The following is a 111,454-nucleotide window of genomic DNA, read 5'->3' as shown; positions in this document are numbered from 1 at the left end:
CCGCCTACCATGGCGCCGGCGTCGTCCATCTTGCACCGCACGGCCGCCTCGGCAACCTCGTGGCGACGCGCCCCGACTATGCAGAAGCCGTGGCTGACGCGGCCGCCCGCATCAACCCGGATCTCATCGTCCTCGCCCAGGACGGCGAACTCGCTGATGCCGCCGCGGCCCGCCAACTCCCTGTGGGCATTGTGGGCATCGCAGACCGGGCCTACGAAGCGGACGGCACCCTGGTGCCGCGCAGCCGTCCCGGCGCCGTCATCCACGATCCTTCGGCCATTGTCGAGCGCACCATCCGGATGGTCTGCGAAGGCGTCATCGAAACCGTCGCCGGAACAGACCTCCCGATCGTTGCCGACACCATCCTGCTGCACGGGGACACCCCAGGCGCCGTCCAGCTGGCCCGCCAGGTCCGCGCTGAACTGGAACGCGCCGGCGTCACCATTGCACCGCTCGCCCAGGTCCTCGCCGCCAAAGTGAAAGCCGCCTGACATGCCCGCCACCCCAACTCCAGCACAGCCTCCGGTGGAGGTGTTCGAATCCGGTGACGCCGCCCTCCGCGTCGTCACGTCCTCCCCGGACCGGGAGGCAAACTGGGCGACGGTCCATGCCCTCGCCGGCTGGCTGGACGCTGCCGGTATCGACGGCGTCCACGGGGCAGTGCCCACCTACGACTCACTTCTCGTGGAATTCGATCCCGGCGTCACCTCAGCGCGCCAGGTCCGGGCTTTCGTCCTTCTGGGCCTGCGCCAGCTCGAATTCACCGGCGCCCCCGCCCGGGAACCCCGCGAATTCCTTGTTCCCGTGGTGTATGGCGGCGAATATGGCCCGGACCTGGAGCGCGTTGCCGAACAACAGCAGCTCTCCGTCGAGGACATCATCGCCCTTCACACCACCAAGTCCTACGTGATCCGCTGCCTGGGCGCCCCCGCCGGCTCGCCCATGATGGACGGCCCCGATTTCCCCTTCCCTGTGCCCCGCCTCAAGGACCCCAGGCTGTCCGTGCCCGCAGGGGCAGTATCGGTGGCCGGCCGGCAGGCAGTGATTGCACCGGCCGCGGCGCCAGGCGGCTGGTGCGTCATCGGCCAGACCCCCCTGACCGTCCTAGATGTCGCCGCCGAACCACTGGTTCCCTACGTCCCCGGCGACACCCTGCGCTTCCAACAGATCCAGCCCGAAGAGTTCGCGAAGTACGCCGGCAGGAAACTGGAGGCGACACAATGAGCCTGGTCATCCAGCAGCCCGGCAACTCAGTGGTAACTGACCTGGGACGCTTCCGCGGACCCCGGTTCGGGCTGCCCGTGAACGGCGCGCTGGACCAGTTCTCGGCCCGCGCCGCCAACATCCTTGCCGGCAATCCGGACAACGCCCCGCTGCTGGAAGTTACCGCACTGGACTTCCGCATGCGGGCCACCACGGACCTCCTCATCGCCGTCACCGGCGCACCCCTGCACCTCACGGTGGGCGGGCGCGAGTGCCAGCAGTGGGAGCCGGTGTCCGTAAGGGCGGGGGAGACGGTGGCGCTCCGAAGGATCGACGGCGGCCTGCGCGCCTACATCGCCGTCCACGGCTCAGTGGAGGCGCCGGTTCTGCTGGGCAGCTGCGCGCCGGACACCGTCGTCGGCTTCGGCCTGCGGCTCATCGAAGGCAGGGAACTGAAGACTTTCCGCAACGTTCCGCCCATCCGCCAGCCATACTTCGACCTTCCCCTCTTCCGCCTGGGCCTCACCCGGCCGCAATTCACCAGCACGGCCGTGGTGGAGGTGACGGACGGACCCGATGTGGAGGAGTTCGGCGGCACCGCGGACCTGCTCTACAACACCGAGTACACCGTCAGCGCCTGGAGCAACCACATCGGCCTGCGGCTGGGCGGGGCCCTTCCCGAACGCCAGTCCACGGCCGAGGTGCTGTCCCGCGGCGTCCCGGTGGGCGCCATCGAGGTGCCCTCCCGGGACGAGCTCCTGGTGCTGCACCGCGGCCGCGGGGTCACCGCCGGCTACCCCGTCCTGGCAGTGGTCACCAGCCGCTCGCTGGACGTCCTTGCCCAGGCCCGCCCCGGCCACAAAATCACCTTCCGAAGAACCTCCGTCCCGGAAGCAACAGCCAAATACCGCGCAGCGCTCCGGGAACTGGAAACACTCCGCTCCACCGTCAGTACCGTCTTCGCCCTCCTGGGCATCGGCGACCAGCCAGGCAACCCACCAAGCAACCAGCCAAGCAACCACTACAGCAACCAACCAGAATGGCCCCGGCTCGCGCCGGCCGCAGGAAGCTAAACACCCTCGCCCCAGCGTCAAACCCTTGTTACCATCCCCTTAAGTAAGGAAAGCCATGTCCACTTCTACGCATGCGGCCCAGCCGCACCAAGAGCGGCTCAGCAGCAAGCAGACCCGCAAGGTCGTCACGGCCGGCTGCGTCGGCATCTTTGTGGAACTTTATGACAACGGCATCTTCGCCTTCATGGCGGGGACCCTTGCCCTTGTTTTCCTGGCTCCCGGCAACCCGGACAACGCCCTGTTGTTCGTTTTCGCCGGCTACGCCGTCTCCTTCTTCGTGCGCCCCCTTGGCGCCGTGGTCTGCGGCTACCTGGGCGACCGGATAGGGCGGCAAAAGCTACTGGTCTTCGTCATCCTGCTGATCAGCGTGGCCACGGCCGGGATCGGCCTGCTGCCCAACTACGCGGCCATCGGCATCGCGGCGCCCATCCTGCTGGTGCTGCTCCGGCTGCTGCAGGGCTTCTCCGTGGGCGGCGAAGCTGCCGGCGCCATGACCTTCCTCGCCGAGCACGCTCCGGAAGGCAAGCGCGGCATCATCACCTCCTACGCCCAGATCGCCTCCTTCGCCGCACTGCTGACTGGCACCCTGGTTGCCTTCTCCATGTCCCCGTGGCTCACCCAGGCAGCGATCGACGGCGGCGGGTTCGGTGCGTTCGCATGGCGCATTCCGTTCCTGGTGGCCATCCCCATGGGCATCATCGGCTGGTACATCCGCAAGGCCATCGCGGACACCCCCAACTTCCAGAAGCTCAAGGAAGAAGGCGGGCTGTCCAAGAACCCGCTCAAGGAAGCCTTCGCCTCCGCAGAGCACCGCCGCGCCATGCTCCTGGCCCTGTTCATCCCGCTGATGAACGGCTCCGGCTACTACGTCCTGTTCTCCTACATGCCCACATTCCTCAAGGGCAAGCAGCTCAACTTCACCATCGGCGAGGCACTGCTGGTCACCGCCTGCAGCCTGGTGGTCATCTGCATCGCCATCCCGTTTATGGGCGCACTCTCGGACAGGGTAGGCCGCAAGAAAGTCATCGCCGGTTCCGCCATCGCCATGGCCGTCCTGGGCATCCCCTCCTACGCCCTGATCGCCACCGGCGAGATGGCCCTGGCCATCCTGGGTGCCTGCATCATGGCAGTGGTCTTCGCCGGCCACACGGCAGTGATCCACATCCTGATCGTGGAACTCTTCCCTACCCGCGTCCGCTACTCCGCCTACGGCCTGGGCTACAACATCTCCTCGGCACTCTTCGGCGGCACCGCCCCGCTGCTGATGACCTGGCTGATCTCGTCCACCGGCAACATCTACATGCCTGCCTTCTACGCCGTGATTACCGCACTGGGCACGCTCGCCGCCGTCAGCACGGTGAAGGACCGGGCGCACCTGCCGCTCCGCGACGCCTGACCTTTCCCGCGACAACTACCACCGCAGCCCCGAGCTGCCCACAGGAGATATCCGTGACTTTTTCTGACTACTCAACCGCCCTGGTGACCGGTGCCTCCACCGGCATGGGTGCCGCCATCGCCGAACGCCTGGCCAAGCGCGGACTCACCGTCCACGCCGTAGCCCGGAACGAGGACCGCCTGAAGGAACTCGCGGACAAAACCGGCGCAGTGCCCCACGTGGTGGACCTGACGGACACCGCGGCCCTGACTGCCGCCGTCGGAAGCCTTGAAGTGGACATCCTGGTGAACTGCGCCGGCGTCTCCCGGCCAGGCAACATCCTGGACTCCAGCGAGGGCGACATCGACGAACTCATCGACGTGAACCTCCGCGGCCTGCTGCAGCTGACCCGGCTGGTGCTGCCGGGCATGGTGGAACGCGACCGCGGGCACGTCATCAACGTCAGCTCCATCGCCGGCGTGTACAACTTCTACGGCCACACGGTTTACCACGCCACCAAGGCCGCGGTGCACCAGATCTCCCGCCAGCTCCGCAACGACACCGTGGGCAAGCGCATCCGCGTCACCGAAATCTGCCCCGGCCGGGTGGAGACGGAGATCTTCGGCCGCAACATGGGCGGAACGCCGGAGGCCATGGAAGAGGCGTGGAAGACCTACTACGAGGGCTACGAGTCGCTGACCACCGATGACATCGTCAACGCCATGGATTACGCCATCGAAACACCCCGGCACGTAAATGTTGGCATGCTTGAACTGATGCCCACGTTCCAGGTGCCCGGCGGCCTCACGTTCGACCGGCGCTAGCCACCGCCACGCCAACCAGTTCCACCGATTGATAGGTTCCCGATGCAAAAAGTCCGCACCGTCAGCTTCCCCGACCAGCAGCTCCTCGACGATCTCTCACCCCTGCCCGCCGGGCTGCGGGGAGTGGTCTGGGACCTGAACGAGGATCCCGACGGCGGGACGCTGGCTGGGATCGACGGCGTCATCCTGCCGTACATCAACGCCGGCGCAGTGCTGGTGTCCCTGGCCAAGGTGCAGGACCTGAAGTTCGTCCAGACGCAGTCCACCGGATACGACGGCGTGATTGAGGCTGCCGGCCCGGCGGCCGGCGTCGCGAATGCCTCCGGAGTCCACGCGGCGGCGACGGCGGAGCTCGCCATCGGCCTGATCCTCGCCAAGCTGCGGGGCATCGACCAGGCCGTCCGGGACCAGCAATATGGCCTGTGGCGGCCGGAGCGGCGGCAGTCGCTTGCGGACCGCAAGGTGCTGCTGGTGGGCGTGGGCGGGATCGGGCACGAGATTGCGCGCCGGCTGGAGCCTTTCGAAGTCTCCATTACCCGGGTGGGCAGCTCGGCCCGGACGGATGAGCATGGCCAGGTTCACGCGTCCTCCGAACTGGCCGCGCTCGCCGCCTCGCACGACATCCTGGTTTCGGTGCTGCCCCTGAACGAGCACACCCACCAGCTGATCGGCGAAGAGGTCCTGGCTGCCCTGCCGGACGGTGCCCTGGTGGTGAACGTGGGCCGCGGTTCCGTGGTGGACACCGCCGCGCTGACCAAGGAAGTCCTGTCCGGCCGCCTGCAGTGCGCCATTGACGTGGTTGATCCTGAGCCGTTGCCGCAGGACCACCCGCTGTGGTCCACCACCAACGCCCTGATTACACCGCACGTGGGCGGCAACGCCTCGGCGTTCCAGCCGCGGATCCTGAAGCTCCTCCGGAAGCAGCTCGAGGCGCTGGCAGCCGGCCAGACTCCGGCCAACCTCGTCCAGGCAGGTCCGTTCGCATGAGTTCACTTTTTGATTTGACCGGCCGGGTTGCGCTGGTCACCGGGTCCAGCCGCGGGATCGGCAGCGCCCTGGCGAGGGCGTTGGCCGACGCCGGTGCAACAGTGGTGCTGAACGGCGTCAATGAGGAGCGGCTCCAGGATGCCGCGGCGGCCATGGCGGCGGACTTCGCCCCCGGCCGGGTGCACAGTGTGGCCTTCGACGTCACGAGCGACGCCGAGGCCGCGCGCGGTGTTGCCTGGGTGGAAGAGCATGTGGGGCCGCTGGAGATCCTGGTAAACAACGCCGGGATCCAGCACCGGGTGCCGATGCTGGACCTGGATGTGAAGGATTGGGAACGGGTGATTTCCACGGACCTGACCAGCGCGTTCCTGGTGGGCCGGGAGGCTGCCCGCTTCATGATCGGGCGCGGGCACGGCAAGATCATCAACATCTGCTCGGTCCAGACGGACCTCGCCCGGCCCACCATCGCACCGTACATTGCGGCGAAGGGCGGGCTGCGGAACCTGACCCGTGCCATGACCGCTGAGTGGGCGGCGTCCGGCCTGCAGATCAACGGCATCGCACCGGGCTACATCCACACCGAGATGACGCAGAACCTGGTGGACGACGAGCAGTTCAACTCCTGGATCCTGGGCCGCACCCCGGCCAACCGGTGGGGGACCGTGCAGGACCTCGCAGGGCCCGCGGTATGGCTTGCCTCCAGCGGTTCTGACTTCGTCAACGGCCAGACCATCTTCATCGACGGCGGAATGACGGTGGTGGTCTGATGTCCCTGGATACAGCACTGCCCATTACCGGCCCGGCTGTGGTGGCCCACGCCGCGAACGATCTCCGGATCGATGAACTGACCCTCGCCGCTCCGGCCCCGGACGAGGCTGTGATCGAGGTGCACTACGGCGGCATCTGCGGCTCCGACCTGCATTACTGGCTGCACGGCGCGGCCGGCGAATCCATCCTGAAGGCACCCCTGGTGCTGGGCCACGAGATTTCCGGGACGGTGGTCCGTGCCGCTGCTGACGGAACTGGCCCAGCCGCGGGCACTCCAGTGGCAGTCCACCCCGCCACGCCCGGCCCTGGTGCGGCGCGCTACCCGGAAGACCGGCCCAACCTTTCGCCTGGCTGCACGTACCTGGGCAGCGCCGCGAGGTTCCCGCACAAGGACGGCGCGTTCAGCCGCTACGTGAACCTTCCGACCCGGATGCTGCGGACCCTGCCGGACAACATCAATCTCCGCACCGCCGCCCTGATCGAACCGGCCTCGGTGGCCTGGCATGCAGTGGCGAGGGCCGGAGACGTGGCCGGAAAATCCGCGCTCGTGATCGGAAGCGGCCCTATCGGCGCCCTTGCCGTCGCGGTCCTGAAACGGGCCGGCGCAAGCCCCATCACTGCGGTCGACATGCACGCCAAGCCGCTGGAGATCGCCCAAGCCGTGGGAGCGGACCACGTGATCACCGCCGGTGAAACCGAGGCGATCGCCGCCGTGGAGGCCGACGTCGTGATTGAATCCTCCGGCAACCACCACGGCCTGGCGTCCGCCATCCAGGGCGCCACCCGCGGCGGCACCGTGGTGATGGTGGGGCTGCTGCCCACGGGGCCGCAGCCGGTGCTGATCTCGCTGGCGATCACGCGGGAGCTCGAGCTGAAGGGTTCGTTCCGGTTCAACGACGAGATCGACGACGTCATTGCCGCCCTCGCTGACGGCTCGCTGCACATTGAGCCCGTCATCACGCACGAATACCCGGTGGAGGACGCGCTGGAAGCCTTCGGCGTGGCCCGGAACTCTGCGGAATCCGGGAAAGTGCTGCTCAGCTTCGGTGCAAAGGCTTAGCACCAGCCTCCGGGCAGCGCACATAACAGCAGCGCACATAACAGAAGCGGACGACGGAGGGAGGTCCCGCCGTCGTCCGCTTCTGTTGTTCAGCGCTCACCTCAGGAAGGTCACGCGGACTCCCGGACCACCAGTTCCGTGGGGATGGTGATGGCCGCGGGACGCTTGCCGGCGATGACGTCCAGGAGCAGGCGGACCATTTCCTCGCTGATCCGCTCGAACGGCTGGCGCACGGTGGTCAGCGCCGGTGTGGCAGCCGAGGACGCGCTGATGTCATCGAAGCCCACGACGGCGACGTCCTCGGGGGTGCGCCGCCCGGCCTCATGCAGAACCTCCATGGCGCCAAGGGCCATGAGGTCGTTGGCGGCGAAGACGGCGTCGATGCCGGGTGCACGGTTGAGGAGTTCCCGCATGCCCTTGGCGCCGCTTTCCTTGCTGTAGTCGCCGTGGACGATCAGGGCTTCATCAAGGTCCGCGCCCTGGTGGTCGCGGTAGGCCTCAAGCCGGCGGATCCCGCCGGAGGTGTCCTGCGGCCCGCTGATGGTGGCGATCCGCTGCCGGCCGGCGTCCTGGAGGTAGCGCAGGACGTCCCGGGCACCTTCGTAGTCGTCGGCCGCAACGTAGCCCATCTTCTTTTCGAACCCGAGGGGGATTCCGCAGGAGATGGCGGGAATGCCCGCGGAAATGATGTTCGAGATGATCCCCTTCCGGGTGGCATGGGACGAGACCAGCAGTACGCCGTCCACATGGCCCGAGGTGAGGAATTCCGTGGCCCGGCGCTGTTCGTCATCGGTGCCCGCCAGGATCAGGACCAATGGGATGTCGTGGACTGCCAGCGCATCGGCGGCCCCGCGCAGAAGGACGGCGAAGTTGGGGTCTTCGAACAGGCGGTCATGCGTTTCGGTCAGCAGGAATGCCACGGAGTTGGCACGGTTGGTGGCCAGGTTCCGGGCATGCGGGTTGACCCGGTAGCCAGTCTTTTTGATGGCGGCGTTGACGGCCTCCAGGGCGGACGGGCTGACCCAGTGTCCGCCGTTCAGCACGCGGGAAACCGTGCCGCGTGAGACTCCGGCTTCTTTGGCCACGTCGTCGATCTTTGGCCTCGGCCGGGAGGTGGGTTGAGTCATGGTTGACAGCCTATCGAGGACTAGGCCTTGACAGCGCCGGCGGCGAGGTCGACCCGCCAGTAGCGCTGCAGGAGGAGGAACATAATGACCAGCGGGACAATCGACAGCAGGGCGCCGGCCAGGACCAGGGTGTAGAGGGCAGGTGCGGAGGCGCCCTGGTTCAGCAGCCCGTTCAGGCCCACCGTGATGGGGAACAGGTGGTCGTCGCCCAGCATGATGTACGGCAGCATGAAGTTGTTCCAGATGGCCACGAACTGGAAGAGGAAGATGGTCACCAGGCCGGGCAGCATCATGGGTGCGGCAATCCGGTTGAAGATGTACATCTCCTTGGCGCCCTCGGTGCGGGCCGCCTCGATAACATCCCCGGGCACGGAAGCGGCAGCGTAAATCCGGGCGAGGTAGATGCCGTAGGGGCTGATGATCTGCGGCAGGAGCACCGACCAGTAGGTGTTGGTCAGGCCGGCCTGGGCGAGCATCAGGTACTGGGGGATGGCCAGGATGACGCCGGGGACCAGCACGCCCATCAGCAGGACCTTGAAGATCCCTGTCTTGCCCGGGAATTCGAACTTTGCCAGGACGTAGCCGGACAGCGCCGAGACCCAGGTGGAGAGGACGGCACCCACACCGGCATAGAGCGCAGTGTTGGCCATCCAGCGCCAGAACAGGCCGTCGCGGTATTCGGTCAGGGCCACGATGTTGTCCCACAGGTGGGTGCTGGGGGCCAGCGTGAAGGTGGAGAACAGCTCAGTGCCGTCCTTGCTGGCGGCTGCCACCACCCAAATCACGGGAAACAGGCAGTAGAGCGCGCCCAGGATCAGGATTCCCGTGGACAGGTAGCTCGGTTTCTCCTGGACTGAATCAACACGCATGGAGCTGCGCTGTGACTTTCCGTTGGCGGTCCGGCGCGGGGCGAGGGTGGTCACGGTCAGTTCTCCTGTCCGAAGGCCCGCTTCTGCACAACGCGCAGGAACAGGAAGGAAATGATGAAGGTGGCGGCGGCGATCACGATGCTGGTGGCGGCTGCGGAGAACACGTCGTTCCGCGTGAACGCGTCGCGGTAGACCAGCATGAGAGGGGACCAGCTGGTGGACAGGCTGTTGGCCAGGGGGCGCAGCGTGGTGGGCTCGGCAAAGACCTGGAGCGTGGCGATCATCGAGAACAATGCCGTCATCACCAGCGACGGGGCGATGATCGGGATCTTGATCCGCAGGGCCGTCTGGATTTCAGAGCAGCCGTCCAGCTTGGCTGCCTCGTAGATCTCGCTGGGAACGGCCTTCAACGACGTATACATCACGATCATGTTGAAGCCCACGCCGCCCCAGAGGGCGATGTTGCAGATGGCGAATGTCACGAGGTTCGGGTCCAGCAGAGAGGGGAGTGCGACGCCGAACTGCCGGGCCAGGAAGTGGAAGGGGCTCACCCCGGGCAAGTACAGGAAGCCCCACAGCAGCGAGCTGATAACGGCGGGGACGGCGTAGGGAAGGAAGATGGCGGTGCGGGAGAAGCTGCCTGCCCTGGTCCGCCGGGAGTCCAGCAGGAGCGCGAACAGCAGTGCGAAGCCGAGCATCAGCGGAATCAGTATCAGGCCGTAGAGCAGCACCCGGAGCACGCTGCCCAGGAACTCGGGGTCAGTCAGGGCGCTGACGTAGTTCTCGAGGCCCGCGAACACCTGGCTTTGGGAGCCTTTGCCGAGCCCCAGGCCGCTGACCTTCTTTTTCTGGAAGCTCAGCACCAGCGTGTAGACGATCGGTGCGGCCATAAAGACCAGGAAAAGGATGATGCCGGGGGCGAGCATCGCGTAGGGGATGAGCACCCGGGATTTGAAATTCTTCGCCCGCCTGGTGGTCCCGGCGGCGGTATCTGCCGCCGGACCGGGCTTGGTCACAGTCATTGCCACGGGTGCACTTCCTTGTGTGGATTGGAGCTTGTGTGGATTCTTGAAGATGGTGCCGGTTCCGGGAGGGGCCAAGGGATGCCCCTCCCGGAACCGGAGTCTGTTACATACTTGCAGGGCTTATTTGACGGTGAAGCCGGTCTGCAACAGGTCCTCAACGGTGACCTGCTGCATGGACTTGACGGCATCGAGGAAGGCGCTTTTCTGCTTGGACTGTGCAGCCTTGGCGAACTGGTCGTTGTAGGCGTTGTAGGCCACATTGACGTTGGGCCCGTAGGTGAAGGAGCTCACGCTCTGCGCGGCGTCGCCCACTACATCGTAGAAATCGGGCTGGTTGGAGAAGAACGCGGGCGCCTCGGTCAGCGCGGACTTGGCACCCTCGGTGTCGGCCGGGTAGATGCCGGTCTCGGTGACCAGGGCCTTGACGGCTTCCGGATCAGTGTTCAGCCAGGTGGCAAACTTTGCTGCGGCGTCAAGGTTCTTGGACTGTGACGTCACGGCGGTGGAGGAACCGCCCCAGTTTCCGGTGGAGGGCTTTGCGGCATCCCACTGCGGCATGGGGGCCACCTTCCACTGGCCGGCAGTTGAACCCGCGTTGCCGGAGAGCACGCCCGGACCCCACGCTGCGCTGAGCCAGCCGACCTGCTTGCCGGTGTTCAGGGCCGTGTTCCACTCGGGGGTGTACATCGGCTTGTTGTCGATGATGCCCTCTTCCACAAGCCCGCCCCAGTACCCGGCGACCTTCTGGGTGGCTTCCTTGTCGATGCTGACGCTCCAGGCGTCCCCGTCAATACCCCACCATGAGGCTCGGGCCTGCTGGGTCATGCCCGTAAACCAGCCGGCATCGTTGGAGGAGAACGTGCCCAGGTAAGCTTCGGGATCCGCGGCGTGGACGGCCTTGGCGGCCTGCGCGTATTGATCCCAGGTAGTGGGGACGGAGAGGCCGAGCTTTTCGAAGACGTCGGCACGGTAGTAGAAGACCATGGGGCCGGTGTCCTGCGGAACCGAGTACAGTGCGTCGCCGCCCAGCGTTACATCGTTCCACACGCCTTCGGGGAAGTGGCTTTTGGTTTCGTTGGCTTCGGTGCCGGACAGGTCGGCCAGGGCATCTGCCGCAACCAGCGTGGGAATCTTCTGGTATTCGGCCTGGATCAGGTCAGGGGCGCCGCTGCCGGCCTTGACGGCGGTGAGCAGCTTGGTGACTGCGGGGTCGCCGCCGTCCTGCTTGTTCACGGTGACGTGGATGTTGGGATTCTTTTCATTCCAGACCTCCACCACCTTGTCCAGGTTGGGGGCCCAGGCCCAGTAGGTCAGTTCCACCTTTTGGTTGGGATCATTTGCTGCTGATCCGTTGTCCGAACCGGAATTCCCGGAACATCCTGCGGTAAGCATTGCGGCCGCTGCGAGCATGGCCACGGCGCCTGCACGAAATGACTTGCGCATTTCGTCCTCCTTGTCGAAAAGCTGAACGGGTTTCGCTGAATTATCACCCTCATCCGAACCTAGGCCGCATGACTGTGAGCGGTTCCAGTAATCCACATCTGTGTGAGCCATGTCAATAGGAGCACTGTTCTGGTCTTCGGGCTTTACGCTGTGATAAAACTGGGACCGCACACAGTCCTAAGGAGAATCCCCATGACAGACGTCCTTCACCGCACGGCGCCGCATGCCGCGGCGGCACCCGAGCGCCTACCTGCGCCCTGGGTCCGGCGCCCCGCCGGCCTTTGCTACGGCGGGGACTATAACCCGGAGCAGTGGCCGCGCGAGGTCTGGGTGGAGGACATCGCGCTGATGAAGGAGGCAGGGATCAACCTGGTCAGCATCGGCATCTTCTCCTGGGTGCTGCTGGAACCGCGCGAAGGCGAGTATGACTTCGAATGGCTGGACCATCTGATGGATCTCCTCCATGGTGCAAGGATCAGCGTGGACCTCGGCACACCCACGGCAGCTCCGCCCGCATGGTTCTGGAAGAAGTACCCGCAGGCCCGCCCCGTCACCCGAGAGGGGGTCACCCTCGGCAACGGATCCCGCGGAATGGCCAGCCCCAGCTCGCCCGAGTACCGCCGCGCCGCCGCCAACATCACGGAGCAGCTGGCCCGCAGGTACGCCGCGCATCCGGCGCTGGTCCTGTGGCACGTCCACAACGAGTACGGGGCACCGGTCAGCGACTCCTACGACGAGTACTCCGTGGCTGCCTTCCGCGAATGGCTCCAGGCCCGCTACGGCACACTGGACGAACTGAACCGTGCCTGGGGCACGCTGTTCTGGGGACAGAAGTACGGCGAATGGGACGAGATCGACGCGCCCCGGCTCTCCGCCAGCGTGAGCAACCAGGCCCAGCGCCTGGACTTCCACCGCTTCACCTCAGACGCCTTGCTTGATTGCTTCATCAATGAGCGGGACGTCATCCGCCGGTACACTCCGGAGATCCCCGTCACCACCAACTTCATGGCCACCAACTGCCTGGCTGCTGACTACTGGAAGTGGAGCAAGGAAGTGGACATCGTCGCCAATGACCACTACCTGGTGGCCCAGCGGACGGACAATCACATCCTGCTGGCCATGGACGCCGACCTCACCCGCTCGCTGGCGGGAAACCGGCCCTGGATGCTGATGGAACACTCCACCGGCGCCGTGAACTGGCAGGGCCGCAACATCGCCAAACGCCCCGGCGAGCTGGCGCGCAACAGCCTCTCCCACCTGGCCCGCGGCGCCGATGCGGTGATGTTCTTCCAGTTCCGGGCCTCCAGGTTCGGTGCCGAGAAGTTCCATTCCGCCATGCTTCCGCACGCCGGTACCGGTACCCGGATCTGGCGCGAGGTGCTGGACCTGGGCGATGACCTGAAGAAGCTCGCCGCCGCCAAGGGATCCACTGTGGAGTCCCGGGTGGCCATCCTTTGGGACGTGGAATCCTTCTGGGCCCAGGACCTGGAATGGCGGCCCAGCAGCGACCTCAACCACCGCGAACGCATTGAGGCGTATTACACCACCCTCTGGCAGGCAGGCATCAGCGTCGACTTCGCCCACCCCGAAGCCGACCTCTCCGGATATGGCCTGGTCCTGGCCCCGGCCCTCTACCTCGTGGGAGATAAGGCTGCGGCCAACCTCACCGACTACGTCGACGGCGGCGGCAACCTGCTGGTTTCCTACTTCTCCGGCATTGTGGACGCCAACGATACGGTCCCGGCAGGTGCGTCACCTGGAGCCCTCCGAGAGGTGCTCGGCCTGGAAATCCACGAATTCCTGCCGCTCCGAGAGAACCAGAGCGTCACGCTGGGCAGCGGTGCCGCCGGGACCGTGTGGACCGAGGAGATCCATACCGGCACCGCCACGGTCGTGAGCCACTACGTTGACGGCCCGGCAGCTTCACGGCCGGCCGTCACCCGCAACACCTTCGGCAGCGGGACTGCCTGGTACGTTTCCACCAAGCTCGACGGCGGCGACCTCGCCGCCGTGGTGCGTGACGCCGTCGAAAGTTCAGGGATTGAAACGGTGCCCCGGCCGCCGGCCGGACTCGAGGTCGCGACCCGCAGCGCCGGGGCGGACACCTTCACCTTCCTGATCAACCATGCGGAGACCGACGCCGAGTACCCGGCCACCGGCCGCGACCTCCTCAGCGGCGAAACCGTCACCGGCACCGCAGTGGTCCCCGCAGGAACCGTCTGCGTCATCCACACCGCCGGCGAAGAGGTTTAGGACATGCCCACCGCAACCGCTGACCACATCGAGATCCGGGTCGAGAGCGCCTGCCAGATCGAGGAACGGCTGAACTCGGCCGTGAAGGATCTGCAAGCCATAGCAGTCCGCACCGGGACCCACGGCATCCTGGTGACCCGCCTGGAGCCCGACCGTTTCCGGGTCTCCCTGAGCGATCAGGTGCCGTTCGGAGTGACCCGGGAAGCCACTTTCTAGGCCAATCTTTTTTGCGCCGCGCGAAAAAGCCCAGCTACCAGGCCTTCCGGTAGCTGGGCTTTCCCCTTGGGTCAGACAGTCTCGGATGCCTTTGCCGGAACCGGAGCGGCTGGCTCCTTAGGCGCCGCTGCCTCAGTGGCTGCCGGGGGAACCGGCTTCTTCTTGAAGCGGCTGGTGATGCTGGTGCCGCCGCCGGTGCGGTTCTTGTTGAAGATGTCGAAGCCTACGGCGAGCAGGAGGACCAGGCCCTTGATGAGCTGCTGGTAGTCGGTCCCGAGGCCCAGGATGGACATGCCGTTGTTCAGCACGCCCATGATGAGGCCACCGATCATCGCGCCGGCCACCGTGCCGATGCCGCCCTGGACGGCAGCGCCGCCGATGAACGCAGCGGCGATGGAGTCCAGCTCGAAGCCGGTGCCGCCGGCCGGCTGGGCCGAATTGAGCCGGGCCGTGAAGACCAGGCCTGCCAAGGCTGCCAGGACGCCCATGTTGACGAAGAGCCGGAAGGTGACGGCTTTGGTCTTGACGCCGGACAGCTCAGCGGCGTGGAGGTTCCCGCCGATGGCGTACGTGTGGCGGCCGAAGACGCTGTTGTTCATCAGGGCCGTGTAGGCGATGACCAGGACGGCCAGCACGATCAGGACGATCGGCGTGCCGCGATAGCTGGCCAGGAGGAACGTGATGATCAGCATGAGGAGGGCGATAAAGGTGGTCTTGGTGGCAAACCAGGCCATCGGTTCGTTCTCCAGATCGAACTTCCTCCGGATCCGGCGTTCTTTGAGTGCCTGCACGAGCAGGGCGACCGTGGCACCCACGCCAAGGATGACGGTCAGCCACTCCAGCACTGAATTGCCGCCGGAGATGTCCGGAAGGAAGCCGCCGCCCAGGGCCCGAAGCTCGGCGGGGAACGGGGTGATCTGCTGGTTCTTCAAGGTGATCAGGGTGAGGCCGCGGAAGATCAGCATGCCTGCCAGCGTGACGATGAACGCAGGGATGCCCACGTAGGCGATCCAGTAACCTTGCCAGGCCCCCACCAGTGCTCCCACCAGGAGGCATGCGGGGATGGCGATCCACCAGGCCCAGCCCCAATGGACGATCATTACGCCGGCAACGGCCCCGATGAATCCGGCGATCGAACCGACCGAGAGATCGATATGGCCGGCGATGATCACCATCACCATGCCAATGGCGAGGATGAGGATGTAGCTGTTCTGGACCACCAGGTTGGTGACGTTCTGGGGTTCCAGGAGGATGCCGTTGGTCAAAACCTGGAACAGCAGGACGATCAGGATCAGGGCAACGAAGATGCCAACCTGCCGGAGGCGGCTTGTGAGGAAGCCGAGTGATTCTCGTAGGGCGGACATGTCCTATTCCTTCTCTTTGGTCATGTAGTGCATGAGGGTTTCCTGGGATGCTTCGGCGATGGGAACTTCGCCCGTGATGTGGCCGGCCGAGAGGGTGTAGATCCGGTCGCAGATGCCGAGGAGTTCGGGCAGTTCGGAGGAAATGACGATCACCGCTTTACCCTCGGCCGCCAGCTTGGCAATGATGGTGTAGATCTCGAATTTCGCCCCGACGTCGATGCCCCGGGTGGGTTCGTCGAGGATCAGGACGTCCGGGTCCGAGAACATCCACTTGCTCAGCACCACTTTTTGCTGGTTTCCGCCGGACAGCTTTCCGGTGATGGCGGCCACGGACGGCGCCTTGATGTTCATGCTCTTCCGGTAGCCGTTGGCGACAATGGTTTCCTGGTTCTTGTCCACCCAGCCGCCCTTGACCAGCTTCCGCAGGGCCGCCATGGAGATGTTCCGCTTGATGTCCTCAATGAGGTTCAGGCCGTAGTGCTTCCGGTCTTCGGTGGCGTAGGCAATGCCGTTCGAGATCGCGTGGGACACGGTGGAGGTGTTGATTTCCTTGCCGTACTTGTACACCTTCCCGGACATCGCGGTTCCGTAGGTGCGCCCGAACACGCTCATGGCCAGCTCGGTCCTGCCTGCGCCCATCAGGCCTGCGAGGCCGACCACTTCACCCTTGCGGACGGACAGGCTCGCGTTGTGCACCACCATCCGGGAGTGGTCCTGGGGATGCCTGACGGACCAGTCCTCGATCCGGAGGACTTCCTCGCCGATCTGCGGGTTCCTGTCCGGGTAGAGGCTTTCCAGGTCCCGGCCCACCATCCCGCGGATAATCCGTTCCTGGGTGATCTGGCCTTCATCCAGGCGCAGGGTTTCGATGGTTTTGCCGTCGCGGATGATGGTGACGGCGTCCGCTACCTTGCGGATTTCGTTGAGCTTGTGGCTGATGATGATGCTGGTGATTCCCTGCCCCTTCAGGTGGAGGATCAGGTCCAGCAGGTGTCCCGAGTCCTCGTCGTTAAGCGCGGCAGTAGGCTCGTCCAGGATAAGGAGCTTGACTTCCTTCGAGAGGGCCTTGGCGATTTCCACCAGCTGCTGCTTGCCCACGCTGATGTGCTGGACCGGAGTCACGGGGTTTTCGTCCAGGCCCACCCGGGCCAGCAGTTTCGCCGCTTCCAGGTTTGTTTTCCGCCAGTCCACCCAGCCGTTTTTGGCCTGCTCGTTCCCGAGGTAGATGTTCTCGGCGATCGACAGGTAGGGGCTCAGGGCGAGTTCCTGGTGGATTATGACGATGCCGCGTTTCTCGCTGTCATTGATGCCGGAGAAGTTGCAGGGCTCGTTTTCGAAGAGGACCTCACCGTCGAAGGAGTTGTGCGGGTAAACGCCGGAGAGCACTTTCATGAGGGTGGACTTTCCCGCCCCGTTCTCGCCGCAGATGGCGTGCACCTCGCCACGGTTGACGTCCAGGGTGACGTCCTGGAGGGCTTTCACGCCCGGAAAGGTCTTAGTGATTCCCCGCATTTGGAGAATGGGTGTGTTCATCGTCAATTCCCACTGACTGGTTGAAAAACTTGGCCGGCCTGCGGCTGCAGGGGCCCTAAAGGAAGGGGTTGCGGCCAGGCCGGGGTGGCCTGGCCGCAACCCCCGAAGATGGTTACTTGACGTCGGCGTCTTTGTAATAGCCCGAGTCGATGAGTTCCTTCTTGTAGTTGTCCGCCGTGATGATCACGGACTTCAGCAGGAACGCCGGTACTACCTTGACCTTGTTGTTGTAGGTCTTGCTGTCGTTGACCTCCGGCTCCTGGCCCTTCAGGACGGCGTCAACCATTTTCACGGCCTGGGAACCCAGCTGGCGGGTGTCCTTGAAGATGGTGGAGTACTGCTCACCGGCGATGATGGACTTCACCGAACCCTTTTCAGCGTCCTGGCCGGTGACCACCGGCAGGTCGCCCTTGCCGTAGCCGCCCGTGCTGGTCAGCGCCGAAATGATGCCGATGGAGAGCCCGTCATAGGGGGAGAGCACGCCGTCGAGCTTGGTGCCGGAGCTGTAGGCGGCGGTCAGGATGTCCTCCATGCGCTTCTGCGCAACGGGTGCCTGCCAGCGCAGGATGGCTGCCTGCTCGAATTTGGTCTGGCCGCTGGGCACTTTGAGGGTGCCGGCATCCATGTACGGCTTCAGGGTGTCCATGGCGCCGGTCCAGAAGAAGTTGGCGTTGTTGTCATCGGGGCTGCCGGCGAAAAGCTCAACGTTGAAGGGGCCCTTGCCGTCCACCTTCTTGCCGCTGGCATCCACCAGGCCAAGCCCGGTCAGCAGCGACGTAGCCTGCTGCACGCCCACGGTGTAATTGTCGAACGTGGTGTAGTAGTCAACGTTGGGGGTGCCGTTGATCAGGCGGTCGTAAGCAATGACCTTGACGTTCTGTTCCTTCGCCTTGGCAAGGACATCGGTCAGGGTGGTGCCGTCGATGGCGGCGATGATCAGCGCCTTGGCTCCCTTGGTGAGCATGTTTTCGATCTGCGACACCTGGGTGGGAATGTCGTCGTTGGCGAACTGCAGGTCAGTCTTGTAGCCCAGTTCCTTCAAGGACTTTTCCACGTTCCCGCCATCGGCGATCCAGCGTTCGGAAGTTTGCGTGGGCATCGAGATGCCCACCAGGGAATCGCTGGGGTTAGCCGAGGCCCCGGCCCCGGCTTCAGCTGCTCCGCCCCGGGAGCCGCAACCTGTGGCACCCACAGTGACTGCGAGAGCGACTGCAACGGCGCCCAGGAGTTTCCTAATTCTCACAACTTTCTCCTTCCGCGGAGTTTGTCCGCGAAGTGGTGCTGAGCCGGTAAGCATCTGCGCTTGCCGGCAGGTAAAGCAATAAGGGGTGGGGCTTTAAAAGCCGGACCCGCGGTTCTGGACTCGGAAGGGGCGGTCTGCCCGGGCGATGCCGGTGGCACTTGCCATGCAGTCCGCTTTCAGGATGTGTTAGCGCTAACAGAAACGGTACGTCAGGGCTTATTGTGAGTCAAGTCACTGCGGCCGCGCCTGCCCGGCAGGACAGGCGCGGCCCGCTCGTGGGATCAGCGTTTGGTATCAGGATCCGGAGCAAATTGCTGCAGCGCCGGGAGGGCCCGGCCTGCAAAATCAAACATGGCCTGATTCTCCCACGCGTTGCCGCTGGCGGGGTCGGCCGGATCCCAGCCGTTGCCCGGGACGGCAGTCCATGCAGGTTCCCAGGACACCACGCCGAGTCCGCGGCCGCCCGGGGCGGACGCCACGACGTCCTGGACGGCCCGGAAGTTAGCTGCCTGCCCCTCCGGAGTTGCCGGATAGCCCGGTACAAGCTGGTCCTGGCTGCGGATGACGTTCTCCCACGGATCAACCGGATTGTCCCGGAGGGTAAACGGGTAGGAGTTCTCGACGATCACCACGTTACGGTCGTAGCGGGCGGAAAGTTCGGTGATGGTGTGCTGCAGGTCCGCCATGGAGCCGTGCCAGTAGCCGTAGTAGGACAAGCCGATCGTGTCGAACTGGACGCCCCGCTTGGTGACCTCGTCATACCACCACGTCAGGCCGCCGATGCCGTTGTTGATGTTGGTCAGGTGCAGGATGACGTCGGTCTGGGCACTGACGTCCTTGGCGGCGCGGGAGCCGGCAGCGAGGAACAGGGCCAGGTTGTCCCACTGGGCGCCCTTCACGTCGTCCGCGGGGTTGACGTCCCAGGTCTGGCCGAGGGGCCAGAGCATGCCGGGGTTGATTTCATTTCCCACCTGCACCGAGTCCGCAGTGGCGCCGGCGTTCTTCAGTGCAGTCAGCACCTCCGAGGTGTGCGCGTAGACGGCATCCGCCACTGCCTGCGGGCTGAGGCCCACCCAGGCGGCGGGCATTCCCTGGGCGCCCGGGTCTGTCCACCGGTCGCTGTAGTGGAAGTCCACCAGGATTTTCATCCCGGCCGCCTTCGCCCGCTTGGCCGTGGCCACCACTTCATCCGTGGTGTTGTAGCCGTCAGCGGGGTTCACCCACACCTTCAGCCGCACCAGGTTGGCGCCGGCGTCGGCGAATGCTTCGACGGCATCCACCTGCCGGCCGTTCGCATCAAAGTAGACCGCGCCCATGTCCTCATTTTTGGCAAGGTTGGAAAGGTCGGCGCCACGGACCGCCCGCTGGACGGACCCCGGGGTGAGGGTGACATCGTCCACCTCGGCCCAGTCGCCGGCTTTGCCGCGGGTTTCGATAATGATCTCGCAGGCACCCTTGGTCACGTAGGCGTCGGCCGAGATCTGCAGCCAGGCGCCGTCCTGCGCGGTGGACGGAAGGACGGTCTCGCCGTCCACTCCGCAGTTCTTCAAGCCGATCCGGGAAGCGCCGAGCGTCCCCTCAGCCTTGACCCGTGCTGACACCGTCCACCAGCCCTCGGCCAGGCTGCCGGTCTTCTGGCGAAGCGTCGACGTGCCGTCCGCGCCGAGGCGCTGCGTCAGTAGCTGGTTGCCGGCCTCCGCCGCCGTGGTGGTCGCGGCAGGATCGCCGGTCACCTTCCATCCACTGAGTCCTTGGGAAAAGTCTCCGTTGACGACGGCGCCACCCGGCTGGGAGGGGCCTTCGGCTATCGCCGGGCTGATGCCAGCAGGCAATGCAGCGACGGCCAGCAGCGAAGCGGCCACCACCGCTGAGGGAAGTTTTCGCTTCTGAGGGTGCTGGATCTTTGAGTGGTGCTTTTTCATGTCGTCCTCCCTGACGGTATGAATCGAAAGCAGGCTGGCCGTCATGTTTGCCAACGGGCCCAACCTGTGTGCGCTCCCAGTTCTAGCACACTGAAATTTGTGGCGATAGAGGCAGGGTGAGGATTGGGCTGGGGACTCAGGCGCAGAACACTGTTATCGCTCCCAGCTTCGCTTGCGATTTCTTTGGCTGAGAAGGGCCGGCAGGTTGGTGTCCGTCAGGTCGCGGCTAATCGCATCCGCAGCGACTCAAGGAGTAACTCAAGGCCGGTCTCGAAGGCCTTGTCGCTGCGTTCCCGGCCGTGACCAGATTCTTTGACCAGCCGGGACAGGGTGGCGGCGGATTCGGTGGGCGCCCACACCTCGTCAGGTGCGGCGAGGTCCAGGCCTGCGCCGAGCGAAAAGGAGTCGATGACGGAGATGATGGTCAGCACGTCCCCGTCAGGAAAGCCGGCGGTAACGAGCGCCGAGGCCATGCGTTCGTAGGCGCTGATCACGCCGGGATCGGTGATGGTCTTGCCAGCAATGAGCGGCACCACGAACGGATGGGCCGCGTACATTTCCCGCTGCCCGCGAACAATCAGCGAGAGCACCCTGTCCCACCCGGCATCCTCGGGCACCTCCGGGATCGACTGGGCGCCGAGCCGCGCCCGCATGAGTTCAATGATCTCGTCCCGCCCCGAAATGTGGTTGTACAGGGACGATGCCGTGACGCCCAGGCGGCGGGCGAGGGCATTAACGCCGAAACCGGCCCCTTCATCCACCAGTTCGATGGCGGCATCCGCGATGCGGTCCACCGAGAGGATCGGCGTCCTGGGCCGTGGCATGAAACTCCCTTCGTCAAAAGCCAGTCTAGGGACTCTTCCCTTTGACGCAGGTCACATGCATAATAAAACGAACGCCATTCGTTTTAGCGGGAACTGCCGGACCGGCAGCAGGCACTCCGGATGCAAGGAAGCATCCGGCGCAGTCCTAAAAACCCGCGCATCCCCCTGTTCAAAGGACTACCAATGACCCAGCCAGAACCCCAGCGGCTTCCGCTGACCACCAAACGCGCGGTCTCAACCTTCGGCATCGGCGTGGTGGGCTTCATGAGCGCCAACCTGGTCCCGTTCATGATCCTCGCCATCCAGGATTCCCTGAAGGTCGGAGCCACCGAGGCGGGAACGCTCATGACCGCCTGCCTCCTGGCCACCGCCCTCGCCTGCCTCGCGGTGACCCGCTTTACCGAAGGCCGCGGGCGCTACCTGGTGGCCCGGGCGGGACTGCTACTGACTACTGCCGGCTTCGGACTCGCCGCCCTTGACCTGGCACCCGCCGCGGTGATCACCGGGATCATTGCCGGCGGCATCGGAGCCGGCGGCGCCGTCGCCTCCGGCGGGGCCGCTCTGGCAGCATTGCGCAACCCTAACCGCGCCTCCGGCATCAGCGGACTGGCAAACCGGGCCATCGTCACCGTGGTGCTGGCCATCATTCCGGCCGTGGGCATTCGCATGGGAAGCGCCTTCGGCTTCGTGGCCGGGCTCGCCCTCGCGCTGCTTTTCACTGCCGGGTGGCTGCCCATGGCCGCGGAACCGGCGGCCCACCAGGGTGCACCACAGCCAGCACAGGAGAGTACGACGACGGCACTCGCTACCGGAGGCGCCGTCAGCACCAGGACCATCACTGTTGCCGGCTTCGCATTGCTGACAATCTTCGCCCTTTGGGCAATCGGCGAGGACTCCCTGTGGGCTATGTCCGGAGCCATCGGCGTGGCCCAGGCCGGTATGACGGAGGAACAGCTGGGTCTGGTGCTCAGCGCATCCACCGGCGGCGGCCTGCTCGCCGCCATCGCTCTGATTTTCCTCGGAACCAGGCTGGGCCGGGCACTCCCGCTGGGCATCCTGCTGGTGCTCGGCGCCGCCCTGAAGCTGACCGCCTGCCTCACTACAGACTCCACCACCTACCTCGTCACCATGATCGCCTGGAACACCGTGTACGCGGTCGCCTTTATGTACTTCATCGCCACCGCCGCGGCCCTGGACGCCAGCGGCCGCTGGTCCGGGCCTGTGCTGGGCGTGTACCTGGTGGGATCCAGCTTCGCGCCGATGTTCGGAGCCTGGATCGGGGAGGCGTTCGGCTTCCCGGCGCTGGGCTGGGTCCTGGCCGGCTTCAGCCTGGTGCTCCTGGTTCCCGCAGTCCTGATTGCCCGGCTGTCCACCCGGGTGGAGGCAGTGAACGCCGCCAAAACCTCCAACTCGCCCGATATCGCCACCATTCGAACTGCAGGAGTATAAAAGCCATGACCGAGCTGTACCGCAACGCCCGCGTCTTCACCGCCGACGAATCGGCCCCCTGGGCGGAAGCGTTCGTTGTCGACGCCGGCACGCTCACCCATGTGGGCACCAATGCCTCTGCCCGCGAGGCGGCCGGCGATACTGCAGAGGTCATCGACCTTGGCGGCCGGCTGGTGCTGCCGGGGTTCATCGACGCCCACACGCACGTGATGATGCTCGGCGAGGCGCTCGGGAAGGTGGCGTTGACGGATGCCAGGTCCCTGTCCGACATCCAGGGACGCCTGAGCGCCGCCCGCGCCGCGGACCCCGGGGCTCCGCGGGTCCTGGGCAGGGGCTGGCTGTTCGATTCCCTGCCCGGAGTCCCCACCGCGGCCATGATCGATGAAGCGGTGTCTGATGTACCCGTGTACCTCGATGCCAACGACTACCACTCCTGCTGGGTGAACCGCGCCGCCTTGAAGGAGCTCGGCATCACCCGCGACACCCCGGACCCCCTGGGCGGCCGCATCGGACGCGACAGCCAGGGCGAGCCGGACGGGATGCTGTATGAAACTGCCGCCCAGCAGTTTGTGTGGCCGTTCCTGGCGAAGGTGACGTCCGACGCTGACCGGGACGCCGCCGTCGAACGTTCCATCGAGGCCTATCTTGCCGCCGGGGTGACCGGTGCGGTGGACATGGCACTGGGCGAACTGGATCTGGCCGCTTTCCAGCGGGCGGCGGAACGGCGCGGTGGGAGGCTGCCGCTGCGCATTGTGGCGCACTGGTTCATCCACAACACCGGCGACGAGGCGGAAAACCTGGCGCAGGTGGAACGCGCCGTGCTCCTGGCGCGGGAAGTCAACACCGAATGGCTGCGGGTGGCAGGGATCAAGCTGGCGCTCGATGGCGTGATCGATGCCTGCACCGCTGCCATGAACCAGCCCTACGCCGACGGCTCCCAGGCAGGACCCATCTGGGCTCCGGAGCAGCTCACCCCGGTAGTGGCAGCAGCAGATGCGGCAGGACTCCAGGTGGCCCTGCACGCCATCGGTGACCACGCCAGCGATATAGCTTTGGATGCGCTGGAAAATGCTGCAGAGGTCAATGGCTCCCGCCGCCGGCGGCACCGCATCGAGCACCTCGAATACACCTCGCCGGAAACGCCAGCGCGGATGGCCCGGCTCGGCGTGACCGCGTCCATGCAGCCCGTCCACGCCGACCCCGCCATCTACGGCAACTGGGTGGCGATGCTGGGCGATGACCGGCCGGACCGCAGCTTCGCCTGGCCGGAATATGTGGCGGCCGGAGCCCTCCTGGCGTTCTCCACCGACGCTCCCACCGCACCCTACGATGCATTGCAGAACATGTTTGTGGCGGCCACCCGGAAATCGGCGCTGGATCCGTCGTATCCACCAAACAACCCGCATTTCGCCCGGCCCCTGGCGGAGGCGATCGGGCATGCCACGCGCGACGCCGCTGCCTCGGTGATGGAGGAGGACCGCAGGGGCCGGCTGTCGGCCGGACTCGCTGCCGACTTCGCTGTACTGGACGCAGATCCCTTCGTCCACGGAGAACAGTCGCTGCTGAACGCGCGCATACTCCGCACTGTGGTGGACGGCCGGACGGAGTACGTCGCCTGACGCAGCGCTGGGACGGAGGCGGACGACGGCGGGAGGTCCCGCCGTCGTCCTTGCTTGAGGCAGTCCGGTACCCTGTTGAAATGGTGCGAGGAATGGCCGAGTACGGCGCGGAAGGCATCCTGCTCGCCGGCGCGGGCCGGGCCCTCCTCCTGCAGCTTGCCGATCCGGCCGTTGGCCGCGGCGTTGACGAGCACAGCACCTTCGTGGGCCGCCCGGTCAACAGGCTCAAGGGCACCCTTACCTACGTCTACGCCATTGTGTACGGCACGGACGAGCAGGTGACCGAGGTCCGCCGCCGGGTGAACCGGGCCCACGTTCCGGTCCGCAAGGACGACACCGAAAAGTCCCCGGGCTACAACGCCTTCGATCCCGAGCTGCAGCTCTGGGTGGTGGCCACGCTTTACGACACAGCGATCACCATCATCGAGAAGATCTACGGCCCGCTCGACGACGAATCGGCCGATGCCATGTACCAGGACTATGCGCGGATCGGCACAGCCCTGCAGCTACCGGCCGGGATGTGGCCCGCGGACCGGGCGGCGTTCAGCCGCTACTGGGACGAACGTATCTCCACCCTGCGGGCGGAGGGCGGCGGGGTGCGCGTGGGCCGCGGGCTGCTGTTCCCGAAGCATACGGCGCTCTGGTACCGCGCCATTATGCCGTCCGCGAGGTTCCTCACCGCCGGCCTCCTCCCGGATCAGCTCCGCCAGGACTTCGGCCTGCCGTGGAGCGGCCGCCGGGAACGCCGCTTCAACCGCACCATGCGGGTCCTGGCCGTTACCTACCCCAGGCTCCCGCAGCGTATCCGGCACTGGTTCAAGGACTACTGCCTGAACAGCCTGGACGCCGACATCCGCGCCAACAGCCAGACCGGCAAGCGTCAGGGAGTTCGTGCGTAGTTCCACTCCGCTGGAGGAGCGCCTCGATGAACGGGCCCGCCGCTTCCTCGCCAGCGCCCCGGCCAGCCGCGTGCGCCCCAAGCTCACCGAATTCGTGGTCTTTGGCCTCAAGCAGGGCTGGGCCTGTATTTTCGGGGCGGCCCTCCTGGCGGTGCTGATGGCAGCACGGCTCTGGTACCCGGACGGTGCCGCGCTCGCCAGGAACGACTTCCTGACGCTGGCCGCCGTCGCCATCCAGGTCCTGATGGTCGTGTTCAAACTGGAAACGCTCCGGGAACTGCGGGTCATCATCCTGTTCCACCTGGTGGGTACGGTGATGGAACTGTTCAAGACCGACGTCGGCTCCTGGTCCTATGAGGCGGAGGGCGTCCTGCGGATCGGTGCGGTCCCGCTCTTCAGCGGGTTTATGTATGCAGCCGTGGGCTCGTACATGGTCCGCGTCTACCGGCTCTTCGATCTTCGCTTCGCCCATTACCCGCGGCGGTGGATCACGGCCATCGTGGCCGCCGCCATCTACGCGAACTTCTTCAGCCACCACTACATCTGGGATCTGCGCTGGGTGCTGCTTGCCGCCGTCGTCATCATTTTTGGCCGCTGCGTGATGCATTTCCGCGTGTTCCGGAAGCACCACAGGATGCCGCTGGTCATCGCGTTCCTGCTGGTGGCCCTGTTCATCTGGATCGCCGAGAACATCGCCACCTGGTCCGGGGCTTGGCTGTACCCCAGCCAGGTGGACGGCTGGCATCCGGTGCCGCTGGACAAGCTGGTGTCCTGGTTCCTGCTGATGATCATCTCCGTGGTGCTGGTGGCCTGGGTCTACAAGCCCCAACCGCCGGACAGTGGAGAAGGGCAGGAGGAATCCGCCGAACCGCAAGGTAAGCTTGCTTACTAATTCCTTATCTGCCGTACGGGAGGGCCCAGGAAATGGTTGCAGGCAAGAATCCGGCGGAGACCGGCGTCAGCGGTGAAGTCCAGCAGGACCGTTTTGTTGGCGGGCAGGACCTCACCAGGTGGGATACCAGGCCGGGCCGGCTCCTGGCCTCGGTGGTCAAGCGGATCAGCAGCCTTCTTGGTTCCCACGCCGCGCTGGTGCTCACCCTGGCCGTCGGGGCGGCGCTGGCTGTCACGTTGGCGTCAGTATTCGCCCAGGTGTACGAGTCTGTAGTCGAAGCGGACGGCGTGGCGGGGCTGGACCACCCGGTTCTCGATGGTGCCAAAACCCTTCGTTCCCCAACCCTGGATCTCCTGGTCACCGCATATACGGACGTGGGCGGCACCATCGGAATGCCTGTGCTGGCACTGGCGGTCATGGTCCTGCTGGCATGGCGGCGAAGGTCCTTGACGCCCGTCATCCTGATGCTCGTTGCCGGGCTCGGGTCGCTGCTGATGACCATCGCCGGCAAGGAACTGGTGGGCAGGACCCGGCCGGACCTGGCGGACGCCGTGCCGCCTTACGAATACTCGGCGTCATTTCCCAGCGGCCACTCGCTGAATTCGGTGGTCATCGCAGGAATTGTGGCGTACCTGATCATCCTGCGCCTCAAGTCTGCCCGGGCCCGCGCCCTCACCGCGGTGGCCGCGGCAGTGTTCGCCGCGACCATGGGGCTAAGCCGGGTGTACCTCGGGCACCACTGGCTCACGGACGTGCTGGGGGCCTGGGCGCTGGGCGCCGCCTGGCTGTCGCTGGTCATCACCGCCCACCGGCTCTACCTCACCACGCGCGTGCACCCGGCCTGATCAGGAACGGGCCGGGAACCATATACTCGAGGGGCCAGTCCGGACTTTGTTGATGGGGGATCAATGGGCGAGCAATCCAACCAGCCTGTGCAGCAGGCCACTGAGCTTCCGCCGGTTTTTGTGGAAGTACCGGACCGCTCCGGGTTGCCGGATGCCGGCACCTCCACGGCCCTGAACGCCGGCCTCACCGCCGCTGAGGTACTTACCGCCACCGAACCGGCCCCCGTCCAGTACGCCACAAAGGCCCAAAGGCGGCGCCGGGACATTCTTGGTGTCAGCTGGATCCTGGCCTGCCTGGCCATCGGTGGACTGTATTGGGAGCTGGAGCATGCGTGGGAAGGTCCCAATCCGGGCAGCGCCGGCTGGGTGGTGTGGGTGCTTCTGGTCCTTATCCCGTTCGCGGTGTTGTTCAACTATTACCCTCACTGGCAGGAGCATCAGCACAAGAAACGGCACAAGGCGTGGCTTTCACGTTTCATCGGGTTGTGGCCGTTGCGGGAGAGGCTCGTTGAGGTGGAGCGGATCCGCGACCTGCGGCAGCGGGTGGTTGTAGGGGACCTTGCTGCCACGATGGCTGCGGACCGGGAGGTGCTCCTGCGGCAGGGGGCGGGTGGAACCGCCGCCGCCGGGCTGTTGGAGGCGCTGACGGCAGTGGGGGCTTACGCCCGCGCCACCACCGATGATCCCGCCCTGGAAGCGGCGGCCCGCCAGGCTGTTGCCCGGCTCAGCGAACTGGCCGGACGACGGCGGGAGATTCCCGAGCCGTCCGGCCCACCGACGTCCCTGCCGCCGGCAATCCAGCCGGCGCCGGTTCAGCGGCTGCGGCGCCGCAGCAACGGGTCAGTCAACGACGGCGGCCGGTAGCCGGCGTCGGCCTGGTTCAGCGTGGTGCCCGGCGGAACGATCTCGTCGATCCGGTCCAGCACGTCCTTTGACAGGCTCACCTTGTCCGCGCCGAGCACGCCTTCGAGGTGCTCAAGCGTGCGGGGCCCGATGATCGCGGACGTCACGGCCGGGTGCTCCAGCACGAAGCCCAACGCGAGATGGATCAGGGACAGGCCCGCCTGCTCGGCGAGTTCGGTCAGCTCCAGTACAGCCTGGGTCTTGCGGGCATTTTCCGACGACGACGGGTCATGCCGCTCCGGCTGCCGCGCGGCCCGGCTGGAGGTGGCATGCGCGCCGTTGGGCCTGATCCTGCCGGACAGCCACCCGCCGGCCAGCGGACTCCACGGCAGCACGCCGAGCCGGTGCTTCCGGGCCAGCGGCAGCACTTCGCGTTCAATGCCTCGGGCCAGGATGGAGTACGGCGGCTGCTCCGTGACCGGGCGCTCGCGGTGGCGTTCCCGGGCAACGTACTGGGCCTCCACAATCTGCCCCGGCTCGAATGTGGACGTGCCGATGTACCGGATCTTGCCCTGCCGCACCAGGTCCGTGAGCGCCCCGAGGGTCTCGTCGATGTCCGTGTCCGGTTCCGGCCGGTGCACCTGGTAGAGGTCGATCCAGTCGGTCTGCAGCCGGCGCAGGCTGTCCTCCACCTCACGGATGATCCACCGGCGTGAGTTTCCCGCCTGGTTCACGTCCTCGCCGAGGCGGCCGTGGACCTTGGTGGCCAGCACCACCTCGTCCCGGCGGCCCTTGAGCGCCTTGCCCACGATCACCTCGGACTCGCCCTTGGAGTAGACGTCCGCGGTGTCCACCAGGTTGATCCCGGAATCCAGGGCGCGGTGGATGATGCGGATGGAATCCTCGTGGTCCGGGTTGCCAATGGCCCCGAACATCATGGTGCCCAGGGTCAGCGGGCTGACCTTGAGGCCGGTGGACCCCAGGTTGCGGTAGTCGGTCATGCGGATGCTCCCAGTAGTTGCTTGCTGTGTTGGTTCTGGCTGTAATCGCCTTGGCTGTATTGGCTTCGCGGCCGGTCCAAACCGAAGTGCTCGCGCAGGGTCCGGCCGGCGTACTCGGTGCGGAAGATTCCGCGGGACTGCAGGATGGGCACCACTTCGTCGGCGAAGGCTTCGAAGCCGCCGGGCAGCCAGGGCGGCATGATATTGAACCCGTCCGCTGCACCGTCCTCGAACCAGCGTTGGATCTCGTCTGCCACCTGCGCCGGGGTTCCGGCGAAGACATAGTGCCCGCGCGCCCCGGCGAAGCGGTGCAGCACCTGCCGCACGGTCAGGTTCCCGCGGCGGATGATGTCAAGGACCAGCTGGCTGCGGCTGCCGGCCTTGCCGGCCGAGGCCAGCAGTTCCGGCGGGAAGGACTCGTCCAGTTTCACCCCGTCCAGGTCAACGCCCAGAAGCTTCCGCAGGATCCCCAGCCCATACTCCGGCTGGGTGAGCTCGTCGAATTCCTGCTTGAGCGCCCGCGCCTCGGCCTCGGTGGAGCCCAGGTAGGGGCTGATGCCGGGCAGGACCAGGAGCTGTTCCGGGTTCCGGCCGGTCGCCGCTGCCTGCGCCTTGATGTCGGCGTAGAACCCCTGCGCACTCTGCAGGGTCTGGTGGGCTGTAAAAACTGCCTCGGCGTTCCGGGCAGCGAAGGCCTTGCCGTCAGCCGAGGAGCCGGCCTGCACAAACACCGGCCTGCCCTGCGGGGACCGCGGGGTGTTCAATGCGCCCTCCACCCGGAAGTATTCGCCCTCATGCTGGATCGGATGGATCCGGGACGTGTCGGCGAAAACCCCGCTGTCGGCGTCGGCCACCACGGCCCCGTCCTCCCAGCTGTCCCACAGCTTGCCCGCCACCCGGACAAACTCATCTGCGCGGGCGTAGCGCTCGGCGTGCGGCGGGTGCTCATCCAGCCCGAAGTTCCGGGCCGCCCGCTCCGCGCCGGTGGTCACGATGTTCCACCCCGCGCGGCCGTTGCTGATGTGGTCCAGCGACGCGAACAGCCGGGCCGCGTTGTACGGCTCCAGGTAGGTGGTGCTGGCGGTGCCGATCAGGCCGATCCGTTCGGTGGCGACGGCGATCGCGGACAGCCAGGTGAACGGCTCGATCCGGAATCTGGTGGCATACTGCACGTTGTTCTCCAGCGCGGGACCGTCGGCGTAGAACACTGCATCCAGTTTTGCGGCCTCCGCGCGCTGGGCCAGCTCCTGGTAGAAGCGGATGTCCAGCAGCCGGTCCGTCTGGGATTTAGGGTGCCGCCACGCGGCCTCGTGGTGGCCGCCCGGGTAGATGAACAGGTTGAGCTTGAGCTGCCGGCCCATCAGAACGCCGCACCGATCGACGCGAGCGCCGGTGCAACATCACCGGCGAAGCGGTTGCCCGGTCGCTCCAGGCCATAGTGCTCGCGCAGCGTGGTGCCCGTGTAGTCGGTCCGGAACAGGCCACGCTCCTGGAGGATCGGCACCACCTGGTCCACAAACGTCTCCAGCCCGGAAGGCAGCACGGGCGGCATGATGTTGAAGCCGTCGGCTGCGCCGCCGTCGAACCATTCCTGGATGGCGTCCGCCACCTGGACCGGCGTTCCGGTGAACGTACGGTGCCCGCGCCCGCCGCCCAGGCGGCCGATCAGCTGGCGGACCGTGAGCTGTTCGCGGCGGGCAAGCTGGACGATCAGCGTGTAGCGGCTCTTGGCGCCCTCGATCTCGTCCTCGCTGGGCAGGTCCTCCGGCAGTTGGCGGTCCAGGGGCAGGTCCTCCGGAGCCACGCGCAGGGTCTTTGCCAGCTGGATCCGTGCGTACTCGGGCTTGATCAGCCGGTCCAGTTCCCGTTCCAGCTCCAGCGCTTCCTCCTCGGTGGCACCTATGACAGGAACGATGCCGGGGAGGATCTTGATGGTCTCAGGGTCGCGGCCGGCCGCAGCGGTACGGGCCTTAAGGTCGCGGTAGAACTCCTTGGCATCGGCGAGGGTCTGGTGGGCAGTGAAGACGGCGTCGGCGTACCGGGCCGCGAGGTCCTTGCCGTCCTCGGACGATCCGGCCTGGACGATCAGCGGGTGGCCCTGGGGCGAGCGGGGCACGTTAAGGGGGCCGCGGACCTTGAAGTGCTTGCCCTCGTGGTCGATGGTCCGGATCTTGTCCGCGTCACCCCATACGCCCTCGGCCTTGTCCGCGAGGACGGCATCGTCCTGCCAGCTGTCCCACAGCTTCTGCGCCACCTCGATAAACTCGGCGGCACGATCGTACCGGACTGCATGGGCGGGCTGGTCGTCCACCCCGAAGTTACGGGCGGCATCCGGGCCGGCTGTGGTCACCACATTCCAGCCGGCCCGGCCGCCGCTGACCCAGTCCACGGACGCGAAGCGGCGGGCCAGGTTGAACGGTTCGTTGTAGGTGGTGGAGGCGGTGGCGATCAGGCCGATGCGTTCCGTGGCGCCGGCGATGGCGGTCAGCAGCACGGTGGGCTCGAGCTTGCCGGCCGGGCGGCGGCCCACCTCGCCGAACAGGACCGGAGAGTCGGCGAAGAAGATGGAGTCCAGCTTGCCGCGTTCGGCCGTGCGGGCCAGCTGCTTGTAGTGCTCAACGTTGGTGCTGGACTGCGGGTCGCTTTCGGGCAGCCGCCACGATGCCTCGTGGTGGCCGGTGCTCATGAGGAAAGCGTTGAGGTGGAGCTTGCGGTTCTGCGGCTGGTTTCCGGAAGTCATGGGATTGGTCCTTTGGGTTCGGTTCAGTGGGAGACGGCGGCAACGCCGAGGTCGGTGAGCAGTTCGCGGCGCAGGTTTTCGTGTCCGGCAGCGTCGGCCGCGGTACCGACCTCCGGCGAAACCGTTCGGATGGTGGCAACGCGGCCCCCGTCCAGCACCACGATGCGGTCGGCGAGGGCGATGGCCTCGTCCACGTCGTGGGTGACCAGCAGGACGGCGGGCCGGTGGGCGGCCACCAGGTCACGGAGCAGTCCGTGCATTTTGATCCGGGTGAGGGCATCGAGGGCGCCGAAGGGCTCGTCGGCCAGCAGCAGCTGGGGTTCACGGACCAGCGACCGGGCCAGTGCCACGCGCTGCTGTTCACCGCCGGACAGCTCGTGGGGCCAGGACTTCTCGCGGCCGGCGAGCCCCACTTCCGCGAGGGCCTTGCGTGCCCGGGCCTCGGCGTCGTGCTCCTGAAGGCCCAGGGTGACGTTGCCCAGCACGGTGTCCCACGGCAGGAGCCGGGAGTCCTGGAACACCACGGAGACCCGCTCCGGGACGCTGATGACGCCGCTGCCGCGCACATCGTGGTCCAGCCCGGCCAGTGCCCGCAGCAGGGTGCTTTTGCCGCAGCCGCTGGGGCCCAGGAGGGCCACGAATTCGCCCGGTGCGATGTCCAGGTCCACGCCGTTCAGGACGCCTTTGGGCCCGAAGCTGCGGATCAGGTCCCGGACGGAAACTGCGGTGACGTCGCCGGAAGCGGGCTTGCCATCAGGGTTGACGACGGCGGGACGTGCGGCGGCGGTCAGCCCGCCAGGGTGCGTTGCCACGAGAGGGCCTTTCGTTCGATGAGGCGGACGGCGCCGTCGGAGACCAGGCCGAGAATGCCGTAGACGGCCAGTCCGAGGACGATGATGTTGGTTTGGCCATAGGTGCGGGCGAGCTCCATCATGTAGCCGATGCCGCTGGTGGCGTTGATCTGCTCCACCACCACCAGGGACACCCAGGCACCGGTGACGGCGAACCGCAGGCCCAGGAAGAACCCGGGCAGGGCGCCGGGGAGGACCACCTTGCGGATGAAGGCCGCACGGCTGAGGCCTACGGTTTGGGCGAGCTCCACGTAGCGCAGGTCGATGCCGCGCAGTCCGGCATGGGTCTGCAGGTAGATGGGGACAAAAACGCCCAGGGTGATGGTGAGGACCTTCATGGTCTCGTCGATGCCGAACCACAGGATGAGGAGCGGGATCAGGGCGAGGCCGGGGATGGCCCGCTTGATCTGCACCGGCCCGTCGATGAGCGCCTCGCCCACGCGGCTCAGTCCTGACAGCAGGGCGAGCAGGGCGCCGACCACGATGCCGAAGAAGAGCCCCAGCCCTGCCCGCTGTGCCGAGATGGCGAGGTTTTCCTGGAGCCTCCCGTCGGCGAGGAGCTCACCCGCGGTGGCCACCACGGTCCAGGGTTCGGAGAGGATCCGTGGGTCCAGCAGGCCGGTGGCGGAGGAGATGGTCCAGAGTGCCAGCAGTGCGCCGGGGCCCAGCAGCCAGGCAAGCCGCCTGCGACGTCCCGGTCCCAGCCGCCTGCCGGCAGGCCGGATGTCCTCGCGTGTGGCGAGCGTCGGATCCAGGTGGGGTTCGACGGCGGGACGGTCCAGCACGGGGGCGGCGCTCATGCTGCACCGCCCTTTGCTGCTTCAGCGAAGGCGGTGCCGGCAATGGCCTCATACCGGGTGTCGTACAGGTCCGCCGCTTTTAGGTGCGGCTTCTTCTGTTCCTTCGACAGCAGGTCGATGGTCTGCTGGTGCCGCTCGATCCCCTCAGCCCAGGAGGTGGGAACATCCCGCTTGCCGGCCGCGTCGATCAGGTACTGGCCGTCTTCGCGGGACAGGCCCTGGTCCTTGACGTAGTAGCCCTCGAGCCATTCCTCGGGGTGGTCCTCGATCCAGCGCTGGGCCTTGCCCCACACCTTGACGTAGGCAGCCAGTGCGGCGGCCTTGGCCGGGTCCGCCAGCACTTTGGCGGGGGAGTAAAGGTGCCCCGGATCATCCCGCAGACCGTGCCGGAGGGTGGTGCCGCCGTCGGCCTTGTACTTGGCCAGGTAGCGCTTGATCTGTACCCCGCCCAGCGGCGCGGCATCCACCTGCTTGCTGGACAGTGCCGTGGAGTAGGTGTCACCGGTGCTTGGCAGCTCGATGAGTTTGACGTCATCCTGCGCGAGGCCTGCCTTTTGAAGGATCCGCAGTACCAGAGCACCCTGGGCCTGGCCCGGGCTGTAGGCGATCTTCTTGCCGCTCAGCTCCGCCAGGGAGGTGATGCCGGCTCCCGGGGCGATGCCCAGCTCGTAGATCGGGTGGTTCACGGCGTCCTGGCGGTAGGCGCTGGCGATGATACGGACATCGAGGCCGGTCCAGGTAGCGTGGATGGGCGGGATATCCGCCACGGAACCGACGTCAAGGGCATTGGCCCGGAAAGCCTCTGTTGTCTGGGGCCCGCCGGAGATGTTGGCGAACTCCACGGTGAAGCCCCCGAGCTCCTTGTTCAGGCCCGAGAGTTCCAGGGCTACTTTGACGGTGGGGTCTCCCACTTTGATGGTGGTTCCGGCGGGAACGGTGGTGGCCAGCGGCGCCAGGGACGCCTGGCTGGTGGAGTTGCCGGCCGTGGCGGTACCCGCGCAGGCGGTCAGGAGCCCGAGCGCTGGCAGTGCCAGGAAGGCGCCGAGGGCACGGCGGCGGGTGAAGCTGGAGGCCCCGGATGAGGCGGACGGGGGCGAAGAGGAGGCGGCGAAGGTCATGGTTGGCCTTTCGGAGGATTGGCGTGGGAAAAGTGGCATGCGAAGTCGGAAGGAAGGCACGGCCGAGCTGGCCCTCGAAGAGAGCCCGGAGCGGTATGGGGAAAAACGGAGGTGCTGCGCGCTGTCAGGTGCCGGCAGTCAGGAGCGGGGGACCCGCCACTGTTGGGCACCGCGCATGCGGCACATTCGGTGCGTGGGGCAACAGGCGGAACCGAAGGGGCTGCCTTGGCGGCGGATGGTGGTTTCCGGCATCGGGTCCTCCGGTTCGTTCTGCTTGTTCTGTTTGATGCTGCATGGCCGAGGCCGTGGAAACACCTAAGCACGGCAGTCAGGGCCTTGGCCAGCATCATGCAAAAGACGCGAAACGGAAGGAAACGGCGCTACTTACAGCGCCATCAGAAGGACAAACCGGGCAACGCTGCGCCATGATCCGCAACGGTGGTTAACGTGACTGGAAACCCGGAACACCGGGTTGGTTGGAGCTAGCCCGCGCTGGCCTGGGCCAGTTCGGTGATCTTCTCGGTTGCCGCCCAGGAAGCGAGGAGCTTGAGGCTTTCCTCGGAGGGGCTGCCAGGAGTTGCGGGGTAGACCGTGAGTGAATGCCCGGGGTCCTCTTCAAGTCCCAGGACCTGGTAGTTCAGTTCGAGCAGCCCCACCACAGGATGCTGGAAAAACTTGGTCCCGGCATAGTGCCGGCGGACATTGTGGGCAGCCCAGCGGGTGCGGAAATCGTCGCTGCGCATGGACAGTTCGCCCACGAGTTCGGCGATGCCCTTGTCATGCGGGTTCCGTCCGGCCTCACGGCGGAGGATGGCCACGTTGGTGTTCGCTGCCCGTTCCCAGTCCGTGTAGAAGTTGTGGGCCCGGGGGTCCAGGAAGATAAAGCGTGAATGGTTGGCCGGGCGTGCCGGGCCGCGGTACAGGTCCGAATACAGCGCGTACCCCAGCGTATTGGCGGCCACGATGTCCATCCGGTTGTTTCCGATGAAGGCCGGCGCTCCCGTAATGGTGTCGAGGAGGTACTGGAGTTCGGGCCGGACACGCGTTGGCGCGGCGCTCGCCGCACGCTTGCGGCCCGTCATGTTGGCCGTCCTGGCCAGGTCGTAAAGGTGGTCATGTTCGGCCCGGTCCAGTTCCAGGGCCCGTGCGATCGCATCGAGGACACTGTCCGAGACACCCGTGAGGTTCCCGCGTTCCAGTCGGGTGTAGTAGTCCACGCTGACCCCGGCGAGCCGGGCCACCTCTTCCCGCCGGAGGCCGGGCACGCGGCGACGTCCGCCGTAGGGTTCGATCCCTGCCTGCTCCGGCGTGATGCGCCCGCGGCGGGTGGAGAGGAACTGGCGTACCTCGGCTCGGTTATCCATAAGGACACGTTACGACGAATGGCCAATCCGTAAGGAGGGTCTGCCAAAACCCGTTTCAGCAGGGCCCTCGCTAGGACTTCCGGGGGCCGGTTTGATGGAAGCATCCCCTTTCGTCATTAACCAGATGGAGTGCTCAACGAATGCTGCCAACCGCAACGCGGGCGCCGTCCGCCGGCGCCGTTCCCGGGACGCTGGTGGCCACTGTCATCTTCCTGACGGCGGTGGCACCCCTGGCCACGGACATGTACGTCCCGGCCTTCCCGCGCGTATCCGCGGACTTCGGCACCACGGCCTCGGCGGTGCAGCTGACCCTCACCACGTTCTTCGCCGGTATGGGCCTCGGCCAGCTGGTGGGCGGCCCGTTCAGTGACCAGCGGGGACGTCGGCTCCCCCTGGTGGCGGGCACCGTCCTGATGGCGGTGGCATCGGTGGCCTGTGCCCTCGCCCCGAACATCGCACTCCTGATGATCGCCCGCTTCCTGCAGGGCTTTGGCGGCGGCTGGGCCATGGTGATCGGCCGGGCCGTCATCGTGGACCTCGCCCATGGGTCCCAGCTGGTCCGGGTGCTGAACATTGTGATGGGCATAGGCGGCGTGGCACCCATCATCAGCCCGCTGCTCGGAGCCGTGATCCTGCAGCTGACCGGATGGCGGATGACCTTCTGGACGCTTGCCGCCCTGGGCATCCTGATGACACTCTGTGCCCTGTTCGTCGTCCCGGAATCGCTTCCGCCGGAGAAACGCCACTCCGGCGGGCTGGCTGAATTCGGCCGCGCGGCGAAGGAGGTGCTCTCGAACCGCAGCTTTGTTGGCTACGTGGTGGTGGCGTCGTCGGCCTTTATCGCCCTGTTTGCATACGTGGCAACGTCCGCGTTCATCCTGCAGAATATGAACGGCCTGTCTCCGGTGATGTACTCCATCGTGTTCGCCGCGAACGCCGGCGGAATGACCATCGCGGCGCTGCTGTCAGCCAGGATGGCCGGGCGCGTCTCCACCCGGAAGGTCATTCTGGCGGGGCAGCTCATCGCGCTGGCCGCCGGGGTGGCCATGCTGGCCGGAGCACTGTGGTGGGCCACCCCGCTGCTCGTGGCCATGGGCAGCTTCTTCGCCCTTATGGTGGCGCAGGGCCTGATCAACACGAATGGCGGCGCCCTCGCTTCCGCGGAGGTGCCCCGGCACCCCGGCACCAGTTCCGCGGTCCTGGGACTCGTTCAGTGGACCACCGCAGGCATCGTGGCGCCGATCGCTGGCCTGGGCGGCGAGAACACGGCCGTGCCCATGGCCCTGCTCATGATCGCTGGCGCACTCCTGTCCCTGTTCGGGCTCCTTGTCCTGGCCCGGCCCCACATTCACAGTCATAGGAAAGGAACCAATGAATATCGAACCAGCCCGTGAAACCATCAAGAACCCGCCGGAGCAGTTCGCCGGCGACGTGTGGGTGGACCTGATTGCCGCACCGCACGGTCCTGAGCAGCGTGCAGTGGTTGCCAAAGTGCGTTTCGCGCCAGGTGCCCGCACTGCCTGGCACTCGCATGAACGCGGCCAGTACCTGCATGTCACCGCCGGCGTGGCCCGCTTTGGCAGCCGGGACGGCACGATCATTGAGGTACACCCGGGGCAGACGCTCTACACCCCGCCCGGGGAGGAGCACTGGCACGCCTCGGCCAATGGAACCTTCATGGAGCACATCGCCATCCTGGAGAACGCTGATGACCCCGCCAAAACAACCATCTGGGCCGAGCACATCACGGATGACCAGTACGAAGGCCGTTAAGGGTAGGACTGCCAGACCCAGTATCAACAGGGCCACCCCTGGCGGCCTGATATGCCGGTTTGCCGGTCTTCGACCCCGCTAGCATTTTAGAGAACCCCCAAGAACAACAGGAGAGCCATGACTACCGTCAAAGCTTATGCATCCCCGTCCGCCACAGATGACCTCACCGCCACCACCATCGAACGCCGCGAGGTGGGCCCGAACGATGTCCTGATCGAGATCAAGTTCGCCGGCATTTGCCACTCGGACATCCACACGGTCCGCGGCGACTGGGGCCCGCAGCAGTACCCGCTGGTCCCCGGCCACGAGATCGCCGGCGTCGTCACCCAGGTGGGTTCCGCCGTCACCAAGCACGCCGTCGGCGACCGGGTGGGCGTTGGCTGCATGGTCAACTCCTGCAAGGAGTGCGCCAACTGCCTAAAGGGCGAGGAGCAGTACTGCCTCAAGGGCATGGTGGGCACCTACGGCGCGGTTGACCGCGACGGCACCATCACCCAGGGCGGTTACTCCAGCCATGTTGTGGTGACCGAAGACTTCGTGGTGCGCATCCCTGAGGGACTGGACCTGGACGTCGCCGCCCCGCTGCTGTGCGCCGGCATCACCACCTACTCACCCTTGCGGCACTGGGGCGCCGGCCCCGGCAAGAAGGTGGCCGTCGTCGGCCTCGGCGGGCTCGGCCACATGGCCGTCAAGCTCGCCCACGCCATGGGTGCTGACGTGACGGTCCTGTCGCAGTCGCTGAAGAAGCAGGAAGACGGGCTGCGCCTTGGCGCAGACCACTACTACGCCACGAGCGACGAGAACACCTTCAAGGAACTCGCCGGCACCTTTGACCTGATCATCAACACCGTCAGCGCCTCGATCGACATCAGCTCCTACCTGCAGCTGCTGGCCCTCGAAGGCGCGCTGGTGAACGTCGGCGCCCCCGCGGAGCCGCTCCCGGTGAACGCGTTCGCGCTGATCGGCGGCCGCCGGTCCTTCGCCGGATCCATGATCGGCGGCATCCGCGAAACCCAGGAGATGCTGGACTTCTGCGCCGAGCATGGCATCGGCGCCGAGATCGAGGTCATCCCGGCAGAGAAGATCAACGACGCGTACGAGCGCGTCCTCGCTTCGGACGTCCGCTACCGCTTCGTGATCGACACCGCCACCCTCTAGTACCAACCAGCGTTCGACGGCGGCCGGCTCCCAAGGGGCGGGCCGCCGTCGGGCTTTAATCGCCCAGGGCCTGCTCTATGCCATCCCCTCAGTTATTGCTGCGGGTTCGGGGGCGTATCGGGCCGCTGCCCCGAGAGGTTTTCCACTGCCTCCTCTATAGGCACGGCCAGGCGGTCGACCTCCTCCATGTAGAGCCTGCCCGCCGTGATCTTGCCGTTCCTGAGCTCAAAGAGTGTCACTCCACGCACCTTGAAGTCCTGGCCATCACTGCGCGTTCCGGACCAGGACCATTCGCTCCAGGTCGTGTCACCGTCATCAACCGAGCGGATCAGTTCGGCGTGGAAATCGGGAATGCCGGCAAACATCGCCTGCCAGTTGGCGTGCATTTGAGCGCGCCCAACGAAGGCAGCGCCGGGGTGGGCCGGTTGTTCGCTGCGGTAGTCCTCGTGAATAAGCGCTGCCGCCCCTTCCAGGTCGTGGGCATTCAGGGCGGCGGCCAACGTGTCTATGACTTCACTCAAGATTTCCTCCCATGCCAGGAGCCGCCGTCGTCTTCAATCTCCGCCAGCACGTCGGCGGCGTCCCGGTTGCCTGCGGCCGCCAGGCGCCGGAGTTCATCGAGGTCGCCCTGTTCTCCGGCGGTTTCCACCAACTGGTCCATGGCGTCCCTGCTGCCGGACTCGGCCAGCCGCCTCAGTTCGTCCAGGTCCCCGCGCTCCGCGGCGCGTTCAACCAGTTCATCCACGGCGTCCGAATCACCGCGCTCGGCACGCTGCCGCAAGGCCTCAAGTTCAGGGTCGGGTGTCTGCACGGTTCAACTATGGGCGCCTCACTGGTGCGCGTCCAGAGCACATCAGTAAAGGAAGATGTCGATCCATTCCCGGTTGTGGGCGTGGATCAGCACCAGGAACAGCACGAAATCGAACAGCAGGTGCACGCTGACGATGTAGGACAGCGACCTGGTGATGGTGAACAGCCGCGCCTGCAGCAGCGCAAACGGGAAGATAAAGAACGGCGCCCAGGCGTGGAATCCCAGCTCCCAGAGGAAGGACGTGAAGAGCACGGCCTGGAGCAGGTTGGCCTGCCAGTCCGGGAGGTGCCGGCGCAGGAGCGTGAACGCGGTGCAGATAAAGAACAGCTCATCCCAGATGCCCAGCACGTTGGTCCCCAGGAAAAGCCTGGCAATGCCCTCCGGGTCACTGACCGCGGGCCAGTTGTTGTAGACGCCGGTGCGGATCATATAAACCGGCATCAGCGCGTACCCGATCACCAGGACCGCGGGCAAATACCACTTCTCGGCGCGGGTCCACGGCTGGCCGGTGCGGACAGGGAACCGGATGGCGTGCTCCCTGGTGATGAACCGCGAAACGGCGTACGGAATACCGACGGCCAGAATCATCGCCGTGCCCATCACCGCCATATGTCCTGTGCTGATGTCCGTGGTGATGGGCACCAGGCTCATCGCAATCAGCCCCACGGCAATCAGTGCCAGGTCGGTGACCAACCGGCGGTTGATCATTGCGGCCAGTACAAGCGCGGCGGCCAGGAGCAGGAAGCCGGACAGGCGGTCCTCGCGGACAAACAGCAGAAAGCCCGACGCCGATACCAGCGCTGCCGGGATCACGGTCAGTGAGGCGCGGTTCAGCCCAGTGGGCTGCGCGTTGCGCAGGCGGGCTTGCGTGGGCGGTTGCGTCATGATCTCTCCCTTGCCACTGGCGTTCTGACGTGATGCCACACTTTTCCTTGCCGTCCGCGTAGATTCAGTAGGAGCCGCGCGAAAATAAACCCGCACAATTAAAACCGTATCCCGCCGTCCGCTGCCCCACGAGTCCCTGGATAAACCGGTCAGCACCCGGACGCCGGGAAGCCTGTTGCCCGAACGCCCGAACGCCCGAAGCAAAGGAAGCCCGCCGTGACCATTGACGCGAACCACCATCCCGCAAGCGAACAGCTGATCATCATCGGTTCCGGCCCCGCCGGCTACACCGCCGCCATTTACGCCGCCCGTGCCGGCCTTGCGCCTCTGGTGCTGGCCGGTTCTGTCACCGCGGGCGGCGCGCTGATGAACACCACGGAGGTAGAGAACTTCCCCGGTTTCCCGGGCGGCATCCAAGGCCCGGAGCTGATGGACGGGTTGCAGGAGCAGGCTGAGAAGTTCGGCGCCAAGGTGGTGTTCGACGACGTCACGGAGGTTTCGCTGAAGGGTCACGTTAAGTCGGTGGTCACCGGTGGCGGCGAAACCCACCGGGCTCCGGCCGTTATCCTCGCAACCGGCTCGGCGTACAAGGAGCTCGGCCTGCCGGAGGAAAAGAAGTTCAGCGGCCACGGGGTTTCCTGGTGTGCCACCTGCGACGGGTTCTTCTTCCGCGAACAGGACATCATCGTGGTGGGCGGCGGTGACTCGGCAATGGAGGAAGCGATGTTCCTGACCCGGTTCGGAAAGTCCGTCACCGTCGTGGTCCGCAAGAACGAACTGCGGGCCTCCCGCATTATGGCGCAGCGGGCCAAGGACAACCCCAAGATCACCTTCGCCTGGAACTCCGCAGTATCGGCGATCCATGGCGACGGGAAAGTCTCCGGAGTGACCCTGAGGGACACGCGTTCGGGGGAGACACGGCATCAGGCCGCTACGGGGATTTTCGTCGCCATCGGGCACGTGCCGCGCACGGAACTGCTGACCGGGCAGGTGGACCTGGACGAGGACGGCTACATCAAGGTGGATTCACCCACCACTGTCACCAACATTTCCGGCGTTTTCGCGTGCGGGGACGCCGTGGACCACCGCTACCGGCAGGCCATTACCGCTGCCGGCACAGGCTGCGCCGCCGCCCTCGACGCAGAACGCTACCTCGCCGCCCTGAACGACGCCGACAGCATCGCCACAGCCCTGGTCGAAGAACCCACCCACAGCTAACGGACTTTTCCGGGAGGGCAGTTAACTGAAGAGGACGACGGCGGTTACTTCCCGCCGTCGTCCGCTGCAGTCTTGTTTACGTGAGTTAGGCGGAGGCCAGTGCGCGGTCCTCGCCACGGACACTCAACGTGAACGTGTTGGGCCCGCTGCAGGTGACGGCGATGCGGCAGGTGGTGGTGTTGTGGCGGGCCGAGAGGTCACTCACTGCGGCGTCAAGCGTGTGGTGGAGGGCTGACCGGTCCCAGATCTTGAGGGTCACGGAGTTATTGGCATCGAACGTCATTATTCAACTTCCATTTCATGCGGTGGGCAGCCCGGAATCTTCTTTGCCCGGACCGTGTCCTCGTCGGTGAGGACTGACTGCAAGTGGGAAAGCGCATTCCCTTACTTCCATGGTGCAGGTTGCTTTTGGGATCCGCAACCGGTGCAGGGGCGATGTGACCAATCACACCAAGCCGCGCGAGCGTGAGCCCGCTGGCCAACCCTGCTTTTCCATAGTGCCCAGAGCAGGTGAAGCGTCTCAACCGAAACGGCAATTATTGCAAGTGATTCTCATCACGGCAGCAAGGGGGCGGCTGACGGTGGCCTATTCGTCGAAGTAGGTGTCGATCTGATTCTCGCCCGAAATGGAGGCGATCACGGTTGCTGCCACGTCCCGCAGCTTGATATTGCGGGTGCTGGAGGCCTTGGTGAGGATTTTGAAGGCTGTGTCCCGGCTGCACCTGTTTTCGGCCATGATGGCGCCGATGGCCATGTCAATCACCGTGCGCGACTGCATGGCGACTGCCATGTCGTTCCGGGCTTCGCTGAGTTGAGCGATGCGTAGAACCAGGCGCAGCGAAGTCGCCGCCTGGCTGGCGAACGCCTCGGCAGTGGAAATGTCCTCGTCCGTGAATCCGTTGCTGCAGCCGGAATACAGGTTCATCACGGCTTCTGCCTCACCGGCCAGGTCCAGTGGCACGGCGAGGATGGATGAGACACCATTCTCCTGGGCGGCCTTCGTGTAGTGTGCCCACCGCCGCTCGGCGGCCAGGTCGGGAACCAGGAGCGTGGTTCTGTTCCTGAGGGCGGTGAGGCAGGGGCCGTCCTTGTACCCGTTTTGCAACTCGTCCAGGGCGCGGGCTGCCGCATCGTTGCTGGCTACAGCTTCGGGCCTCTTGCGCCGCATAACGGTGACGCCGCAATGGATCCGGTTACCCGGGGAGGACAGCCGGGCGGCGGCAATCAGCGCCAGATCGGTAAGGAAGCCGGCCACATCCTTGCTGTCCAGGACCAGTTCCTTCAGCCGCGTCTCCACATCCGGGGCGGGAACCGGGTCCGCCTGCGGCACGATGCTGAAGTTTCCGGCACCGGACTCCTGGTTTGTCATAGTGTTTCGCCTTCTATCAGCTCCGTCATGGCCATGGCGATCAAGGCAACCTGACCCGACGGGATATCAAGTGCCTCGTGAAGGTAGGCATCCAGTGACATCTCATCGATCCCACCGCCCAGGCCGTAGTAATACGTCCACAATTTGGCCAGCGGAAGGTCTGTCTTCCGGAAACGCTCCGCTGTGCCCCGCCGTACTTCGGCGGCAAAATCCGATCCTTCGGGACCATCGGCTCCGTAGGGATACATTCCTACCTCTCGTCTTGCTCCGCTCCGGGAAGTCCGGCTCCGCGGACAATGTCAGTGGCAATGTCGTGCATTCGGCGGTTGCTTGACTTGGCCGCCAGTTGGAGGATCTGCAGGGCGTCTTCACGGCCGCCATGCTGCTGGAGCATGATCAGGGAGACGGCCGCGTCCACCACTGCCCGCGACTTCAGGGCGGCGCGAAGGTGCTCGGGATGGATGTCCGTTCCGTGCAGCCGCAGTGCGATCCTCAGCACGCGGGACATGGCAGCCGCGTGCTGCTCGAGAAGCCCCACCGTCTCCGCGGTGAAGGCGCCCACCGTGCCTGCATAGCAGTTCAATCCGGCATGCGAGAAGGCGTCAGTGGGGATGGGGACGGCCAGCACGGAGCGCACGCCCTCCTGGAGGGCTGCCTCCAGGTAGTCGCTCCAGCGTTCGTCGTTTTCCAGGTCCGCAATCAACACCAGGCGCTGCTGCCGGGCGGCAGTGAGGCATGGTCCGTCGCCGAACGAGTACTGCGTTTCATCCAAGCGGCGGCCCTCTTCGGTGCTGCTGGCAACCGTTGCCGCTCCTCCGTCGCGTTCCACGGTGATGGTACAGGTGACCGTGCCATCGGACCCCAGCAGCGAGGCGGAGATCGTGGCCAGGCCAAGGAGGAACTCGGGGAACCCGGGACTTTCCAGGAGCAAATCCTGCATCCGGTCCAACGTGGTAAGTCTGCTGTCCTGGGCCATGGGCCCTCGATCCATAGGTGTGCCCTGGGCAGTTGCCCCTGGCTGGCGGCCTCCGCTCTCTGCGCGGCGGACCCGATCATTCAACCTCTGGATCTGATGGGTATCCCGAAATCTCCTACTACCGACACTACGCCGGTACCGGACCTATTGATATGCCCGGTCCTTGACCTACTCGTCCGGTTCCGCCTGGCGGCCGGTGCCATCTTCCCGGATCTCCGATGTGGTGGGGGCAGGGCCCGGACCGCCGTCGAAATCGTCAGTGTACGGCGCATGAGGCCGGGGGAGATCGTCGATCAGCTCATTGGCCGCCAGCGCCAGCAGGTCGCGTTGCACGGGCGGCAGCGACAGCAGCCCCTGCAGGTAGGCCTCCACCTCGTATTCGCCGGCGTCTCCGGACATGCCAAAATACTTCAGCCACAGCTCGGATATGGAGATGCCGGCGGCCCTCATGGCCGAACGGAGCCTGCGCCGTTGTTCCGGTTCATTAGGATCGAAACCCATGTGGACGGCCTACGATCCGGATGCCGGCGTCCCGGCCAGGACTCGTGCGCTGACGTCCTGCAATGCTGTGTTTTCGTCGCGGGCATGCCTGATGAGCCACTGCAGGGCTGCTTCGTGGGTCAGGCCCATACGTTCCATCAGCACGCCGCAGGCACGGTTCACCAGGTCGCGGGTGTACAGGGAGGCCTGGAGGCCCTCGGTCATCTTGTGGGGTGCCTCGCTGGCCTGGATGTGCGAGAGCAGCGTGGCGGCCGGCGCTGCAAAAAGTTGCAGCAGGGTGGTGCTGGACTCGTCATATGTATTGGGCAGCGCGGCATACAACTTCAGGGCGCCGATGGTCTCCTTGCCTGCGATGAGGGGAGCGCTGACAACCGAACGCACGGGCAGCCCCGCCACGGCCCTGCGCCAATCCGGCCAGCGGGTTTCCACCCGGATGTCCTGGAGCAGCACCGGCTTTTCCGTTGCCCAGGCGGTCAGGCACGGACCCTCCCCGCGCTCGTACTGCGTGGCGTCGGCCTCGGCCACAATCCGGTCGGTGTACCCGCTGCTGGTGCGGCGTCCGCGGGCATCCATGAGCGACACACCTGCTCCAATGGTGCCCGGTACCGATTCTTTGGCCGCCTGGGCCAAAAGCCGGACGGCCGAATTCACCTTCTCCTCAGTGAGCAGCAGCCCTTGGATGCGAGCGATCACAGTGCTGAGCTCGTCGAGGGGAAGTTGCTGCGCCATAATTCCAGCATAGGGCCAAGGCCTTCCCGCCGTCCCTTGGGCTCGCCTGCGGGTATGTGCATTACGACGGCGGGAGGGCACCCGGGGTGCGCCCGTTCAGGCGAGGTCCTGCAGGTACGGCGCCCGGGGCAGCGGCGGCAGCTCGTCGATGAGTTCATTTGCTGCGTGCGCCAGCAGGTCGCGCTGGCCCGCCGGCAGGGAGAACAGCGACTGGATGTAGGCGTCAACTTCGTATTCACCCACGGTCCCTCCGATGCTGAAGTAGCGGAGCCACAGATCTCCATGCCTGACGCCGGAGCGCTGCAGGGCTTTGCGCAGGAGCCGGCTCTGCTCCTGTTCAAGGCCCATCGAGGAGTCGGGGCGGCTTAATTCATGGTCCGTCATCAGAGGTTCTCTTGGTTCCGGCGAGGATCCCGGTGCTGATGCTAAAGAGTGACTGCCTGCTGGACTTGGAGAGCTCCACGAGTTGCTGAAGGGCTGTGGCCTGGTCAAGGCCGTGCAGGTGCATCAGGAAGCCCTGGGCGCGGTTGATTGTGTCCCGGCTGTCCAGGGCAGAAGCGAGGACTTCGGTGAATCGCTGCGGAGCCTCGGAGCTCTGGATATTGTCCAGGAGAGTGGCTGCAGGCACGGCAAGCTTTTCCAGGGGCCTCGCGCTGGCGGCGTCATAGACGCCCGGCTGGGTTGAATAGATTTTCAGAGCCCCCAGGCATCGTGTGCCTGCCATCAACGGCGAGCTGATGACGGAGCGGATGGAGAGTTCCCGGACCGCCTGCGACCACAAGGGCCAGCGGTCGTCAGTAGCGACGTCGTGAATCACCACACTGCGTTCGGTGGCCCACGCCGTAATGCACGGACCCTCGCCGAGCTCATACTGTGCGGCGTCCGCTTCAAGGACGACCGGGTCAGTGGCTCCCGTGCTGGTCCGCTTGCCGTGTTCGTCCATGAGTGATGCGCCCGCCCCCGAACTTGCCGGGAAAGCGTCGCGGATGCCCTCGGCAAGCCGTTGGACGGCCCGGTCTACTTTCTCCTCGGTCAGGAGGAGGCCCCTGATGCGCGCAAGCGCGAGGGTGAGTTCATCCAAGGGGAGTTGTTGTGGCATGGGAGCGGACCTTCTGCGAAGGACATTGCTGTCTTCGTGGGGTGCCCCCTGCTGGGCCGGGAGCGGAAAGTAATTTTCCCTCCAAGACAAGAATAGACCCTGACGACGCAGTCGCGCGGGGTTCCGGCGCTACGGCTTTCCGGAAGCCCGTCAAATCGATGTAGGCTGGTGGCAGCGTTTGGAAGTGGGCGTCTAAAGGCCGCGTTGGAAACTGCCGCGGTTGAATCCCGACTTCATGGATCTGGAATGGACGCCCTGCCCGATACAGCCTCTCTGCCGGCCACCGCAATTCAGGACGGCATCGTTTCCCGCCTCCAGGACCTCGTCCTGCAGGCCGGCGACGCCCAGGACTTTTTCAAGGAACTCGCCGTTTTCTCGGCTTCTCTCCTCGCCCCGCCAGGAGGAGAGGTACATTGCAACGTGACGGTGGTGCGCCGGAAGCGGCCCGTCTCTGTCGCCTCCAGTACGCCCACAGCACGCATGATGGACGACCTGCAGTACGCCTACGGCGACGGCCCCTGCCTTACGGCCATGCGGACAGGCAAGACCGTGTACGTTGCCGATGTTTCAATGGAGCATCGCTGGCCGCAGTATGCGCAGGCAGTCGCAGCCCAGGGCATCGGTTCAATACTGGGCGTGCCCCTGCAGCTTGAGGGCGATTCCTCAGCCGCTTTGAACATCTACTCCTCGGCAGTGCATGGATTCTCCCCGGAGGACATTGCACGTGCGGAGCTGTTCGGCGAGCAGTCCGCCAAGACGCTGCGGCTCGAACTGCGCCTCGCCCAGTTGCGGGATGCCAAGGAGGATCTGGAGGCCGCGATGAAATCGCGGACCGCCATCGATATTGCTGTCGGCGTGATAATGGCACAAAGCCGCTGCAGCCAGGAATCAGCGATGGCCATCCTGCGGAAGGCGTCCAACAGCCGCAACGTCAAGCTGCGGGACGTGGCAGCAGGCATCATCGAATCAGTTTCGCCCGATTCCGCCCTGCGTACGCATTTCGACGAGTGATCTGAGCGGCTGTCGACGAACGAGCCCTGGCGTTAACCGGTGGCAGGGGATCATGACAGGACCTTACTGAGGGAGCGAGGACGATGCAGTCTTCCAAAACAGCAAAACTGCAAGGAGCCTTCTACATCATCAACGGCTTGTGGCCGCTCGTCCATATGCGCAGCTTCGAGGCCGTGAGCGGACCAAAGGCAGACAAATGGCTGGTGCGCACGGTATCGGGCCTCCTTATCGCCATCGGCCTGGAGCAAGTGCGTGCTACCCCCGGCAGGGAAAGCGCCGCCGTTGCAAGGCGACTCGGCATCGGTGCTGCCTTAACGCTTGCTGCAATTGACTTGTATTACTCCTTGAGTGGGCGCATCAGCAGGGCTTACCTGCTTGATGCCGCCGTCGAAATTATCTGGATCCGGGCTTGGCTGGGCAAGGACTTGCCTGCCGGCATCGCAAAAGTCCCATTGGACAGAAGCGCGGAGAGTGCGTAAATTTTTGAGTGGTAGGCGTCACGTTCGTGGTGACCTGCCCCTCCGGGCCAGGTGCAGGGCCTTCAGGAGTGACCGCTGTAGCACGACGGCGGATTGATGCACACCAGCGAAAGAGAGCCATCATGGCTGCCTCGCATTTCTCACAGTTCCTTGCTGAAGCCACCGTTCCGGAATTCGATACTGACTGCCCCATGTCTGCCGATTGCCTGTATGGGCTCTACGTCAGTTGGTGCCTGCTCAAGGGTTTGGAAGCCAAGCCGGACGTCACCTTCCGGGCAGCCATGCACCGGGAAGGCATCGACCTCCACGACACCAGGCTCCGGATGGTGGGCCCTGCGGCGGCCGATTACATCCTGTCCAGCTACCCGGCCGCGGCCTGACGATGTCCATCAATCCGGAGGGTCCCAAGAACCGCATTGACGGCGTCCTGGCCTTTGGCGGGCAGTTTGTCCACTGTGGCCAGCCCATGCAGAAGACGGGCTCCGAGTTGCGCAGGCTCATTGCGCCGGCCTTCACTGACAAGCCATTCGAGGACGCCTTGGACGTCTACCTGACAACGCAGGTACTGCACTGCCAGTGCGGTTTCCAGATGGAGGTGCCCGAATAGGCGTCCTGCAGGAGGCGGAACGGCTGCAGTGCGGGGTGGCAACCGTTCCGCCTGGTTCATACACAGCAACACCGCCCATGTTTTAGGGGCGGGACATAGGATAGGCGCATGTCGAATTCACCGGACAACGAATCGATCGCACAGCTGCAAGGCATCCTGGTGGGAGCCGAAGACGGGGTGGAGTTCCTGTCGGGGCTTTCAGGGCTGGCGGCAGCGGCGGTTTCCGAAGCAGCAGGCGATGCCATCGAATGCGCAGTCACCGTCAAGCTGAGGCGCAGGCCCACTACCGTTGCAGGCAGCAGTGACCGTGCCGTTGGGCTCGACCATATTGAGCAGGCCGTCGGCGATGGCCCCTGCATGAGGGCCCTGAGGGAAATGTCACCGGTGATTATCGACGACGTCGCCTCGGACTCCCGCTGGCCCGAGCTCACCAGAAGGTTTGCGGAGGCGGGCATCTACAGTTCACTGGGCGTGCCTTTGGAAATCAGCAGCGAAGCCAGCGCTGCACTGAACTTTTTCGCAACCAGGCCGGGCGTCTTCACTCCGAATGTTTACGACAAGGCCGTGGGCTTTGGCGCCGCTGCGCACAGCACCCTGCATCTGTCCGTCCGGATCAAAACTGCCGAAAACCGGGCGGAAGATCTTGAGGCGGCCATGGAACACAGGACGGCCATCAACTTGGCCTGCGGGGTCATCATGGCCCAGAACCGGTGTTCACAATCAGAAGCAATGGAAATCCTGACCAAGGTCTCCAGCAACCGCAACCGCAAGTTGCGGGACGTGGCTACAGAACTGGTTGAGCAGCTGCAGGGCACCAGCGTCCAGACTCACTTCGACGCTTAGCTCCCTCTCAGGCGCCGGCGGAGAAACCAAGGCGCGGCACGCCGTCGGCCGCCCTCCCGGCGATGGCGTCCGAGCAGGCGCGAAACAAAAATCGTTGACAGGTGCTGTGTCCGCGACTTATCGTACAACCAAATGGTTGTAGATCAGCTCCGCGAAACCGAACTTGACCGCCTCTTCCAGGCGTTCGCCGACTCCACCCGCCGCGACATTGTTCGCCGGGTGACTGCCGGCGAATACTCGGTCTCCGGCCTCGCGGGCCTTTACGCCATGAGCTTCGCCGCCGTCCAGAAGCACGTGGCGGTGTTGGAGCGCGCCTCCCTGGTCACCAAGGAGAGGCGCGGAAGGGAGCAGATCGTGCGGGGAAACCACCAAGGGCTGCAGAAGGCCCGCCGGCTGCTCGATGACTATGAGGCGATCTGGCGGCAGCGCGTAAGCCGGATCGCCGACATTCTGGCTGAAGGATAGGGAAAGGGTTCTGCAATGTCGGTTATCAGTTCCACCAAGAATCTTGAGGCGCTCAGCTTCATTCTGGTCGCCGAGTTCGACGCCGGAGTCGAACGCGTCTGGCAGCTCTGGGAAGACCCGCGCCAGCTGGAGCGCTGGTGGGGCCCGCCCACCTGGCCAGCCACCTTTGAGCAGTTTGATTTCGAATCCGGCGGCAAAGCCGTGTACTACATGACCGGGCCGGAAGGTGAAAAGGCCGGTGGCTGGTGGCGGTTCACAGCCATCGAGGCTCCCCGCAAGCTGGAGTTTGACGACGGTTTCGCGGACGAAAACGGCGCTCCGGTGGAGTCCATGGGCACCACGCACGCCACGGTCACGCTCGAGGATGCGGGCGGACGGACCAGGATGACCATCGTTTCCACCTTCGAATCGGAGGAGCAGATGGAACAGATGGTCCAGATGGGCATGGAGGAAGGCATGCGGGAAGCCGTCGGCCAGATCGACGCCCTCCTCGCCGAACACGCGAACGCGTGACCGGCTGAGCCTCCCGGCACCCAATGAAAGCGTACGACGGCGGGACCTCCCGCCGTCGTACGCTTTCCGTTGTTTGCCGTAGGCGCCTTGCATTGAAGCGGGCGGAAACCTTCTGAATACTGGAAGGAAGCATCATTTCGACGTGAGGCGGTGGCAGCAATGAGCGGCGGTGCGGGGGATTTCCGGAAGCGCCTGGAGCGCGCCGCTGAAGTCCGGTCCTACCGTGGAGCCGGCATCAGCGCCGAGGAGGAAGCCGCGCTTGACGCCCTTGATGCGCAGGAGCGGGAGAAGCGCAAGAAGGTCAGCGACGCCGCCCGGGCTGAGTACCTGGTCCGGGACGCGATGGCGCAGGGCAAGTTCGACAACCTCAAGTATGCGGGCAAGCCGATCCCGGGGCTGGGGGAGCGGTACGACCCCGACTGGTGGGTCAAGGGCCTTATCCAGCGGGAAAACATCAGTGGCCTGGGCCCGGCTGCCATCCTGCTCCGGACCGAGGACGCGGAGCTGGACGCCAAGCTCGACGCGCAGTACACCGAGCAGCAGGTGCGGGATATCCTGGCGGACTTCAACCGCCGCGTCATCGACGCCCGGCGTCAACTCCAGGGCGGCCCACCCGTGGTCACCAGGACCCGGGATGTGGAGGAGGAGGTTTCCCGGTGGCGGGAGCGCCGTACCGCCCGGATTACTGATGCTCCGCTGCCGGAGCCGGAACCTGCGCGTTCGTGGTGGCAGCGGCTCTGGAAGGGCTCGGCCGGCTAGGGCGGCGTGGTCCGGGCTGCCCTGGCCTCGAAGAGCTCGCAGAGTGCGTTGTAGTACCTGTTGGTCTGGCCCAGGTGGGTCATCCCGATACGCTGGCAGACTCTCTGCGATGCCGCGTTGGCAGGGGCCGTCACTGCCACCACCCTGTCCAGTCCCCCTCCCAGGGCGTAGGTGAGGACTGCGGCAGCAGCTTCCGTCGCGTAACCGTGACCCCAGCAGTCGGGGTGGAAGTGCCAGCCGATCTCGGTATCGCCGGAGGGCTGAAGCGGCAGTGTTTCGCCCGACGCCGGGATGGACTTCAGGAGCAGGGTTCCGGCCAGGGGTGGGGTGCTTTTGGATTGAAGTGGCTCTTTCAGCTGGGCGGCCTTTTTTAGCTGAACTGCCTCTTTCAATTGAACTGCCCAGGCGCCGTGGAGCGAATGGTCCATGGTCCGCCACACGCGGATCCGCTCCTCGGCCTCGGCGAATTCCCGCATCACCTGCGGATGGTTGCCGATGAAGCGCTGCACCTCCCACCGGGAGTAGAGGTCCAGCACGAACCCGGCGTCCTCCGGCTCCCACGGGCGCAGGATCAGCCGCTTGGTTTCCAGGCTTTTCACCCCGCCCATCCTGCCACTTTGCCGGGCTCTTGCGGAGGGGTTGGGTTATCCACATAGGGCTGGTGGTTCCGTGCCGTTGGCCGGGGCTGCTGGAAGACTTTGTTTATGGAAGCGATCACGACGGCGGGGCAGCGGGAGGCGGTTGGCCGCCCTGGGCCTGTGGTTGCGGATGTCCTGCGGACTTTGTCTTTGGTCCGTCCCGCTGCTGACAGGCAAAGAATGATTGACCAGATGCGGGAGCTGGAGGACGTGAAGTCCGCGGCTGCGGCCAAGCAGGCGAGGATCGCTGTGGCCTTCGACCTGGCTGCCCGGCGGGAACAGACTGCCGCGGGTGTCCCTGCGGATGAGGTCGGTGTTGGGGTGGGCGCGGAAGTCGCCTTGGCGCGTCGGGAGTCACCTTCCCGTGGCGCCCGGTTGCTGGGTTTGGGGAAAGCCCTGGTCGAGATGCCCCACACGTTCGCGGCGCTGGAGTCCGGGCAGTTGAACGAGTGGCGGGCCACCCTGGTGGTGAAGGAAACAGCCTGCCTGTCGGTTGAGGACCGGGCCGCGGTAGACGAGGAACTCGCAGTGGACACCGGGTCCTTTGCCGGGTATGGGGACCGGGCCGTCGTCGCCGCAGTCCGGGCTGCGGCGTACCGGCGGGACCCGCAATCGGTCGCCAGACGGGCCAGCCATGCTGTGAATGAGCGGACCGTGACTCTGCGTCCGGCGCCGGACACGATGACCCGCCTGACCGCCCTTCTCCCGGTCGCCCAAGGCGTGGCCGCGTACGCGGCACTGGCCCGCCTTGCTGACACCCTGAAATCTTCCGGTGATGAGCGTTCAAAGGGCAACATCATGGCTGACCAACTCGTGGAATCCGTGACCGGCACCCCCGGCGGGATCAGCGGTGTCGAGATCCAGCTCGTCATGACCGACCGCACCCTCTTCCAAGGCGACAGCGAACCGGCCCGCCTGGCCGGCTACGGCATCATTCCCGGCGAATTGGCCCGAAAGGCCATCCGTGGCGAGCTTCTGGCAGACGCGGAGCCCACCGGTGGTGAAGCGACTGGCCAAGCAGCGGGCCTGGGACCAGATGGTTCTCTAAACGCGGAACCGGAAAGCTCCGCACTCAAGGTGTGGCTCCGCCGGCTCTACACCACGCCCACCAGCGGTGAGCTGGTCGCGATGGACTCCAAAGCCCGGCTCTTCCCGCCAGGACTCCGCCGGTTCATCCAGGTACGGGACGACACCTGCCGCACCCCCTACTGCGACGCGCCCATCCGCCACCTGGACCACATCATCCCCTGGCACAATGACGGGCCAACCACCAGCACCAACGGCCAAGGCCTCTGCGAAACCTGCAACCACACCAAAGAAACACCAGGCTGGGCCGCAAAGACAATCACCCGGCCAGGTCAAAGGCATTCAGTCGAAACAAGGACACCCACAGGCCACACCTACCGCTCGACCGCGCCGCTGCTCCCCGGTAGCGCCTTGGCGATGGCAGTGAAGGCTTCCGTTCCAGTGAAGCCCATTGTTCGGGAGGAGCCCCTCCCGTCGGTGAAACCCCTCGTTCAGGTGAAGCCCCCCGGGTCGGCGAAGCCCTCTGCCCAGTTACTTGAACGAGGCATGAACAGGCACTCCACTCCTGAAAAGCGGGTCGCAGCCCACAGCCCCTGATCGACGGGCTTCGCCTTGCCTGTTCTTTGCCGGATTCCCTTGCCTGCGGGCGGTCGTCAGCGGCCCGGAGTGGGCGGCGGAGGATTTGATCCGATCATGGCCGGAGGAGGCGGCGGGAATGGTGCGGCCGGGTAGAGCGGAGCCACGTTCACCATGTAGTTGGCCCATTGCGGCCCTGCGATCATGAAACCGTCAAGCCGGGGGTAGAAGGTCCCGTTGATGGTGACGTTCTGGCCGGACCGTTTCTGTCCTTCCAGTGCGTCCCCGAAGAAGGAAGCGGTTGCGAGCCCCGAGGTGTAACCCACCACCCAGGTGGACCCATTGTTGTTCGACGTTCCCGTCTTGGCAGCCGTAGGAACCTTGTCGTGCACCTTGGGGTTGATCCAGACGCCCGAACCCTTCTTCAGCACGTCCTGCAGGACGTTGTTGACGCCGCGTGCCACGTCCGGCTTTACCGCGTTCCGGCACTCCGTGGACTGGGCCGGCAACTTGCCGCCGTTGGCGTCGGTAATTTCCAGCAGGGCGATGGGGTTGCAGTACCGGCCGTCGTTGGCAAAGGTGGCAAAGGCATTAGCCATATGCAGGGGAGCAACTCCGGTGGCGCCCAGCAGGTTGCCAAGCTGATGCATGTTGATGGGCGAGCCGTCCAGGCCGCTGTGGAGTCCCACTGCGTCCACCATCTTCTGGATCCCGCAGAAGTCCAGTTGCGTAGCCGAGGCAAAAGTAGCCGTGTTGATGGAGTTGTACAGGCCGTAGTTCACGGGCATCTTCCGGTAGAAGCCTTCTTCCGCATTTTGCAGGTCATCGGCGGCGCCGAGTTCAGGATTGTTCTGCGCAGTACTGTAGGCACCGAGCACCTTTCCGCAGGAGGACCGCCACGGGAATCCCAGGGGATAGACCCGGCGGGAGGCGTCCACCTCGGCAGTGATGGTCTTGCCCTCGTTCAACCATTCAGCGAACGTAAACGGCTTCATGGTGGACCCGGTCTGGAACCCTCCGGCGCCGTTCAGGTCGTTGCCTTGGGGGTCCTTTGCGTCCACATTGAAATTCAACTGGGTGTCGAACTTGCCCGGTTCGGGCAGGAAAACCGTGTTTTGTGCCATCGCCAGGATCTTGCCGGTCCCGGGCTGGATGGTTACCAGAGCTGCGCCCCAGCGGTCGGGGTTGGGTCCCGCTGTTCCATCCACCTGCGCCTGGGCGGCGGCCTGCAGCCTGCTGTCCAGGGTAGTGGTGATGGTCAAGCCGCCCCGGTAGAGCTTCCGCTCACGCTCAGTCTGGTTGGGCCCGAACGCCGGGTTGTTCAGGATCAGGTGCGAGATGTAATCGCAGAAATACGGTGCCATGGACGCATTGGCACAACCCTGCCGCTGCGGACTGACCTTGAGCTCGATGGGTGCGGCAACAGCGTCATCATGCTCTTGCTGATTGATTTTCCCCAGCCGGAGCATTTCCCCGAGCACTTGGTTCCGGCGGGTCAGCGAGTTCTCGGGGTTGATGGTTGGGTTGTAGAACGTGGGGCTGTTCACGAGCCCGGCCAGGAGCGCAGACTGTGGAAGGTTCAGGTCCTTTGCCGTAGTGCTGAAGAAGTACCGGGCCGCAGCTTCCACGCCGTAGGCGTCGCTGTTGAAAAACACGATGTTCAGGTAGCCCTCAAGGATCTGGTCCTTGGTGTACTTCTTCTCCAGCGCTATGGCCAGTTTCATCTCCCGCAGTTTGTCGCCGATGTCCTTCTGGCCGCTGAGGATCACCTCGTCGGGCCTGTCCTGGGACAGCCGCGCTTCATTGACCACGTTCGTGACGTACTGCTGCGTGATGGTGGACGCGCCCTGTTGGTCCCCCTTGGTCAGATTGGCCACCACCGCACGAAGGACCCCTTGCGGGTCAATGCCGGCGTGGTCATAGAAGCGGCTGTCTTCGATGGCAATGACGGCGTTCTTGATGTAGGGCGACATCTGGTCCAGCGGGATTCGGACGCGGTTCTCCGCATAAAAGGTTGCTATCGGCTGGCCATCGGACGTGAGGACCCTCGTTGATTGCGACGGCGGCTGGACCGTGAGTTCCTCGGGCAGGCTGTCGAAAAACCCGATCGAGGTGCTCACTCCGAAGCCGGCTGCTGCCACTGCAGGTACCACCAGGCTGGCCGCCAGCACGCCGCACATAATGCTCGCCGCGAAAAATCCCAGGATCCTTCCCAGGGTAGAACCGCTGCGACGCCTGCGCTTCTTTTTCTTCGCCATTTTCCAGCCCTCGAGCTTGAAGAGTGCCACAAGACTACGTCGCCTCCAGCGGGCAATCCAGAGGATCACAGGTCATGATTTGGTGAATTCTTCTATTGACTCGGCGATAGTTAGCGACATATCGTTAACTATCGCCGAAGGATCGGCGACGACCAAGAAGACAATGTGGAATGAAAGGAAGATGCCACCATGAAAGGCACTTCAGAAGAGAATTTTCCCGGCCAGCAGCACGTCAGGGGCAGGTTTGAACGCGGGCGTGGAAGGCGCGGACCGCACGGGCACAGGGGCGGAGGTTTCGGCCCCGGCTTCGGTCCGGGATTCGGCCCCGGCTTTGGCGGTGCCCCCGGACCAGGTTTTGGCCCCGGCTTCGGGCCCGGTTTCGGCCGCGGCCCGCGCAGGGCGAGCAGGGGCGATGTCCGCTCAGCCATCCTCTCGCTCCTGGCCGAAGCGCCCTCGAATGGTTACGGGCTGATCAAGGCCATTGCCGAAAAGACGGACGGTGCCTGGCGGCCAAGTCCCGGATCCATCTACCCCACTTTGCAGCAACTGGTGGATGAGGAGCTCATCACGCCCCTCAGTGAAGGCCGAGGCACTGAGTTCTCACTCACGGATGCTGGAAGGGCCTGGGTGGAGGAACACGCTGAGGAGCTGGAGAACGCGTGGAACGCCGGACCTGAGAGTCCCGATCGGGACTTCCACCAGAGCATCGGGAAGCTGATGGCCGCTATCCACCAGTTCCGCAGCGGCGTCACCCAGGAACAGCGGACGGCTGCGATCGAGAAGTTGGACGAGACCCGGCGCGCGCTCTACAAGATCCTGGCTGACTAGCAGGCCGAAGAGATGAGCAGGGCTCAGGCGAAGGAATCTTCCTTGGCCGGCCGCGGTGGCAGGTTTTCGCCGGCTACAGAAGAAGATTCATTCGGAGAGTGCGTTGCGGCCGCGGCGTGTGGAAGGCCGTGGTTCAGCGGACGGAAGCCGCCGCCGATTTCCCCGAAGGCATAGGCGCTCTCAGCGTGCTCGGCCAGGTCCACTCCTGCAGTCTCTGCCTCGCGGCTTACCCTGAACCCGATGGTCTTGTTGATGGCGCCGCCAATCACCAAGGTGCCGATGCCTGAGAGCAGCAGCGTGATGACCACTGCCACGGTCTGCGCAATGAGCTGCTGGACGCCGCCGCCGTAGAAGAGCCCGCCGCCCTTGCCGTCCACCGGCAGGGCGATGAAGCCAAGTGCCAGGGTGCCGATGAGGCCGGCGCCCAGGTGGACGCCCACCACGTCGAGGGAATCATCCAGGCCAAACCGGTACTTGAGATCTACGAAGACAGCGCAGGCGGCTCCGGCCACGAGGCCCAGGCCGATAGCGGCCACCGGGCTGATGTTGGCGCAGGAAGGGGTGATGGCAACCAGGCCGGCCACCACACCGGACGCCGCACCCAGCGAGGTGGGGTGCCCGTGGCGGATCTTTTCGGTCACCAGCCAGCTGAGCATGGCCGCAGCGGGCGTCACCAGGGTGTTGATCCAGATCAGGCCGGCCTGTTCCGCTGAAGTTGCGGCGCCGCCGTTGAAGCCGAACCAGCCGAACCAGAGGATGGCGGCTCCGAGCATGATGAAGGGGATGTTGTGCGGGCGGTGGTTGGGGTCTTTCGCAAAGCCGTGGCGCTGCCCAACGATCACCGCAAGGACTAGGGCTGCCGTGCCCGAGCTGATTTCCACCACTGCGCCGCCGGCAAAGTCGATGACCTGGCCAAAAACAGCGGTGACGGCACCGCCGGCGCTCATCAGGCCGCCGCCCCAGATCATATAGGCGAGGGGGCAGTACACCGCCGTGATCCAGATGGGTACAAACAGGGCCCAGGCGCCGAACTTGGCACGGTCGGCAATGGCGCCGCTGATCAGAGCCACGGTGATGATCGCGAAGGTGGCACTGTACCCGGCCTTGATCAGGTCCGGGGAGCCCATCAGGTTCTGGAGCCCGAAGTTGGCGAAGGGATTGCCAAAGATGCCGAGCACGCCGTCGCCTGTGGTCATGGAGTAGCCCCACAGAACCCAAATCACGCCGACGATCCCGGCTGAAATGAAGCTCATCATGATCATGTTCAGGGCCGCCTTGGCCCGCGTCATGCCACCGTAAAAGAGGCCAAGCCCGGGCGTCATCAGCAGTACCATCGCGGCCGAAATCATCAGCCAGACATGTTGGGCAGAAATCTCCACCTGAAGGTCCCTTCGCGTTAGCGCCTCGAAACGGGGCGCTCTTGCAGGCCCTCGCGTTTCCCCCGCAGTCCATCTTTCGTGTTTCGTGTTTCAGGAAATGCGCTTGAAAGTTGCGCGCGCGTTACAGAAATGGCTCCGGTGTGAAGTCCCCGTGTCGGGAATGTTTCGGCAATGTAAACAGGGTCCATCAGCCAACGCATGCGATGGAACCTTACCGGCCGGAACTCCATGCGGGCCGCGGTGGGCCGGGGGCGGAAGGTGAGATACCGCCGTCGTACGTAAAATTCGGCAAGATTACGCGGCCATGAACGGAACTTCACCGCTCCAAGGCGGCAATTTCCATCCTTAAGCACGACGACGGCGTGCCGCAGGGCGATCTGCGGCGCGCCGTCGTGATCCAGACTCAGCCGTGGAGGCTTAGCCGGACAGGTGGGCTAAAAGATCAGAACTGGCGGGCGTTGGCCAGCACCGGAAGTTTAGTGCGGACGTCGTCCACAATCGAGGGGTCGATGTCGACGACGGCGAGCTCCGGCTTCCCGCCCAGCGCAGCCACCGCCGAGCCCAGGGGAGTGATGACGGCACTGTGGCCAATGCCGGTCGGAGCTGCGCCCGCCGGGCCGGCTCCAATGGTTTCGGGGTCACCCTGGCCGCAGGCCACCACGAACGTGGTGCTGTCCAGCGCACGTGCCCGCACCAGAAGGTCCCATTGTTCGGCCTTGCCTTCGCCCGCTCCCCAGGAGGCGCAGACGATGTTCACCTGTGCCCCCGCACGCGCATTGGCCGTGAACAAGGCAGGGAACCGGACGTCGTAACAGGTGGCCAGGCCGAACACCGTGCCGCCGACTTCAAAAGTCACCGGCTCCGTTCCCGCGTCCACGGTCTTCGACTCGGTGAAGCCGAACGCGTCGAAGAGGTGCACTTTGTCGTAGGAGGTGTCCAGGCCGGGGCCGGTGACCAGCAGGGTGTTGCGGACGCGGCCGTCCTTACCGGGAGTGAACATTCCCGCGACAATGGCAATACCCAGTTCGTTGGCCAGAGCCCGCACCTTCTCGGCCCAGGGCCCATCCAGCGGTTCCGCGACGTCCCGCAAGGAATGGCCAAATGCCCGCATGGCAGCCTCGGGGAACACCACCAGCTCCGCGCCGGCGGCCTTGGCCTGCGTGGCGTTCTCGCGGATCAGCTCCAGGTTGGCCTCAAGGTCGGCACTGCTGATGATCTGCGCGACTGCTAGACGCATGGATGGCTCCGTTCTTGAGGTGGCATGGCTGCACCTCTGGCGAAACGATACCGCCAGAGGTGCATTGGAACAGATCCGGCCTTTACTGCTTGTAGCCCTCGACTTCGCTGACGGGCCGCGCTTCGGCATCGTTGGGGTTTTCCCCGGACTCGGCCTTGGCCCGGCGCTGGCGGAGGAGGTCCCAGCACTGGTCCAGCCTTTCCTCAACCTGCCTGAGCCTCGCCTGGTCCGGTGCATGGCCGTCGCCGGATCCCTCGCGGAGGGTGTGTTCCTCCTCCACCAGGGCCTGGATGCGGGCCAAAAGATCCTCGTCGTTCATGTCTACCCCTTCCGCAGGAACGTTTCCCCCAGCGTACGCCTGTACCATCAAATCCATGCCCACTGTGCTTGATATGGCAGGTCCGATCCTGGAAATGCTCACCTGGTTGTGCCTGCCCGTCGGGCTGGGTCTTCTCTTCTACACGGGCTTCCTGCGCCGCTTCGTGCACCCCTGGGATGTGGCCGAAGCCGTGGTCTATTCGGACAACACCGGCGTGGGCTTCCGCTGGTTCGACCGCAAATACCAGGTGCACCACGCGCCGATGTCGCCGCACGACATCAGGGACATGGCGGTGGGGGACACGCTCCCCATCTACTACCACCCCAAACGGCCCACTCAGTGGCAGACCACGGAGCCGGAAGAGGCCGGCAAAACAGCCTCAGTGCTGGGCCGCTGCCTGACTGCGATCGGTGCCGTGGCGCTGCTTGCAGGTTTCGTCCTGCCCATGTTTTAGGGTTCCCTGCCTCTATCCGGCGAGGACTACGGCGATGCCCAGGCCGCCCAGGGCAAACCCGGCAAAAGCGGTCCACAGCACTGCGGTGATGTCGGCGTCGAGCTTTTCCCTTGAAAGGCCGCGGGACCTTGTGCTGTACCGGCGGCGCTGCGTGACGTAGATGGCCAGCGCCGCCGCTGCCGAGACGGCGAACAGCAGAAGGATGGGCAGGCCGTGCCGGGGGAGCCAGCGCAGGAAGATGGCGCTGACCGTCACCAGTGCCAGTACTGTCCTGCCCCACGCCAGTGTGGTCCGCTCCGGTTGCAGGCCGGGGTCGCCGTGGCTGCCGGCAGAGTGGGACGAGTCCACAGGTTCAGCGCCAGAGGATAAAGATGAGGACGACGGCGGCTGCCACCGCCCCGGCCCCGGCCAGCAGCGGCACAATGAGCGGCAAGGGCAGGGGGGCCTTGTTGCGCATGCTGCGCTCCACCCGCAGCCACCGTACGGCAGAGCCTGCGCTCAGCAGCATCCCCAGCAGGAGCAGCACCACCGCCAGCCCTTTCCGGACGGGCTCCAGGAAAAGGTCGGACGTAAAAGCCTCGATGGCGATGCCGCCGGCCAGCAGCGCCAATGACGTCCGGATCCACGCCAGGAACGTCCGCTCGTTGGCAAGGGTGAACCGCGGGTCCGGTTCCTCACCGCCGGGCAGGAGCCGCTCAGCGATTTTCCCGCGCGACGGCGGGGTCCCGGCGTTGGCGGGCTGGTCGCTGTTGGTCACGGTGCCAGTCTAGCCACCGACCTGCAGGCTACGCGGTGCGCAGCTGCACCGCCTTCGACGCCAGGTGCTCGCCGATGGGCAGTGCCGCGGTGGCCGCGGGTGAGGGTGCATTCAGGACGTGGATCATCCGGGGCGTCTCGGCCAGGAGGAAGTCGTGGATGAGGGTGCCGTCTCGGCGGACCGCCTGCGCCCGGATTCCTGCTTCGTACGGCAGCAGGTCGGCCTTGGTGAGGCCGGGCGCATATTTCCGGCATTCCTGCAGGTAGCTGCCCTTGAACAAGGAGTTCCGGACCTCCCGGACCGCCGTAGCGGCATTGGCGCGGGCCACGTGCCAGAGGCCGGGAAACGTCAGGTACCGGCCCACGTCCCTGAAGTTCACGGAAAATTTGGGGTATCCCTCCCGGGACAGACCCAGCACCGCGTTGGGCCCCACGGTGATGGTGCCGGCCACTGTGGGCGTGAGGTGCACGCCGAGGAAGGGCAGGGCGGGATCCGGGACCGGATAGATCAGGTGCCGGACGTAGGTGGATTTATCTGCCGGAAGCTCAAAGTACTCGCCCCGGAAGGGGATGATCTGAACGTCGATGTCCATGCCCGCCAGCTCCGCGAGCCGATCCGACTGCAGCCCGGCGCACACCACGAGCTTGCCGCAGCTGTAGAGGTTTGCCCGGGTGGCCACCTCAACCTTGTCCGCATGCTCGGTGATGGCGGTGACCCTGGCGCCGGTGATGACCTGTCCGCCCGCGGCGGTGATGAGTCCGGCCAGCTTCCGGGCCACCTCTGTGTAGTCAACAATCCCCGTGCTGGGTATGAACAATGCCGCGAGCCCGGACACGTTCGGCTCCCTTCGGCGCAGCTCCGCCTGGTCCACGCGCTCGCAGTCCAGGCCGTGGATGCCGGCCCGCTCTTCCAGCTGGCCCAGCCGTGCCTCTTCCAGCGCAGTGGTGGCGACGAGCAGCTTGCCCGGCTCCTGGAAGGGGATGCGGTGCTGCCGGCAGAACTCCTTTGTCTGTTGCGCGCCGGCTTTGCTGAAGCGGGCTTTGAGGCTGTCCGGGGCGTAGTAGATGCCGGAGTGGATGACCCCGCTGTTGTGGCCGGTCTGGTGTGCGGCGAGCGTGTCCGCGGCCTCCAGCAGGATCAGCGACGCTCCGGGCTCCTTGATCAGCAGTTGGTAGGCCGTTGCCAGCCCCACAATTCCGCCGCCAATAATGCAGTAGTCCGCATGATCCACAGGTCAGCCCGTCTGCCAAAGTCCACCGGCCGCCAAGGGACCGCTTGTCCCTGCGATTCTGCAGCACCACGGGCACACCGGCCAGCGTAAGGAGTACTCGATTAACGCCGTGCTCCCCATAAGAACCTGGGCTGGAAGGCGGCCCAGGCCGCCGACACCCTCCTGATCCGTTAGCCGCCGGCCGCGCCACCGCCGTCCACCCCTTGAGAAAGCAGCCTGCCCACCCGGATCCCGGGTATGCTAAGCATGCTTACTGAAGTTGGGGAACCTTCTGCACACCGCAGCCGTTACGCTTATAGTGCGGCTTTGGGGGCTTAGCGCCCTCATTACAGCGTGACTGCGGAACGGTCATATGACGGAAAGAGAGAAATATGGCCCGCGCCGTTTTAGGCTTTATCCCATGATCCGGCTACGTCAGCTGGCCCAGGCGGCCTCCGTGCTTACCACCCCTTTGGCGCCGGAGGACATCCTCGCGCTGTTCAACCCGGTCTACTCTGCGCGGCAGCTTCGCGGCGTTGTTACCCGGGTGGTCCAGGAGACCGCGCAGTCAGCCACCATCTTCTTCCGGCCCGGCCGCGGCTGGCACTCGCACCTTGCAGGCCAATGGGCGCGCATCGGCGTCGAGCTCGACGGCGTCCGCCACTGGCGGTCCTACTCGCTCAGCGCCCCCGCAGGCAAGGACCCCGCCATCACTGTCACCGACGTAGGTGCTGTCTCCGGCACGCTGGTCCGCACCACGCGGCCGGGAGACGTCCTCTTCCTGGCCCCGCCGCAGGGCGACTTCGTGCTCCCTGAGCACCCCCGGCCCCTGCTGATGGTCACGGCCGGCAGCGGCATCACCCCGGTGATGTCCATGATCCGTACGCTCGTTCCGCGGCGTCCGGATGCCGACGTCGTCCTGGTCCACTCGGCGCGCACCCCCGGCGACAGCCTCTTCCGCGAGGAACTCGCCGAGCTCGCCGACCAGTTTCCCAACTTCCGCCTGGCCCACTGGTACACCGGCGAACAGGGCCGCATGGACCTGAGCAACACGGACCAGCTGGACGAGATCTGCCCCGACTGGAAGGAACGGGCGGCGTATGCCTGCGGTCCGGACAGCTTCCTGGACGACGCCGAAGCCCTGTGGAACCGGGCAGCGCTGACCACGGCGGCGCCCGGCTCGGACGTGGCAGTGGCCGGCAGCGCCGGCAACCTGATGATCGAACGCTTCAACACCACTTTCGCCGGGGGTGTGGGGTACGACGGCGGCCTGGTCACCTTCGAAGCCTCGGACCGGGAAGTGCAGGCCGACGGCGACACCCCCATCCTGGACATCGGCGAGGACGCCGGGGTGCTGATGCCCAGCGGCTGCCGCATGGGTATCTGCCACAGCTGCCTCACCCCACTCCTGTCCGGGCAGGTGCGCGACCTCCGCACCGGGGAAGTCCACGGCGAACCCGGCCAACTGATCCAAACGTGTGTCTCGGCAGCCGCCGGACCCGTCAACCTCGAAATCTGAGGAGCACCACGGTATGTCTGTAATTTCACCCAGCAAGGCCACATCCACCGGCGGCTCCGCCGGGAACTCACGCACGCGCCCGGGAAAGCTTGCCGAATCCGGCAGCCCCACGGTGCGCCCGCCCGCGGCTGCCCACCTCAGTGACGAGCAGGTGGCCGAACTCGGGCGCGAACTTGATGCGATCCGTGACGAAATCCTCGCCAAGCGTGGCGCGGAAGACGCCGCCTACATCCGCCGCGTGATCAAAATCCAGCGCGGCCTGGAAATTTCCGGCCGGGCCGCCCTGCTGGTCAGCAAGAACAAGGCCGCGTGGGTCACCGGAACCACCTTGCTGAGCCTGGCCAAGATTCTCGAAAACATGGAGATCGGGCACAACGTCCTGCACGGCCAGTGGGACTGGATGCGGGACCCGGACATCCACTCCACCACCTGGGAGTGGGACTTTGTCACACCGTCGCGCTCCTGGCAGCACACCCACAATGACCTCCACCACCGCTGGACCAACGTGGTGGGCAAGGACAACGACGTCGGATACAACCTCCTGCGCATGGACGAGAACCAGCCGTGGAAGCCGATGAACCTCGGCAACCCGCTGTACAACGCCATTCTCGCTCCTCTGTTCGAGTGGGGCATCGCCATCTACGACCTTGAACTCACGGAGTTCAAGGAAGGCACTAAGTCCAAAGAAGCGTTGCTGAAGGACCTCAAGGCCCTCGGCAAGAAGGTTGTCACCCAGTTCACCAAGGACTACGCCGCAACCCCGGCAGTGGCCATGCTGACAGGCTCCGGCAAGCAGGCGCTCTACGGAACCTTGACCGCCAACGCGGTGCGGAACGTCTGGGCCCACGCTGTCATCTTCTGCGGCCACTTCCCCGAAGGCACTGACACCTTCACGGAGGAAATGGCAGAAGGCGAAACCCGCGGCGACTGGTACATCCGCCAGATGATCGGCTCCGCCAACATCTCCGGGTCGAAATTCATGCACATCATGACAGGCAACCTGTCGCACCAGATCGAACACCACCTGTTCCCGGACCTGCCCTCCAACCGGTACGCAGAGGTGGCGCCCAAGGTCCGTGAAATCTGCCAGCGCTACGGCCTGAAGTACACCACCGGACCGCTGCTGAAGCAGGTCGGATCCACATGGGGCAAAATCTTCAAACTGGCCCTCCCGGGCAAGGCTGCGCGGGCTTAGCCCTCACCTGAAGCACTGACTGCACCTCCGGATCCGGTAAACCCGGGACCGGAGGTGCAGTCTTTTCTGTCCCGGATCAGACGCTCTCTCACTTAACGCCCCTTTTCCACGAACGCTCTCTCACTTTCCGCAGTCCACCGCGCATAATTGATCCCACCAGCCGCCGCGGCCTTTGGAGGAATCATGCGGATTCTCGGAGCACTCATCGTCATCTGGCTGATCATCGGCGGCGTTGCTGCCTGGCAGCGCGGCTACTTCGGGGCAGCACCGGGGAACTGCGCCCAGGCCGGCACCATTGCCATCACCATTGTGGCGGGCCCGCTGAACTACATGGGTGCCAACCCTCAAATTTCATGTGAGTTGCCGCAACCTTCCAAGTAGCGCGCACGGCGGACAACCTTGGAGCAGGAGCTGTGCCCCTAGAGTGGGAACTGCGGGGGCAAGCGAGCTTTGCCGCCCGCTCCGATCCCACAGTCTCGAAAGGACCGCCGCGATGGCTTTCATCACCGTTGGAACCGAAAACAGCACTGACACCGAGCTTTACTACGAGGACCACGGCTCGGGCCAGCCCGTTGTGCTGATCCACGGCTACCCCCTTGACGGCGCCTCCTGGGAGAAGCAGGCCACCGCCCTGCTGGAGGCCGGCTACCGCGTGATCACCTATGACCGCCGGGGCTTCGGCAAGTCAAGCAAGACCACTGAGGGATACGACTACGACACCTTCGCCGCGGACCTCAACACCCTACTGACTTCTCTGGACCTGAACGACGCCGTGCTGGTGGGCTTCTCCATGGGCACCGGCGAAGTGGCCCGCTACATCGGCAATTACGGATCCGCCCGGGTAGCGAAGGCAGCCTTCCTGGGTTCCCTGGAACCATTCCTGCTGAAGACCGATGACAACCCCGACGGTGTTCCCCAGGAAGTCTTTGACGGACTCAAGGAAGCTGTCTCGGCAGACCGCTACGCCTTCTTCACCGAGTTCTTCAAGAACTTCTACAACAGCGACACGTTCCTTGGTACGCCCCGCCTCAGCCAGGAGGCCGTCAACGCCAGCTGGAACACCGCCTCCAATGCCGGGGCCACTGCATCCGTCGCAGCCCAGGCTACCTGGATCACGGACTTCCGCGGGGACATCCCGAAAATCGACGTCCCGGCACTGATCCTCCACGGCACCGCGGACAACATCCTTCCCATCGATTCCACCGGACGGCTGTTCGCCAAGGCCCTGCCGGCCGCCGAGTACGTGGAGATCGAGGGCGCTCCGCACGGGCTGCTCCTGACCCACGCTGCGGAGGTCAATGAAGCACTGCTGCGCTTCCTCTCCAAGTAGCACCGCTTAGCGCCGGAACTTCCGGGGACGGCGGGAGCCGCCGTCACCGGAAGTGAGCGCGCCTTGGGGGAAGGGCGACGTTAAGTGATGGAGCGTTGGGTGAAAGGCGACGTTAAGTGAGCGAGCGTTGGGGTTTACCAGCGCGGGCCGCCGCCGCCTCCGCCAGGCCCTGGGCCGCGGTGTATTCGCCCGCGTTGACTGTGCCCTGCTCTGCGGCGCGTTCCACTGAGCCTTCCCCGAGCCCTGCACTGGTGCAGGAGCCACAGCCGTCGATGTTGTGGACAGTGGTGCGACGCCGGCGCTGTAGCGGGGGCTGCGGCCGTCCACCACCACGAAGACCAGGGCCTTTACGGAGTTTGTTCTGCTGAGGAGTCATGCCTCATTTCCAGGCAGGCAAACTAGCAGAGGGATTTGCCCGGTATGTGTGGAACCTGTGAAGCGGGAGCGGCCGGCACAGGGGCAGGACAAAGCTGTACGGCCAGGTCCTTCAGTTCTTTCGGGTGGAAGGGCTTGGTGAGGTACGCGGCGGCGCCTGATGCCATGCCGGCCAGGACGTCGTCGTTCTCAGACCTGGCCGTGAGGAACAGCAGGGGAGCCTTGCTCAGGGCGCGCACGGCACGGGCCACCACGTGCCCGTCCATGTCCGGCAGGCCCAAATCCAGGGTGACCAGCGAGACGGCGGGGTCAGCTGCAGCGGCGATGCCCTCGGCACCGGTGGCCACGGCCCTGACCTCGAATCCGGCGCGTTTCAGGACGACAGTAATCAGTCCGCGGATATCGTCGTTATCTTCAACGACCAGGCAGACGCGATTATTTTCCATTGGAGCCCCCCGGCAAAAGTTGGCATCAGTCTACCGCCGCAGGCCGGCGGCCTGCTGTAAGGCAGGTGGGTGGCAGGTAACAAATGCGGAATGCGGCTGCTATCCGTCGTAGTGCGTGCGGGCGGGTCCCTGGCCAAGGGAGTTGACCACTGAGGCAGCCACATCATGCAGCTTGGAATTGCGGGTGCTGGAGGCTGTCTTCAGGATCTCGAAGGCGTCGTGCTGGCTGCACCTGTTCTGGGCCATGATGATGCCCACTGCCATGTCGATGACGGTCCGGGATTCCAGCGTGGCCCGCAGGTTGGCGGCGGTCTCGCTGTAGTGCGCAAAGCGCACCGCGAGCCGCAGCGCGAGGGACGTCTGGCTGACGAAGTCCTCGGCAAACTCAAGAACCTGGGCCTCGAAACGGTTGGGGCGGCTCGAATACAGCAGCAGCGCCGCTTTCGTCCCGCCCTCCAGTTGGAACGGCACGGCAAGGACGGAGCGGACGCCCTGGTCCAGCAGGGCTGCCGAGTACTCGGGCCAGCGGCCGTCCTCCCGGACGTCCGGCACCGAGACGGTTGCCTGGGTGGTGGACGCTTCCATGCTGGGCGTCTGGTTGAACTCGTACTCGAGCCTGGCCACGGCCTCGGCGGCCGGACTGCTGCTGGCTACTGTGGCAGCTTTCCGTTCGCGCAGCAGGGTGATCGCGCACAGCATCTCGTCGCCGGGCTCGGAAAGCTTACGGGCGGACACCTGCGCCAGTTCGTTAAGGAAGTCCTCAACGTCAGAGCTGTTGAGGACGAGTTCATGCAGGTGCTCGGTTATGGAGTTATCGGTTTTTGCAGTTGACTCGCTGGCCACGGTTTCTTGGTGCCATTCGCTCAGGTCAAAACGAGCCGGCGACATGCACCTTCCACCTCAAGGGCGGCCGGCGGCTGAAGTCGCTGGATTCGACGAACTTTTCCAACGGCCTGCTGCTAAACCGATATCCAGAAGTATATACAGCTCCGGCCTGTGGCAACGCCGCTTTTGGGGCTGGCGCGGCACGTTGCGCACTGCTTCGAAAACTGAGTACTCCGCCCCCAAACCAAGAAGCCGGTTCCGGCAATGCTGTGAAAAGACCAGTACAACTACGCGTTGTTTGCGCTCCCGGCGCCGGGAAATATGGGCGTCATCGATCAGCCGGAAGCAAGTTCCCGTAGTGGTTCCCGATGGCTGTGCGTCTCAGAAACAGTCGTTATCCCCCAGCCAAAGGAGTCTCCACCATGCGCAAAATGACGAAGAAAAACAAGGTCCTGGCAGCAGCCGGAGCACTGGCCCTGGTGGCAGGCGGCGGCGGAGCTGCCTACGCCTACTGGACCACCACCGGTTCCGGCAGCGGCGGTGCCGCCAACTCGACAGGCGGCGGCACCGTCACCCTGCACGCGAACTTCGACGCGGGCCTCACCCCCGGCGACAGCCGCAGCGTTGGCTACACGGCGGACAATTCAGACCTGAACACCAGCACCAAGGTGGGCGCCCTGACCGCCACCGTGGCCACAGACATCACCGGCTGCCTGCCCGAGTGGTTCAGCGTCACCGCCAACACCAGCAACACCACTGTCCCGAAGAACTCAACGGGTACCTCCGTGGGCAGCGGCACCCTGACGTTCAATGACAGCGCAACTGTGGATCAGAGCGCCTGCAAGGGTGCCACTGTGACCATCAACGTCAGCAGCCTCTAAGAGCTTCGCCGGCGGGGAGGGGCAGCACCTCCCCGCCGGCGAATTCCACGTCCTCCCATTCCAGTCAGCCAGAAGGGCTTTTTCGTGCAGAACACATCCGGGTACTTCCGCACAGCAGTGAAGGTGCTGCTGGTGGGGCTGTTGGTGATGTTCGTTTCGGCGGGCTCCATCTTCGCCGCCAGCCAGGGAGGGAACCAGGGCAACAAGTCGGGCGTCACCATCCAGGTGAATCCCGCCACCAGGACAGTAGATCAGGGCGGCACCGCCAGCTATGCTGCCTCGCTCACGTCCGCCAACGGGTTCAGCGGAAACGTCACACCCACCGTGTCCGGCCTTCCAGCCAATACGACGGCGGCTTTCGCACCTTCTTCCGTAACCCTCACCTCCGGGAAAAGCGCCACAGTCACCCTGACGGTGGTGACGCAGGCAACCACCCCGGACGGCAAGGCCGACCTGACCATCGCCACCGCAGCCGGCACCAGCCAGGCCAGCGGCGTCGTAGTCCAATTGGTTGTCCAAGCCTCCAAAAAAACGTTCACCATCTCAGGGAACCTGGGCGTCCCGCTGTCTCCCGGAACCACGGTCCCGCTGAATCTTTCCATCACGAACCCCAACAACAAGAGCCTGGCACTGTCCAGTCTGTCCGTCTCGGTGGCAAGTGTGACTAGGACCCAGGCAGCGGTCGCCGCGGGGCTTTCCTGCACCCCTGCGGACTATGCAGTGACCAACTACAGCGGCCAGTACCCGCTTACCGTTGCCGTGGGGACCTCAACGCTTCAGTCACTCAAGCTGTCGCCGGATCTATGGCCAAGGATCGGCATGCTGGACACCAATGTGAACCAGGACGGCTGCAAGGGCGCCACGCTCCAGCTCGCCTATTCCGGAACAGGGGAGGGGAACTGACATGACGTCCACACTGAAGAAAACGTCCCGGCGGCTGGCTGCCAAGTCAGCGGCAGCAGCCGTCGCTCTTTGCCTCGCGACCGGAGCAGGCGCGGCCTACGCCTACTGGACAGCCGTGGGAGCGGGCTCAGGAGCCGCCGTCAACGGCACCATGCGGATGGTCGCCGTCGAAGCCCTCGTGGCCGGGGACGGCACGCAAAACAGTCTCGTCCCGGGCGGCACCGCCGATGTTGCCGTCCGGGCGTTCAACCCCAACAGCTTCCCGGTCAACGTGCACGCCATCCGGGGCAACGGGGCCGCGACTGCAGACGCCAACCACCCCGGCTGCACCACCACCGGGGTGACCTTCATGGACCCGGCCGCCCCGCTTGCGGTCACCATCCCGGCGAACACATCCGTGCTCATTACTTTGCCCGCGGCGGCCGCGATGTCGCTTGCATCATCCTCCGGCTGCCAAGGTGCAACCTTCAGCCTTCCCGTCACCTTGGAGGCCCGGAAATGATCCGCCCCAACCAGGCCCCACAGCCGATTGAGCCCGGGCACCGCAACCAGCACCGCCGCCGCAAGCTCACCCGCATCGCGGGGGTGCTGGCGGCCGCCGTCGTCATTTCATGGGGTGGTCCGGCAGCCAACGCTTTCTGGCAGACCCTGGGCAGCAACGCCGGAGCGGCCAGGGCCGACGCCATCCCCGCGGTGGCGGCTCCGTCCGCAGTGGTGTCCGGAGGTGCTGCATCCATCAGCTGGAAGCAGGGCACGACGGCGGAAGGCCGTCCGGTTGGCGGCTACACCGTGGCGCGGTACTCGTCCGCGAGCGGCGGCACCAAGGTTTCCGGCACGGGCGGCTGCGCCGGAACTATCACCGTCCTGACGTGCAGCGAAACCTCACTGCCGGCCGGCACCTGGTACTACACCGTCACGCCGGTACTCGGCGCGTGGGCGGGAATTGAATCTGCCCGAAGCGTGGGAGTGACCGCCGCGGACACGACGCCGCCCGTTGCTCCAACCATCACGGCGCCGGCGCTGGTCAGCAGCGCTCCTGCAGCAACAAACAGCGCCAACGTGGGCAGCGTGCCTGTAACGCTTTCGGCTGAACAAGGCTCATCCGTGAGGATTACCGCTACCGAGACCGCACCGGCCGGCGGCAGCGCGCAGAGCGTCTTCCAAGTGCTGACGGCGACTGGATCAAATCAGACGGTGACCTTCAACCTCTCGGCGCTCAGGGACGGAACCATCACCTACTCGGCGGTGGCCACTGACGCCGCGGGCAATGCCAGTGCTCCCGGGACGGCCACTTCAGCCAAGGATGCGACGGCGCCGGCTGTCTCGGCCGTATCGCTTGGCAACGGGGGAAGCCAGTTCATCGCTGACGCTGGAGACAAGGTTGTGGTGACGTTCTCGGAGCCCCTGCTTCCTTCCAGTATTTGCAGCGGCTGGACGGACCCTTCCGGTATCAAATCCGCAAATGGTACGCTCACCATCGCCGGCGGGAACTCCTTGAAGTTCACCAGCACCGACCCAGGATGCCCTTCAATCAGGTTCGGGACGGTGACGCTCAACGGGAACTACTCAGCGGGCGGCGACCTTAGCTTCAGTTCGTCACTGGTATGGAACCCCGGCACGCTCCAACTCACCGTCAACCTCGTGAACCTGGCTAGTGGCACGCCGACAACAAAACAAGGAAACGTGCTGCCAACCTACATTCCGGCTTCCGGGCTGACTGACGGCGCCGGAAACCTCCTTCCCGCCGGACCCGTCCCGGGGACCAACTCGAGGTTCTAGATAGAACTGAAACCCACTGCCAGCCTCCGGATCGCCTCCCGGAGGCTGGCATTGTGTTGCCCGTTATGGGCAGAATAGGGCAGCGCCGGGGCTGCCGGCGGCGGACCCGGAAACCAGCGGTAGCTGCGCCGCGGAGGGACAACGAACATGACCAGACTGCTCATCATCGGTCCGCCCGGCTCCGGCAAGGGAACCCAGGCTGAAAAGCTGGCGCGCCACTTCGGGATCCCCGCCGTCTCCACGGGTGAAATCTTCCGCAGCAATGTCAGCAGGCAAACGGAACTGGGCAACGAAGCCGCCAAGTATCTCGACGGCGGGGATTTTGTGCCCGACCACCTGACCAACGCCCTGGTCAAGGACCGCCTCCGGGACGCTGATGTCCGGGCGGGCTTCCTGCTGGACGGGTACCCGCGCACCGCCCCCCAGGTGGTGGAGCTGGACAACTTCCTGGCCTCCCAGGGCGGCTTCCTCGACGCCGTCATCGAACTCCGCGCCCCGGACTCGGAACTGGAACAGCGGATGCTGGAGCGTGCCCGGAAGGAAGGCCGCCGGGACGATACGGTGGACGTGTTCCGGCGCAGGCTTGATCTGTATCACCGGGAGACCCACGAAGTGGTGTCCGTCTATGCGGGCCGGGGACTCCTGGTGTCGGTCAACGGCAGCGGCGACCCGGGTGAGATCACTGCACAGGCGATTGACGCCGTCGAACGCTTCATCAACGGAAAGGAAAAACGCGCATGAGAGTGGCAGTAACCGGGGGAAGCGGAAAGCTTGGACGGCACGTGGTCCGGCGGCTGGTGGATGACGGACACCAGGTGCTGAACCTGGACCGGGCTGGTGAGCGGAGCCCCGGGCTGGTGGTGGTGGACCTGCGCAACTACGGGCAGGTCCTGGATGTCCTGCTGGGAGTGGATGACCGGCATAACGGGTTTGATGCTGTGGTGCACCTCGGAGCCATACCGGCGCCGGGCATCATCCCTGACGCGGCCACCTTCGAGAACAACATGCTTTCCACCTATAACGTGTTCCAGGCGGCCCGCCGGGCTGCGATCAAGAAGGTTGTCTACGCTTCCAGCGAGACGGTGCTGGGACTGCCGTTCGACGTCGACCCGCCCTACATCCCCGTGGACGAGGAGTACCCGGCGCGGCCGGAGAGCACCTACTCCCTGGTGAAGCACCTCGAGGAGCAGATGGCGGTGGAGCTGACCCGCTGGGACCCGGAGCTGAGCATCTCCGGGCTGCGTTTCTCCAACGTAATGGACCCCGGCGACTATGCGAAATTCCCGAGCTTCGACGCCGACGCAACGCTGCGGAAGTGGAATCTCTGGGGCTATATCGACGGCCGTGACGGGGCGCAGGCCGTAGTCCGCGCGCTGGAGAACGGCCGGCCCGGCTTCGAGGCATACATCATTGCCAATGCGGATACGGTCATGAGCCGGTCAAGTGCCAGCCTCGCTGCCGAGGTATTCCCCGCCGTCAAAGTCACCAAGGAGTTGGGCGAGCACGAGACCATGCTGTCCATCGACAAGGCCCGGCGACTGCTTGGCTTCGAGCCCGAACACTCCTGGCGGAACCACGTGGCGGATACCGCAGGAGGCGCGCCAGACTAGGGAATTGCGGTCCCGCGCAGGAATCGCCAAGTGTTGGCACAGGATCCCGCAAGGACCCGGATCCTGGCCGTTGTTGGGTCCTAATCTTTTGGTAAGGGCGGATGGATGGTCTGCCCGCGCAGCCCGCAACGCCAAAACAAGGACCCCAAAATTCGTACTCCCGCCTTTGTTCTGCCCGCCACAGCAGTGTTGGTTTTCGCCGCCGCACTTTCCGCCACTGCCGTGCCTGCCTCGGCAGCCCCACCTGCCGATACCGGAGCTGGCCGCTACATCGTCCAGTACGCAGCCGGCGCCGACGTGGCAGCAGAGGCGGCCGGACTACGGGGACAGGGCCTCGCCGTCGGCCGTACGTTTTCACACGCGGTCCGCGCTGCAGTGGTCACCGCCAATCCTGCCCAGGCGGCCGCACTGGCACGTTCGGGCCGCGTTGTTGCGGTGGAGCCGGATGCCCGCGTCAGCGTCTCCGCCACAGAGCAGCCGGCACCGTGGGGCCTGGACCGCATCGACCAGAAGTCCTTGCCCCTGTCCGGGTCTTACTCCTGGACTTCCTCCGGCGCCGGGGTGAGCGCCTACGTCGTGGATACGGGCGTCCTGGCCTCGCACGCCGATTTTGGTGGCAGGGTGGCCGCAGGCTGGTCAGCTGTCGCCGACGGACTGGGCTCGGGTGACTGCAACGGCCACGGCACGCATGTGGCCGGCTCAGTAGCGGGTTCCACCTATGGCGTGGCAAAGAGCGCCACCGTGGTGCCTGTGCGCGTGCTCGACTGCAATGGGTCCGGCTACAACTCCGACGTGGTGGCCGGGCTCGACTGGGTTGCCGCCAACCACGCCGCCGGAACACCGGCCGTGGTCAACCTGAGCCTGGGCGGAGGCGTGAGCACCACCGTGGACGCCGCCATCCAGGCAGTGATCAACGACGGCGTCACTGCAGTGGTTGCCGCCGGCAACTCTGCCGTGGACGCCTGCAACAGTTCCCCCGCCCGCGTTCCGGCCGCCGTCACAGTAGCGGCCAGCGATTCTGCGGACCGGCAGGCGTCCTTCTCCAACTTCGGGCCGTGCGTGGACCTCTACGCGCCCGGGGTCGGCATCACCTCCACCTACTACACCTCTGCCACTGCCACCGCATCCATGTCCGGGACCTCAATGGCCTCGCCACACGTGGCTGGGGCGGCGGCGCTGCTGTTGTCCCAGAACCCGGCCCTCACTCCGGCCCAGGTGGCTGCTGCGCTCACGTCCAACGCCACCGCCGGGGTGGTTACCGGCACCACCAGCGGCACGCCCAACCGCCTGCTGTTCGCCGGTGCCGTTGCTGCTGCCCCGGCTCCTGCACCGGCTCCTGCTCCGGCTCCTGCCCCTGCTCCCGCGCCTGCCCCTGCGCCTGCCCCTGCACCTGCTCCTGCACCGGCGCCCGCGCCTGCTCCGACCGTCACGGCGATGACGCCGGGGGTTGATGCCACCGCAATAGCGGCCGGTTCCAACGTCACGGCCACCTTCAGCGCCGCGGTCCAGGGCGTGACCAGCGGGACTTTTGTCCTCAAGAACTCCGCCGGCAGCACCATCCCCGCCACCGTCACCTACAACGCCACCACCCGTACAGCCACCCTTGACCCGGCTGCCAACCTGGCCGCGGACACCCGCTTCACCGCAACACTGGTGGGCGGAACCTCGGCCATCCGCGGCACTACAGGCACGCCGCTCGCCTCCGCCAGCTGGAGCTTCCTGACCGGGCCGGCACCCGTGGTCACCAGCACAACGCCCGGCAGCAACGCACTGCTGGTGCGGCGGACCAACAACATCAGCGTCATGTTCAACGAGGCTGTCCAGGCCGTCAACGGAACCACCTTCACAGTGAAGAACGCCGCCACCGGAGCCGTGGTGCCAGCCTCCGTGTACCGGAACGGGACCACCAACCAGTGGATCCTGGACCCCCAGCAGCCGCTGGCCGCCAAGACCAAATACACCGTGACGGTGACCGGCGGCAGCGCTGCGGTGAGGGACCTGGCCGGCAACCCCTTCGGCGGCCGGAGCTGGCAGTTCACCACCGGTTCCTTCTAGGTTTCGGCCTGGACCGTCTTGAGCAGGAACTCAGCGCGCCCGTGCACGGCCCCGTTGATCTGCAGCTCCAGCGCATGCAATCCCGGATGGTGCACCCTGGTTGTCATCTGCCGGAAGGCGTGGCGCTTGGACAGGCTCCGGCGCTCGCCCGGTGCGAGGGTCAGGGTTGAGATCTTGAAAACCTTGGCGGACTGGCTGCCATTGGCCTTTTGGTAGTGCACCAGGTAATCCACGGCGAGCTTCACCTCTTCGGTGCCGGAATTGGAAATCTCAAAAGCGAACGTCAGCTCACCCGGTACGGTGAGGGTTTCCTGGTCCAGGCGCGGGCCGTTCACGGCCACGGCCGCAGGGGTGAAGCCCAGCAGTGCCAGGGCCCCGGGATGCCCTTTCTTGATCAGCGTGCGGAGCCCATGGCGGACCACCCACGCCGTGTTTTTGTCCGCAGCTCCGAGCCAGCGCCCGGCGGTGGCAACAACAGCGTCCGGGGCGTGCCGGGCAAGGTCGTTGAGGTGGTTTGCCACCGAGCGCCGCACGTACTCAGAGGAGTCCCGGTACAGCGCATCCAGGATGGGGAGGGTGGCTTCCGGGCGCTGGACGAGTGCGGGCACGCGCACCGCCCAGGGCAGGTAGGGCCGGGTGCCCTCGCTTGCCAGCCGGCGCACATGCTCGTCCGGGTTTGCTGTCCACTCCTGGATTGCTGCCAGGGCGCGGTCCGGGTTCCGGGCAAGGAGCCGACGGATGGCGAATTCACCGGTGAGCCGCGGCGTGAGTTCGGCCAGCAGCGCCAGGCAGTCGTCAAAGTCCTCCAATACACCTGAATCCAGGGCGAGGCTGACTGCCGCTTCGGACACCGGCCACAGGACCCAGCCGGTAAATTCGGGAAACTGAAGCGCCGTCCGGAAGCTGCGGGCCGCCGTCGTAAACCCGTCACCGCCGCTGGCCTCGCTGATGTCGGCCACCAGTGCCCGGGCCACTAGATCCGTGCGGGCACGTAAATTGAGCTCACCCAGCTCCGCGCCGGTGGCTGCGGTCCGCTCCCATGGGACTCCTGGCGAGGTCTCCTTGAGGATGCCGACGAGGGTGGCTATGGCCGGCGGGTCAATCAGTTCGTTCATCACGCCCATGCAGTCAGGCTACCGCCGGGCCAGGACAATAAGGGCCCCTCCGAACGCCAGCGGGAAACCGCGCTGCTCATTTCCGCCGCACCAACGCCGCGGAACAGGGATAATCTTCACCCTAGGCAAACTTCACTACCGAGGGACGGACGTGCCGGTGGGACAGCAGGAATCAGCAGGCTCCGGAACCAGCCGGAAGAATACCGGCAAATGGCGGGCCTTCCATGACAAGTTTGTGGTGGAGGAGCGCTACGTTGACCCGGTGGACCGGCGCAGCCTGTACCGGGCAGCCGTCATCCTGGCGGCGGTGGGACTGGCGCTTTTCCTTGCCACCCTGGTCAGCGTGGTCCAGGCAGATGGACTATCCGCCGCCGACGTGCCCGTCCGGGACTGGCTGCTGGGGCTGAGGTCCCAGACCCTGACGGTGGTGATGATCTTCCTCGCCGTGCTGTTCGGCCCGATTGCCCTCCCCATCATCGTGCTGGTGGTGGTGGTCGTGTGGGGCTTCGCCGCGAAGCACGCCTGGCGCCCCGTGGTGCTGGCGTCTGCAATGCTCAGCGGGGTCATCATTTCGCAGATCATCCTCCAGATAGTGCGCCGGTCGCGCCCGCCCGTGGATCAGATGCTCTTCGGGATAGACCACACCTTCTCGTTTCCCTCCGGACACGTCCTGGGGGCGTGCGACTTCCTGCTGGTGGGCACGTTCTTGATCTATTCACGGCGGAAGAACAGGAAGGCTGCGGTTTTTGGGTTCATCGGAGCGGGAGTCGGGATTGTGCTGGCCTCGGTCAGCCGGCTGTACCTGGGATACCACTGGCTCAGCGACGCCCTGGCCTCGGTCTCGCTGTCACTGCTGATCCTCGGGGGAGTCATCGCCCTGGATACATGGCGGACGGCAAGGGTTCCCGGTGAGCGGATCACGGGCGAACTGTCCAAGGCTGAAACCCAGCGGGACTAAACCGTCACGCGGGCGGCCGCGACCGGGCACGCTTCAAGGCACGGTGGAGCTTGAGGTTGGCTTCCTCCAGTTCCAGCACTTTGGCAACTCCGGCGAGGTTCAGGCCCTGGTCAAGGAGCTCGCCGATCCTGAGCAGCACGGCAATGTCCGCGTCGCTGTACTGCCGCGTGCCGCCCGAGGTGCGGGACGGCGTCAGCAGGCCCCGGGTCTCGTAGAGGCGGATATTCTGCTGGCCGGTGCCCGCCAGTTTCGCCGCCACCGAAATGGCATACAGTGCGCGCCCCTTCGCGTTCACGGGGGCCCGGCCTGTTTCCTGCTCTGCCATTGGCTTTCTCCAGAATTTTTGGCGGTGATCTTGCTTCAGTTTCTCACGGGTGCTATAAAAAATCTATATCCACCACCATAGATCATGAAGCGGTGGATATGGCAGGAACCAACATCTAACAAGCTGAAGGAGTGGGAAATGATGTTGATGCGCACGGACCCGTTCCGTGAGCTGGACCGGCTCACGCAGCAGGTCTTTGGAACCGCCGCCCGCCCGGCTGCCATGCCCATGGATGCCTGGCAGGAGGATGGCGAGTTTGTTGTGGCCTTTGATCTTCCGGGCGTCAAGCTCGATTCGCTGGACCTGAACGTTGAGCGCAACGTCCTCACGGTGCGCGCCGAACGCAAGGATCCCACCCAGCCCAACGTGGAGCTGGTTGCTTCCGAGCGTCCCCGCGGCGTTTTCAGCCGCCAGCTGATCCTGGGCGACACCTTGAACACGGACAACATCAAGGCCAGCTATGACCAAGGTGTCCTGACGCTGCGGATCCCCGTGGCGGAACAGGCCAAGCCCCGCAAGATCGAAATCCAGACCCAGCAGGGCGAGATGCACCAGATCGGAAGCTAGGACGGACCCGTGGCGCAGGGCAGCCGTGGCGGTTGCCCTGCGCCGCCCCCGTATCCGGACGCATCTGGAACCGGAAGACCCACATGAGCGACATCCCGGACTACTACGCAACGCTGCGCGTCCCGCGTGACGCCACCCAGCAGCAGATTTCCCGTGCCTACCGGGCCCTCATGCGCAGCCACCATCCCGACCTCGATGCGGGCAGGGCCACCATGGGCAGCCAACAGAGCGTCCCGGTAACGGCTCCGCCGCTGCCGGAGGGGGAGCTGCTGCGGATCATGCAGGCCTTCGCCGTCCTGCGCGATCCGGTCCGGCGGGCGGACTACGACCGCGGGGTGAAGGCGGCACCTGCAGCCCGGGCAACGCCGGCGTCGGGAACCGCGCGGGATATTCCGGTCCGCAAAGTCCAGCCCCGGAGCCGCCCTTCGGGGAACACCATCAGGATCAGCCCGGTGCGCTGGGAGAGCGGCCCCTGGGCCTAGCTGCAGAAACCACGCGGCGCATCGGCTACCTTCAGCCGCCGACGGACCCACCGGGGCGGCTCTACGTTAGGGAGGCAAACTGTATGAGCGATTGGCGCCGTTACGACTCACACCTCATGCCGGCGTTCCACGAGCGCTTCGAACAGCGCTGGGGCAAAGGCACCGCCCCGTTCCTGGACCCCGAAGCTCATGAGGAGCCCTTGCCCCGTGCACAGTGGATCAACCCGGCAACCGGCGCTGCCCTGGCCGTGGTGCCGGTCTGGACAAACGACGAAAAGCAGCAGCGTTCCTTCGGCGTCTTTTATCTGCCGCCGGCCGGGGACATCTGGGTCCTGCGGCCGGGCTACACGGGGTACCTTGAACCGGCCGACGGCGAAACAGAGCACCTCGTGACGCTCCGCAACGATGCCTTCCGCAAGGCGGTGGCGCATGCGAAGGATTTCCTGTTCGGAGATCAGTAGTCAGGCGCTCCCCGGGGCACCACTGCCCAGCAGGCTCCGGGTGAGGGTCTCGGCGTCGTCCATCAGTTCTTCCGCGGCCGCTGCCAGGTGCACATCCGACACCGGTGCATCTTCCAGGGCTGCAGCCACCACGGCGCGGCGCACCAGTTCGCGGGCGAAGGACGCGGTAGTTCCGGCAGTACGGGCGGCGGCGGTTGCCACCGCCTCCTCACTGAAATTGGCCTGCCGGCCATAGAGCCGAAGGAGCGCAATCCGCTCATTAAGCGCGGGCAGCGGGATCTCCACAGCCAGGTCCACCCGGCCGGGGCGCTGTGCCAGCGCGCGCTCGAGCATGTCCGGCCGGTTCGTGGTGAGCACAAACGCGACGTCGGCGTCGTTGTCCAGGCCGTCCATGGCATCAAGAACCTCAAAGAGCAGCGGCTGCGGCCCGTGGCCGAAACTCCGGTCCTCGGCGATGAGGTCGCAATCCTCCAACACCACGATCGAGGGCTGCAAAGCCCTGGCCATCCGGGCCGCTTCCGAAATCCTGGCCAGCGAACCCCCGCTGAGGAGAATGGCCGTAGCGTCCACGCTCTGTCCCAGCAGATAGCGGACGGTGTGTGTTTTGCCGGTTCCCGGCGGCCCGTACAGCAGGACACCCCGCTTGAGATGCTGGCCATGGCGCTTCAGAGACTCACGGTGGGCGGCAATGCCCACAGCGTGGTCCGCCACCTTCTGCAGCAACCCCGGCGGGAGGATCACCTCCTGCCCCTCAAGCCGTGGCCGGGAATGGAAGGTCACTCCGCCGCTGCTCGGCCCGAACTCACCCATGGTCAGGGAAACCACCTGGCCCTTCAACACGCTCTGGCTGTCCATCCGCCGCCGGTACTCGGCCAGGAACGCCGTCCCGGTGCCAATGTTTTCGGCCACCACCTCAAGCGAAGCCGACTGCCGTCCCGAGCGCGGATCCGCCGCACGCTGCAGCACACCCAGCCGGCCGCCGTCGTACGTCAACAGTCTCAGCCCGAAGCCCACCGCCTGCCGCTGCGCCTCCGGGCCCACCGCAAGGTTCACGTAGTCCGGCTGGGCGAGGGGAAACTGCGGGAACACCTGCGACTGCTGGACCATGTCGCTCAGCGACTGGTGGTGCCGCTGACCGCCCCCACCGATCCCCACCAGGCGGCTTCCCGGGTCGAGGGCAGCGAGGTCCGCCATCACGATGTCCGCATCAACGAACCGATGAGGCGGAATTTCTTCCTCCACCACGGCAAGGTTTTCGGCCGCCACGCCCAGGTGCCCGGTCAAGGCTTCCAGCAGCTGCGTTCCGGGCTGGCGGCGGTGGCTGCCCGCCTGGGCCAACTGCACCAGAAGCGCAAAATCGTCGATGAACTTCCCCAGTTTTTCATCCATTCCCAGACCCTAGCAGGACGCCCACCAGGAGCCCGGGAATCGTGCGAGGATATGGTCCTGACCTCGCGCGGGTCCAACGATTGGCGCGGGTACCGTCCTGTCCGTAGTAAAGGGTTTGATTCGATGCACATATCCGCCAAGGACCTCGCCGCACTCATCCCCGCGGGGTTCACGCTTGGAGTGGCCACCGCAGCCTTCCAGATCGAAGGTGCGCTGGACGAGGACGGCCGCGGACCCGCCGGCTGGGATGTATTTGCGGCAAAGCCCGGCGCCATCGTGGAGGACCACAGCCCGAAGGTGGCCTGCGACCATTACCACCGCATGCCGGACGACGTGGCGCTCATGAAGCAGCTGGGCGTGGACTCGTACAGGTTCTCGTTCGCGTGGCCGCGCATCCAGCCCACCGGCCGCGGACCCGCGAACAAGGCTGGCCTGGCCTTTTACGACCGGCTCCTGGACGAACTCCTGGCCAACGGAATCTCGCCCATGGCCACCATCTACCACTGGGACACACCGCTGGCGCTGGACGAGGACGGCGGGTGGATGAACCGGGACACCGCCTACCGGCTGGGGGAGTACGCCGGCATCCTGGCTGAGGCTTTCGGTGACCGGGTGGCCCGCTGGGTCACCATCAACGAACCCGCCACGGTGAGCACCAACGGCTACACCCTTGGCCTCCATTCGCCGGGCAAGGAGCTCCTCCTGGGCGCCTTCCCCACGGTCCACCACCAGCTGCTGGGGCACGGCCTGGCCGTGCAGGCCCTGCGCGCCGCGAAGGTGCCGGGCGAAATCGGCATGACCAACGTCTACTCGCCCATGGTCCCGAATTCGATCAACCCGCTGGACTACGTCAGCGCGGGCCTGATGGACCTGGCGCAGAACCGGCTCTACGCTGACCCGGTACTGACGGGGAAATATCCCGACCTTATCCGGGCCGCCAAGTTCTTCAGCTCGTTCGAGCATCCGGAGGAGGACATGGAGCTCATCTCGCAGCCGCTGGATTTCTACGGGCTCAACTACTACATGCCCACCAAGGTTGCTGTTGGGCCGGGCGGCGGGGCGGTGCCGGCGAGCATGGCGGAGGCCATGGGCAGCGACCTCAGCGCAACGGGCAGCGGCGGCACCCCCTTCCACGTGGAAACCTGGCCGGAAGCGGACATCACGTCCTACGGCTGGCCGGTTAAACCGGAATACATGCGGGTTGCCCTGAAGGAGATGGCCGACCGGTACCCCAACCTGCCGCCTGTCATCCTCACCGAGGGCGGGGCCAGCTTCGAGGACATCATCGTCCGGGACAAGTCCACCAACACCCGGTTCATCCCCGACGAGCGCCGCCTCAAGTACCTCTCGGACCACCTCGAGGCTGCGCTGCGGGCCACGGCTCCCGGCGGTGAGGCTGAGTCCATCGACCTGCGCGGCTACTACGTCTGGTCCCTGCTGGACAACTTCGAATGGTCCGCCGGCTACAACCAGCCGTTCGGGCTGCTCCATGTGGACTACGAGACCCTGGAGCGGACGCCCAAGGCCTCCTACTTCTGGTACCAGGAGCTCATTGAGGAGCGGGACGTGGCTGCCGCTGCGGACATGGCCATCGCAGCGGCCGCGGCACCCGAGGGGTTGGAGGCGGAGGTCCTGGATGCGGAATCGCCCGACGACGGCGTGACCCCGTTGGGTGCCAGCGCTTAGGCCGCCGGGGCGCGGGGCAGCCGCTGCCGGGGTGCAGGGTAGCCGCTGCCGCGTTCGGGCTGCGGCTTTAGGGCACCGGGCTAGAGGACGCCCAGCATGCCCAGCTGCTTGGCGATGCCCGCGCCGTCAGGGGAGTAGATCCACGGTACCTTGGACGTGGTGTGGTCGCCGTCCTCCGAGTGGCCGCCGGCGAAGACTGACTCGCTCACAGACAGCTGGCGGATGGCGATAGCGGCAACCTTGTCCGGGTTCTCCGCCGCGAAGCCGGAGTAGATGGCTTCATCGTGCTGGCCGTTGTCACCGATCAGCAGCCACTGCATGTCCGGGAACTCCTTGCTAAGCCGCTCCAGGTTACGGTGCTTGTGGTCCTGGCCGCTGCGGAACCAGCGGTCCTGGGTCAGGCCCCAGTCCGTCAGCAGCAGCGCTCCGGACGGGTACATGTTGCGGTTCAGGAACCGGGCCAGGGTGGGCGCGGCGTTCCAGGGGCCCGTGGACAGGTAGATGACCGGGGCATCGGGGTGTTCGATGGTGAGCCTGTCCAGCAGCACCGCCATGCCCGGCGTGGCCATGCGTGCGCGCTCGCTCAGCACAAAGGTGTTCCATAACGCCAGGAACGGCCGGGGAAGGGCGGTGACCATCACGGTGTCATCAATGTCCGAGACGATGCCGAATTTCACGTCGGGCGCGATTACCCGGACCTTTGCCTCAACAGGGTCCGTTCCTTCCGCCCGCAGGACAGCGGTGTGCCAGCCCGGAGACAGCTGGACGTCCACCTCCGTATCGATCAGGCCGCCACGGTCAGCCCGGACATGGGTGACGACGTCGCCGATGGTGATTTCGACGTCGGTGAACTGCAGCGGTACACCGGTGAAGGCGCGCCAGCCCCGCACATTCTGGTTGCCGTTCTGGGCTTCCTGCTCGGCCTTGCTGCCAGGCAGCGGCTTCTGGGTCATCAGCACCCGCCCCAGTACCCTGACTTGGGTGGTTGAGCCGTAGCCCTGGTAGGCGATGATCTGCGGAACGAACTTCCAGCGCTTGGCCAGCTGGATCCGGACGTCATTGAAGGCGTCCGATAGCCGGTGCGCCAGCCGGAACACCTGGTTCCCGGAGAGCGCGTCCAAAGCCGCGGCAGGTGTTGTGCTGTGTGCAGAATTCTTCGGAGCCGAGTCCATGGCTCCACTCTGCCACAGGGTGCCGCGGGCCAAGGAGAAGCCAGGCCTCCGCTGACGCTTCGTGACGTTACCCTTCGCCAAGGATCCCGCGCAGGGTGTCCGCGTTCCGCACCGCGTTCCCGCCGCCGTCGTTATTGAAATAGGCGTAGACGTCCAGGCCGTTGCCTGCCCATTCCCGGATGCGGTCCGCCCACCACTGCAGGTCCGCATCCGAGTAGGAGCCTGCGTAAAGGTGCTGGTGGTCCGGTCCATGGAGCCGCACATAGGCGAAAGGGGCAGTGGTTCGAAGGATGCAGGGAAGGTTGGCACCGCTCATGATGCAGTAGGCGGCCTGGTGCCGCTCCAGCAGGGCGAACACCTCGGAACATTCCCAGCTCGGGTGCCGGAACTCCACGGTGACCCTGATCCAGTCCGGCACCGCGGCGAGGAAGTAGTCCAGCCGCGCATCGTCCCGTTCCATGCCAGGCGGCAGCTGGACCAGAAGGACTGCGCGTTTATCCCCCAACTCGTGCCAGCACCGGGTGATGCGCTCCAGCCACACCTCCGGTTCGTGCAGCTTCCTGGCGTGGGTCAGGCCACGGGGAGCCTTGACTGACATGCTGAACCCGGCGGGCAGCCGCTGGTTCCAGCCGGCAAAGGTGGTGTCGCGGGGCCAGCGGTAGAAGCTGGCGTTGAGTTCAACGGTGTGGAACCGGGCCACATAATGCTGCAACCGGTCCTTCGCGGGCAGCTTGGGCGGATAGAGGACGTTTTCCCAGTGGTCGTAACTCCATCCGGAGGTTCCGATGTGGATTGCCATGTTTGCCTCCGGTCACCGCTGCTGCCGTCTTTCGAGGCTACACGGTCCACTCCGGCGCTCGCTGTGGCAGGGTATGGTCATGGCGCGAATTGAAGATTATGCGGTTGTCGGTGACCTCCATACCGGGGCACTGGTGAACACTGAAGGCTCCATCGACTGGCTCTGCCTTCCCCGGTTCGATTCCCCTGCCTGCTTCAACGCGCTGCTGGACACACCCGAGGCGGGGCGGTGGCTTTTGGCGCCGGAAAGTGGCGGGCCCTGCACGCGCCGCGGCTACCGGGACGGCAGCCTGATCCTGGAGACGGAATGGGACACCGCTGACGGGACGGTGCGGGTCATCGACTTTATGCCGCCGCGTGACTCGGTGGCTGACATCGTCCGGATCGTCGAAGGCGTCACCGGAAGCGTGAAGATGCATGGGGAGTTGACCCTCCGCTTCGATTACGGCCACATCATCCCCTGGGTGCGCAAGGACGACTATGGCCTGCACGCCATTGCCGGGCCGGACGCCGTCTATTTTGTAACGCCTGCTCCGTTGCGCGGGGAAAACATGCACAGCGTCAGCGACTTCACGGTCAATGCCGGCGAACGGGTTCCGTTTGTCCTCACCTGGGCCCCTAGCCACGTGGGGCGGCCGCACACTGTGGACGCCGAGGAAGTACTGGGCACCACCTACGCCTTCTGGCGGGGCTGGGCCTCCCAATGCACCGTGGAGGGCAAGTACAAGGAAGCCGTTATCCGCTCGCTGGTGACGCTGAAGGCCCTGACCTATGCTCCCACCGGCGGGATCGTGGCGGCGGTGACCACCTCGCTGCCCGAACAACCCGGCGGCCCCCGCAACTGGGACTACCGCTACTGCTGGCTCCGCGACGCCACCATGACGCTCCAGGCGCTGCTGGCAGCCGGCTATACCGCCGAGGCGGCCGCCTGGCGGGACTGGCTGCTCCGGGCCGTCGCCGGCGACCCGTCAGATCTCCAGATCATGTACGGAATCCACGGTGAACGCCGGCTGCCGGAGATGGAGCTGCCCTGGCTGAAGGGTTACGAAAACTCCTCCCCGGTCCGGATCGGCAACGGCGCCGCCGAGCAGTTGCAGCTGGACGTGTGGGGCGAAGTGCTGGACTGCCTGGCGCTCACCCGCAACTCGCTGTTGACCCATACCGATGAGGCCTGGGACGTGCAGGTAGCGCTGATGGAGCACCTGGAGACCATCTGGGACCAGCCGGATAACGGGCTCTGGGAAATGCGCGGCCCCCGCCGGCACTTCACGCACTCCAAAGTGATGGCCTGGGTGGCGGCGGACCGGATGGTCAAGGGCGTCCGCGACTCAGGGCTTCCCGGGCCGGTGGAACGCTGGGAAAAACTGCGGGACACCATCCGCCGGGACATTATGGCCAACGGCTTTGACGCCAAACGCAACACCTTTGTGCAGTCCTACGGGCGGCCGGAACTGGACGCCAGCCTGCTCCTGATTCCCCGGGTGGGTTTCCTGCCGCCCGATGATCCGCGCGTGATCGGAACCATCGAGGCCATCCAGCGGGAACTGACCGAGGACGGGTTCGTGCTGCGTTACCGGCCCGCCGAGAGCGACGACGGCCTGCCGGGCGATGAGGGCGTCTTCCTGGCGTGTTCGTTCTGGCTGGTGGAAGCGCTGTTGGGCGCGGGCCGCCAAGAGGAATCCCGGAAATTGTTCGAACGGCTGCTGGAATTGCGCAACGACGTGGGGCTGTTGAGCGAGGAATGGGGAGTCAGGCTCGGCCGGCAGCTCGGGAATACTCCACAGGCGTTCAGCCACTTCGCGCTTGTGACTAGCGCTTTGGAGCTGCATCAGGATACCGTTCGGCGAAGTGACACTCCCATACCCCCGGAAACGGCGGAAACGCGCTGAGGCGGCGCGTTCGGGACGTCCGGCTTCTCCTTCGCTAATTAGATAAGTATACTTACTAACACTTCATGGAGTGCTCCCAAAGAGCACAGCACCATGACTGATGGAGGAGTGATTGCAATGGCCGGGTATTTTGAGCTCGTGGACGCGCCCGACGGCGGCTATAGGGTCCGGATGATGGATGGCACCGGGAATCTGATGGCCATCTCGGTCACCTTTCCTACCAAGCGGGCAGCGGTTGCCGGGGTGGCGATGGCGCGTGAAATCGCCGGCACGGGCCTGATCAGGGATAAGAGCCACGACGGCGCCGGCACGGTCATCAGGGAGCGCGTGCGTCCGGTGACCAGCCCCAAGGAGGAGGCTGCCCGGGCCAGGAAAACCGCGGGGGCCAAGCGGGCTGCGGTCAGCTGATGGTGGCGCTTGAACCCGAATCCCCTGACGGCGGACGCCGACGGGGGATTCTCTTTGACGTTGACGGCACGCTGATCGATTCCTCCTACATCCACACCATTTCCTGGTGGGGTGCCTTTCGACAGTACGGCTACGACATCCCGATGGCTTCGATCCACCATTTTGTGGGCATGGGCGGCGACCGGTTGGTGGACAGCCTCCTGCCGGATGACCGGGACAGGTCCCTTGACTCTGAGGTCATGGCCAGCCATGCCGCACTCTACGCCTCCCACTGGCCGGCATTGCGCAGGTTCGACGGCGCCAGGGAACTGCTGGCGCAATGCCATGCGGCCGGACTCGCCGTCGCGCTCGCATCCTCTGCACGCAACCAGGACCTCCAGGTCATGAAGTCGATCCTGGACGCGGACGCGTACATCGATGGCGCCACCAGCGCCAACGACGCCGAGGAAAGCAAGCCTGCTCCGGATATCCTCGTCGCCGCGCTGGAAGCAATCGGCGTGGAGGCGGCCGACGCCGTGTTTGTCGGGGATGCGGTCTGGGACATGGAGGCCGCCGGCGCGCTGGGGATTCCCGCCATCGGAGTCACCTGCGGCGGGGTCAGTGCAACTGAGCTCCGGGACGCGGGCGCGGTGGAGGTCTATGAAGGGCCGCGCGACCTGCTGGAGAACCTGAAAACAAGCGCTGCAGGCCGCCTGTTAACCTGATGCGGCGCTAAAGCGTCTGCCCGCCGGCGACCGAGTCCTCGTCACCCGCATTGGCCGGTTTGACCCAGGAAACTGCTACCCGCACGGAGCCGTCGTCGCTCCGATCTATGTCGGTGACCACATCGGTGATGCCGGCGCCCATCTCCACGATCCGCTGCTGGTAACTGGCTACCAGCGCTTCAAGGCTTTCCTCCGTCCATTCGCCGGGGCGCATGCGCGTGGAAATTTCGACCGGTTCCGGCTGGTAGAGCGACATCATGTTCCTCTTTCACTGGCATCTGGCGTGGGCTGGTCCTTCCTACGCTAGGAGCCGCAGGCTGGGACGACAAGACTTTCATCAGCCTGCTTACTTTTTTGCGCGTGAGCCGATAACGTCGAGGAAAGGGCGTCCCGCCCGGATCCGAGAGAAAGGGAGACTGTGAAAGCACTGACGTGGCAGGGAAAACGTTCGGTAAGTGTGGAAGAAGTGCCTGATCCGGTCATCCAGGACCCTACCGACGCCATCATCCGGATCACCTCGACGGCGATCTGCGGCTCCGACCTCCACCTGTACGAGGTCCTCGGCCCGTACATGCACAAAGGTGACGTGATCGGCCACGAACCGATGGGCATCGTGGAGGAGGTGGGCAGCGCCGTCACCAACCTTCGCAAAGGCGACCGGGTGGTGGTCCCCTTCAACATTTCCTGCGGCCGCTGCTACATGTGTGCCCAGGGCCTGCAGTCCCAGTGCGAGACCACCCAGGTCAAGGACAAGGGCTCAGGGGCGGCCCTCTTTGGCTATTCGGAGCTGTACGGTTCCGTCCCCGGCGGGCAGGCCGAGTACCTCCGCGTGCCGCACGCAGATTACGGCCCCATCAAGGTGGGCACGGAATTGCCGGACGAACGGTACCTGTTCCTCTCGGACATCCTTCCCACCGCCTGGCAGGCCGTGGAGTACGCAGACACTCCGGCCGGCGGCACGTTGGCCGTGTTCGGGCTGGGCCCCGTGGGCCAGTTCTCGGGACGCATCGGGGTCCAGCGCGGGCTGCGGGTCATCGGCATCGACCCCGTCCCTGAGCGGCGTGAGATGGCGGCGCGGCACGGCGTCGAAACGCTCGACTACACCAAGGATGTGGCGGACCAGCTGCGGGAGATGACCGCGGGGCGTGGCCCGGACGCGGTGGTTGACGCCGTCGGCATGGAAGCGCACGGCTCCCCGGTGGCAGGGTTCGCGCACCAGGCGCTGGGCCTGCTGCCGGACAAACTGGCGCAAAAGGCGATGGAGACAGCCGGCGTGGACAGGCTCGCCGCGCTGCACACGTCCATCCAGGCTGTGCGCAGGGGCGGAACAGTGTCGCTGAGCGGTGTCTACGGCGGGCAGGCCAGCCCGATGCCGATGCTCACCATGTTCGACAAGCAGATCCAGCTCCGGATGGGGCAGTGCAACGTGCGCCGCTGGACAGATGACATCCTTCCCTTGGTGGAGGACGACGCCGATCCGCTGGGTGTGATGGACCTGGTCACCCACCGCTCCGGCCTGGAGGGGGCGCCGGCGCTGTACGAGAAGTTCCAGAAGAAGGAGGACGGCTGCATCAAGGTGGTCCTGAACCCCTAGTTTTCGCTGCACAGGCTGTTCAGGGCTTCCTGCGCCACGTCCTGCATCTCGTAGATCAGCGGATTCAGGTCGAGGGTTGGCGGCGCGGGCGGGTAGGCGACTGACATCGCCAGTTGCGTGCTTCCGTCCTCGCTGGTCATGGCGATCATGCCATAGCCGTCGGTGTCCCCGGGAAGGCCATAGTAGAAACGGTTGTTGCAGGTGTTGTTCCACCGCCGCAGGGCAAAGCCGTAATACGTCGAGGAGCCGCCCTTCATGGCCGTCACCCTGTCCGGCGGGAGCAGGGTGCCCTGCAGCAGCGAGGCGTAGAACTGGTTGACGTCCTCCACCGTGGAGACGGCGCCGCCGGAGGGCAGCTCGGCCTGCCAGGCGGGATGTGCCACGTCCACCTGCTTGCCCTCCACGGTGATGTAACCGTGGACCATGGTGGGCGGGGGCACGCCGCCAAGGCTGGTTGCCGTCAGGCCCAGCGGCTGCGCAACATCTGCGGCCAGGACGCGGCTCAAGCTTTGCCCCCGCAGCCGTTGGACCAGCAGCCCAAGGGCGGCGTAATTGGACCGCGAGTAGTTGAATATTCGCGCTAGCCTCGGTTCCCAGGGAATGGTGGCGGCCAGGGCCAGCTGCTGTTCAAGGCTGAGCGGCCGGTTCATCGTTTCCGCCCACCCGCCGGAGGCCAGGAGGGGGACTGAGAAGTCGGGCAGCCCGGACTCATGGGTCAAGAGCTGCCGGACCGTGACCCGGCCGGGCGGATGGAGGACGCTGCCGAACTCCGGGAGGTAGTCGCTGACCTGGTTGTCCAGGTCGAGTTTGCCCTCCTCAGCCAGCTTGAGGACCGATACAGCAAGCATGGATTCGGTAATGCCGCCGATGCGGACTGGATCAGAGACTGCTGCAGGCTCACGTGTTGCCAGGTCCCGTACGCCGGAGGCGTGCGTCCAGCTGGTGTCCTTGGACCGGACGGCGACCAAAACCGCGGGCGCGCCTTCCTCCAGCATCCGGGAGCTGAAGGATTCCAAAAGGGCGAAGGCTGCCGGCTTGTCCGGGTTTGGCGGAGGCGGTTCCCCGGTGCAGCCGGCTGACGGTGCAGCCAGCAGAACCGTGCACAGGACAGCGGCGACCCGCTTCAACGCGCGGCCCGGGGTTGTGCCCATGTTGCCCATTTTCCCCCAACTAAGTAGCGCCAAGTGCCGTTTTGAGGCTCCAAAACGACACTTGGCGCTACCTGGATGGGAACAGGGGTTTAGGTGAGGCGGACCTGGCGGTTCATGTCCTTGTACAGCAGGTAGCGGAACTCGCCCGGGCCGCCGGCGTAGCAGGCCTGCGGGCAGAAGGCGCGCAGCCACATGAAGTCGCCGGCCTCCACTTCCACCCAGTCGTTGTTCAGCAGGTACATGGCCTTGCCCTCCAGGACATACAGGCCGTGCTCCATCACGTGGGTTTCCGGGAACGGGATGACGCCGCCGGGCTGGAACGTCACGATGTTCACCTGCATGTCGTGGGCCAGGTCGCTGGAGTCCGTGAAGCGGGTGGTTTTCCAGGCGCCGTCGGTGTCCGGCATCGCCGTGGGTTCCACGTCCTTTTCGTTGGTGACGAAGGACTTGGCTTCGAAACCCTCAAGGCGTTCGTAGGCCTTGCGGATCCAGTGGAAGGACACGACGTCGTCTGAAACGTTTTCCAGGCCCCAGTCCGAACCTGCCGCCAGGTAGGCGTAGCCGCCTTCCTCCAGCTGGTGGAGTTCGCCGTCGAGGGTGAGGTTGACCTTTCCGCGGGTCACAAAGATGACGCCTTCAACCCCGGCCTCGAACTCAGCTTTGGGGGCGCCGCCGCCCGGTCCGATCTCAACGATGAGCTGCGAGAAAGTGGTGGCGAAGCCTGAGATGGGGCGGGCGATGATCCAGGATCGGGTGTTCGAAAAGCCCGGCAGGTTGGACGTGACGATGTCCGTCATCACGCCCTTCGGGATCACCGTGTACGCCTCGGTGACGATGGCCCGCTCGGTGGTCAGGTGGGTCTGCGGCGGCAGCCCGCCAGTGGGGGAGTAGTACTTGCCCATAAGGGATCCTTACCTAGGAGTTGGAAGTGGTGGCGAGCCGCGGGTGGGCCAGTCCGGTCAGTTGTGGAATCCCGACGCCGGCCAGCGCCTGGACTTCCTCGGCACCGACGGCGCCGCACTGGACGCCGCGCAGGACGAATGCGGCCAGGGCGCGGGCCGTGGCGGGCTCGTCCATCACGCCGCCTTCGGTCTGCTCCACGTAGTTCCGCAGGCGGGCTGCGGCTGCCGGAAGGCCCTGGCGGTAAAAGGCGTAGGTGGCGGAGAAGCGGCTGGGCAGCTGGGCCGCGTGCAGGTCCCAGCCCTGGTAGTAGCCGCGTTCCAGCGACCGCCGGACCAGGCGGCCGTGCAGCTGCCAGGCGTTCTCCACGTTGTCGCCCACGGGGATGATGTTGGTGGAGCCGTCCGAGAGCCGGATGCCCGTTCCGGCCACGGCCAGCTGCATGACTTCCTTGGCGAAGTCCGCCACCGGGTGCTCCATGGACTGGTATTCAGCCGAGACCTGCAGCGACGCGGAGTAGTCGTACGTGCCGTAGTGGAGGCCGCTGATCCGGCCCGGGACGGCGTGCGGCAGCTGGGCCACCGGCGAGGTTCCTTCCGGCCCCAGGATCAGCTGCGGGGTTTCCACCTGCACCTCGAAGCGGAGCCTGCCGGCCGGGAGCGAGTGCACCTCCTCAAGCCGGGAAACGGCGTAGTCCATGGCCTTGACCTGGGCCACGGTGGTCACCTTGGGCAGCGTCAGGACCAGGCCCTCCGGCAGCTCGCCCGCCGCGGCCAGGCCCGAAACGAACAGGTCCAGCGTCCGCAGCCCGCGGGACCGCGTGGCCGCCTCAAAGCACTTGAACCGGATCCCAATGAACGGGGGAGCGGACCCCGCTGCGACCGCGGCGGCCACAGCGGACGCCGCGGCAACCGCGGCGGCGTCCTCGGCGTCGTCGCCCCTGTCCCCGAAGCCGTCCTCAAAATCGAGCCGCAGGTCCTCGATGGGTTCGCTGGCCAGCTTCGCTTCGACGCGCGGGGCAACAGCCTCCGCCAGCGCGGCGTCCTGGCCGAGCAGCGCACCGAGCTTTTCCAGCCCGCCGTGGGCGTTGGCCGCGGCCAGTGCCTCGGCGCCCCAATCGGCAGCGAACGACGGCGTGAACCGGTCCGCGGGCACGTACACCGTGTGGACGGGCTGGCGTGAGCCGTCGTCGCCCGGGTAGTTCTGCTCCAGCAGGCGGTCGGTGGCGGCCAGTTGCCCGTCGATGGCCGCCAGGTCCCCGGCGGACAGTGACGGTTTGGGTGATGCTGCCATGGCTCAGCCCACCAGTTCGTAGGCCGGGGTGGTGAGGAAGTCGGTGTAGTCCTCGGACAGGCAGATGTCCGCGATCAGTTCGCTGGCCGGCTGGTAGTAGCGGCGGAAAGCCTCGTCGCCGAACTCGGTGCGGAGCCGCTCGGTTTCCTCGCCCAGGATCCGCTCCACCAGTTCGCGGGTGACCGTGTTGCCGGTGTCCGCGAGGACCGACTTGTTACGGATCTGCTGCCAGACCTGGGAGCGGGAGATTTCCGCAGTTGCGGCGTCCTCCATGAGGTTGTGGATGGCCACGGCACCGTTCCCGGACAACCAGACCGCCGTGTAGGCGATGGCCACGTACAGGTTCAGCCGCAGCCCGGCCTCGGTGACCTGGCCCTCGGCGGAGGTGACGTCCAGCAGCTGCTCCGCGGTCACGTTGACCTCGGGGCGCTGCTTGTCCAGCTGGTTCGGCTTGTCGCCGAGCACCGAGTCAAACACTTCACGGCAGGTGGGGACCAGGTCCGGGTGGGCCACCCAGGAGCCGTCGAAGCCGTCGTTCGCCTCGCGGGTCTTGTCCGCCCTGACCTTCGCGAAGGCCGCCTCGGTCACTTCGGGGTGGCGGCGGTTGGGGATCACGGCCGCCATGCCGCCCATGGCAAAGGCGCCCCGCTTGTGGCAGGTCTTGACCAGCAGTTCGGTGTAGGCGCGCATGAACGGGGCGGTCATGGCAACCGAGGCACGGTCCGGGAGAACGAACTCCTCACCGGCGTCGCGGAAGTACTTGATGATGCTGAACAGGTAGTCCCACCGGCCGGCGTTCAGGCCGGAGGCGTGGTCCCGCAGTTCGTACAGGATCTCATCCATCTCGAACGCGGCCGGGATGGTCTCGATCAGCACGGTGGCGCGGATGGTGCCCTGGCCCAGTCCCAGGTAATCCTGCGCAAACACAAACACGTCGTTCCACAGCCGCGCCTCAAGGTGGCTTTCCATTTTGGGCAGGTAGTAGTACGGTCCCTGACCGTTGAGCACCAGCTGCTTGGCGACGTGGAAGAAGTGCAGGCCGAAGTCCACCAGTGCGCCAACGGCGGGTTCTCCGTTGAGCAGCAGGTGCTTTTCCTGCATGTGCCAGCCTCGGGGGCGGGCCACCACGACGGCGAGCGGCGCGTCGGTGCGGAGCCTGTACTCCTTGCCTTCCGCCGAGGTGTAGCTGAGGGTGCCCTGGGCGGCGTCCCGGAGGTTCAGGATGGCGTCGATGACGTTGCCCCAGGTGGGGGTGCTGGCATCCTCCAGGTCCGCGAGCCACACTTTGGCGCCGGAGTTCAGTGCGTTGATGGCCATCTTTGCCGGTGAGGCGGGCCCGGTCATCTCCACCCGGCGGTCCTGCAAAGCCGCCGGTGCCGGCGCGACTTTCCAGTCGCCGTCGCGCACGTCCTGCGTCTCCGGCAGGAAATCCAGCTTGCCGGTCTCAGCCACGCGCTGCCGCTTGACGGCACGCGCTGCCAGGAGCTCGTTGCGGGTGCCGGCGAAGCGGGTGTGGAGCTCCTCGATGAAGGCCAGGGCCTTGGGGGTGAGGATTTCCTCCGCGCGCACGATGGGCCGGGGGTCTGTGACAGTGATGGCCATTTCTGGTCCTTTCCTTGTACTGAAGTCAGGCGGTGAATCAGGCGCTGGCCAGGGCGGCTTCGAGTTCCTTTGCTGCAGCCGCGGTTGCCACGTTGGCAGCGTGGGCGGCGGCTGCCACGGCTGAGGCAACATCGGCAGCCACGTGGGGATCGAAGACGCTGGGGATAATGTAGCTGGCATTGAGCTCGTCGTCAGCCACCCGGTTGGCGATCGCTTCCGCGGCGGCCACCAGCATCTCCGGGGTGATGTCCGAGGCTCCGGCGTCGAGCAGGCCCCGGAAGAAGCCCGGGAAAGCCAGCACGTTGTTGATCTGGTTGGGGAAGTCGCTGCGGCCGGTTGCCACCACGGCAGCGTGCCGGGAGGCGATAACCGGATCGATTTCCGGCGTCGGGTTGGCCATGGCGAACACAATGGCGTTCTCTGCCATCGAGGCCACCTGCTCCTCGCCGATCACGTGCGGGGCGCTGACGCCGATGAACACATCCGCGCCGGCGAGGGCCTCGTGCAGCGTGCCGGCGAAGCCTTCCTCATTGGTGTTCGCCGCGATCCAGCTGCGGTGCTCGTCACCGTAGGTCTCGCCGGAGTGGATGGCGCCGGAGCGGCCGGCGGCGACGATGTGCTGCGCTCCCTGGGCCTTGAGGAGCTGGATGATGGCGGAGCCGGCTGCGCCGACGCCGGACACCACAATCTTCACCTCGTCCAGCTTCTTGCCCACCACGCGCAGGGCGTTGACCAGGGCTGCCAGGGTGACGATGGCGGTGCCGTGCTGGTCGTCGTGGAACACCGGGATATCCAGTTCCTCGCGGAGCCGGTTCTCGATCTCGAAGCAGCGCGGGGCGGCGATGTCCTCGAGGTTGATGCCGCCGTAGACGGGGGCCATGGCCTTGGCGATCATGATGATCTCCTCGGTGTCCTGGGTGTCCAGGCAGACCGGCCAGGCGTCGACGTTGGCGAACTGCTTGAACAGCGCCGCCTTGCCTTCCATCACCGGAAGGGCTGCGGCCGGGCCGATGTTGCCCAGGCCCAGGACGGCCGAACCGTCGGTGAGGACGGCGATGGTGTTGCGCTTGACGGTCAGGTTGCGGGCTGCCGCGGGGTCCTCGGCGATGGCCAGGCAGACGCGGGCGACGCCGGGAGTGTACGCGCGGGAAAGATCGTCGCGGTTGCGCAGGGCTACCTTGGGGACAACTTCCAGCTTGCCGCCCAGGTGCATGAGGAAGGTGCGGTCCGAGACGTACTGGACCGTGACGCCGTCGAGCGCGTTGAGGGCGTCCTTGACGCGGGCGGCGTGTTCGTCGTCGGTGGTGTTGCAGGTGACGTCCACAACGAGGGTCTCGTGGTGGGATTCGCTGACGTCCAGTGCGGTGATGGCTGCGCCCGCCGCTCCCACGGCTGCGGCAAGCTCGCTGGTGGCGCTGAAGCTCGACGGTGCTTCCACGCGCAGGGTGATCGAATTTCCGGGGCTGGGGTTCGCCATTGAATGTCCTCCTGTTGGGCCTTCTGTTCGGCCGTGTCCGGTCGGTGTTCTCGAAACCAATGTTTTCGTATTATGGATATTATTATCTACAACATGGAAATACAAGCCCTCCGTGTATGACTGGTGCGAGTGCATCGCGCCGCGTACAGAGGTGCTGTATGTTGGGTGTTCTAAGCAACTCTTTTCACGATGCGGATAAGAGTTGTCAGATTCCGAGCCGTAGGAGACAACGGAATGGCAGAAAAAGCCTCGGGCGGTGTGCAGTCGGTAGAGCGGGTCTTCGAACTGCTGGAGCTCATCACGGATGCCGGCGGCGACGTGACGCTCAGCGAACTGTCCTCGTCCACCGACCTTCCGCTGCCCACCATCCACCGCCTGCTGCGGACACTGGTGTCCCTGGGCTACATCCGCCAGCTGCCCAACCGGCGCTACGCACTGGGCCCTCGGCTCATCCGGCTGGGTGAAGGCGCCAACAAGCAGCTGGGCGCCGTGGCGCGTCCGCAGCTGAAAACGCTGGTGGACCGGCTGGGGGAGACCTCGAACATGGCCGTGCTGGATTCGGACATGGTGATCTACGTGGCACAGGTACCCTCGCTGCACTCCATGCGCATGTTCACCGAGGTGGGCCGCCGCGCCCATACCCACGCCACCGGCGTCGGCAAGGCGATCCTCGCACAGCTCGATGACGAGACGGTCCGCGGCATCGTGACCCGCGCCGGGATGCCGACGCCAACTGCCAAGAGCATTGGCGACGTCGAGGAACTCCTGGCCGACCTGAAGCTCATCCGTGAGCGGGGCTACTCCATTGACGAGGAGGAGCAGGAACTCGGCGTGCGCTGCTTCGCCATGGCGGTGCCCAACGCCCCCACCCCCACGGCCATCTCGGTCTCCGGTCCCGTCTCCCGGGTGGACGAGCACTTCGCTGACAAAGCCGTGCCCGTCCTCCGCGAGGCCGCCGAGGCCATCTCGCTGGAACTGAACCGCACCTGACGCACCTCCCACGCTGACGCCAGTGGCGGCCCGCTCCTTCCGGACGCGGGCCGCCACTGTTGTGTGAACCGTGTTGCTAGTGCTCTGCCGCTTTCTCGGACGACTCGACGCGGACTTCCTTGCCGTCGCAGTCGATGAGCTTGCCGCCTTCGAAGCGGTCGCCGTCGGCCAGGCACTTCAGGTCCTCTTCCCGGACAACGCGCCCTGTTCCGGCCACAAAGACGGACTGGTTCTCCGAGTTGCCCGCCTTGAGGTGGTTGAAGAGCAGGTTCAGCAGGATGGCCATCACCGCGGCGGAGCTGATGCCGGAGTGGAAGATGGTGCCGAACCAGGACGGGAACTTGTCGTAGAAGGCCGGCGCGGCGATGGGGATCATGCCGAACCCGATGGACGCCGCCACGATGATCAGGTTCATGTTGTTCTTGTACTCCACCTTGGACAGGGTCCGGATGCCGCTGGCGGCCACCGTGCCGAAGAGTACGACGCCGGCACCTCCGAGTACAGGAGTCGGAACCGCTGCGACCACCCGGCCAAGGACCGGAAGGAGGCCGAGGATCACCAGGATCAGGCCGCCGGCGCTGACCACGAAGCGGCTCTTGACGCCGGTGATGGCCACCAGGCCCACGTTCTGGGCGAACGCGCTCTGGGTGAAGGAGTTGAACAGCGGGGAGATGGCGGAGGAGAGCATGTCCGCCCGGAGCCCATCGCCGATCCGCTTGGAGTCCACTTTGGTGCCGACGATCTCGCCCACGGCAATGATGTCCGCGGAGGTCTCGGTCAAGGTGACCAGGATGACGATCAGCATGGAAATGATGGCGGCAATCTCGAACACCGGCGGGCCGAAGGCGAACGGGGTGGGGAACGCGACGATCTCGCCCTGGCCCACTTTGGAGAAGTCGGCCATGCCGAAGGCGAATGCGATCAGGGTGCCCAGGACCATGGCCAGCAGGATGGAGAGCCGTGAAATCGCGGCGCTGCCCACCTTGCTGAGCAGGAGGACGATGGCCATGGTGGCCGCGGCCAGCCCGATGTTGGCCATGCTGCCGTAGTTCTCAGCCTTGCTGTTGCCGCCCATGGCCCAATTGGCGGCCACCGGCATCAGGGTCAGCCCGATGGTGGTGATGACCGTGCCGGTGACCACGGGCGGGAAGAACCGGATGATCTTCGAAAAGAGCGGAGTGATCAGCAGGCCGATCAGTGATGCCGCGATGACGGACCCGAAGACTGCCTGGATTCCGCCGCCGCCGTGCACGATGGCCACCATGGTGGAGACGCCTGCGAAGGAGACGCCCTGGACCAGCGGCAGCTGCGAGCCGAAGAACGGGATGCCGATGGTTTGCAGGATGGTGGCCAGGCCGCCGACAAAGAGGCAGGCCGCGATCAGCAGGCCGATGTCCTGCGAGGACATTCCGGCGGCGGCGCCAATGATCAGGGGCGGGGCGATGATGCCGCCGTACATGGTGAGGACGTGCTGGAAGCCGTAGGCGAAGGTGCTGGCGATAGGGAGCCTTTGGTCCTCCGGCCTTGCTGAACGGGCGCCTTTTCCGGCAGCAGCAGCGGCCGGTTTCTTTCGGATGTTCATGGCAGACTTTCTTGGTTCATGGCAGACGACATTGTCTGGCTAACGGTGTCTGGCTAACGGTGTCTGGCTAACGGTGGTGAAAGACGTGGGGTGGGGCCGGTGGTTTCGACGGGCCCAACCACCGGTGGTTGAGCCCGTCGAGGTTTCGACAAGCTCAACCACCGATGTGGTGCGGTCTAGCAGAAGCCGGCGATGCCGGACCAGGCGATGTCCGCGGGGGTGGCATCGTCGCGCTGGACGGTGGCTTCGATCAGGCCGTAGGGGCGGTCGGCGGCGAAGAAGACCTCGTTGGGGTTGTCGAGGCCGAACGGCGAGAGGTCCACGAGGAAGTGGTGCTTGTTGGGCATCGAGAACTTGATCTCGTCGATCTCGCTGTGGGCTTCCAGCACCTTGGTGCCCATGTCGAACAGGGTCTGCTGGAGGGCGTGGGAGTACTTCTCCGTGAAGCCTTCCAACAGGAGTCCCTTGACGTCGTCGTAGCTCTTGTTGAAGTCCAGGGTGCTGAAGTCGGTGCCGGTCTTGAAACGCCAGCGGGCCGAGACATCGGTGGCCAGGATGCGGTCCGTGGTCTCGGGCAGGGTGGTGTACTTGTCCTTGGGGTAGCCCACGAAGCCGGACTGGGTGGACTTCAGGACAGTCAGGTCCTTGAGTCCGGAGATCAGGTGGGTGGTGGCGCCGTCGCGGACCAGGACTGCGGTGCGGACTTCCTGGCCGTTGCGCACGAAGGAGTGGTCGTGCTCGGTGCCGTGGGCCTGGATCCGGTCCCAGCTGTAAGACTCGGCTTCCCAGCGGCCGCCGGTGACCCAGTCGAAGCTGGAGGTGAAGTGCTCGCCAAGGCGAAGCAGGAACGCCTCGGGCGAGCCGACGCCCTCACGGGCGAAGGCGTAAATGGTGTTCTTCTGGGTGTCAGTGGCCACCACGTGGGCGTTGTCGCCCTCGAGGTGTGCGGCCGCGAAATCGCCCCGCAGCTGCGAGGTGACGTTAAGGTCTTCGATTTCGTGGCGGTCGGTGTCGCGGGTGATCTTGACAACCCGGACCTCGGCCTTGCCGTACTGGTTCTCGCCGAGGATGATCTTGCTGCTCATGGTCTTTTCCCAACTTCCGGTAAGTGGAACCTAGGTTCCATCACTGAAATTAAGCGCGCGTTTCAAGCGCGTTTCCGGTGGAGCCGACCCAACAAAAAAGAGCCGGCATCCATTGATGCCAGCTCATTACGACCCTGCCTGCTGCTCCCAGGTTACGTGACCTGTGCCACGAATTGACACCCAGCGTACCTCCGGAAGCCGGTGGTGTACATCACAAATCGAAAATTCAGTTTGTGACCGGGCCAGGAGCAGACCATTGACGAACCAGCGGAGACGGCCATAAGCTATTCCACATAGCAAAAGTTCTTTTCCATCTCGTGGAACGCAGCCTCATACCTCGAAGGAGGATCAGATGTACCAGCAGGACAGCACGCCGGATTCACCGGCACCCACGGCGGCAGCTTCAGTCCAGGAGTTCTACCTCCCCCTCGGCGGCGGGACGGATCCGGACTTCTACCTTCCTGCGGACCGGGAGCACGTTCCCGGCCGCTTCTCGCGCTGGGTCCAGGCACTCCCGGGATTCAGTCGGCGCTCGTAGCCAGGCACAGGCCCGGGCCGGCGACGCGCACCTGCACTGGCGACGCCAAACTTCGCTTTCGCTGCGCAAAAGGACTGGCGGGACCCATACCCGGGTCTCGCCAGTCCTTTTCTGCGTCGATCCTGAATCTGCGCGTCGCGGCAGGTCCAGGGCGGTCCGGCTAGCCGTTGACCAGCCGGCGCGCGGCCGCTGAGTGCTCGGCGATCAGGCCGGCCACGTCGAGCCCCGGGATCTGCCCGTCCAGCACGCGCCACTGTCCGCCCACCATCACACGGTCCGCCCGGTCCGCGGCGCACAGCAGCAGCGCGGCCACCGGATCGTGGCTGCCGGAGAAGCGCAGATCATCCAGCCGGAAGAGCGCCAGGTCCGCCTGCATCCCGGGAGCCAGCTGGCCCAGGCCGGACCGGCCCAGGACCGCCGCCGAACCGCGGGTTGCCCAGCCCAGCGCACGCTCCACCGGAACGTCCGCACCGTACCGCAGCCGCTGGAGGTAGAGGGCCTGCCGCGCTTCCAGGATCATGTTGGAGGCATCGTTCGACGCCGAGCCATCCACTCCCAGCCCCACGGGGACGCCGGCGTCCTCCAGTTCCAGGACCCGTGCGGTTCCCGATGCCAGCCGCATGTTCGAGGTGGGGCAGTGCGCCACGGCGGTGCCCGCGGCTCCCAGCCTGGCGATCTCCGCGTCGCTGAAATGGATGCCGTGCCCCAGCCAGGTGCGGTCCGTCAGCCAGCCCACGCTGTCCAGGTAGTCCACCGTCCGCAGCCCGAACATCTCCCGGCAGAAGTCCTCCTCATCCAGGGTTTCGGCCAGGTGGGTGTGCAGCCGCACGTCCAACCGTTCGGCGAGCGCCGCGCTTTCGGCCATGATCTCCTTGGTGACCGAGAAGGGTGAGCAGGGAGCCAGGGCAATCTGGATCACGGCATCGTCGCCCCGTTCGTGGTACTGGTGCACCAGCCGTTCGCTGTCGGCCAGCACCACCTCGGCTGCCTGCACCGTCGACTGTGGCGGCAGGCCGCCGTCGTCCGTTCCCAGGGTCATGGACCCGCGGGTGAGGGTGGCCCGCATGCCGAGCCGGCGCACGGCCTCCACCTGGATGTCAATCGCGTCCTCGAGGCCGGCCGGGAAGAGGTAGTGGTGGTCCGCTGCCGTGGTGCAGCCGGACAGCAGGAGTTCCGCCAGCGCCACCGTGGTGGCGAGTTCAAGGTCCCGCGGGGTAAGCCTCGCCCAGACCGGATAGAGGTTCTGCAGCCAGGGGAACAGCGGCGCATTGGCCACTGGACCCCAGGCCCGTGTCAGGGTCTGGTAGAAGTGGTGGTGCGTGTTGATCAGGCCCGGCAGCAGCACGTGGTTGCGGGCATCAAAAGTCTCGTCGCACGGCGCGGACGGCTGCTGCCCTGCGGCGAGGACTTCGGTAATGACACCGCCGCTGACCACCAGCCCGCCGGACGCGTCGAGGTGGTTTGCGGTAAAAGCTGCCTGCGGGTGTTTGATCCACAAGCGGGAAGCGGATGGCGCCATGGCTGTCCTTCTCTGAGCGTTGTTGGTGTCATTCCAGCTCAGTGGGGCCCTGTCTGCTGATCCAGGTGGCCGCGCCCTCCGTGTTCAGTGCGCGGAAGCGGCGCGGCTGGCACCTAGGCTAGAAGGCGCAGGGCCCGGCGTCAACGCCACGGATTGTGACCGCAGCGGGGTGAAACCTGCGAAACATGGATTTCACATTGCGAAATTAAAATTCCAGAAAACTATGGCGCAGCCCACAGTCCGGTGCTAATCTCGATCTTGCCAAAGGCGGGCACCCGGTCACCGGGAAGCTATCTACCAGGCGCAACTTAACCTTCACAGCACATGCTGAAGCCTGGTAACCGTTCGCACCTGGTTCTACTGGTCCTGCAAGCGGCAACGGGCTTCCCGGCAAAAGGAAGTCGCATCATGAGTACCACCGTCACGGCCGAACAGTTTCTGGCCAGATCCATCAGGTTGGCAACGGCCAACGTCCTGAACAGCGGGGGCCCCTTCGGAGCCATGATCGTTACGGCTGACGGCCGCGCGTTCGACGGCGTCAACCGCGTCACCGCGGACAACGATCCCACCGCGCATGCCGAAGTCACCGCAATCCGCACCGCCTGCCGCGAGCTTGGCACCTTCGACCTCAGCGGGGCCGTCCTCTACACCAGCTGCGAGCCGTGCCCCATGTGCCTCGCGTCCGCGCTTTGGGCACGGGTGGAAAAGGTGGTCTTCGCCGCCGACCGGCATGACGCAGCCTCCGTTGGCTTCGATGACGCCGTTTTCTACGAATACTTCGACAACCAGGACAGGGACTCCCTGATGCCGGTCTCGAAGCTGGTGCTGGATGATCCGGTGGCCCCCGCGCCGCTGGAACCGTTCAACACCTGGAACACACTCGACACCAGGATCGACTACTAGGCCCGGCGGCTGAAATGACCATCCTGGACAACTCACACGAGGAGCATTCGGCTCCAAGCATCCGCACGCAAAAGCGCGCGAACACCACTCCCCAACCTCCGGCGTCGGACTCGTTCCTGGACCGGTTCTTCCAGATCACCCAGCGCGGTTCCACGCTGGCCCGCGAGTTCCGCGGCGGCCTGGTCACCTTCTTCACCATGGCGTACATCGTCATCCTCAACCCCCTGATCCTGGGCGGTTTCAGCGCGGACAACGCCCCCACCGATGTTGCCGGGGGATGGCTCTCCGCTGCGCAGGTGGGCGCCGTCACCGGACTCACCGCCGGCCTGATGACCATCCTCTTCGGGCTCATCGCCAACCTGCCCTTCGGCCTCGCCGCCGGACTCGGCATCAACTCCTTCCTGGCCGTCTCCGTGATCCAGGAGGTCACGTGGGCGGAAGCCATGGGCCTGGTGGTGATCAACGGCATCCTGATTGTCCTGTTCGGCATCACCGGTGCCCGCACCGCCATCTTCCGGGCCGTGCCCAAGGAGCTGAAGGCCGCCATCACGGTGGGCATCGGCCTGTTCATCGCCTTCATCGGGTTCGTGGACTCGGGCTTCGTCAAGGCGACGGCGGGCGGCCCGCCGGTCCAGCTGGGCAACGGCGGATCCATCACCTCCATCCCCACCCTGGTGTTCATCGTGGGCCTGCTGGCCATGGGCATCCTGGTGGCCCGCAAGGTCCAGGGCGGCCTGCTGATCGGCATCGTGGCCACCACCTTCCTGGCCGCCGTCGTCGAAGCCATCCTGCACCTCGGCCCGGCGAGCGCCACGAATCCCGGCGGCTGGCACCTGAATACCCCGGTCCTGTCCGGGCAGCTGGTGTCCGCACCGGACCTGGGCCTGGTGGGACAGTTCGACCTGTTTGGAGCCTTCGGCAGGATCGGCGGCCTCGCGGCCACCATGCTGGTGTTCACCCTGGTATTCACCAACTTCTTCGACGCCATGGGCACCATGACCGGCCTGGCCAAGAGCGCCGGCGTGGCGCACAAGGACGGCACGTTCCCCCGGTTGAAGTCCGCCTTCATCGTGGAAGGCTTCGGGGCGATCGCGGGCGGCGCAACCTCCGGCTCCTCCAACACCGTCTACATTGACTCCGCCGCCGGCATCGGCGAAGGAGCCCGCACGGGGCTGGCCTCCGTGGTGACCGGTGTGCTGTTCCTCGGGTCCATGTTCCTCACCCCGCTCACCAGCGTTGTCCCGCTTGAGGTGGCCGCTGCGGCACTTGTGGTGGTGGGCGCGATGATGATGGCGCAGATCCGCGAGATCAAGTTCAGCAAGTTCACCGTGGCCCTGCCGGCCTTCCTCACCATCGTCACGATGCCGCTGAGCTACTCGATCGCCAACGGCATCGGCGTGGGCTTCATCAGCTGGGCCATCATCGGCGCCGCATCCGGCAAGGCAAAGAAGGTCCATCCGCTGATGTGGGTGGTCAGCGCCGGGTTCCTGGTGTATTTCGCCCGCGGTCCGATCAACCTGCTGCTCGGCGCCTAACAGCCATTCCGACTACCGGGGCCGGGCCAATGCTTGGCCCGGCCCCCATTAGGAACGACAATATGGACACCACCGCAGCGCGGAAGAAGGAGTGCCGCCATGCTTGACCTGATCCCTTCACTGAGTGGCTGGGCCTCGGCCCTTGGCCGCCAGCGGTTTGCGGTGGCCACCATCGTGCGGGCCAGCGGCTCGGTTCCCCGGCCCGTGGGGACCTCCATGCTGGTTTCCGGCAGTGGCGCCATCCTGGGCAGCCTCTCCGGCGGCTGTGTGGAAGGAGCCGTTGTGGCGGCGGCTTTGGAATCAATGGACGACGGCGTCACGCGCCTTGAGACCTTCGGCTTCAGTGCCGAGGATGCCTTCGCCGCCGGGCTCACCTGCGGGGGAGAGCTGGACGTGCACATCGAGCCGGCCAACCGGGGTAACCACTGCGCGCTGGGCGAAGCGGTCCGGCAGCTGGCAGCTTTCGGGCCGGACGAGCCGGTAGCGCTGGTGCGGAACCTGGACCTGCAATCCGATGGTGGCGGCAGCAACGCCGTCGTTATTCCGGCTCCCGGCTCCGCCAGCGTGACGGGGCATCCAGCACTCGCTGCGCTGCTGGATACGTTGCCGGGCACGGATGGAGGCGCAGGAAGGGCCCGGGCTGCCAGGCTCGAGTCCTTCCTGGGCGCCGGCGGCACTGGCGTCCTGGACCTGGCCGGCGCAGGCCTGTGCACCGGCGGGGCCGCCGTGCTGGTGGAGTCCCGGCTGGCACCGCCGCGCCTGCTGGTGTTCGGCGCCAACGACTTCAGTGCCGCACTGCTGCCAGCCGCCAAACCCCTGGGCTACCACGTGACGCTGGTGGACGCCCGTCCCGCCTTCGCCGCCCAGGCCCGGTTCGGAACAGCGGATGAAGTGGTCACGGCATGGCCGCATCAATACCTTGCAGCGGAGGCTGCCGCTGGACGCGTGGACAGCAGGACAGTCATCTGCGTCCTCACCCACGACCCCAAGTTCGATATTCCCCTGCTCCACGCCGCGCTGGGGCTGGACGTCGCCTTCATCGGGGCCCTTGGCTCGCGGCGCAGCCACGCACAACGGGTGGACGCGCTCCTGGACAGGGGCGTGCGCCCTGAGCGGATCGCCCAGCTCCACTCGCCACTGGGTTTGGACATCGGGGCCGTCACTCCCGCCGAAGTAGCTGTCTCCGTCCTGGCCGAGCTCATCGCCGCCAGGACCACAGCAGCATCCCACCAGCCGTTGAGGGAAACCTCCGGCCCCATCCACCAGCCGGCCGCACAGCCAGCTGACAGCCCGGCCCACGCGCCGGCGCCCAACAACGTTAAACAGCAGGAGATCGCATGGACATGAACACCATCGAGTCGGTGGTCCCCACCACCGACCCCGGGCAATGGCGCGACGGCGACGCCTGGCTGGCCGGCGGCACCGTCCTTTTCTCCTACGGCAGCTTCGCGTTCGGGCCGCAGCCCTTGAAGCGCCTCCTCGACCTGGGATCCGCGGGCTGGACCCCGGTGACCGTCACGGACGCCGGCATCGAACTCGCCGCCACCTGCACCGTCGCCGAGTTGTACAAACTTCCCGGGTTGCCCGCGGCCGTGGACCGCAGCTGGCCCGGCCTGGACCTGGTCCGCCCTTGCTGCGACTCCTTCGTGGCCTCCTTTAAGGTGTGGAACATGTCCACCGTGGGCGGCAACCTGTGCACGTCCCTGCCCGCCGGCCCCATCATTTCGCTCTGTGCCGGACTGGACGGCACCGCCACCATCCTTGGGCCCGGCGGCTCCACCCGAAGCGTGCCCGTCACCGAGTTCGTTACCGGCGACGCGACGAACTGCCTGGCACCCGGCGAGCTCCTGCGCAGTATCCACCTGCCGGCGTCGGCCCTTGCCTCCCGGGTGGCGTTCCGCCGCCTCTCACTGAGCAACCTCGGCAGGTCGGGGGTGCTGTTGATAGGACGGCTCGACGGCGGCACATCCTTTGTCCTCATCGTCACCGCCGCCACTAAACGGCCCGTACAGCTGCGCTTCGACGCGCTGCCGGACACGGACGCGCTGGCGCGGGCCCTCGACGAGGCCGTTCCCACAGACCTTTACCACAACGACATCCACGGGCTTCCGGCCTGGCGCCGGGACATGACCTACCGCCTGGCCGAAGAGATCCGTGCCGAGCTCGCTGCCCCCGAAGGGGCACCCGGGCTCCGCAGCTCCGGCGACTTCTGGCCGCCGTCGGGCCGTGGACTCCACGCACAGACATTGAACGCACGGCAGGAAGGGGCCTGAGCATGGCCATCGAGATCAACGGCATTCCGGCCGGGACGGAACCGCGCCCCGGCCAGTGCCTGCGCACCTTCCTGCGGGAACAGGGCAACCTGGGGGTAAAGAAAGGCTGCGACGGCGGAGACTGCGGCGCCTGCACCGTGCACGTGGACGGCACTCCCGTGCACAGCTGCATCTACCCGGCCGTCCGGGCGGAAGGGCATGCCGTCACCACCATCGAGGGCCTGGCGTCAACTGCCGGCGCGGACCTGCACCCCGTGCAGCAGCAGTTCATGGAGCGGCAGGGGTTCCAGTGCGGGTTCTGCACGGCCGGCATGGTGATGACGGCCGCCACCTTCGACGACGACCAGAAGGAGAACCTGCCCCGGAACCTCAAAGGCAATCTCTGCCGCTGCACCGGATACCGGGCCATCTCCGATGCGGTCTGCGGCCACGCCGGCCACCCGGCTCCCCAGGGACCGGGCTCCGGAATCGCGGGGGAGGGGCAGCCGGATCCTGTGCCGGGGCAGCTGGGCGACGACGTCCCCGCACCGGCGAGCCGGGCGGTGGTCACCGGGACCGCCCGCTACACGCTGGACGTTCCGGCGGACCAGCTGCAGGGCCTGCTTCACCTCAAGCTTCTGCGCTCGCCGCACGCGCATGCCCGGGTGCTGTCCATCAATACTGACGCCGCGATGAAGGTCCCGGGTGTGGTGGCCGTCTTCACCCACCAGGACGTACCGGAACAGCTGTTTTCCACCGCGCAGCACGAACTGTTCACGGATGACCCGGACGATACCCGCGTGCTGGATGACGTGGTGCGGTTCCGAGGCCAGCGGGTTGCTGCGGTGGTAGCTGAAACTGTGGCTGCTGCAGAAGCAGGTGTGCGGGCACTGGCAGTTGACTACAAGGAACTGCCTGCAGTCTTTACGCCGCAGGACGCACTGGTCCCCGGCGCGCCGCTGGTGCACGGCGACAAAGACGGAACCTCGGCCCGCATTTCCCGGCCCGACCGCAACGTGGTGGCGGAACTGCACTCCGAACTGGGCAGCGTGGCCGAGGGCTTCGCCCAGGCCGACTTCATCCACGAACGCACGTACCAAACCCAGCGCGTCCAGCACGTTGCCCTGGAAACCCATGCGGCCATTGCGTCGGTGGACAGCGAAGGGCGGCTGCAGGTCCGTACCTCCAGCCAGGTTCCGTTCCTGGTCCGCAGGACGCTGTGCCGGGTCTTCGGGCTGCCGGAGGAGCAGGTGCACGTGGTGGCCGGCCGGGTGGGCGGCGGCTTCGGCGGCAAACAGGAAGTCCTGACCGAGGACATCGTGGCGCTGGCCGCATTGAAGCTCGGGCGGCCCGTCCAGCTCGAGCTGACCAGGACCGAACAGTTCACGGCCACCACCACGCGGCATCCTTTCACCATCAAGCTCCGCGCGGGCACCAGCAATGACGGCCGGCTCACAGCTTTGGAACTGGACGTCCTGACGAACACCGGCGCCTACGGCAACCACGGGCCGGGCGTGATGTTCCACGGCTGCGGCGAATCCCTGAGCGTCTACAAGTGCGCCAACAAAAAGGTGGACGCCCACGCGATGTACACCAACACGGTCCCGGCCGGGGCATTCCGCGGCTATGGGCTGAGCCAGATGATCTTCGCCATCGAGTCCGCCATGGACGAGCTTGCGGCCGGCATCGGGATGGATCCGTTCGAGTTCCGCCGCCGGAACATGGTGCGCGAAGGCGACCTGATGTTGTCCACCCAGCCGGAGCCCGAGGAGGACGTCCACTACGGCAGCTACGGCCTGGACCAATGCCTGAGCCTAGTCCGCGACGCCCTGGCCCGTGGCCGGGAGCGTTACCGCGCCGCCGGCCTGGACGAGCTGGGACCCGAATGGCTGACCGGCGAGGGCACCGCGCTCTCCATGATCGACACCGTTCCGCCGCGCGGGCACTTCGCCCATTCCCGGCTCCGGCTCCTGCCGGACGGAACGTACCAGGCCGACGTCGGGACCGCCGAGTTCGGCAACGGCACCACCACGGTCCACGCCCAGCTGGCGGCCACAGCGCTGTCCACGGAAGCCGCCAAAGTGGTGGTCCGGCAGTCGGATACGGACCTCATTGAGCACGACACCGGTGCCTTCGGCTCGGCCGGGACCGTGGTGGCAGGAAAGGCAACACTGGCCGCGGCGGAGGAACTCGCCGTCCGGATCCGGGCTTTTGCCGCGGGCATCCGGCAGACCCAGGCCTCCGCCTGCGTCCTCGACGGCGACTCCGTGGTTATTGACGGAACTCCCGTGGCACTGACGGAACTGGCGAAGGCGGCTGCGGAAGCCGGCGTCGAACTCGCAGCAGAAGGGCGGTGGGGCGGGACCCCACGCTCCGTCGCGTTCAACGTGCACGGCTTCCGGGTCGCGGTGAACCGCGGCACGGGGGAGCTGAAAATCCTGCAGAGCGTGCAGGCGGCGGACGCCGGCGTGGTGGTGAATCCGCGCCAGTGCCGCGGCCAGATCGAGGGCGGGATTGCCCAGGCCATCGGCGCTGCGCTGTATGAGGAGGTGGTGATTGACGACGCCGGCCGGGTGACCACCGACATCCTGCGGCAGTACCACATCCCCACCTTCGCCGACGTGCCCCGCAGCGAGGTGTACTTCGCGGACACCAACGACACGATGGGCCCGCTGGGTGCCAAGTCCATGAGCGAAAGCCCGTTCAATCCCGTGGCTCCGGCGCTCGCGAACGCCATCCGCAACGCCACCGGCGTGCGCTTCGCGTCGCTGCCCATCGCGCGCGACAAGATCTACCTGGGGCTTAAGGAAGCGGGGCTGGTGCCTAACCTGCAGCGCTCGGGCCTGTCCTGACCAACGCGGGGTCACATAATGCCGTCTGAAGCGCGTTCAGGGGGCCAAATCTGACCCCGCGTTGCATCGTTGCATATAGTCAAGGGATGGAACAGCGGATTTTAGGCAAGACCGGACGGAACGTGTCCATTGTGGGGCTGGGCACCTGGCAGCTTGGCGCGGACTGGGGCAACGTTGACCCGGCCCAGGCGCAGGCCATCCTGGCCGCCTCCGTGGAAGCAGGCGTGAACTTCTTCGACACCGCAGACGTCTATGGCGACGGCAAGAGCGAGCAGGCCATCGGTAAGTTCCTCGCGGACAACCCGGGGCTGGACATTACTGTCGCCACCAAGATGGGCCGCCGGGTGGACCAGAAGCCGGAACACTACACGCTGGCCAACTTCCGCCAGTGGGTGGACCGCTCCCGGAAGAACCTGGGCACGGACACCCTGGACCTGGTGCAGCTGCACTGCCCGCCCACTCCCGTGTACAGCAACGCCGAGGTGTACGACGCCCTGGACACCCTGGTGTCCGAGGGCGCCATCCGGAACTACGGCGTCAGCGTGGAGCGCACGGACGAGGCCCTGGAAGCCATCCGGCACAAGGGCACCGCCTCGGTCCAGATCATCCTGAACGCGTTCCGGCTCAAGCCCCTGGACGAGGTCCTTCCGGCCGCAAAGGCTGCAAACGTGGGCATCATCGCAAGGGTGCCGCTTGCGTCCGGGCTGCTCTCCGGCAAGTACACGAAGGAGACCACCTTCGCCGAGAACGACCACCGGAACTACAACCGCAACGGCGACTCCTTCGACGTCGGCGAGACGTTCTCCGGTGTGGACTACGAACTGGGCCTGAAGGCCGTGGCTGAGTTCGAACAGATTGTTCCGGAAGGCGCCAGCACTGCCCAGGCAGCCATCGCCTGGATTGCCGCGCAGGACGGCGTCACCACGGTGATCCCCGGCGCGCGCAACGGTGAGCAGGCCGCGGCGAATGCTGCCGCGGCATCCGTGAGTGTCAGCGAGGATTTCGACGGCGGCGTCCGCTGGATCTACGACCACTACTTCCGCGAGGCCATCCACCCGCGCTGGTAATTGTGACTGCCTCCGTCAGTGACTTTGTGGAGCGGCTCGCCGCCGTGCCCACGGTCCCGGGGCGCAACAACTTCTTTGACCACAGCGTCCCGGAAAATGCACTGCGGCGACGCAACCTGGAGCTGTACCTCAAGGAACTGCTGGACCGTTCACCGAAAGTGCTGCTGCTGGGTGAGGCGCCGGGATTCAGAGGCATGCGGATCACCGGAGTGCCCTTCACCAACCGCACCATGTTCCAGGGGCCGGCCAACAGCTTTGGCCTGTTCGGTCCGGGGAAGGGCTACGTGCTGCCGCCGGAGGCAGCGGACGTTGCTGCAGAGCCCACCGCAACCGTGATGTGGGACGTGCTGGCCGAACTGCAGTTCCTGCCCCTGCTGTGGAGCGCGTGCCCCTGGCATACCCATATTCCGGGGAAGCCCCGGTCCAACCGCACTCCCACTGCCGCCGATGCAAGGCTTGGAACGCCGTTCTGGCAGTCACTTGCCAAGCTGTTCGGCATCGATTCTGTGGTGGCCGTGGGCAACGTGGCACACCACAGCCTGCTTTTCAGCGGTGTGGATGCACCCAAAGTGCGGCACCCCTCGCATGGCGGACGAGCCGGTTTCAAGCGGGGCCTGGAGGAGCTGCTCAGCGCCGGAGTGATTGGCCGCTAGCCGAGGAGGTAGAGCTGCTCCGGGGTATCAACGTCCAGGCCGTTCGAAAGGTCGCTGCAGTCCACCTCGTCCACCAGTTCCGGATGGGCCCGCAGGAAGCCGCGTGCCCCGGCGTCGCCCGTCACTGTGGCGGCCACGGCTTCCCTGAGCGCGGCGTCGATGATCAGGGGGTGCCCGCGGCGTGTGGTGCCATTGCCGCCGTCGTACGAAGCTGCCGTGAGCCGGCCCGGACGGTGCGCTGCCAAGAGCCTGCCCACTGTTCCGGGCGTCAGGCCCGGCTGGTCCACGAGCGCCACCATCAGGTGGTCCCGGGGATCGGCGTCGGCGTTGCCCAGCAACAGTGAGCTGCCCATTCCGGATTGCCACTCGTGGTTAACCACCGTCCGGTACCGGTCCAGTTCGGCAATGGTGGCGACGTCCGGGGCACCGGCGCCAAGGACCACCACCACTTCCCGGCAGCCGCCGTCGAGCAGCGCCCCGGCCACCGATTCCACGAGCGGCCGGCCGCGGTAGGGGAGCAGGGCTTTCGGGCCCCGGCCAAGCCTGGTCCCGGCCCCGGCCGCGAGCACAACCCCCGTGGCCCTGATCTCCTCCGCGTTGCCCATAGCTGCACCCTAACTCGTGGGTGTCCGTGTCCTTCCTAGGCGTCGCCGCCGCCCCCGCCGGTGGTGCCGGCGTTGACGTCCAGGAGTTTGTACCGGTCCATCGCGTATTGCGGCGCGCCCTCCTCAATTTCGCCCCTCGCCGCGAGCATCTGCAGCGCTTTGACCACGACGGAGTGGGTGTCGTTCTTGAAGAAGCGGCGGGCTGCGGCGCGGGTGTCGGAGAAGCCGAAGCCGTCGGCGCCGAGGGTGGCGAATTCGTTGGGCACGAACTGGCGGATCTGGTCCGGGACGGCCTTCATGTAATCGCTGACGGCGACGACGGGGCCGGTGGCGCCTTCGAGCTGTTTGGTGACGAACGGGACGCGGGCTGGCTGGCCGGGGTTGAGGAAGGCTTCCTCTTCGGCGGCGAGCCCGTCGCGGCGCAGTTCGTTCCAGGAGGTCACTGACCAGACGTCGGCGGAGACGCCCCAGTCATCGGCCAGGAGCTGCTGTGCCTCCAGGGCCCACGGCACCGACACACCCGAGGCCAGGATCTGCGCCTTGGGTCCTTCAACGTCCGACGCCGACACCCGGTAAATGCCCTTCAGCACCCCTTCGACGTCGAGGTTCTCCGGCTCGGCGGGCTGGGTGATGGGCTCGTTGTACACGGTGAGGTAGTACATCACGTTTTTGTCACCCGATTCCGGCCCGTACATGCGTTCGAGGCCGTCGCGGATGATGTGGCCCATTTCGTAGCCGTAGGCGGGGTCGTAGGTGACGACTGCGGGGTTGGTGGAGGCCAGGAGGGGCGAGTGGCCGTCGGCGTGCTGGAGGCCTTCGCCGGTGAGGGTGGTCCGTCCTGCGGTGGCGCCGATGATGAAGCCGCGGGTCATCTGGTCTGCTGCTGCCCAGAAGGCGTCGCCGGTGCGCTGGAAGCCGAACATGGAGTAGAACACGTAGACCGGGACCAGGGGAACGCCGTGGGTGGCGTAGGCGGTTCCGGCGGCGGTGAACGCTGCCACGGCCCCGGCTTCGTTGATGCCGGGGTGGATCAGCTGGCCCTGGGCGGATTCTTTGTAGGCCAGGACCAGGTCCCGGTCCACGGACAGGTAGTTCTGGCCGCCGGGGTTGTAGATTTTCGCCGTCGGGAAGAAGGCATCCATACCGAAGGTCCGGGATTCGTCCGGGACGATGGGCACGATCCGGTGGCCGAACTTCTTGTCCCTGATGAGATCCTTCAGCAACCGCACGAAGGCCATGGTGGTGGCGGCCTGCTGCTTGCCTGTGCCGCGCTTGGCCACGTCAAAGGTCTTGGCCTCGGGCAGCTCAACGCGCTGGTGGTCCGGCCGCCGTTCCGGCACGGCACCGCCCAGGGCACGGCGGCGCTCATGGAGGTAGGCAATCTCCGGCGCATCATGGCCTGGATGGAAATAGGGCGGGCTGTACGGATCCTCCTCAAGACGGGCATCGGATATTGGAATGCGGAGATAATCCCGGAATTCCTTGAGGTCGTCGAGGGTGAGTTTTTTCATTTGGTGGGTGGCGTTGCGGCCTTCGAAGTGGGGTCCGAGTCCGTAGCCCTTGACGGTTTTGGCCA

113 protein-coding genes (1 of these 113 cut by a window edge) are annotated in these 111,454 nt (G+C 65.7%); 60 read left to right on the top strand and 53 right to left on the bottom strand.

The window, feature by feature from the left end:
• The 8 genes in view from BMX78_RS16550 to BMX78_RS16515 are tightly spaced (at most 55 nt apart) and all read left to right on the top strand, a layout consistent with a single transcriptional unit that may run on beyond the window.
• Positions 1 to 491: the 3' portion of a LamB/YcsF family protein gene (locus tag BMX78_RS16550; protein WP_091421602.1), read on the top strand. It extends 298 nt beyond the left edge of the window; 491 of the gene's 789 nt are visible here — the last part of the coding sequence; the start codon falls outside the window, past its left edge; the stop codon is at positions 489 to 491.
• Position 492: 1 nt separating this feature from the next.
• The gene (locus BMX78_RS16545; protein WP_091421599.1) at positions 493 to 1,224 is read left to right on the top strand and encodes a 5-oxoprolinase subunit B family protein; all 732 of its coding nucleotides are present in this window, start codon (positions 493 to 495) and stop codon (positions 1,222 to 1,224) included.
• Positions 1,221 to 2,276, top strand: coding sequence for a 5-oxoprolinase subunit C family protein (locus BMX78_RS16540; RefSeq protein WP_286139076.1), 1,056 nt, complete (start codon positions 1,221 to 1,223; stop codon positions 2,274 to 2,276). Before BMX78_RS16545 ends, BMX78_RS16540 begins: the two co-directional genes overlap by 4 nt.
• A 55-nt stretch (positions 2,277 to 2,331) precedes the next feature.
• On the top strand, positions 2,332 to 3,672 hold the full coding sequence (locus BMX78_RS16535) for an MFS transporter (RefSeq protein ID WP_091421598.1): 1,341 nt from the start codon (positions 2,332 to 2,334) through the stop codon (positions 3,670 to 3,672).
• A gap of 53 nt (positions 3,673 to 3,725) precedes the next feature.
• Positions 3,726 to 4,475, top strand: a complete 750-nt coding sequence (locus BMX78_RS16530) for an SDR family oxidoreductase (RefSeq protein ID WP_091421595.1) — start codon at positions 3,726 to 3,728, stop codon at positions 4,473 to 4,475.
• Positions 4,476 to 4,517: 42 nt separating this feature from the next.
• Positions 4,518 to 5,462 (top strand): 2-hydroxyacid dehydrogenase, encoded by a 945-nt coding sequence (locus tag BMX78_RS16525; protein WP_091421592.1) that lies wholly within the window; start codon positions 4,518 to 4,520, stop codon positions 5,460 to 5,462.
• Entirely contained in the window at positions 5,459 to 6,229 is a 771-nt protein-coding gene (locus tag BMX78_RS16520; protein WP_091421589.1) for an SDR family oxidoreductase, read from the top strand. Before BMX78_RS16525 ends, BMX78_RS16520 begins: the two co-directional genes overlap by 4 nt.
• Complete coding sequence (locus BMX78_RS16515; RefSeq protein WP_170850847.1) at positions 6,229 to 7,290, top strand: L-idonate 5-dehydrogenase; 1,062 nt, start codon at positions 6,229 to 6,231, stop codon at positions 7,288 to 7,290. The genes BMX78_RS16520 and BMX78_RS16515 overlap by 1 nt, the downstream gene beginning before the upstream one ends.
• A gap of 110 nt (positions 7,291 to 7,400) precedes the next feature.
• On the opposite strand, the gene BMX78_RS16510 is transcribed toward BMX78_RS16515, so the two are convergent.
• From BMX78_RS16510 to BMX78_RS16495, 4 genes are all read right to left on the bottom strand, one after another.
• Positions 7,401 to 8,417: a LacI family DNA-binding transcriptional regulator gene (locus BMX78_RS16510; protein ID WP_091421586.1), complete on the bottom strand. Its 1,017-nt coding sequence runs from the start codon at positions 8,415 to 8,417 to the stop codon at positions 7,401 to 7,403.
• A 20-nt stretch (positions 8,418 to 8,437) separates the two neighbouring features.
• Positions 8,438 to 9,340 carry a carbohydrate ABC transporter permease gene (locus BMX78_RS16505; RefSeq protein ID WP_091421584.1) on the bottom strand — a complete coding sequence of 301 codons (903 nt, stop codon included), beginning with the start codon at positions 9,338 to 9,340 and terminating at the stop codon, positions 8,438 to 8,440.
• 2 nt (positions 9,341 to 9,342) lie between these two features.
• A complete protein-coding gene (locus tag BMX78_RS16500; protein WP_091421581.1) occupies positions 9,343 to 10,308 on the bottom strand; it encodes a carbohydrate ABC transporter permease in 966 nt (321 codons plus the stop codon).
• A gap of 123 nt (positions 10,309 to 10,431) precedes the next feature.
• Positions 10,432 to 11,754: an ABC transporter substrate-binding protein gene (locus BMX78_RS16495; RefSeq protein WP_091421578.1), complete on the bottom strand. Its 1,323-nt coding sequence runs from the start codon at positions 11,752 to 11,754 to the stop codon at positions 10,432 to 10,434.
• A 192-nt stretch (positions 11,755 to 11,946) separates the two neighbouring features.
• On the opposite strand from BMX78_RS16495, the gene BMX78_RS16490 reads away from it, so the two are divergent.
• Together BMX78_RS16490 and BMX78_RS16485 are read left to right on the top strand one after the other, a co-directional pair.
• Positions 11,947 to 14,007: a beta-galactosidase gene (locus BMX78_RS16490; RefSeq protein ID WP_091421576.1), complete on the top strand. Its 2,061-nt coding sequence runs from the start codon at positions 11,947 to 11,949 to the stop codon at positions 14,005 to 14,007.
• 3 nt (positions 14,008 to 14,010) lie between these two features.
• Positions 14,011 to 14,223, top strand: coding sequence for a hypothetical protein (locus BMX78_RS16485; RefSeq protein ID WP_091421573.1), 213 nt, complete (start codon positions 14,011 to 14,013; stop codon positions 14,221 to 14,223).
• A 71-nt stretch (positions 14,224 to 14,294) separates the two neighbouring features.
• Here the strand turns inward: BMX78_RS16485 and mmsB are convergent, their stop codons facing one another.
• From mmsB to BMX78_RS16460, 5 genes are all read right to left on the bottom strand, one after another.
• Complete coding sequence (mmsB, locus tag BMX78_RS16480) at positions 14,295 to 15,587, bottom strand: multiple monosaccharide ABC transporter permease (RefSeq protein WP_091421570.1); 1,293 nt, start codon at positions 15,585 to 15,587, stop codon at positions 14,295 to 14,297.
• A 3-nt stretch (positions 15,588 to 15,590) separates the two neighbouring features.
• Positions 15,591 to 17,120, bottom strand: a complete 1,530-nt coding sequence (gene mmsA, locus BMX78_RS16475) for a multiple monosaccharide ABC transporter ATP-binding protein (protein WP_091421566.1) — start codon at positions 17,118 to 17,120, stop codon at positions 15,591 to 15,593.
• A 112-nt stretch (positions 17,121 to 17,232) separates the two neighbouring features.
• Entirely contained in the window at positions 17,233 to 18,363 is a 1,131-nt protein-coding gene (gene chvE, locus BMX78_RS16470; RefSeq protein WP_353615450.1) for a multiple monosaccharide ABC transporter substrate-binding protein, read from the bottom strand.
• A 281-nt stretch (positions 18,364 to 18,644) separates the two neighbouring features.
• Positions 18,645 to 20,285, bottom strand: coding sequence for a glycoside hydrolase family 53 protein (locus tag BMX78_RS16465; RefSeq protein ID WP_091421678.1), 1,641 nt, complete (start codon positions 20,283 to 20,285; stop codon positions 18,645 to 18,647).
• Between the two features lie 215 nt (positions 20,286 to 20,500).
• A complete protein-coding gene (locus BMX78_RS16460) occupies positions 20,501 to 21,109 on the bottom strand; it encodes a TetR/AcrR family transcriptional regulator (protein ID WP_091421561.1) in 609 nt (202 codons plus the stop codon).
• A 183-nt stretch (positions 21,110 to 21,292) separates the two neighbouring features.
• Between BMX78_RS16460 and BMX78_RS16455 the strand changes: the two genes are divergently transcribed.
• The 6 genes from BMX78_RS16455 (at position 21,293) to BMX78_RS16430 (ending at position 27,677) form a co-directional block, all read left to right on the top strand.
• Positions 21,293 to 22,558, top strand: coding sequence for an MFS transporter (locus BMX78_RS16455; RefSeq protein WP_091421559.1), 1,266 nt, complete (start codon positions 21,293 to 21,295; stop codon positions 22,556 to 22,558).
• Between the two features lie 5 nt (positions 22,559 to 22,563).
• Positions 22,564 to 24,177: an amidohydrolase gene (locus tag BMX78_RS16450; RefSeq protein ID WP_091421557.1), complete on the top strand. Its 1,614-nt coding sequence runs from the start codon at positions 22,564 to 22,566 to the stop codon at positions 24,175 to 24,177.
• A gap of 80 nt (positions 24,178 to 24,257) precedes the next feature.
• Positions 24,258 to 25,076, top strand: a complete 819-nt coding sequence (locus BMX78_RS16445; RefSeq protein WP_091421675.1) for an oxygenase MpaB family protein — start codon at positions 24,258 to 24,260, stop codon at positions 25,074 to 25,076.
• Entirely contained in the window at positions 25,069 to 25,968 is a 900-nt protein-coding gene (locus BMX78_RS16440; RefSeq protein ID WP_091421555.1) for a DUF817 domain-containing protein, read from the top strand. Before BMX78_RS16445 ends, BMX78_RS16440 begins: the two co-directional genes overlap by 8 nt.
• 32 nt (positions 25,969 to 26,000) lie before the next feature.
• Positions 26,001 to 26,813 carry a phosphatase PAP2 family protein gene (locus tag BMX78_RS16435; RefSeq protein WP_091421553.1) on the top strand — a complete coding sequence of 271 codons (813 nt, stop codon included), beginning with the start codon at positions 26,001 to 26,003 and terminating at the stop codon, positions 26,811 to 26,813.
• Positions 26,814 to 26,876: 63 nt separating this feature from the next.
• Positions 26,877 to 27,677 (top strand): hypothetical protein, encoded by an 801-nt coding sequence (locus BMX78_RS16430; protein WP_091421551.1) that lies wholly within the window; start codon positions 26,877 to 26,879, stop codon positions 27,675 to 27,677.
• Here the strand turns inward: BMX78_RS16430 and BMX78_RS16425 are convergent.
• From BMX78_RS16425 to BMX78_RS16395, 7 genes are all read right to left on the bottom strand, one after another.
• Positions 27,626 to 28,657, bottom strand: a complete 1,032-nt coding sequence (locus BMX78_RS16425; RefSeq protein ID WP_091421549.1) for an aldo/keto reductase — start codon at positions 28,655 to 28,657, stop codon at positions 27,626 to 27,628. The two genes, BMX78_RS16430 and BMX78_RS16425, sit on opposite strands and share 52 nt — an antisense overlap.
• Positions 28,654 to 30,018, bottom strand: coding sequence for an LLM class flavin-dependent oxidoreductase (locus BMX78_RS16420; protein ID WP_091421546.1), 1,365 nt, complete (start codon positions 30,016 to 30,018; stop codon positions 28,654 to 28,656). The genes BMX78_RS16425 and BMX78_RS16420 overlap by 4 nt, the downstream gene beginning before the upstream one ends.
• A complete protein-coding gene (locus tag BMX78_RS16415; protein WP_091421544.1) occupies positions 30,018 to 31,397 on the bottom strand; it encodes an LLM class flavin-dependent oxidoreductase in 1,380 nt (459 codons plus the stop codon). The genes BMX78_RS16420 and BMX78_RS16415 overlap by 1 nt, the downstream gene beginning before the upstream one ends.
• Before the next feature lie 23 nt (positions 31,398 to 31,420).
• Complete coding sequence (locus BMX78_RS16410; RefSeq protein WP_286139075.1) at positions 31,421 to 32,209, bottom strand: ABC transporter ATP-binding protein; 789 nt, start codon at positions 32,207 to 32,209, stop codon at positions 31,421 to 31,423.
• Positions 32,185 to 33,048, bottom strand: coding sequence for an ABC transporter permease (locus BMX78_RS16405; RefSeq protein WP_091421542.1), 864 nt, complete (start codon positions 33,046 to 33,048; stop codon positions 32,185 to 32,187). The genes BMX78_RS16410 and BMX78_RS16405 overlap by 25 nt, the downstream gene beginning before the upstream one ends.
• Positions 33,045 to 34,166: an ABC transporter substrate-binding protein gene (locus BMX78_RS16400; protein ID WP_091421540.1), complete on the bottom strand. Its 1,122-nt coding sequence runs from the start codon at positions 34,164 to 34,166 to the stop codon at positions 33,045 to 33,047. Before BMX78_RS16400 ends, BMX78_RS16405 begins: the two co-directional genes overlap by 4 nt.
• Before the next feature lie 482 nt (positions 34,167 to 34,648).
• Positions 34,649 to 35,530: a helix-turn-helix transcriptional regulator gene (locus BMX78_RS16395; protein ID WP_091421537.1), complete on the bottom strand. Its 882-nt coding sequence runs from the start codon at positions 35,528 to 35,530 to the stop codon at positions 34,649 to 34,651.
• A 140-nt stretch (positions 35,531 to 35,670) separates the two neighbouring features.
• Between BMX78_RS16395 and BMX78_RS16390 the strand changes: the two genes are divergently transcribed.
• The 3 genes from BMX78_RS16390 (at position 35,671) to BMX78_RS16380 (ending at position 38,461) form a co-directional block, all read left to right on the top strand.
• The gene (locus BMX78_RS16390; protein ID WP_091421535.1) at positions 35,671 to 36,924 is read left to right on the top strand and encodes a multidrug effflux MFS transporter; all 1,254 of its coding nucleotides are present in this window, start codon (positions 35,671 to 35,673) and stop codon (positions 36,922 to 36,924) included.
• Entirely contained in the window at positions 36,902 to 37,303 is a 402-nt protein-coding gene (locus BMX78_RS16385) for a (R)-mandelonitrile lyase (protein ID WP_091421532.1), read from the top strand. The genes BMX78_RS16390 and BMX78_RS16385 overlap by 23 nt, the downstream gene beginning before the upstream one ends.
• A 117-nt stretch (positions 37,304 to 37,420) precedes the next feature.
• Positions 37,421 to 38,461, top strand: a complete 1,041-nt coding sequence (locus tag BMX78_RS16380) for an NAD(P)-dependent alcohol dehydrogenase (protein WP_091421531.1) — start codon at positions 37,421 to 37,423, stop codon at positions 38,459 to 38,461.
• Between the two features lie 92 nt (positions 38,462 to 38,553).
• On the opposite strand, the gene BMX78_RS16375 is transcribed toward BMX78_RS16380, so the two are convergent.
• The 3 genes from BMX78_RS16375 to BMX78_RS16365 are packed head-to-tail and all read right to left on the bottom strand — an operon-like array spanning position 38,554 to position 40,157.
• On the bottom strand, positions 38,554 to 38,982 hold the full coding sequence (locus tag BMX78_RS16375; RefSeq protein ID WP_170850846.1) for a nuclear transport factor 2 family protein: 429 nt from the start codon (positions 38,980 to 38,982) through the stop codon (positions 38,554 to 38,556).
• Entirely contained in the window at positions 38,979 to 39,272 is a 294-nt protein-coding gene (locus BMX78_RS16370) for a hypothetical protein (protein WP_091421525.1), read from the bottom strand. Before BMX78_RS16370 ends, BMX78_RS16375 begins: the two co-directional genes overlap by 4 nt.
• Before the next feature lie 42 nt (positions 39,273 to 39,314).
• Positions 39,315 to 40,157 (bottom strand): CPBP family intramembrane glutamic endopeptidase, encoded by an 843-nt coding sequence (locus BMX78_RS16365; RefSeq protein WP_286139074.1) that lies wholly within the window; start codon positions 40,155 to 40,157, stop codon positions 39,315 to 39,317.
• Positions 40,158 to 40,373: 216 nt separating this feature from the next.
• Here BMX78_RS16365 and trxB point away from each other — a divergent pair, with 216 nt between their 5' ends.
• Entirely contained in the window at positions 40,374 to 41,375 is a 1,002-nt protein-coding gene (gene trxB, locus BMX78_RS16360; protein ID WP_091421522.1) for a thioredoxin-disulfide reductase, read from the top strand.
• Positions 41,376 to 41,460: 85 nt separating this feature from the next.
• Here the strand turns inward: trxB and BMX78_RS16355 are convergent, their stop codons facing one another.
• From BMX78_RS16355 to BMX78_RS16320, 8 genes are all read right to left on the bottom strand, one after another.
• Positions 41,461 to 41,658, bottom strand: coding sequence for a hypothetical protein (locus BMX78_RS16355; protein ID WP_091421520.1), 198 nt, complete (start codon positions 41,656 to 41,658; stop codon positions 41,461 to 41,463).
• 303 nt (positions 41,659 to 41,961) lie between these two features.
• Positions 41,962 to 42,744 (bottom strand): GAF and ANTAR domain-containing protein, encoded by a 783-nt coding sequence (locus tag BMX78_RS16350; protein WP_091421517.1) that lies wholly within the window; start codon positions 42,742 to 42,744, stop codon positions 41,962 to 41,964.
• Positions 42,741 to 42,992 carry a hypothetical protein gene (locus BMX78_RS16345; protein ID WP_091421513.1) on the bottom strand — a complete coding sequence of 84 codons (252 nt, stop codon included), beginning with the start codon at positions 42,990 to 42,992 and terminating at the stop codon, positions 42,741 to 42,743. The genes BMX78_RS16350 and BMX78_RS16345 overlap by 4 nt, the downstream gene beginning before the upstream one ends.
• A 2-nt stretch (positions 42,993 to 42,994) precedes the next feature.
• On the bottom strand, positions 42,995 to 43,720 hold the full coding sequence (locus BMX78_RS16340) for a GAF and ANTAR domain-containing protein (protein WP_091421510.1): 726 nt from the start codon (positions 43,718 to 43,720) through the stop codon (positions 42,995 to 42,997).
• 168 nt (positions 43,721 to 43,888) lie between these two features.
• Entirely contained in the window at positions 43,889 to 44,221 is a 333-nt protein-coding gene (locus tag BMX78_RS16335; protein WP_091421508.1) for a hypothetical protein, read from the bottom strand.
• A 9-nt stretch (positions 44,222 to 44,230) separates the two neighbouring features.
• Positions 44,231 to 44,950, bottom strand: a complete 720-nt coding sequence (locus BMX78_RS16330) for a GAF and ANTAR domain-containing protein (protein ID WP_170850845.1) — start codon at positions 44,948 to 44,950, stop codon at positions 44,231 to 44,233.
• Between the two features lie 96 nt (positions 44,951 to 45,046).
• Positions 45,047 to 45,334, bottom strand: coding sequence for a hypothetical protein (locus tag BMX78_RS16325; protein ID WP_255470647.1), 288 nt, complete (start codon positions 45,332 to 45,334; stop codon positions 45,047 to 45,049).
• The gene (locus BMX78_RS16320) at positions 45,321 to 46,049 is read right to left on the bottom strand and encodes a GAF and ANTAR domain-containing protein (protein ID WP_091421504.1); all 729 of its coding nucleotides are present in this window, start codon (positions 46,047 to 46,049) and stop codon (positions 45,321 to 45,323) included. Before BMX78_RS16320 ends, BMX78_RS16325 begins: the two co-directional genes overlap by 14 nt.
• Positions 46,050 to 46,295: 246 nt before the next feature.
• On the opposite strand from BMX78_RS16320, the gene BMX78_RS16315 reads away from it, so the two are divergent.
• The 8 genes from BMX78_RS16315 (at position 46,296) to BMX78_RS16280 (ending at position 50,726) form a co-directional block, all read left to right on the top strand.
• On the top strand, positions 46,296 to 47,060 hold the full coding sequence (locus BMX78_RS16315) for a GAF and ANTAR domain-containing protein (RefSeq protein WP_091421501.1): 765 nt from the start codon (positions 46,296 to 46,298) through the stop codon (positions 47,058 to 47,060).
• Positions 47,061 to 47,143: 83 nt separating this feature from the next.
• Positions 47,144 to 47,539, top strand: a complete 396-nt coding sequence (locus tag BMX78_RS16310) for a hypothetical protein (protein WP_091421499.1) — start codon at positions 47,144 to 47,146, stop codon at positions 47,537 to 47,539.
• 122 nt (positions 47,540 to 47,661) lie between these two features.
• Positions 47,662 to 47,919 (top strand): hypothetical protein, encoded by a 258-nt coding sequence (locus tag BMX78_RS16305; RefSeq protein WP_091421497.1) that lies wholly within the window; start codon positions 47,662 to 47,664, stop codon positions 47,917 to 47,919.
• Between the two features lie 2 nt (positions 47,920 to 47,921).
• Entirely contained in the window at positions 47,922 to 48,146 is a 225-nt protein-coding gene (locus tag BMX78_RS16300; RefSeq protein WP_091421495.1) for a hypothetical protein, read from the top strand.
• A gap of 108 nt (positions 48,147 to 48,254) precedes the next feature.
• Positions 48,255 to 48,989 carry a GAF and ANTAR domain-containing protein gene (locus BMX78_RS16295; RefSeq protein WP_091421492.1) on the top strand — a complete coding sequence of 245 codons (735 nt, stop codon included), beginning with the start codon at positions 48,255 to 48,257 and terminating at the stop codon, positions 48,987 to 48,989.
• 132 nt (positions 48,990 to 49,121) lie between these two features.
• Positions 49,122 to 49,454 carry an ArsR/SmtB family transcription factor gene (locus BMX78_RS16290; protein ID WP_091421490.1) on the top strand — a complete coding sequence of 111 codons (333 nt, stop codon included), beginning with the start codon at positions 49,122 to 49,124 and terminating at the stop codon, positions 49,452 to 49,454.
• A 15-nt stretch (positions 49,455 to 49,469) separates the two neighbouring features.
• Positions 49,470 to 49,967, top strand: a complete 498-nt coding sequence (locus BMX78_RS16285; protein ID WP_091421487.1) for an SRPBCC family protein — start codon at positions 49,470 to 49,472, stop codon at positions 49,965 to 49,967.
• 159 nt (positions 49,968 to 50,126) lie between these two features.
• Positions 50,127 to 50,726, top strand: coding sequence for a DnaJ family domain-containing protein (locus tag BMX78_RS16280; RefSeq protein WP_091421482.1), 600 nt, complete (start codon positions 50,127 to 50,129; stop codon positions 50,724 to 50,726).
• On the opposite strand, the gene BMX78_RS16275 is transcribed toward BMX78_RS16280, so the two are convergent.
• Positions 50,723 to 51,334, bottom strand: coding sequence for a GNAT family N-acetyltransferase (locus BMX78_RS16275; protein ID WP_170850844.1), 612 nt, complete (start codon positions 51,332 to 51,334; stop codon positions 50,723 to 50,725). The genes BMX78_RS16280 and BMX78_RS16275 overlap by 4 nt on opposite strands.
• A gap of 96 nt (positions 51,335 to 51,430) precedes the next feature.
• Here BMX78_RS16275 and BMX78_RS16270 point away from each other — a divergent pair, with 96 nt between their 5' ends.
• Positions 51,431 to 52,987: an HNH endonuclease gene (locus BMX78_RS16270; protein ID WP_502686302.1), complete on the top strand. Its 1,557-nt coding sequence runs from the start codon at positions 51,431 to 51,433 to the stop codon at positions 52,985 to 52,987.
• Between the two features lie 56 nt (positions 52,988 to 53,043).
• Here BMX78_RS16270 and BMX78_RS16265 read toward each other — a convergent pair whose 3' ends face one another.
• Entirely contained in the window at positions 53,044 to 55,224 is a 2,181-nt protein-coding gene (locus BMX78_RS16265; protein WP_091421663.1) for a transglycosylase domain-containing protein, read from the bottom strand.
• 189 nt (positions 55,225 to 55,413) lie between these two features.
• Here BMX78_RS16265 and BMX78_RS16260 point away from each other — a divergent pair, with 189 nt between their 5' ends.
• Entirely contained in the window at positions 55,414 to 56,052 is a 639-nt protein-coding gene (locus BMX78_RS16260) for a PadR family transcriptional regulator (protein WP_091421471.1), read from the top strand.
• Positions 56,053 to 56,075: 23 nt separating this feature from the next.
• On the opposite strand, the gene BMX78_RS16255 is transcribed toward BMX78_RS16260, so the two are convergent.
• The 3 genes from BMX78_RS16255 to BMX78_RS16245 form a co-directional block, all read right to left on the bottom strand.
• Positions 56,076 to 57,431, bottom strand: coding sequence for an ammonium transporter (locus tag BMX78_RS16255; RefSeq protein WP_091421469.1), 1,356 nt, complete (start codon positions 57,429 to 57,431; stop codon positions 56,076 to 56,078).
• A gap of 442 nt (positions 57,432 to 57,873) precedes the next feature.
• On the bottom strand, positions 57,874 to 58,668 hold the full coding sequence (locus BMX78_RS16250; protein ID WP_091421467.1) for a carbon-nitrogen hydrolase family protein: 795 nt from the start codon (positions 58,666 to 58,668) through the stop codon (positions 57,874 to 57,876).
• Between the two features lie 82 nt (positions 58,669 to 58,750).
• A complete protein-coding gene (locus BMX78_RS16245) occupies positions 58,751 to 58,987 on the bottom strand; it encodes a DUF2630 family protein (protein ID WP_091421465.1) in 237 nt (78 codons plus the stop codon).
• Positions 58,988 to 59,042: 55 nt separating this feature from the next.
• Between BMX78_RS16245 and BMX78_RS16240 the strand changes: the two genes are divergently transcribed.
• The gene (locus BMX78_RS16240) at positions 59,043 to 59,441 is read left to right on the top strand and encodes a hypothetical protein (RefSeq protein ID WP_091421660.1); all 399 of its coding nucleotides are present in this window, start codon (positions 59,043 to 59,045) and stop codon (positions 59,439 to 59,441) included.
• 12 nt (positions 59,442 to 59,453) lie between these two features.
• On the opposite strand, the gene BMX78_RS16235 is transcribed toward BMX78_RS16240, so the two are convergent.
• The 3 genes from BMX78_RS16235 to lhgD are packed head-to-tail and all read right to left on the bottom strand — an operon-like array spanning position 59,454 to position 61,429.
• Complete coding sequence (locus BMX78_RS16235; RefSeq protein ID WP_091421461.1) at positions 59,454 to 59,789, bottom strand: DUF202 domain-containing protein; 336 nt, start codon at positions 59,787 to 59,789, stop codon at positions 59,454 to 59,456.
• Positions 59,790 to 59,793: 4 nt separating this feature from the next.
• Entirely contained in the window at positions 59,794 to 60,198 is a 405-nt protein-coding gene (locus BMX78_RS16230; protein WP_091421459.1) for a YidH family protein, read from the bottom strand.
• Positions 60,199 to 60,226: 28 nt separating this feature from the next.
• Positions 60,227 to 61,429 (bottom strand): L-2-hydroxyglutarate dehydrogenase, encoded by a 1,203-nt coding sequence (lhgD, locus tag BMX78_RS16225; RefSeq protein WP_091421456.1) that lies wholly within the window; start codon positions 61,427 to 61,429, stop codon positions 60,227 to 60,229.
• 400 nt (positions 61,430 to 61,829) lie between these two features.
• On the opposite strand from lhgD, the gene BMX78_RS16220 reads away from it, so the two are divergent.
• From BMX78_RS16220 to BMX78_RS16205, 4 genes are all read left to right on the top strand, one after another.
• Positions 61,830 to 62,927 carry a ferredoxin reductase gene (locus BMX78_RS16220; RefSeq protein WP_091421454.1) on the top strand — a complete coding sequence of 366 codons (1,098 nt, stop codon included), beginning with the start codon at positions 61,830 to 61,832 and terminating at the stop codon, positions 62,925 to 62,927.
• 13 nt (positions 62,928 to 62,940) lie between these two features.
• A complete protein-coding gene (locus tag BMX78_RS16215; protein WP_091421441.1) occupies positions 62,941 to 64,122 on the top strand; it encodes a fatty acid desaturase family protein in 1,182 nt (393 codons plus the stop codon).
• 183 nt (positions 64,123 to 64,305) lie between these two features.
• A complete protein-coding gene (locus BMX78_RS16210; protein ID WP_091421438.1) occupies positions 64,306 to 64,503 on the top strand; it encodes a hypothetical protein in 198 nt (65 codons plus the stop codon).
• A gap of 112 nt (positions 64,504 to 64,615) precedes the next feature.
• Positions 64,616 to 65,452, top strand: coding sequence for an alpha/beta fold hydrolase (locus BMX78_RS16205; RefSeq protein WP_091421437.1), 837 nt, complete (start codon positions 64,616 to 64,618; stop codon positions 65,450 to 65,452).
• A 398-nt stretch (positions 65,453 to 65,850) separates the two neighbouring features.
• On the opposite strand, the gene BMX78_RS16200 is transcribed toward BMX78_RS16205, so the two are convergent.
• Positions 65,851 to 66,273: a response regulator transcription factor gene (locus tag BMX78_RS16200; RefSeq protein WP_091421434.1), complete on the bottom strand. Its 423-nt coding sequence runs from the start codon at positions 66,271 to 66,273 to the stop codon at positions 65,851 to 65,853.
• A gap of 99 nt (positions 66,274 to 66,372) precedes the next feature.
• Positions 66,373 to 67,116: a GAF and ANTAR domain-containing protein gene (locus tag BMX78_RS16195; protein ID WP_091421657.1), complete on the bottom strand. Its 744-nt coding sequence runs from the start codon at positions 67,114 to 67,116 to the stop codon at positions 66,373 to 66,375.
• Between the two features lie 404 nt (positions 67,117 to 67,520).
• Between BMX78_RS16195 and BMX78_RS16190 the strand changes: the two genes are divergently transcribed.
• The 7 genes from BMX78_RS16190 to BMX78_RS16160 all read left to right on the top strand — a co-directional run bounded on the left by BMX78_RS16190 (position 67,521) and on the right by BMX78_RS16160 (position 74,326).
• Entirely contained in the window at positions 67,521 to 67,979 is a 459-nt protein-coding gene (locus BMX78_RS16190) for a hypothetical protein (RefSeq protein ID WP_091421431.1), read from the top strand.
• Positions 67,980 to 68,063: 84 nt separating this feature from the next.
• Positions 68,064 to 68,882 carry a COG1470 family protein gene (locus BMX78_RS16185; RefSeq protein ID WP_091421428.1) on the top strand — a complete coding sequence of 273 codons (819 nt, stop codon included), beginning with the start codon at positions 68,064 to 68,066 and terminating at the stop codon, positions 68,880 to 68,882.
• 1 nt (position 68,883) lies between these two features.
• Positions 68,884 to 69,384: a hypothetical protein gene (locus BMX78_RS16180; RefSeq protein ID WP_091421425.1), complete on the top strand. Its 501-nt coding sequence runs from the start codon at positions 68,884 to 68,886 to the stop codon at positions 69,382 to 69,384.
• Positions 69,381 to 70,661 carry a hypothetical protein gene (locus BMX78_RS16175; protein WP_286139072.1) on the top strand — a complete coding sequence of 427 codons (1,281 nt, stop codon included), beginning with the start codon at positions 69,381 to 69,383 and terminating at the stop codon, positions 70,659 to 70,661. Before BMX78_RS16180 ends, BMX78_RS16175 begins: the two co-directional genes overlap by 4 nt.
• Positions 70,662 to 70,808: 147 nt before the next feature.
• A complete protein-coding gene (locus BMX78_RS16170) occupies positions 70,809 to 71,402 on the top strand; it encodes an adenylate kinase (RefSeq protein ID WP_091421422.1) in 594 nt (197 codons plus the stop codon).
• Entirely contained in the window at positions 71,399 to 72,271 is an 873-nt protein-coding gene (locus BMX78_RS16165; RefSeq protein ID WP_091421417.1) for an NAD-dependent epimerase/dehydratase family protein, read from the top strand. The genes BMX78_RS16170 and BMX78_RS16165 overlap by 4 nt, the downstream gene beginning before the upstream one ends.
• A gap of 105 nt (positions 72,272 to 72,376) precedes the next feature.
• Positions 72,377 to 74,326, top strand: a complete 1,950-nt coding sequence (locus tag BMX78_RS16160) for a S8 family serine peptidase (RefSeq protein ID WP_091421413.1) — start codon at positions 72,377 to 72,379, stop codon at positions 74,324 to 74,326.
• Here BMX78_RS16160 and BMX78_RS16155 read toward each other — a convergent pair.
• The gene (locus BMX78_RS16155; protein ID WP_091421410.1) at positions 74,323 to 75,450 is read right to left on the bottom strand and encodes a DNA alkylation repair protein; all 1,128 of its coding nucleotides are present in this window, start codon (positions 75,448 to 75,450) and stop codon (positions 74,323 to 74,325) included. The two genes, BMX78_RS16160 and BMX78_RS16155, sit on opposite strands and share 4 nt — an antisense overlap.
• Positions 75,451 to 75,598: 148 nt before the next feature.
• On the opposite strand from BMX78_RS16155, the gene BMX78_RS16150 reads away from it, so the two are divergent.
• A complete protein-coding gene (locus BMX78_RS16150) occupies positions 75,599 to 76,399 on the top strand; it encodes a phosphatase PAP2 family protein (protein WP_286139071.1) in 801 nt (266 codons plus the stop codon).
• A gap of 4 nt (positions 76,400 to 76,403) precedes the next feature.
• Here BMX78_RS16150 and BMX78_RS16145 read toward each other — a convergent pair whose 3' ends face one another.
• Complete coding sequence (locus BMX78_RS16145) at positions 76,404 to 76,724, bottom strand: MerR family transcriptional regulator (protein ID WP_091421403.1); 321 nt, start codon at positions 76,722 to 76,724, stop codon at positions 76,404 to 76,406.
• 141 nt (positions 76,725 to 76,865) lie between these two features.
• Between BMX78_RS16145 and BMX78_RS16140 the strand changes: the two genes are divergently transcribed.
• The 3 genes from BMX78_RS16140 to BMX78_RS16130 all read left to right on the top strand — a co-directional run bounded on the left by BMX78_RS16140 (position 76,866) and on the right by BMX78_RS16130 (position 78,234).
• Positions 76,866 to 77,291, top strand: coding sequence for an Hsp20/alpha crystallin family protein (locus tag BMX78_RS16140; protein WP_091421651.1), 426 nt, complete (start codon positions 76,866 to 76,868; stop codon positions 77,289 to 77,291).
• A gap of 83 nt (positions 77,292 to 77,374) precedes the next feature.
• Positions 77,375 to 77,773: a J domain-containing protein gene (locus BMX78_RS16135; protein ID WP_091421400.1), complete on the top strand. Its 399-nt coding sequence runs from the start codon at positions 77,375 to 77,377 to the stop codon at positions 77,771 to 77,773.
• An 83-nt stretch (positions 77,774 to 77,856) separates the two neighbouring features.
• Complete coding sequence (locus BMX78_RS16130; protein WP_091421395.1) at positions 77,857 to 78,234, top strand: hypothetical protein; 378 nt, start codon at positions 77,857 to 77,859, stop codon at positions 78,232 to 78,234.
• On the opposite strand, the gene BMX78_RS16125 is transcribed toward BMX78_RS16130, so the two are convergent.
• The gene (locus tag BMX78_RS16125; RefSeq protein WP_091421391.1) at positions 78,235 to 79,623 is read right to left on the bottom strand and encodes an AAA family ATPase; all 1,389 of its coding nucleotides are present in this window, start codon (positions 79,621 to 79,623) and stop codon (positions 78,235 to 78,237) included.
• A gap of 123 nt (positions 79,624 to 79,746) precedes the next feature.
• Between BMX78_RS16125 and BMX78_RS16120 the strand changes: the two genes are divergently transcribed.
• Positions 79,747 to 81,309, top strand: coding sequence for a GH1 family beta-glucosidase (locus tag BMX78_RS16120; RefSeq protein WP_091421388.1), 1,563 nt, complete (start codon positions 79,747 to 79,749; stop codon positions 81,307 to 81,309).
• A gap of 80 nt (positions 81,310 to 81,389) precedes the next feature.
• On the opposite strand, the gene BMX78_RS16115 is transcribed toward BMX78_RS16120, so the two are convergent.
• Together BMX78_RS16115 and BMX78_RS16110 are read right to left on the bottom strand one after the other, a co-directional pair.
• Complete coding sequence (locus BMX78_RS16115; RefSeq protein ID WP_091421386.1) at positions 81,390 to 82,481, bottom strand: App1 family protein phosphatidate phosphatase; 1,092 nt, start codon at positions 82,479 to 82,481, stop codon at positions 81,390 to 81,392.
• 67 nt (positions 82,482 to 82,548) lie between these two features.
• Positions 82,549 to 83,280 carry a DUF72 domain-containing protein gene (locus BMX78_RS16110; protein ID WP_091421384.1) on the bottom strand — a complete coding sequence of 244 codons (732 nt, stop codon included), beginning with the start codon at positions 83,278 to 83,280 and terminating at the stop codon, positions 82,549 to 82,551.
• Between the two features lie 79 nt (positions 83,281 to 83,359).
• Between BMX78_RS16110 and BMX78_RS16105 the strand changes: the two genes are divergently transcribed.
• The 3 genes from BMX78_RS16105 to BMX78_RS16095 all read left to right on the top strand — a co-directional run bounded on the left by BMX78_RS16105 (position 83,360) and on the right by BMX78_RS16095 (position 86,280).
• Complete coding sequence (locus tag BMX78_RS16105) at positions 83,360 to 85,168, top strand: glycoside hydrolase family 15 protein (protein ID WP_091421649.1); 1,809 nt, start codon at positions 83,360 to 83,362, stop codon at positions 85,166 to 85,168.
• A 117-nt stretch (positions 85,169 to 85,285) separates the two neighbouring features.
• A complete protein-coding gene (locus BMX78_RS16100; RefSeq protein WP_091421382.1) occupies positions 85,286 to 85,576 on the top strand; it encodes a hypothetical protein in 291 nt (96 codons plus the stop codon).
• Complete coding sequence (locus BMX78_RS16095; RefSeq protein WP_091421380.1) at positions 85,576 to 86,280, top strand: HAD family hydrolase; 705 nt, start codon at positions 85,576 to 85,578, stop codon at positions 86,278 to 86,280. Before BMX78_RS16100 ends, BMX78_RS16095 begins: the two co-directional genes overlap by 1 nt.
• Positions 86,281 to 86,287: 7 nt before the next feature.
• Here the strand turns inward: BMX78_RS16095 and BMX78_RS16090 are convergent, their stop codons facing one another.
• Positions 86,288 to 86,539, bottom strand: a complete 252-nt coding sequence (locus BMX78_RS16090) for a hypothetical protein (protein WP_286139069.1) — start codon at positions 86,537 to 86,539, stop codon at positions 86,288 to 86,290.
• A gap of 159 nt (positions 86,540 to 86,698) precedes the next feature.
• Between BMX78_RS16090 and BMX78_RS16085 the strand changes: the two genes are divergently transcribed.
• The gene (locus tag BMX78_RS16085) at positions 86,699 to 87,874 is read left to right on the top strand and encodes a zinc-dependent alcohol dehydrogenase (protein WP_091421376.1); all 1,176 of its coding nucleotides are present in this window, start codon (positions 86,699 to 86,701) and stop codon (positions 87,872 to 87,874) included.
• Here the strand turns inward: BMX78_RS16085 and BMX78_RS16080 are convergent.
• The 5 genes from BMX78_RS16080 to BMX78_RS16060 form a co-directional block, all read right to left on the bottom strand.
• On the bottom strand, positions 87,871 to 89,025 hold the full coding sequence (locus BMX78_RS16080) for a serine hydrolase domain-containing protein (protein WP_091421646.1): 1,155 nt from the start codon (positions 89,023 to 89,025) through the stop codon (positions 87,871 to 87,873). The genes BMX78_RS16085 and BMX78_RS16080 overlap by 4 nt on opposite strands.
• A gap of 89 nt (positions 89,026 to 89,114) precedes the next feature.
• A complete protein-coding gene (locus tag BMX78_RS16075) occupies positions 89,115 to 89,927 on the bottom strand; it encodes a bifunctional allantoicase/(S)-ureidoglycine aminohydrolase (protein ID WP_091421373.1) in 813 nt (270 codons plus the stop codon).
• A 13-nt stretch (positions 89,928 to 89,940) separates the two neighbouring features.
• Entirely contained in the window at positions 89,941 to 91,218 is a 1,278-nt protein-coding gene (locus BMX78_RS16070; protein ID WP_091421370.1) for a DUF6986 family protein, read from the bottom strand.
• A gap of 3 nt (positions 91,219 to 91,221) precedes the next feature.
• Positions 91,222 to 92,820: a malate synthase A gene (gene aceB, locus BMX78_RS16065; RefSeq protein ID WP_091421367.1), complete on the bottom strand. Its 1,599-nt coding sequence runs from the start codon at positions 92,818 to 92,820 to the stop codon at positions 91,222 to 91,224.
• A gap of 37 nt (positions 92,821 to 92,857) precedes the next feature.
• On the bottom strand, positions 92,858 to 94,297 hold the full coding sequence (locus tag BMX78_RS16060) for an NAD-dependent malic enzyme (RefSeq protein ID WP_091421364.1): 1,440 nt from the start codon (positions 94,295 to 94,297) through the stop codon (positions 92,858 to 92,860).
• 234 nt (positions 94,298 to 94,531) lie between these two features.
• Between BMX78_RS16060 and BMX78_RS16055 the strand changes: the two genes are divergently transcribed.
• Entirely contained in the window at positions 94,532 to 95,287 is a 756-nt protein-coding gene (locus tag BMX78_RS16055; RefSeq protein WP_050053781.1) for an IclR family transcriptional regulator, read from the top strand.
• Between the two features lie 76 nt (positions 95,288 to 95,363).
• Here the strand turns inward: BMX78_RS16055 and BMX78_RS16050 are convergent, their stop codons facing one another.
• Together BMX78_RS16050 and pucL are read right to left on the bottom strand one after the other, a co-directional pair.
• Complete coding sequence (locus BMX78_RS16050) at positions 95,364 to 96,869, bottom strand: nucleobase:cation symporter-2 family protein (protein WP_091421362.1); 1,506 nt, start codon at positions 96,867 to 96,869, stop codon at positions 95,364 to 95,366.
• Between the two features lie 176 nt (positions 96,870 to 97,045).
• Positions 97,046 to 97,954 carry a factor-independent urate hydroxylase gene (pucL, locus tag BMX78_RS16045; protein WP_091421360.1) on the bottom strand — a complete coding sequence of 303 codons (909 nt, stop codon included), beginning with the start codon at positions 97,952 to 97,954 and terminating at the stop codon, positions 97,046 to 97,048.
• A 352-nt stretch (positions 97,955 to 98,306) separates the two neighbouring features.
• On the opposite strand from pucL, the gene BMX78_RS16040 reads away from it, so the two are divergent.
• Positions 98,307 to 98,492: a hypothetical protein gene (locus BMX78_RS16040; RefSeq protein WP_091421359.1), complete on the top strand. Its 186-nt coding sequence runs from the start codon at positions 98,307 to 98,309 to the stop codon at positions 98,490 to 98,492.
• Between the two features lie 160 nt (positions 98,493 to 98,652).
• Here BMX78_RS16040 and BMX78_RS16035 read toward each other — a convergent pair whose 3' ends face one another.
• Positions 98,653 to 100,011: an 8-oxoguanine deaminase gene (locus BMX78_RS16035; protein WP_091421232.1), complete on the bottom strand. Its 1,359-nt coding sequence runs from the start codon at positions 100,009 to 100,011 to the stop codon at positions 98,653 to 98,655.
• A gap of 408 nt (positions 100,012 to 100,419) precedes the next feature.
• Between BMX78_RS16035 and BMX78_RS16030 the strand changes: the two genes are divergently transcribed.
• From BMX78_RS16030 to BMX78_RS16000, 7 genes are all read left to right on the top strand, one after another.
• A complete protein-coding gene (locus BMX78_RS16030; RefSeq protein WP_091421229.1) occupies positions 100,420 to 100,914 on the top strand; it encodes a nucleoside deaminase in 495 nt (164 codons plus the stop codon).
• A 14-nt stretch (positions 100,915 to 100,928) separates the two neighbouring features.
• A complete protein-coding gene (locus BMX78_RS16025; RefSeq protein ID WP_091421227.1) occupies positions 100,929 to 102,449 on the top strand; it encodes an NCS2 family permease in 1,521 nt (506 codons plus the stop codon).
• Between the two features lie 99 nt (positions 102,450 to 102,548).
• Positions 102,549 to 103,796, top strand: a complete 1,248-nt coding sequence (locus BMX78_RS16020; RefSeq protein WP_091421223.1) for an XdhC family protein — start codon at positions 102,549 to 102,551, stop codon at positions 103,794 to 103,796.
• Positions 103,787 to 104,722, top strand: a complete 936-nt coding sequence (locus BMX78_RS16015) for an FAD binding domain-containing protein (protein WP_091421221.1) — start codon at positions 103,787 to 103,789, stop codon at positions 104,720 to 104,722. Before BMX78_RS16020 ends, BMX78_RS16015 begins: the two co-directional genes overlap by 10 nt.
• A 2-nt stretch (positions 104,723 to 104,724) precedes the next feature.
• The gene (locus BMX78_RS16010; protein WP_091421218.1) at positions 104,725 to 107,553 is read left to right on the top strand and encodes a molybdopterin-dependent oxidoreductase; all 2,829 of its coding nucleotides are present in this window, start codon (positions 104,725 to 104,727) and stop codon (positions 107,551 to 107,553) included.
• Between the two features lie 86 nt (positions 107,554 to 107,639).
• Positions 107,640 to 108,620: an aldo/keto reductase gene (locus tag BMX78_RS16005; protein ID WP_091421216.1), complete on the top strand. Its 981-nt coding sequence runs from the start codon at positions 107,640 to 107,642 to the stop codon at positions 108,618 to 108,620.
• Between the two features lie 2 nt (positions 108,621 to 108,622).
• Positions 108,623 to 109,273, top strand: coding sequence for a uracil-DNA glycosylase (locus tag BMX78_RS16000; protein ID WP_502686301.1), 651 nt, complete (start codon positions 108,623 to 108,625; stop codon positions 109,271 to 109,273).
• Here the strand turns inward: BMX78_RS16000 and nboR are convergent.
• Positions 109,270 to 109,878 carry a nicotine blue oxidoreductase gene (gene nboR, locus BMX78_RS15995; RefSeq protein ID WP_091421209.1) on the bottom strand — a complete coding sequence of 203 codons (609 nt, stop codon included), beginning with the start codon at positions 109,876 to 109,878 and terminating at the stop codon, positions 109,270 to 109,272. The two genes, BMX78_RS16000 and nboR, sit on opposite strands and share 4 nt — an antisense overlap.
• Before the next feature lie 35 nt (positions 109,879 to 109,913).
• Positions 109,914 to 111,454 (bottom strand): transketolase-like TK C-terminal-containing protein (locus BMX78_RS15990; RefSeq protein WP_502686300.1); only part of this gene is annotated, 1,541 nt, incomplete at its 5' end.

The organism is Arthrobacter sp. OV608, assembly GCA_900110595.1.
In the GTDB taxonomy this organism is placed as follows: Bacteria; Actinomycetota; Actinomycetes; order Actinomycetales; family Micrococcaceae; genus Arthrobacter.
The sequence above is the reverse complement of the archived record's forward strand: the minus strand, read 5'-3'. Positions and strand labels throughout refer to the sequence as shown.

Bases quoted from the DNA above. Each gene is read 5' to 3' on its own strand.
- BMX78_RS16545 (WP_091421599.1), top strand. From the start codon at position 493: ATGCCCGCCACCCCAACTCCAGCACAGCCTCCGGTGGAGGTGTTCGAA.
- BMX78_RS16540 (WP_286139076.1), top strand. From the start codon at position 1,221: ATGAGCCTGGTCATCCAGCAGCCCGGCAACTCAGTGGTAACTGACCTG.
- BMX78_RS16535 (WP_091421598.1), top strand. From the start codon at position 2,332: ATGTCCACTTCTACGCATGCGGCCCAGCCGCACCAAGAGCGGCTCAGC.
- BMX78_RS16525 (WP_091421592.1), top strand. From the start codon at position 4,518: ATGCAAAAAGTCCGCACCGTCAGCTTCCCCGACCAGCAGCTCCTCGAC.
- BMX78_RS16520 (WP_091421589.1), top strand. From the start codon at position 5,459: ATGAGTTCACTTTTTGATTTGACCGGCCGGGTTGCGCTGGTCACCGGG.
- BMX78_RS16515 (WP_170850847.1), top strand. From the start codon at position 6,229: ATGTCCCTGGATACAGCACTGCCCATTACCGGCCCGGCTGTGGTGGCC.
- BMX78_RS16510 (WP_091421586.1), bottom strand. From the start codon at position 8,417: ATGACTCAACCCACCTCCCGGCCGAGGCCAAAGATCGACGACGTGGCC.
- BMX78_RS16500 (WP_091421581.1), bottom strand. From the start codon at position 10,308: ATGACTGTGACCAAGCCCGGTCCGGCGGCAGATACCGCCGCCGGGACC.
- BMX78_RS16495 (WP_091421578.1), bottom strand. From the start codon at position 11,754: ATGCGCAAGTCATTTCGTGCAGGCGCCGTGGCCATGCTCGCAGCGGCC.
- BMX78_RS16490 (WP_091421576.1), top strand. From the start codon at position 11,947: ATGACAGACGTCCTTCACCGCACGGCGCCGCATGCCGCGGCGGCACCC.
- BMX78_RS16485 (WP_091421573.1), top strand. From the start codon at position 14,011: ATGCCCACCGCAACCGCTGACCACATCGAGATCCGGGTCGAGAGCGCC.
- mmsB (WP_091421570.1), bottom strand. From the start codon at position 15,587: ATGTCCGCCCTACGAGAATCACTCGGCTTCCTCACAAGCCGCCTCCGG.
- mmsA (WP_091421566.1), bottom strand. From the start codon at position 17,120: ATGAACACACCCATTCTCCAAATGCGGGGAATCACTAAGACCTTTCCG.
- BMX78_RS16465 (WP_091421678.1), bottom strand. From the start codon at position 20,285: ATGAAAAAGCACCACTCAAAGATCCAGCACCCTCAGAAGCGAAAACTT.
- BMX78_RS16460 (WP_091421561.1), bottom strand. From the start codon at position 21,109: ATGCCACGGCCCAGGACGCCGATCCTCTCGGTGGACCGCATCGCGGAT.
- BMX78_RS16455 (WP_091421559.1), top strand. From the start codon at position 21,293: ATGACCCAGCCAGAACCCCAGCGGCTTCCGCTGACCACCAAACGCGCG.
- BMX78_RS16450 (WP_091421557.1), top strand. From the start codon at position 22,564: ATGACCGAGCTGTACCGCAACGCCCGCGTCTTCACCGCCGACGAATCG.
- BMX78_RS16445 (WP_091421675.1), top strand. From the start codon at position 24,258: ATGGTGCGAGGAATGGCCGAGTACGGCGCGGAAGGCATCCTGCTCGCC.
- BMX78_RS16435 (WP_091421553.1), top strand. From the start codon at position 26,001: ATGGTTGCAGGCAAGAATCCGGCGGAGACCGGCGTCAGCGGTGAAGTC.
- BMX78_RS16430 (WP_091421551.1), top strand. From the start codon at position 26,877: ATGGGCGAGCAATCCAACCAGCCTGTGCAGCAGGCCACTGAGCTTCCG.
- BMX78_RS16425 (WP_091421549.1), bottom strand. From the start codon at position 28,657: ATGACCGACTACCGCAACCTGGGGTCCACCGGCCTCAAGGTCAGCCCG.
- BMX78_RS16420 (WP_091421546.1), bottom strand. From the start codon at position 30,018: ATGGGCCGGCAGCTCAAGCTCAACCTGTTCATCTACCCGGGCGGCCAC.
- BMX78_RS16415 (WP_091421544.1), bottom strand. From the start codon at position 31,397: ATGACTTCCGGAAACCAGCCGCAGAACCGCAAGCTCCACCTCAACGCT.
- BMX78_RS16405 (WP_091421542.1), bottom strand. From the start codon at position 33,048: ATGAGCGCCGCCCCCGTGCTGGACCGTCCCGCCGTCGAACCCCACCTG.
- BMX78_RS16400 (WP_091421540.1), bottom strand. From the start codon at position 34,166: ATGACCTTCGCCGCCTCCTCTTCGCCCCCGTCCGCCTCATCCGGGGCC.
- BMX78_RS16395 (WP_091421537.1), bottom strand. From the start codon at position 35,530: ATGGATAACCGAGCCGAGGTACGCCAGTTCCTCTCCACCCGCCGCGGG.
- BMX78_RS16390 (WP_091421535.1), top strand. From the start codon at position 35,671: ATGCTGCCAACCGCAACGCGGGCGCCGTCCGCCGGCGCCGTTCCCGGG.
- BMX78_RS16385 (WP_091421532.1), top strand. From the start codon at position 36,902: ATGAATATCGAACCAGCCCGTGAAACCATCAAGAACCCGCCGGAGCAG.
- BMX78_RS16380 (WP_091421531.1), top strand. From the start codon at position 37,421: ATGACTACCGTCAAAGCTTATGCATCCCCGTCCGCCACAGATGACCTC.
- BMX78_RS16365 (WP_286139074.1), bottom strand. From the start codon at position 40,157: ATGACGCAACCGCCCACGCAAGCCCGCCTGCGCAACGCGCAGCCCACT.
- BMX78_RS16355 (WP_091421520.1), bottom strand. From the start codon at position 41,658: ATGACGTTCGATGCCAATAACTCCGTGACCCTCAAGATCTGGGACCGG.
- BMX78_RS16350 (WP_091421517.1), bottom strand. From the start codon at position 42,744: ATGACAAACCAGGAGTCCGGTGCCGGAAACTTCAGCATCGTGCCGCAG.
- BMX78_RS16345 (WP_091421513.1), bottom strand. From the start codon at position 42,992: ATGTATCCCTACGGAGCCGATGGTCCCGAAGGATCGGATTTTGCCGCC.
- BMX78_RS16340 (WP_091421510.1), bottom strand. From the start codon at position 43,720: ATGGCCCAGGACAGCAGACTTACCACGTTGGACCGGATGCAGGATTTG.
- BMX78_RS16335 (WP_091421508.1), bottom strand. From the start codon at position 44,221: ATGGGTTTCGATCCTAATGAACCGGAACAACGGCGCAGGCTCCGTTCG.
- BMX78_RS16330 (WP_170850845.1), bottom strand. From the start codon at position 44,950: ATGGCGCAGCAACTTCCCCTCGACGAGCTCAGCACTGTGATCGCTCGC.
- BMX78_RS16325 (WP_255470647.1), bottom strand. From the start codon at position 45,334: ATGACGGACCATGAATTAAGCCGCCCCGACTCCTCGATGGGCCTTGAA.
- BMX78_RS16320 (WP_091421504.1), bottom strand. From the start codon at position 46,049: ATGCCACAACAACTCCCCTTGGATGAACTCACCCTCGCGCTTGCGCGC.
- BMX78_RS16315 (WP_091421501.1), top strand. From the start codon at position 46,296: ATGGACGCCCTGCCCGATACAGCCTCTCTGCCGGCCACCGCAATTCAG.
- BMX78_RS16310 (WP_091421499.1), top strand. From the start codon at position 47,144: ATGCAGTCTTCCAAAACAGCAAAACTGCAAGGAGCCTTCTACATCATC.
- BMX78_RS16305 (WP_091421497.1), top strand. From the start codon at position 47,662: ATGGCTGCCTCGCATTTCTCACAGTTCCTTGCTGAAGCCACCGTTCCG.
- BMX78_RS16300 (WP_091421495.1), top strand. From the start codon at position 47,922: ATGTCCATCAATCCGGAGGGTCCCAAGAACCGCATTGACGGCGTCCTG.
- BMX78_RS16295 (WP_091421492.1), top strand. From the start codon at position 48,255: ATGTCGAATTCACCGGACAACGAATCGATCGCACAGCTGCAAGGCATC.
- BMX78_RS16290 (WP_091421490.1), top strand. From the start codon at position 49,122: ATGGTTGTAGATCAGCTCCGCGAAACCGAACTTGACCGCCTCTTCCAG.
- BMX78_RS16285 (WP_091421487.1), top strand. From the start codon at position 49,470: ATGTCGGTTATCAGTTCCACCAAGAATCTTGAGGCGCTCAGCTTCATT.
- BMX78_RS16280 (WP_091421482.1), top strand. From the start codon at position 50,127: ATGAGCGGCGGTGCGGGGGATTTCCGGAAGCGCCTGGAGCGCGCCGCT.
- BMX78_RS16275 (WP_170850844.1), bottom strand. From the start codon at position 51,334: ATGGGCGGGGTGAAAAGCCTGGAAACCAAGCGGCTGATCCTGCGCCCG.
- BMX78_RS16270 (WP_502686302.1), top strand. From the start codon at position 51,431: ATGGAAGCGATCACGACGGCGGGGCAGCGGGAGGCGGTTGGCCGCCCT.
- BMX78_RS16265 (WP_091421663.1), bottom strand. From the start codon at position 55,224: ATGGCGAAGAAAAAGAAGCGCAGGCGTCGCAGCGGTTCTACCCTGGGA.
- BMX78_RS16260 (WP_091421471.1), top strand. From the start codon at position 55,414: ATGAAAGGCACTTCAGAAGAGAATTTTCCCGGCCAGCAGCACGTCAGG.
- BMX78_RS16250 (WP_091421467.1), bottom strand. From the start codon at position 58,668: ATGCGTCTAGCAGTCGCGCAGATCATCAGCAGTGCCGACCTTGAGGCC.
- BMX78_RS16245 (WP_091421465.1), bottom strand. From the start codon at position 58,987: ATGAACGACGAGGATCTTTTGGCCCGCATCCAGGCCCTGGTGGAGGAG.
- BMX78_RS16240 (WP_091421660.1), top strand. From the start codon at position 59,043: ATGCCCACTGTGCTTGATATGGCAGGTCCGATCCTGGAAATGCTCACC.
- BMX78_RS16220 (WP_091421454.1), top strand. From the start codon at position 61,830: ATGATCCGGCTACGTCAGCTGGCCCAGGCGGCCTCCGTGCTTACCACC.
- BMX78_RS16215 (WP_091421441.1), top strand. From the start codon at position 62,941: ATGTCTGTAATTTCACCCAGCAAGGCCACATCCACCGGCGGCTCCGCC.
- BMX78_RS16210 (WP_091421438.1), top strand. From the start codon at position 64,306: ATGCGGATTCTCGGAGCACTCATCGTCATCTGGCTGATCATCGGCGGC.
- BMX78_RS16205 (WP_091421437.1), top strand. From the start codon at position 64,616: ATGGCTTTCATCACCGTTGGAACCGAAAACAGCACTGACACCGAGCTT.
- BMX78_RS16200 (WP_091421434.1), bottom strand. From the start codon at position 66,273: ATGGAAAATAATCGCGTCTGCCTGGTCGTTGAAGATAACGACGATATC.
- BMX78_RS16190 (WP_091421431.1), top strand. From the start codon at position 67,521: ATGCGCAAAATGACGAAGAAAAACAAGGTCCTGGCAGCAGCCGGAGCA.
- BMX78_RS16180 (WP_091421425.1), top strand. From the start codon at position 68,884: ATGACGTCCACACTGAAGAAAACGTCCCGGCGGCTGGCTGCCAAGTCA.
- BMX78_RS16175 (WP_286139072.1), top strand. From the start codon at position 69,381: ATGATCCGCCCCAACCAGGCCCCACAGCCGATTGAGCCCGGGCACCGC.
- BMX78_RS16170 (WP_091421422.1), top strand. From the start codon at position 70,809: ATGACCAGACTGCTCATCATCGGTCCGCCCGGCTCCGGCAAGGGAACC.
- BMX78_RS16165 (WP_091421417.1), top strand. From the start codon at position 71,399: ATGAGAGTGGCAGTAACCGGGGGAAGCGGAAAGCTTGGACGGCACGTG.
- BMX78_RS16160 (WP_091421413.1), top strand. From the start codon at position 72,377: ATGGTCTGCCCGCGCAGCCCGCAACGCCAAAACAAGGACCCCAAAATT.
- BMX78_RS16155 (WP_091421410.1), bottom strand. From the start codon at position 75,450: ATGGGCGTGATGAACGAACTGATTGACCCGCCGGCCATAGCCACCCTC.
- BMX78_RS16145 (WP_091421403.1), bottom strand. From the start codon at position 76,724: ATGGCAGAGCAGGAAACAGGCCGGGCCCCCGTGAACGCGAAGGGGCGC.
- BMX78_RS16140 (WP_091421651.1), top strand. From the start codon at position 76,866: ATGTTGATGCGCACGGACCCGTTCCGTGAGCTGGACCGGCTCACGCAG.
- BMX78_RS16135 (WP_091421400.1), top strand. From the start codon at position 77,375: ATGAGCGACATCCCGGACTACTACGCAACGCTGCGCGTCCCGCGTGAC.
- BMX78_RS16130 (WP_091421395.1), top strand. From the start codon at position 77,857: ATGAGCGATTGGCGCCGTTACGACTCACACCTCATGCCGGCGTTCCAC.
- BMX78_RS16125 (WP_091421391.1), bottom strand. From the start codon at position 79,623: ATGGATGAAAAACTGGGGAAGTTCATCGACGATTTTGCGCTTCTGGTG.
- BMX78_RS16120 (WP_091421388.1), top strand. From the start codon at position 79,747: ATGCACATATCCGCCAAGGACCTCGCCGCACTCATCCCCGCGGGGTTC.
- BMX78_RS16115 (WP_091421386.1), bottom strand. From the start codon at position 82,481: ATGGACTCGGCTCCGAAGAATTCTGCACACAGCACAACACCTGCCGCG.
- BMX78_RS16110 (WP_091421384.1), bottom strand. From the start codon at position 83,280: ATGGCAATCCACATCGGAACCTCCGGATGGAGTTACGACCACTGGGAA.
- BMX78_RS16105 (WP_091421649.1), top strand. From the start codon at position 83,360: ATGGCGCGAATTGAAGATTATGCGGTTGTCGGTGACCTCCATACCGGG.
- BMX78_RS16100 (WP_091421382.1), top strand. From the start codon at position 85,286: ATGGCCGGGTATTTTGAGCTCGTGGACGCGCCCGACGGCGGCTATAGG.
- BMX78_RS16095 (WP_091421380.1), top strand. From the start codon at position 85,576: ATGGTGGCGCTTGAACCCGAATCCCCTGACGGCGGACGCCGACGGGGG.
- BMX78_RS16090 (WP_286139069.1), bottom strand. From the start codon at position 86,539: ATGATGTCGCTCTACCAGCCGGAACCGGTCGAAATTTCCACGCGCATG.
- BMX78_RS16080 (WP_091421646.1), bottom strand. From the start codon at position 89,025: ATGGGCACAACCCCGGGCCGCGCGTTGAAGCGGGTCGCCGCTGTCCTG.
- BMX78_RS16075 (WP_091421373.1), bottom strand. From the start codon at position 89,927: ATGGGCAAGTACTACTCCCCCACTGGCGGGCTGCCGCCGCAGACCCAC.
- BMX78_RS16070 (WP_091421370.1), bottom strand. From the start codon at position 91,218: ATGGCAGCATCACCCAAACCGTCACTGTCCGCCGGGGACCTGGCGGCC.
- aceB (WP_091421367.1), bottom strand. From the start codon at position 92,820: ATGGCCATCACTGTCACAGACCCCCGGCCCATCGTGCGCGCGGAGGAA.
- BMX78_RS16060 (WP_091421364.1), bottom strand. From the start codon at position 94,297: ATGGCGAACCCCAGCCCCGGAAATTCGATCACCCTGCGCGTGGAAGCA.
- BMX78_RS16055 (WP_050053781.1), top strand. From the start codon at position 94,532: ATGGCAGAAAAAGCCTCGGGCGGTGTGCAGTCGGTAGAGCGGGTCTTC.
- BMX78_RS16050 (WP_091421362.1), bottom strand. From the start codon at position 96,869: ATGAACATCCGAAAGAAACCGGCCGCTGCTGCTGCCGGAAAAGGCGCC.
- pucL (WP_091421360.1), bottom strand. From the start codon at position 97,954: ATGAGCAGCAAGATCATCCTCGGCGAGAACCAGTACGGCAAGGCCGAG.
- BMX78_RS16040 (WP_091421359.1), top strand. From the start codon at position 98,307: ATGTACCAGCAGGACAGCACGCCGGATTCACCGGCACCCACGGCGGCA.
- BMX78_RS16035 (WP_091421232.1), bottom strand. From the start codon at position 100,011: ATGGCGCCATCCGCTTCCCGCTTGTGGATCAAACACCCGCAGGCAGCT.
- BMX78_RS16030 (WP_091421229.1), top strand. From the start codon at position 100,420: ATGAGTACCACCGTCACGGCCGAACAGTTTCTGGCCAGATCCATCAGG.
- BMX78_RS16025 (WP_091421227.1), top strand. From the start codon at position 100,929: ATGACCATCCTGGACAACTCACACGAGGAGCATTCGGCTCCAAGCATC.
- BMX78_RS16020 (WP_091421223.1), top strand. From the start codon at position 102,549: ATGCTTGACCTGATCCCTTCACTGAGTGGCTGGGCCTCGGCCCTTGGC.
- BMX78_RS16015 (WP_091421221.1), top strand. From the start codon at position 103,787: ATGGACATGAACACCATCGAGTCGGTGGTCCCCACCACCGACCCCGGG.
- BMX78_RS16010 (WP_091421218.1), top strand. From the start codon at position 104,725: ATGGCCATCGAGATCAACGGCATTCCGGCCGGGACGGAACCGCGCCCC.
- BMX78_RS16005 (WP_091421216.1), top strand. From the start codon at position 107,640: ATGGAACAGCGGATTTTAGGCAAGACCGGACGGAACGTGTCCATTGTG.
- nboR (WP_091421209.1), bottom strand. From the start codon at position 109,878: ATGGGCAACGCGGAGGAGATCAGGGCCACGGGGGTTGTGCTCGCGGCC.